Annotated in this window: 106 protein-coding genes and 4 tRNA genes (2 of these 110 running past the window's edge); 50 read left to right on the top strand and 60 right to left on the bottom strand. The window is 65.0% G+C overall.

The features are described from left to right. Positions 1-389: the 3' portion of an invasion associated locus B family protein gene (locus tag WA237_RS07485; RefSeq protein WP_336097219.1), read on the top strand. Its footprint begins 286 nt before the window's first position; 389 of the gene's 675 nt are visible here — the last part of the coding sequence; its start codon lies beyond the left edge, outside the window; the stop codon is at positions 387-389. A 110-nt stretch (positions 390-499) separates the two neighbouring features. Here WA237_RS07485 and WA237_RS07480 read toward each other — a convergent pair whose 3' ends face one another. Genes WA237_RS07480 through WA237_RS07465 form a run of 4 tightly spaced genes read right to left on the bottom strand, consistent with a single transcriptional unit; the run spans position 500 to position 4700 of the window. Continuing rightward, the gene (locus tag WA237_RS07480) at positions 500-1711 is read right to left on the bottom strand and encodes a beta-ketoacyl-[acyl-carrier-protein] synthase family protein (protein ID WP_009815247.1); all 1212 of its coding nucleotides are present in this window, start codon (positions 1709-1711) and stop codon (positions 500-502) included. Beyond that, on the bottom strand, positions 1708-1974 hold the full coding sequence (locus WA237_RS07475; protein WP_009815248.1) for an acyl carrier protein: 267 nt from the start codon (positions 1972-1974) through the stop codon (positions 1708-1710). Before WA237_RS07475 ends, WA237_RS07480 begins: the two co-directional genes overlap by 4 nt. Positions 1975-2009: 35 nt before the next feature. After that, entirely contained in the window at positions 2010-3101 is a 1092-nt protein-coding gene (gene lpxD, locus WA237_RS07470) for a UDP-3-O-(3-hydroxymyristoyl)glucosamine N-acyltransferase (protein WP_336097218.1), read from the bottom strand. 27 nt (positions 3102-3128) lie between these two features. Further along, entirely contained in the window at positions 3129-4700 is a 1572-nt protein-coding gene (locus WA237_RS07465) for a L,D-transpeptidase family protein (protein ID WP_336097217.1), read from the bottom strand. Positions 4701-5074: 374 nt separating this feature from the next. Here WA237_RS07465 and WA237_RS07460 point away from each other — a divergent pair, with 374 nt between their 5' ends. After that, positions 5075-5644 carry a YcbK family protein gene (locus WA237_RS07460; RefSeq protein WP_040618163.1) on the top strand — a complete coding sequence of 190 codons (570 nt, stop codon included), beginning with the start codon at positions 5075-5077 and terminating at the stop codon, positions 5642-5644. Positions 5645-5789: 145 nt separating this feature from the next. Here the strand turns inward: WA237_RS07460 and lipA are convergent, their stop codons facing one another. After that, entirely contained in the window at positions 5790-6746 is a 957-nt protein-coding gene (gene lipA / locus WA237_RS07455; protein ID WP_040618164.1) for a lipoyl synthase, read from the bottom strand. A gap of 221 nt (positions 6747-6967) precedes the next feature. Then, positions 6968-7945: a hydrogen peroxide-inducible genes activator gene (locus tag WA237_RS07450; RefSeq protein ID WP_336097215.1), complete on the bottom strand. Its 978-nt coding sequence runs from the start codon at positions 7943-7945 to the stop codon at positions 6968-6970. A gap of 158 nt (positions 7946-8103) precedes the next feature. Here WA237_RS07450 and katG point away from each other — a divergent pair, with 158 nt between their 5' ends. Both katG and WA237_RS07440 read left to right on the top strand, forming a co-directional pair. Beyond that, entirely contained in the window at positions 8104-10290 is a 2187-nt protein-coding gene (gene katG / locus WA237_RS07445; RefSeq protein WP_336097214.1) for a catalase/peroxidase HPI, read from the top strand. Positions 10291-10411: 121 nt separating this feature from the next. Next, positions 10412-11137, top strand: a complete 726-nt coding sequence (locus WA237_RS07440; protein ID WP_040618166.1) for a VIT1/CCC1 transporter family protein — start codon at positions 10412-10414, stop codon at positions 11135-11137. On the opposite strand, the gene WA237_RS07435 is transcribed toward WA237_RS07440, so the two are convergent. After that, positions 11134-12183, bottom strand: a complete 1050-nt coding sequence (locus tag WA237_RS07435) for a DUF6456 domain-containing protein (RefSeq protein WP_442970249.1) — start codon at positions 12181-12183, stop codon at positions 11134-11136. The two genes, WA237_RS07440 and WA237_RS07435, sit on opposite strands and share 4 nt — an antisense overlap. A 249-nt stretch (positions 12184-12432) precedes the next feature. Here WA237_RS07435 and WA237_RS07430 point away from each other — a divergent pair, with 249 nt between their 5' ends. Further along, positions 12433-12798, top strand: coding sequence for a DUF6477 family protein (locus WA237_RS07430; RefSeq protein WP_336097212.1), 366 nt, complete (start codon positions 12433-12435; stop codon positions 12796-12798). On the opposite strand, the gene WA237_RS07425 is transcribed toward WA237_RS07430, so the two are convergent. Then, complete coding sequence (locus tag WA237_RS07425; protein ID WP_336097211.1) at positions 12753-14297, bottom strand: trimethylamine methyltransferase family protein; 1545 nt, start codon at positions 14295-14297, stop codon at positions 12753-12755. The two genes, WA237_RS07430 and WA237_RS07425, sit on opposite strands and share 46 nt — an antisense overlap. A gap of 302 nt (positions 14298-14599) precedes the next feature. On the opposite strand from WA237_RS07425, the gene guaA reads away from it, so the two are divergent. The 7 genes from guaA (at position 14600) to WA237_RS07390 (ending at position 22219) form a co-directional block, all read left to right on the top strand. Beyond that, on the top strand, positions 14600-16171 hold the full coding sequence (gene guaA / locus WA237_RS07420; protein ID WP_216017054.1) for a glutamine-hydrolyzing GMP synthase: 1572 nt from the start codon (positions 14600-14602) through the stop codon (positions 16169-16171). Positions 16172-16519: 348 nt separating this feature from the next. Then, positions 16520-17428 carry a DMT family transporter gene (locus tag WA237_RS07415; protein WP_336097210.1) on the top strand — a complete coding sequence of 303 codons (909 nt, stop codon included), beginning with the start codon at positions 16520-16522 and terminating at the stop codon, positions 17426-17428. A 149-nt stretch (positions 17429-17577) separates the two neighbouring features. Further along, entirely contained in the window at positions 17578-18663 is a 1086-nt protein-coding gene (locus WA237_RS07410) for a hypothetical protein (protein WP_336097209.1), read from the top strand. Positions 18664-18795: 132 nt separating this feature from the next. After that, complete coding sequence (locus WA237_RS07405; protein ID WP_336097208.1) at positions 18796-19656, top strand: ATPase; 861 nt, start codon at positions 18796-18798, stop codon at positions 19654-19656. A gap of 86 nt (positions 19657-19742) precedes the next feature. Next, on the top strand, positions 19743-20690 hold the full coding sequence (metA, locus tag WA237_RS07400) for a homoserine O-acetyltransferase MetA (protein WP_336097207.1): 948 nt from the start codon (positions 19743-19745) through the stop codon (positions 20688-20690). 61 nt (positions 20691-20751) lie between these two features. Next, complete coding sequence (ppk2, locus tag WA237_RS07395) at positions 20752-21621, top strand: polyphosphate kinase 2 (protein ID WP_336097206.1); 870 nt, start codon at positions 20752-20754, stop codon at positions 21619-21621. Next, the gene (locus WA237_RS07390; RefSeq protein ID WP_009815266.1) at positions 21614-22219 is read left to right on the top strand and encodes a TetR/AcrR family transcriptional regulator; all 606 of its coding nucleotides are present in this window, start codon (positions 21614-21616) and stop codon (positions 22217-22219) included. The genes ppk2 and WA237_RS07390 overlap by 8 nt, the downstream gene beginning before the upstream one ends. A 224-nt stretch (positions 22220-22443) precedes the next feature. On the opposite strand, the gene rpsI is transcribed toward WA237_RS07390, so the two are convergent. The 3 genes from rpsI to WA237_RS07375 form a co-directional block, all read right to left on the bottom strand. Then, complete coding sequence (gene rpsI, locus WA237_RS07385; protein ID WP_009815267.1) at positions 22444-22932, bottom strand: 30S ribosomal protein S9; 489 nt, start codon at positions 22930-22932, stop codon at positions 22444-22446. Next, complete coding sequence (rplM, locus tag WA237_RS07380) at positions 22932-23393, bottom strand: 50S ribosomal protein L13 (protein ID WP_009815268.1); 462 nt, start codon at positions 23391-23393, stop codon at positions 22932-22934. The genes rpsI and rplM overlap by 1 nt, the downstream gene beginning before the upstream one ends. Before the next feature lie 174 nt (positions 23394-23567). Further along, positions 23568-24959 carry an aminotransferase class I/II-fold pyridoxal phosphate-dependent enzyme gene (locus tag WA237_RS07375; protein ID WP_040618169.1) on the bottom strand — a complete coding sequence of 464 codons (1392 nt, stop codon included), beginning with the start codon at positions 24957-24959 and terminating at the stop codon, positions 23568-23570. 97 nt (positions 24960-25056) lie between these two features. Here WA237_RS07375 and WA237_RS07370 point away from each other — a divergent pair, with 97 nt between their 5' ends. After that, complete coding sequence (locus WA237_RS07370; RefSeq protein WP_336097205.1) at positions 25057-25290, top strand: DUF1127 domain-containing protein; 234 nt, start codon at positions 25057-25059, stop codon at positions 25288-25290. An 83-nt stretch (positions 25291-25373) separates the two neighbouring features. Here the strand turns inward: WA237_RS07370 and WA237_RS07365 are convergent, their stop codons facing one another. Next, positions 25374-26339 carry a zinc transporter ZntB gene (locus tag WA237_RS07365; RefSeq protein ID WP_336097204.1) on the bottom strand — a complete coding sequence of 322 codons (966 nt, stop codon included), beginning with the start codon at positions 26337-26339 and terminating at the stop codon, positions 25374-25376. Between the two features lie 4 nt (positions 26340-26343). Then, positions 26344-26766: a PaaI family thioesterase gene (locus WA237_RS07360; RefSeq protein ID WP_009815272.1), complete on the bottom strand. Its 423-nt coding sequence runs from the start codon at positions 26764-26766 to the stop codon at positions 26344-26346. 56 nt (positions 26767-26822) lie between these two features. Between WA237_RS07360 and WA237_RS07355 the strand changes: the two genes are divergently transcribed. The 8 genes from WA237_RS07355 (at position 26823) to WA237_RS07320 (ending at position 36000) form a co-directional block, all read left to right on the top strand. Continuing rightward, the gene (locus WA237_RS07355; protein ID WP_336097203.1) at positions 26823-27608 is read left to right on the top strand and encodes an enoyl-CoA hydratase; all 786 of its coding nucleotides are present in this window, start codon (positions 26823-26825) and stop codon (positions 27606-27608) included. A 236-nt stretch (positions 27609-27844) separates the two neighbouring features. Beyond that, positions 27845-29197 carry a cytochrome-c peroxidase gene (locus WA237_RS07350; RefSeq protein ID WP_336097202.1) on the top strand — a complete coding sequence of 451 codons (1353 nt, stop codon included), beginning with the start codon at positions 27845-27847 and terminating at the stop codon, positions 29195-29197. 41 nt (positions 29198-29238) lie between these two features. Continuing rightward, positions 29239-30600, top strand: a complete 1362-nt coding sequence (gene trmFO, locus WA237_RS07345) for a methylenetetrahydrofolate--tRNA-(uracil(54)-C(5))-methyltransferase (FADH(2)-oxidizing) TrmFO (protein WP_336097201.1) — start codon at positions 29239-29241, stop codon at positions 30598-30600. A gap of 28 nt (positions 30601-30628) precedes the next feature. Then, positions 30629-31465: a tRNA glutamyl-Q(34) synthetase GluQRS gene (gene gluQRS, locus WA237_RS07340; RefSeq protein WP_336097200.1), complete on the top strand. Its 837-nt coding sequence runs from the start codon at positions 30629-30631 to the stop codon at positions 31463-31465. Between the two features lie 124 nt (positions 31466-31589). Next, complete coding sequence (locus WA237_RS07335; protein WP_336097198.1) at positions 31590-33644, top strand: ASKHA domain-containing protein; 2055 nt, start codon at positions 31590-31592, stop codon at positions 33642-33644. A 317-nt stretch (positions 33645-33961) separates the two neighbouring features. Continuing rightward, positions 33962-34035, top strand: a tRNA-Gly gene (locus WA237_RS07330). Positions 34036-34131: 96 nt separating this feature from the next. Beyond that, positions 34132-35190, top strand: coding sequence for an AbrB family transcriptional regulator (locus tag WA237_RS07325; protein ID WP_336097197.1), 1059 nt, complete (start codon positions 34132-34134; stop codon positions 35188-35190). A 54-nt stretch (positions 35191-35244) separates the two neighbouring features. Beyond that, the gene (locus tag WA237_RS07320) at positions 35245-36000 is read left to right on the top strand and encodes an SDR family NAD(P)-dependent oxidoreductase (RefSeq protein WP_336097196.1); all 756 of its coding nucleotides are present in this window, start codon (positions 35245-35247) and stop codon (positions 35998-36000) included. A gap of 46 nt (positions 36001-36046) precedes the next feature. Here WA237_RS07320 and WA237_RS07315 read toward each other — a convergent pair whose 3' ends face one another. From WA237_RS07315 to WA237_RS07305, 3 genes are all read right to left on the bottom strand, one after another. Then, complete coding sequence (locus WA237_RS07315; RefSeq protein WP_336097195.1) at positions 36047-37882, bottom strand: ABC-F family ATP-binding cassette domain-containing protein; 1836 nt, start codon at positions 37880-37882, stop codon at positions 36047-36049. 83 nt (positions 37883-37965) lie between these two features. Continuing rightward, entirely contained in the window at positions 37966-38697 is a 732-nt protein-coding gene (locus WA237_RS07310) for a GNAT family N-acetyltransferase (RefSeq protein ID WP_336097194.1), read from the bottom strand. 117 nt (positions 38698-38814) lie between these two features. Next, positions 38815-39270, bottom strand: coding sequence for an outer membrane protein assembly factor BamE (locus tag WA237_RS07305; protein WP_009815282.1), 456 nt, complete (start codon positions 39268-39270; stop codon positions 38815-38817). Positions 39271-39360: 90 nt separating this feature from the next. On the opposite strand from WA237_RS07305, the gene WA237_RS07300 reads away from it, so the two are divergent. From WA237_RS07300 to WA237_RS07265, 8 genes are all read left to right on the top strand, one after another. Continuing rightward, positions 39361-39912: a YceD family protein gene (locus tag WA237_RS07300; RefSeq protein WP_336097193.1), complete on the top strand. Its 552-nt coding sequence runs from the start codon at positions 39361-39363 to the stop codon at positions 39910-39912. Between the two features lie 168 nt (positions 39913-40080). Beyond that, positions 40081-40287, top strand: a complete 207-nt coding sequence (gene rpmF, locus WA237_RS07295) for a 50S ribosomal protein L32 (protein ID WP_009815284.1) — start codon at positions 40081-40083, stop codon at positions 40285-40287. Between the two features lie 25 nt (positions 40288-40312). Next, the gene (gene plsX, locus WA237_RS07290; RefSeq protein WP_198011674.1) at positions 40313-41440 is read left to right on the top strand and encodes a phosphate acyltransferase PlsX; all 1128 of its coding nucleotides are present in this window, start codon (positions 40313-40315) and stop codon (positions 41438-41440) included. A 2-nt stretch (positions 41441-41442) separates the two neighbouring features. Then, complete coding sequence (locus tag WA237_RS07285; RefSeq protein WP_009815286.1) at positions 41443-42417, top strand: beta-ketoacyl-ACP synthase III; 975 nt, start codon at positions 41443-41445, stop codon at positions 42415-42417. A 99-nt stretch (positions 42418-42516) separates the two neighbouring features. Beyond that, positions 42517-42819, top strand: a complete 303-nt coding sequence (ihfA, locus tag WA237_RS07280) for an integration host factor subunit alpha (RefSeq protein WP_083780943.1) — start codon at positions 42517-42519, stop codon at positions 42817-42819. Between the two features lie 14 nt (positions 42820-42833). Further along, on the top strand, positions 42834-43847 hold the full coding sequence (locus tag WA237_RS07275; protein WP_336097192.1) for a MerR family transcriptional regulator: 1014 nt from the start codon (positions 42834-42836) through the stop codon (positions 43845-43847). Between the two features lie 67 nt (positions 43848-43914). After that, positions 43915-43991 (top strand) — tRNA-Pro (locus WA237_RS07270). A gap of 52 nt (positions 43992-44043) precedes the next feature. Then, the gene (locus WA237_RS07265; RefSeq protein ID WP_336097191.1) at positions 44044-45117 is read left to right on the top strand and encodes a 2'-deoxycytidine 5'-triphosphate deaminase; all 1074 of its coding nucleotides are present in this window, start codon (positions 44044-44046) and stop codon (positions 45115-45117) included. Positions 45118-45160: 43 nt separating this feature from the next. Here WA237_RS07265 and WA237_RS07260 read toward each other — a convergent pair whose 3' ends face one another. From WA237_RS07260 to WA237_RS07225, 8 genes are all read right to left on the bottom strand, one after another. Continuing rightward, positions 45161-45376, bottom strand: coding sequence for a hypothetical protein (locus WA237_RS07260; protein WP_336097190.1), 216 nt, complete (start codon positions 45374-45376; stop codon positions 45161-45163). Between the two features lie 89 nt (positions 45377-45465). Further along, on the bottom strand, positions 45466-46194 hold the full coding sequence (scpB, locus tag WA237_RS07255) for an SMC-Scp complex subunit ScpB (protein ID WP_336097189.1): 729 nt from the start codon (positions 46192-46194) through the stop codon (positions 45466-45468). After that, on the bottom strand, positions 46191-47000 hold the full coding sequence (locus WA237_RS07250) for a segregation and condensation protein A (protein ID WP_216017034.1): 810 nt from the start codon (positions 46998-47000) through the stop codon (positions 46191-46193). Before WA237_RS07250 ends, scpB begins: the two co-directional genes overlap by 4 nt. Before the next feature lie 24 nt (positions 47001-47024). Further along, positions 47025-48035: a beta-N-acetylhexosaminidase gene (nagZ, locus tag WA237_RS07245; protein WP_336097188.1), complete on the bottom strand. Its 1011-nt coding sequence runs from the start codon at positions 48033-48035 to the stop codon at positions 47025-47027. Then, on the bottom strand, positions 48011-48934 hold the full coding sequence (locus WA237_RS07240) for an SPOR domain-containing protein (RefSeq protein WP_336097187.1): 924 nt from the start codon (positions 48932-48934) through the stop codon (positions 48011-48013). Before WA237_RS07240 ends, nagZ begins: the two co-directional genes overlap by 25 nt. A 79-nt stretch (positions 48935-49013) precedes the next feature. After that, positions 49014-50759 carry an arginine--tRNA ligase gene (gene argS / locus WA237_RS07235; RefSeq protein ID WP_336097186.1) on the bottom strand — a complete coding sequence of 582 codons (1746 nt, stop codon included), beginning with the start codon at positions 50757-50759 and terminating at the stop codon, positions 49014-49016. Between the two features lie 54 nt (positions 50760-50813). Further along, positions 50814-52712 carry a cation:proton antiporter gene (locus WA237_RS07230; protein WP_336097185.1) on the bottom strand — a complete coding sequence of 633 codons (1899 nt, stop codon included), beginning with the start codon at positions 52710-52712 and terminating at the stop codon, positions 50814-50816. Next, positions 52703-53881, bottom strand: a complete 1179-nt coding sequence (locus tag WA237_RS07225; protein WP_336097462.1) for a deoxyguanosinetriphosphate triphosphohydrolase — start codon at positions 53879-53881, stop codon at positions 52703-52705. Before WA237_RS07225 ends, WA237_RS07230 begins: the two co-directional genes overlap by 10 nt. Positions 53882-53951: 70 nt before the next feature. Between WA237_RS07225 and WA237_RS07220 the strand changes: the two genes are divergently transcribed. After that, complete coding sequence (locus tag WA237_RS07220; RefSeq protein WP_009815298.1) at positions 53952-54275, top strand: HesB/IscA family protein; 324 nt, start codon at positions 53952-53954, stop codon at positions 54273-54275. Between the two features lie 34 nt (positions 54276-54309). Here the strand turns inward: WA237_RS07220 and WA237_RS07215 are convergent, their stop codons facing one another. The 3 genes from WA237_RS07215 to WA237_RS07205 are packed head-to-tail and all read right to left on the bottom strand — an operon-like array spanning position 54310 to position 56954. Beyond that, positions 54310-55221, bottom strand: a complete 912-nt coding sequence (locus tag WA237_RS07215; protein ID WP_336097184.1) for a DMT family transporter — start codon at positions 55219-55221, stop codon at positions 54310-54312. Further along, positions 55218-56300 (bottom strand): DUF6902 family protein, encoded by a 1083-nt coding sequence (locus tag WA237_RS07210; RefSeq protein WP_336097183.1) that lies wholly within the window; start codon positions 56298-56300, stop codon positions 55218-55220. Before WA237_RS07210 ends, WA237_RS07215 begins: the two co-directional genes overlap by 4 nt. Positions 56301-56360: 60 nt before the next feature. Next, positions 56361-56954 (bottom strand): hypothetical protein, encoded by a 594-nt coding sequence (locus WA237_RS07205; RefSeq protein WP_336097182.1) that lies wholly within the window; start codon positions 56952-56954, stop codon positions 56361-56363. A gap of 413 nt (positions 56955-57367) precedes the next feature. Between WA237_RS07205 and xth the strand changes: the two genes are divergently transcribed. The 3 genes from xth (at position 57368) to eno (ending at position 60462) form a co-directional block, all read left to right on the top strand. Next, positions 57368-58150 (top strand): exodeoxyribonuclease III, encoded by a 783-nt coding sequence (gene xth / locus WA237_RS07200; RefSeq protein WP_336097181.1) that lies wholly within the window; start codon positions 57368-57370, stop codon positions 58148-58150. A 20-nt stretch (positions 58151-58170) separates the two neighbouring features. Beyond that, positions 58171-59061, top strand: coding sequence for a DMT family transporter (locus WA237_RS07195; protein ID WP_336097180.1), 891 nt, complete (start codon positions 58171-58173; stop codon positions 59059-59061). Positions 59062-59187: 126 nt separating this feature from the next. Further along, positions 59188-60462: a phosphopyruvate hydratase gene (gene eno, locus WA237_RS07190; RefSeq protein ID WP_009815305.1), complete on the top strand. Its 1275-nt coding sequence runs from the start codon at positions 59188-59190 to the stop codon at positions 60460-60462. A gap of 142 nt (positions 60463-60604) precedes the next feature. On the opposite strand, the gene WA237_RS07185 is transcribed toward eno, so the two are convergent. From WA237_RS07185 to zwf, 4 genes are all read right to left on the bottom strand, one after another. Next, a complete protein-coding gene (locus WA237_RS07185; RefSeq protein ID WP_009815306.1) occupies positions 60605-60880 on the bottom strand; it encodes a glycine zipper 2TM domain-containing protein in 276 nt (91 codons plus the stop codon). Positions 60881-60982: 102 nt separating this feature from the next. Continuing rightward, positions 60983-62608: a glucose-6-phosphate isomerase gene (pgi, locus tag WA237_RS07180; protein WP_442970248.1), complete on the bottom strand. Its 1626-nt coding sequence runs from the start codon at positions 62606-62608 to the stop codon at positions 60983-60985. A gap of 79 nt (positions 62609-62687) precedes the next feature. Further along, a complete protein-coding gene (pgl, locus tag WA237_RS07175) occupies positions 62688-63359 on the bottom strand; it encodes a 6-phosphogluconolactonase (protein ID WP_216017022.1) in 672 nt (223 codons plus the stop codon). Further along, positions 63356-64810: a glucose-6-phosphate dehydrogenase gene (gene zwf, locus WA237_RS07170; protein ID WP_336097178.1), complete on the bottom strand. Its 1455-nt coding sequence runs from the start codon at positions 64808-64810 to the stop codon at positions 63356-63358. Before zwf ends, pgl begins: the two co-directional genes overlap by 4 nt. 154 nt (positions 64811-64964) lie before the next feature. Between zwf and WA237_RS07165 the strand changes: the two genes are divergently transcribed. Beyond that, positions 64965-65948: a radical SAM protein gene (locus WA237_RS07165; protein WP_336097177.1), complete on the top strand. Its 984-nt coding sequence runs from the start codon at positions 64965-64967 to the stop codon at positions 65946-65948. A gap of 105 nt (positions 65949-66053) precedes the next feature. After that, complete coding sequence (locus WA237_RS07160; protein WP_336097176.1) at positions 66054-66737, top strand: M48 family metallopeptidase; 684 nt, start codon at positions 66054-66056, stop codon at positions 66735-66737. 54 nt (positions 66738-66791) lie between these two features. Here the strand turns inward: WA237_RS07160 and WA237_RS07155 are convergent, their stop codons facing one another. The 5 genes from WA237_RS07155 to WA237_RS07135 form a co-directional block, all read right to left on the bottom strand. After that, positions 66792-67334: an RSP_2648 family PIN domain-containing protein gene (locus WA237_RS07155; protein WP_336097175.1), complete on the bottom strand. Its 543-nt coding sequence runs from the start codon at positions 67332-67334 to the stop codon at positions 66792-66794. Next, the gene (locus WA237_RS07150; protein WP_336097174.1) at positions 67331-68527 is read right to left on the bottom strand and encodes an RSP_2647 family RNA methyltransferase; all 1197 of its coding nucleotides are present in this window, start codon (positions 68525-68527) and stop codon (positions 67331-67333) included. Before WA237_RS07150 ends, WA237_RS07155 begins: the two co-directional genes overlap by 4 nt. Positions 68528-68570: 43 nt before the next feature. Next, the gene (locus WA237_RS07145) at positions 68571-69200 is read right to left on the bottom strand and encodes a DUF6778 family protein (RefSeq protein WP_336097173.1); all 630 of its coding nucleotides are present in this window, start codon (positions 69198-69200) and stop codon (positions 68571-68573) included. Between the two features lie 198 nt (positions 69201-69398). Next, a complete protein-coding gene (locus WA237_RS07140; RefSeq protein WP_009815315.1) occupies positions 69399-69692 on the bottom strand; it encodes a hypothetical protein in 294 nt (97 codons plus the stop codon). Then, positions 69689-72493: a bifunctional [glutamine synthetase] adenylyltransferase/[glutamine synthetase]-adenylyl-L-tyrosine phosphorylase gene (locus WA237_RS07135; RefSeq protein ID WP_336097172.1), complete on the bottom strand. Its 2805-nt coding sequence runs from the start codon at positions 72491-72493 to the stop codon at positions 69689-69691. The genes WA237_RS07140 and WA237_RS07135 overlap by 4 nt, the downstream gene beginning before the upstream one ends. Positions 72494-72577: 84 nt before the next feature. Here WA237_RS07135 and WA237_RS07130 point away from each other — a divergent pair, with 84 nt between their 5' ends. Continuing rightward, the gene (locus tag WA237_RS07130) at positions 72578-73039 is read left to right on the top strand and encodes an RDD family protein (RefSeq protein ID WP_336097171.1); all 462 of its coding nucleotides are present in this window, start codon (positions 72578-72580) and stop codon (positions 73037-73039) included. A 95-nt stretch (positions 73040-73134) separates the two neighbouring features. Then, complete coding sequence (locus WA237_RS07125) at positions 73135-73968, top strand: arginyltransferase (RefSeq protein WP_009815318.1); 834 nt, start codon at positions 73135-73137, stop codon at positions 73966-73968. Here WA237_RS07125 and WA237_RS07120 read toward each other — a convergent pair. After that, on the bottom strand, positions 73965-74852 hold the full coding sequence (locus WA237_RS07120) for a LysR substrate-binding domain-containing protein (protein WP_336097170.1): 888 nt from the start codon (positions 74850-74852) through the stop codon (positions 73965-73967). The two genes, WA237_RS07125 and WA237_RS07120, sit on opposite strands and share 4 nt — an antisense overlap. A 112-nt stretch (positions 74853-74964) precedes the next feature. Here WA237_RS07120 and WA237_RS07115 point away from each other — a divergent pair, with 112 nt between their 5' ends. The 3 genes from WA237_RS07115 to WA237_RS07105 all read left to right on the top strand — a co-directional run bounded on the left by WA237_RS07115 (position 74965) and on the right by WA237_RS07105 (position 77245). Further along, the gene (locus WA237_RS07115; protein WP_216017013.1) at positions 74965-75669 is read left to right on the top strand and encodes an SDR family oxidoreductase; all 705 of its coding nucleotides are present in this window, start codon (positions 74965-74967) and stop codon (positions 75667-75669) included. Beyond that, positions 75659-75907, top strand: a complete 249-nt coding sequence (locus WA237_RS07110; protein ID WP_336097169.1) for a DUF6552 family protein — start codon at positions 75659-75661, stop codon at positions 75905-75907. The genes WA237_RS07115 and WA237_RS07110 overlap by 11 nt, the downstream gene beginning before the upstream one ends. 465 nt (positions 75908-76372) lie before the next feature. Continuing rightward, positions 76373-77245: a hypothetical protein gene (locus WA237_RS07105; RefSeq protein ID WP_336097168.1), complete on the top strand. Its 873-nt coding sequence runs from the start codon at positions 76373-76375 to the stop codon at positions 77243-77245. A 180-nt stretch (positions 77246-77425) separates the two neighbouring features. Here WA237_RS07105 and WA237_RS07100 read toward each other — a convergent pair whose 3' ends face one another. Next, positions 77426-78349: a DMT family transporter gene (locus WA237_RS07100; RefSeq protein ID WP_336097167.1), complete on the bottom strand. Its 924-nt coding sequence runs from the start codon at positions 78347-78349 to the stop codon at positions 77426-77428. A gap of 283 nt (positions 78350-78632) precedes the next feature. Then, a complete protein-coding gene (locus WA237_RS07095) occupies positions 78633-79505 on the bottom strand; it encodes an NAD(P)-dependent oxidoreductase (RefSeq protein ID WP_336097166.1) in 873 nt (290 codons plus the stop codon). Between the two features lie 76 nt (positions 79506-79581). Here WA237_RS07095 and WA237_RS07090 point away from each other — a divergent pair, with 76 nt between their 5' ends. After that, a complete protein-coding gene (locus WA237_RS07090) occupies positions 79582-82050 on the top strand; it encodes a penicillin acylase family protein (protein ID WP_336097165.1) in 2469 nt (822 codons plus the stop codon). Between the two features lie 91 nt (positions 82051-82141). Here WA237_RS07090 and WA237_RS07085 read toward each other — a convergent pair whose 3' ends face one another. Next, the gene (locus WA237_RS07085) at positions 82142-83263 is read right to left on the bottom strand and encodes a glycine cleavage T C-terminal barrel domain-containing protein (RefSeq protein WP_336097164.1); all 1122 of its coding nucleotides are present in this window, start codon (positions 83261-83263) and stop codon (positions 82142-82144) included. A gap of 109 nt (positions 83264-83372) precedes the next feature. Between WA237_RS07085 and WA237_RS07080 the strand changes: the two genes are divergently transcribed. Further along, entirely contained in the window at positions 83373-83846 is a 474-nt protein-coding gene (locus WA237_RS07080; RefSeq protein WP_336097163.1) for an Lrp/AsnC family transcriptional regulator, read from the top strand. Positions 83847-83856: 10 nt separating this feature from the next. Here WA237_RS07080 and hflX read toward each other — a convergent pair whose 3' ends face one another. From hflX to dusB, 10 genes are all read right to left on the bottom strand, one after another. Then, on the bottom strand, positions 83857-85134 hold the full coding sequence (gene hflX, locus WA237_RS07075; protein ID WP_336097162.1) for a GTPase HflX: 1278 nt from the start codon (positions 85132-85134) through the stop codon (positions 83857-83859). Then, positions 85131-85370 carry an RNA chaperone Hfq gene (hfq, locus tag WA237_RS07070; protein WP_009815330.1) on the bottom strand — a complete coding sequence of 80 codons (240 nt, stop codon included), beginning with the start codon at positions 85368-85370 and terminating at the stop codon, positions 85131-85133. Before hfq ends, hflX begins: the two co-directional genes overlap by 4 nt. A 146-nt stretch (positions 85371-85516) precedes the next feature. Further along, on the bottom strand, positions 85517-87037 hold the full coding sequence (locus WA237_RS07065; protein ID WP_009815331.1) for a TrkH family potassium uptake protein: 1521 nt from the start codon (positions 87035-87037) through the stop codon (positions 85517-85519). A gap of 4 nt (positions 87038-87041) precedes the next feature. Beyond that, positions 87042-88418, bottom strand: coding sequence for a Trk system potassium transporter TrkA (trkA, locus tag WA237_RS07060; protein ID WP_009815332.1), 1377 nt, complete (start codon positions 88416-88418; stop codon positions 87042-87044). Between the two features lie 109 nt (positions 88419-88527). After that, positions 88528-88848 (bottom strand): hypothetical protein, encoded by a 321-nt coding sequence (locus WA237_RS07055; protein WP_336097161.1) that lies wholly within the window; start codon positions 88846-88848, stop codon positions 88528-88530. Between the two features lie 3 nt (positions 88849-88851). Continuing rightward, complete coding sequence (gene ntrX / locus WA237_RS07050; protein ID WP_216017002.1) at positions 88852-90258, bottom strand: nitrogen assimilation response regulator NtrX; 1407 nt, start codon at positions 90256-90258, stop codon at positions 88852-88854. A gap of 11 nt (positions 90259-90269) precedes the next feature. Continuing rightward, a complete protein-coding gene (locus WA237_RS07045; protein WP_336097160.1) occupies positions 90270-92501 on the bottom strand; it encodes a sensor histidine kinase NtrY-like in 2232 nt (743 codons plus the stop codon). A gap of 119 nt (positions 92502-92620) precedes the next feature. Further along, positions 92621-93964 (bottom strand): response regulator, encoded by a 1344-nt coding sequence (locus tag WA237_RS07040; RefSeq protein WP_009815336.1) that lies wholly within the window; start codon positions 93962-93964, stop codon positions 92621-92623. Next, positions 93964-95046: a two-component system sensor histidine kinase NtrB gene (locus tag WA237_RS07035; RefSeq protein ID WP_336097159.1), complete on the bottom strand. Its 1083-nt coding sequence runs from the start codon at positions 95044-95046 to the stop codon at positions 93964-93966. Before WA237_RS07035 ends, WA237_RS07040 begins: the two co-directional genes overlap by 1 nt. Beyond that, positions 95043-96038, bottom strand: coding sequence for a tRNA dihydrouridine synthase DusB (dusB, locus tag WA237_RS07030; protein WP_336097158.1), 996 nt, complete (start codon positions 96036-96038; stop codon positions 95043-95045). Before dusB ends, WA237_RS07035 begins: the two co-directional genes overlap by 4 nt. 156 nt (positions 96039-96194) lie before the next feature. Here dusB and WA237_RS07025 point away from each other — a divergent pair, with 156 nt between their 5' ends. The 3 genes from WA237_RS07025 to WA237_RS07015 are packed head-to-tail and all read left to right on the top strand — an operon-like array spanning position 96195 to position 98321. Next, on the top strand, positions 96195-97337 hold the full coding sequence (locus tag WA237_RS07025; protein WP_336097157.1) for a bifunctional 2-C-methyl-D-erythritol 4-phosphate cytidylyltransferase/2-C-methyl-D-erythritol 2,4-cyclodiphosphate synthase: 1143 nt from the start codon (positions 96195-96197) through the stop codon (positions 97335-97337). 13 nt (positions 97338-97350) lie between these two features. After that, positions 97351-97845, top strand: coding sequence for a phosphatidylglycerophosphatase A family protein (locus tag WA237_RS07020; RefSeq protein ID WP_336097156.1), 495 nt, complete (start codon positions 97351-97353; stop codon positions 97843-97845). After that, complete coding sequence (locus WA237_RS07015) at positions 97842-98321, top strand: CinA family protein (protein ID WP_336097155.1); 480 nt, start codon at positions 97842-97844, stop codon at positions 98319-98321. The genes WA237_RS07020 and WA237_RS07015 overlap by 4 nt, the downstream gene beginning before the upstream one ends. On the opposite strand, the gene WA237_RS07010 is transcribed toward WA237_RS07015, so the two are convergent. Continuing rightward, positions 98305-98511, bottom strand: coding sequence for a hypothetical protein (locus WA237_RS07010; protein ID WP_336097154.1), 207 nt, complete (start codon positions 98509-98511; stop codon positions 98305-98307). The genes WA237_RS07015 and WA237_RS07010 overlap by 17 nt on opposite strands. Continuing rightward, positions 98508-98963 (bottom strand): type II toxin-antitoxin system RatA family toxin, encoded by a 456-nt coding sequence (locus WA237_RS07005; RefSeq protein WP_336097153.1) that lies wholly within the window; start codon positions 98961-98963, stop codon positions 98508-98510. The genes WA237_RS07010 and WA237_RS07005 overlap by 4 nt, the downstream gene beginning before the upstream one ends. Before the next feature lie 85 nt (positions 98964-99048). Here WA237_RS07005 and WA237_RS07000 point away from each other — a divergent pair, with 85 nt between their 5' ends. Further along, positions 99049-99231, top strand: coding sequence for a hypothetical protein (locus tag WA237_RS07000; protein WP_009815344.1), 183 nt, complete (start codon positions 99049-99051; stop codon positions 99229-99231). Between the two features lie 124 nt (positions 99232-99355). Here the strand turns inward: WA237_RS07000 and WA237_RS06995 are convergent. Then, positions 99356-99432: transfer RNA gene (locus tag WA237_RS06995), tRNA-Asp, on the bottom strand. 233 nt (positions 99433-99665) lie between these two features. Beyond that, positions 99666-99742, bottom strand: a tRNA-Asp gene (locus tag WA237_RS06990). A gap of 735 nt (positions 99743-100477) precedes the next feature. Between WA237_RS06990 and WA237_RS06985 the strand changes: the two genes are divergently transcribed. The 3 genes from WA237_RS06985 to WA237_RS06975 all read left to right on the top strand — a co-directional run bounded on the left by WA237_RS06985 (position 100478) and on the right by WA237_RS06975 (position 103630). Continuing rightward, positions 100478-101179, top strand: coding sequence for a sugar transferase (locus WA237_RS06985; protein ID WP_336097152.1), 702 nt, complete (start codon positions 100478-100480; stop codon positions 101177-101179). 69 nt (positions 101180-101248) lie between these two features. Next, entirely contained in the window at positions 101249-102304 is a 1056-nt protein-coding gene (locus WA237_RS06980; RefSeq protein WP_336097151.1) for an exopolysaccharide biosynthesis protein, read from the top strand. Positions 102305-102403: 99 nt separating this feature from the next. Beyond that, a complete protein-coding gene (locus WA237_RS06975; RefSeq protein WP_336097150.1) occupies positions 102404-103630 on the top strand; it encodes a DUF874 domain-containing protein in 1227 nt (408 codons plus the stop codon). Positions 103631-103651: 21 nt separating this feature from the next. Here WA237_RS06975 and WA237_RS06970 read toward each other — a convergent pair whose 3' ends face one another. Further along, positions 103652-105013, bottom strand: a complete 1362-nt coding sequence (locus WA237_RS06970; protein WP_336097149.1) for an oligosaccharide flippase family protein — start codon at positions 105011-105013, stop codon at positions 103652-103654. A gap of 199 nt (positions 105014-105212) precedes the next feature. Between WA237_RS06970 and WA237_RS06965 the strand changes: the two genes are divergently transcribed. Then, positions 105213-106430 (top strand): glycosyltransferase, encoded by a 1218-nt coding sequence (locus WA237_RS06965; protein WP_336097148.1) that lies wholly within the window; start codon positions 105213-105215, stop codon positions 106428-106430. Here the strand turns inward: WA237_RS06965 and WA237_RS06960 are convergent. The 5 genes in view from WA237_RS06960 to WA237_RS06940 are tightly spaced (at most 43 nt apart) and all read right to left on the bottom strand, a layout consistent with a single transcriptional unit that may run on beyond the window. After that, on the bottom strand, positions 106427-107266 hold the full coding sequence (locus tag WA237_RS06960) for a glycosyltransferase (RefSeq protein WP_336097147.1): 840 nt from the start codon (positions 107264-107266) through the stop codon (positions 106427-106429). The two genes, WA237_RS06965 and WA237_RS06960, sit on opposite strands and share 4 nt — an antisense overlap. Continuing rightward, entirely contained in the window at positions 107263-109014 is a 1752-nt protein-coding gene (locus tag WA237_RS06955; protein WP_336097146.1) for a hypothetical protein, read from the bottom strand. The genes WA237_RS06960 and WA237_RS06955 overlap by 4 nt, the downstream gene beginning before the upstream one ends. Positions 109015-109018: 4 nt before the next feature. Next, positions 109019-109981: a hypothetical protein gene (locus tag WA237_RS06950; RefSeq protein WP_336097145.1), complete on the bottom strand. Its 963-nt coding sequence runs from the start codon at positions 109979-109981 to the stop codon at positions 109019-109021. 43 nt (positions 109982-110024) lie between these two features. Continuing rightward, entirely contained in the window at positions 110025-110744 is a 720-nt protein-coding gene (locus tag WA237_RS06945; protein WP_336097144.1) for a 4'-phosphopantetheinyl transferase family protein, read from the bottom strand. After that, positions 110741-115343, bottom strand: partial view of a MupA/Atu3671 family FMN-dependent luciferase-like monooxygenase gene (locus WA237_RS06940; RefSeq protein ID WP_336097143.1) — the 3' portion only. 119 nt of this gene lie beyond the right edge of the window; 4603 of the gene's 4722 nt are visible here — the last part of the coding sequence; the start codon falls outside the window, past its right edge — the gene reads right to left on this strand; the stop codon is at positions 110741-110743. The genes WA237_RS06945 and WA237_RS06940 overlap by 4 nt, the downstream gene beginning before the upstream one ends.

Genomic DNA, 115343 nt, shown 5'->3' with positions numbered 1-115343 from the left:
GCGAAGAAGACCCCTGCCAGATGTTCCAGCTTCTCAAGGAACAGCAGGGCAACCCGATTGCCGAATTTGCGATCTTCCGCATCAAGGACGGCGGCCCTGCCGTGGCCGGTGCGACCGTGACCGTGCCGCTCTTCACCCTGCTCACCGCAGAGCTCAAGATCGGTGTCGATGGCGCCAAGGCCAAGAGCTATCCGTTCCGCTTTTGCAGCCAGACCGGCTGTACCGCGCAGATCGGCCTGACCCAGGCGGATGTGGACGCGTTCAAACGCGGCGCCAAGGCCATCGTGACCATCACCCCGGCCCAGGCCCCCGATCAGAAAGTGGCAATCGACGCCTCGCTCTCGGGCTTCACCAAAGCCTTTGACGCGGTCAGCGTGATCCAGAACTGATCTCTCGCAGATCCCGGAAAACAAGAAACCCCCGCGCCATCCGGCCCGGGGGTTTTTTCATGTCAGAGGCCCAGTTTGGCGGCCTGCGGGTTGGCGGCCTGGGCCCTGCCTCACGCCACCCGGCGCAGCGCCAGAACCGCGTTTAGCCCGCCAAAGGCAAAGGCATTGCTCAGCGCCACGTCGATCTTGGCCTCGCGCGCCTCGTTCGGCACGACATCGAGCGCACATTCCGGGTCCGGCTCCTGATAGCCGATGGTGGGCGCCACGATCCCGTCGCGCAGCGCCATGATACAGGCCAAAAGCTCGATCGCGCCGGTCCCGCCGATCACATGACCATGCATCGATTTGGTCGAGGACATGAGCAGATTGTCGGCATGATGCCCGAACACATCCGCCACCGCGGCGCATTCGGTCTTGTCATTGGCCGCCGTGCCGGTGCCATGGGCGTTGATATAGCCCACCTCTTCGGCATTGACCTTGGCATCGCGCATCGCGCCGGAAATCGCCCGCGCCGCGCCCTGCTTGGAGGGCATGACGATATCCGAGGCATCCGAGGTCATCGCATAGCCGATGACTTCGGCGAGGATCTCCGCCCCGCGCGCCCGCGCATGCTCATATTCCTCAAAGACGAAGATGCCCGCCCCCTCGCCCTGCACCATGCCATTGCGATTGGCCGAGAACGGCCGGCAGGCATCGCGCGACATGACGCGCAGCCCTTCCCAGGCCTTCACCCCACCAAAGCAGAGGATCGATTCAGAGCCGCCAGTGACCATCACCGGGCAGGCCCCGCCATGCACCATCTGAAACGCCTGTGCCATCGCGTGGTTGGACGAGGAACAGGCGGTCGAGACGGTAAAGCTCGGCCCCATGAGATTATACTGCATCGCCACATGGCTCGCGGCGGCATTGTTCATGAGCTTCGGCACCACGAAGGGGTGAATGCGGTTCTTGCCCTCTTCATAGACCGAGCGGTAATTCTCGTCGAGCGTGGTCATCCCGCCGCCCGAATTGCCGAGCACAACGCCCGACCGGGTCGCCAGCTCGCCATCAAAGGTGAGCCCCGATTGCGCAATCGCCTCACGCGCGGCCACAAGGGTAAACTGGGTGAACCGGTCAAACAGCGCCATCTGCTGGCGGTTGAACATCTCTTCCGGCTCGAAATCCTTGACCTGCCCGCCGATCCGAATGCCAAGCCGCTCGACATCGCGCAGCTCGAGCTCGCCAATGCCACAGCGCCCCTCGCGCATCGCTTCGAGCGTGCCGGGCACGTCATGCGCAAGCGCGTTGATCGTGCCCGCGCCTGTGATGACGACCCGCTTCACGAATGCTGTTCCGCGACCAGTTTCTCGATCCCGGCAACGATGGTCGCCACGCTGGAAATATCGAAATCGCTCTCGGTGGGCTCATTCGCATTGAAGGGCACGGTGATGTCAAAGGCCTCTTCAATGGCAAAGATGCTCTCCACCAGCCCGAGACTGTCGATCCCCAGATCTTCGAGCGTGCTCTCCATCGTCACATCCGATGGCTCCAGCACAGCCTGTTCAGCGATGATCTCGATCACACGGTCTTGAATGTTCTTGGTCATATCAACTGCCCTCCGGCGCGCCTGTTTGCGCTGATTTAGTCGGTCTGAGCTGTCTTGGAAACAGCTTTCTTGAGCCCGGCCACGTCCTGAAACAGGCGGCCAAGGCGGCGCATATGCTTATACATCTCGATATGGGTGTCCATTTTGACGGCCGGATAGCCCAGGATCACCCGCCCTGCGGGCACCTTGCTGAGGATCTTGGTGCCGCCCCCGGCGATGACCCGATCCCCCACGGTGATATTGTCGCTGACGCCCACCTGACCGGCCAGAACCACATTGCTGCCGATCCGGGTCGACCCGGCAATCCCCACCTGACCGCAGAGCAGCGTATCGCTGCCGACGATCACGTTATGGGCCACCATCACCAGATTATCGATCTTGGTGCGGTCGCCCACTTCGGTGTCGCGGATGGTGCCCCGGTCGATGGTGGCATTGGCGCCGATCTCGACATCATCGCCGATCCGCACCGAGCCCAGCGAATGGATGCGCACATAGCTCTGTGCCGTGGCCTCGCCCTGATCGCCGAGCGACGCCCGCGCCTGCTCGACCCCAGAGACCTCGGGCGTGACAAAAGAGAACCCGTCACCGCCAATAGCCGCCCCGGGCTGGATAAACACCCGCGCCCCGATCCGCACCCGCGCGGCGATCTTGACGCCCTCGCGGATCACCCCGCTGTCGCCGATCTGCGCTTCCGTCCCGATGGTCACATTCGGCCCGATCCGCGTGCCCGCCCCGATCCGCGCCCGCGCGCCGATCACGCTCAGCGGTCCGACAGAGACGCCGTCGCCAAGCTCGGCCGTGGCATCGACCACCGCCGAGGGGTGAACCCCCTCGCCCCAGCCTTCGCCCGGATCCATCATCGCGGTGAGCCCTGCCATGGCAAACCGCGGACGCGGCGCAATCAGCGCGGCCTTGAGGCCCAGCGCCTGCCAATCCGCCCCATCCCAGAGCATCGCCGCCCGCGCCTTGCCCTGCGGCAGGGCCTCGGCATAGGCGGGCTTGGTGGCCAGAGCCAGATCATCCGGCCCCGCATCCGCAGGTTCGGCCAGCCGGGCAATGCGAAGACTCGTATCGCCAAAGGCCTCGGCCCCAAGTGATGCAGCAATTTCGGCTATCGTATAGGACATGCGTACCCCCGTCATTCGGGGCCCGGTTTACCCGCGAACCGCCGCCAGTGAAACCCCTGCCTGTTGCAGCGCCGACCATATCCTTGCGTCACGGCCATAGACATCGTTGCGGTACTGCATCGGCCCTTTGGCCTGGGTGAATGCGGTGCGGTAGATAATATGTACCGGCACCTGTTTCTTGAGCCGCACCTGCGTCTGCTGCCCGGTGTTCAGCACCCGGTGGAAAAAGCCCTTGGGGTCCTCTTCCTGCCGCGCCAGAAGCGCATAGGCGAAATCGAACGGATCCTGCAGCCGGATACAGCCATGGCTGAAATCCCGCTTGTTGCGCTGGAACAGGCTCTTGGCGGGCGTGTCATGCAGGTAGATGTTGTATTTGTTCGGGAACATGAACTTGACCAGACCGAGCGCATTGCGGTTCGACGGCGGCTGTTTCAGCGCGAAAGGAAAGGTCCGCGCCGTATAGGCGTTAAAGTTCACATTGGCCCGGCTCACCTGCTGACCACGGTTGTTATAGAGCTTGAGATGCCCGGCCGCATTCGGGTTGCGCTGCATCTGCGGCAGGTATTCCTTGACGGTGATGGAGCGCGGCACATTCCACGTCGGATTGATCTCCATATATTCCATCACATCCGAGAATTCCGGGCTGCGCCGGTCGCTGTCATTAAGACCGATCACCGCGCGCGTCTGAAAACTCACCTCGTCATGATCAACGATCCGGGCGCTGAAATCGGTGAGATTCACCAGAACATGCCGGTCGCCGCGCGGCTGGTTGATCCAGCGTTCGCGCTCCATCGCCACCAGGATCGACTTGAGCCGCGCCTCGACGGATGTGTTGATCTCGGCCACCGTGGCCGCCCCCGCATCGCCATCCGCCACGAGACCATGCGCCGCCTGAAAAGCCTGCACGGCTTCAGCGAGCTTGGCATCATACTCCTGCGACGCGCTGCGCGGCATGAACCCCATGATCACGAGACGATTGCGCATCGCCACCACCGCCGGCCCCGACTGGCCGCGCTTGAGCGATTTGGCGGGCACTTCCGGGCCAAAGCCCCCCTGCAGCATTAGCGCCTCAAGCCGCAGCTTCTCGCGCAGCAGACGGCTGTATTCGGCGTTCTTCGGCGGCAGGCTCCGGAAAAACCCGCGCGGATTGCTGGTCGAGAAATTGGTCAGATGGGCGACGCGGCTGCGATAAGGCACCTGCCGGACGATCTCGCGGTCGACCTTGGCGGGCACGAGCATCCCGGTCTGCAGATCCCGCGCCAGCAATAGCATGGTGCGGCTCAGCTCCACCTCGAGCATGCCGATCTCGCGCGGCGACCGCGCCGACCGGATCATCGTCATCAGCTCCTGCTCGCGATACCGCTCGCGGGGCAGCCCATGCGCCTCGGCCAGATCGAACGCTTCAAAGAGCGCCCGACGCCGCGTGCGGTCCGCCTCGCTGTCATTGGTCCAGATGCCCCGGTAATCATTCGCCCGGTAAAAGGCCGAGAGATCATCGTCGCGGGCGGCCGCCTCTGCCACCGCCTGCTTATAGGCCGTGACCTGCGCCGCGGCCCGGTCGCTGGTCAAAACCAGCCCCGCCGCGACAAAGGCAATCATGTAGAAAAAACGCGTAAATCGAAATGCAGCAGCAGTCTTAAACATCATATCCCCGTCTTCGTTGTCGCGTTAACTTTTGGGCGACACTCGGTTGTCCATCATCTAAACACTAGGGCGAAAGTCCACGTCAAATTGCCCCCGCCCGCAATTTGCCGACAGGCTGCGGCACCGCTGCATCGCCTCTGGGCAAATCCGCCACGCAGATCGGGAAATGCGCGGAAATATGCCCAAATCCCCTTGAATGCCGGGAACAAAAGAAAACTGGGTTGGTTACCGATTCTTTATATGTCATAGCTAGTCTCGCATCTGGGGATGAGATGAACGCCTCCGCGGCACAGCGGAGCACAGGCAAGCGACGGACAGGCGCAGTACATATGACAGAATTCACAAAGACCGGCGTGACACGGCGCGCCCTCTTGGGAGCTTTTGCAGCAACCACCCTGGCAGCGGCTCCTACATACTCCAACGCAGCAGGCTTTCTTCGGGGCGCGGGCGACATTCGCCGCCTCAAGATGGTCTCGAGCCGGACAGGCGAACAGATCGACACGATCTACTGGATCGAAGGCGAGTATATCAAAGACGCGGTGCAGGAAATCTCCTACTTCATGCGCGACTGGCGTCTCGATGCGGTCAAACCCATCGACACCCGCACCATCGACATCATGGCTGCCGCGCACGCGCTGGTCGACACCACCGAACCTTACAAAATGCTCTCGGGCTACCGCAGCTCGAAGACCAACGCGATGCTCCGCTCGCGCTCGCGCAACGTGGCGCGCCAATCCCTCCACATCACAGGCCAGGCCGCTGATCTCCGTCTCAGCTCGCGCTCGGTCGCTCAACTGAGCCAAGCCGCGCAATCTTGCCGTGCCGGTGGCGTTGGCCGCTACTACCGGTCGAATTTCGTCCACATGGATTGTGGCGACCTGCGCAGCTGGAACGGCTGATCCAAGATTTTCCCTCCAAGGAAAGCGCCGGCCCCTCGGGGCCGGTTTTTTTATGTGCCGATCGCTCAATTTCGAAATAGAAAACGCCGCCCCCGAGGGGACGGCGCCACTTCTTTCCGTAAAACTCGATGGACAGGGAGGCGGCTCAGGAGGCCGCCGCCAGCGCCCGTTCCCGCGCCTCGCGCAGCCGCGCGAAATCATCGCCTGCGTGATAGCTCGACCGGGTCAGCGGCGTCGCCGACACCATCAAGAACCCCTTGCCCTTCGCCGCCTTCTCATAGGCCGCGAATTCCTCGGGCGTCACGAACCGGTCGAGCGTGTGATGCTTGGGCGTCGGCTGCAGATATTGACCGATGGTCAGGAAATCGATCTGCGCCGCGCGCATGTCATCCATCACCTGATGCACCTGCTGGCGCGTCTCCCCGAGACCCACCATGATTCCCGACTTGGTAAAGATCGACGGATCCATCTCCTTGACCCGCTGCAAGAGCCGCAGCGAATGGAAATACCGCGCCCCCGGCCGCACCTCGGGGTAAAGCCCCGGCACGGTTTCGAGATTGTGGTTGAACACATCCGGCTTGGCCTCGACCACCAGTTCGAGCACCGCAGGATCGCAATTGATGAAATCCGGCGTCAGAATCTCGATCGTGGTGCCCGGGCTGCGATGCCGGATCGCCCGGATCGTCTGGGCGAAATGCTCGGCCCCGCCATCCTTGACGTCATCGCGGTCGACGCTGGTCACCACCACATGATTAAGCCCGAGCTTTTGCACCGCATCGGCCACGCGCCCCGGCTCGAACGGATCGAGATCCTCGGGCGGCTTGCCGGTGGCGATGTTGCAGAAGGTGCAGGCGCGGGTACAGACCTCGCCCATGATCATCATCGTGGCGTGGCCCTGATTCCAACATTCGCCGACATTCGGGCATCCGGCCTCTTCGCACACGGTCACAAGTTTGTGATCGCGCATGATCTTCCGGGTCTCCATATAGCCCTTGCCGACCGGCGCTTTGACCCTGATCCACTTGGGTTTCTTGGGCTGCGCGTTGTCAGGCCTATGGGCTTTTTCCGGGTGCCGCTGGTCCGGCAATTTGAGGTCGCGCACAGGAATTTCCCCGCCAATCATTTGATAACTATCTCTAAGTATAGTGATGGGCGGTGGGAAGTGCCAGTCGCGCTCGCCTAGATTGCATTCGCTGCATGACGGGCATGTTTTTAACGAGTACCCACCGTTCAAGTCCTCATAAGTTGTGCGCGTTATGTGGCGCGCCCCGGCGGCCCTCTTGGGCTGTCGGGGCGTCTTGCTTTTGGGGGGTCGCATCGCGCCTAGCCAATCGCATGTGGCGGCTCCCGCGTCGCCGTCACCAGCCGCTCGCCCACATCGCGCAGCACCTGCGCCAGCTCGGCAAACCAGTCCCCGCCCTGCGTGCCCTTGCGGCGCACCAGCGCGATCCGCCGCCCCGGCTCGGGCGCGGCAAAGCGGCAAAGCTCCACCCCCGGCGCGGCGCGGCATTCGGTCGGCGCCGCCAGCTCGGGCATGAGGGTGAGCCCAAACCCCGCCGCCACCAGCCGCGTCAGCGTCGCCAGCGACGACGCCCCCATATCGATCCGCCCGGCCGAGCCTGCCGAGGCACGACCTGACTGGCCAGATTGCCCGCGCCCCAGATGGCAGAGCTCCAGCGCCTGCTCGGTCAGGCAATGCCCATCCTCCAACAGCAGCAAAGGCGAGGTCACCAGAGCATCCGGGCGCAGGCTCTCGACCCGTGCCCCAAGTGCTGCAATCCGCGCCGGACTGCCCGCCAAGAGAAACCGATCCTCGAAAAGATCCTCGGCATGAAGCCCGGTCTCCTCCACCGGCAACGCCACCACCGCCGCATCGAGATGCCCGGCCTGCAGATCCGCCAAGAGCCGCGCGGTCTTGCCCTCAAGCACCTGAACATCCAGTGAAATATCCCGGCTTCGCAACATCTCGAGCGTGTCGGGCAACAGATAGGGCGCCAGCGTCGGGATAATCCCGAGCCGCAGCCGCCCCGACAGCCCCCCCTCCCAACGCGCCGCCTCTTCGAGCGCCTGCATCTCCTGATGCACCCGCTCGGCATGTTCCAGAATACGCCGCCCAAACGGGGTCAGCACCACATCCCGCGACTGCCGCTCTACCAAAGGCTTGCCAAGCTGCGCCTCCATCTCGCGGATCTGCACCGACAGCGCCGGCTGCGAGACATTCACCATTTCCGCCGCCCGGCCAAAATGCCGCTGCGCCGCTAGGGCGCGAAAATAGGTCACTTGTCGATATGTAATGTTCATAGTTTTTGATTATCGAAAAAAGAAGAAACTGCAATTGGATTTTATGGCCCCACTCGCAGAAACTCCGCTTAGAACGATTCCAAGGCCAGATCTGACCGCGGGGCGCTGCGCCCCATGTCAGACGCGGTCCAACCCACGCACTACCTACCGGAGGTCCCATGGACGGCGATATCAAATGCCCTTTCGCAACCAAGAAACAGGTCACGAACAAGGATTGGTGGCCTGACCAGCTCAACGTCAAGATCCTGCATCAGCACGGCAAATCGCCGAGCCCGATGACCGGCGAATTCAACTATGCCGAAGAGTTCAAGAAACTCGATCTCGACGCCGTCAAACAGGACATCTTTGCCCTGATGAAGGACAGCCAGGATTGGTGGCCCGCCGACTATGGCCATTACGGCCCGCTCTTCATCCGCATGGCCTGGCACTCGGCCGGGACCTACCGCGCCGCCGATGGTCGCGGCGGTGGCAACACCGGCAATCAGCGTTTCGCGCCGCTCAACTCCTGGCCCGACAACGGCAATCTCGACAAGGCCCGCCGCCTGCTCTGGCCGGTCAAAAAGAAATACGGCAACCGCCTGTCCTGGGCCGACCTGATGATCCTCGCCGGCAACTGCGCCATCGAATCCATGGGCGGCAAGGTCTTTGGCTTCGCCGGCGGCCGCGAAGACATCTATGAGCCCGAAGAAGACATCTACTGGGGCGCCGAAACCGAATGGCTCGCCACCTCGGACAAGCCCAACAGCCGCTACTCGGGCGAGCGTCAGCTCGACAACCCTCTGGCCGCCGTGCAGATGGGCCTGATCTACGTCAACCCCGAAGGTCCCGACGGCAACCCCGATCCCGTGGCCTCGGGCCGCGACGTGCGCGACACCTTTACCCGCATGGGCATGACCGACGAGGAAACCGTCGCGCTGGTCGCCGGCGGCCACACCTTCGGCAAGGCGCATGGCGCGGGCGATCCGATCTATGTCGGCCCCGAACCCGAAGCCTCCGACATGGCCGACATGGGCCTTGGCTGGAAAAACAGCTATGAAAGCGGCCTCGCCGTGCACACCACCACCTCGGGCATCGAAGGCGCCTGGAAACCCAACCCCACCACCTGGGACATGGGCTATTTCGACGTGCTCTTCGGCTATGAGTGGGAACTCACCAAGAGCCCCGCAGGCGCGCATCAGTGGATCGCCAAGGACGTCAAGCCCGAGCACATGGTCGAAGACGCCCATGACCCGAGCAAAAAGCACGCGCCGATGATGACCACCGCCGATATGTCGCTGCGCATGGATGAAGGCTTCGAGAAAATCTCGCGCGACTTCCATGCCAACCCCGACAAATTCGCCGATGCCTTCGCCCGCGCCTGGTTCAAGCTGACCCACCGCGACATGGGGCCGAAATCGCGCTACCTCGGCGCCGACGTGCCCGCCGAAGACCTGATCTGGCAGGACCCCCTGCCCGCCCGCGACTATGATCTGATCGATGCCTCCGACATCGCCCAGCTCAAAAAGGACATCGCGGCCACCGGTCTTTCGGTCGCCGACATGGTGTCGACCGCCTGGGCCTCGGCCTCGACCTATCGCGGCTCGGATCATCGCGGCGGTGCCAATGGCGCGCGCATCCGTCTCGCGCCGCAAAAGGACTGGGAGGCCAATGAACCGGCCAAGCTGGCCAAGGTTCTGGACACGCTCGAAGGCGTTCAGACCGCCTTCAACAGCGCCCAGTCGGGCAAGGCGGTCTCGCTCGCCGATCTGATCGTGCTCGCCGGTGTGGTGGGTGTCGAAAAGGCCGCCGCGGACGCCGGTCACTCGGTCGAGGTGCCCTTTGCGCCGGGCCGCGTCGATGCCACGCAAGAGCAGACCGACACCGACAGCTTCGCCTATCTCGAGCCGGTGGCCGATGGCTTCCGCAACTACGGCTATGGCAAGTTCGACGTGCCGGCAGAGAAACTGCTCATCGACCGCGCCCAGCTTCTGACGCTCACTGCGCCGGAAATGGCTGTGCTCGTGGCCGGTCTGCGGGTGCTCGGCGCCAACCATGGCGACAGTAAGCATGGCGTGCTCACCACCCGCGAGGGTCAGCTCACCAATGATTTCTTCGTGAACCTGCTGGATATGGGGATCGAGTGGAAATCGACGGATGAGAAACAGTCCGAATTTGAAGCGGTGGATCGCAAATCCGGCAAGACCGTCTGGACCGGCACCCGCAACGACCTCGTCTTCGGCTCCAACTCGCAGCTCCGCGCCGTGGCCGAACTCTATGGCCAGGACGATGCCGCCCCCCGCTTCGTGCGCGATTTCGTCGCCGCATGGACCAAGGTGATGAACGCCGATCGCTTCGATCTGGCCTGATCCCCAAGGGACAAAAAACCACAGGGGCGTCCCATCCGGGGCGCCCTTTTTCGTTGGACGCGGCGCGGCGAGGCCGCTACACCGCGCGCGATCCCCGCGCGGCAAGGACAAGAACACGATCATGGACTGGCAGGCACATCGGCGCGACGCCCACGCATTGGGCCGGACGCAGGAATTTCTCAAACAGATCATCTACGGCGGCAATGACGGGATCGTCACCACCTTTGCCATCGTCGCGGGCTTTGCCGGGGCCTCGGCCGAGGGCGTGCTGCAGATCGGCGGTCTGGCAGTGCTGGTCTTTGGCCTCGCCAATCTCTTTGCCGATGCGGTCTCGATGGGGCTTGGCGAGTTTCTCTCGCTCCGGTCCCAGCATGACCTCTACCGCAAACGCCGCGAGAGCGAGCTGCGCGAGATCGCCGAGAACCCCGATCACGAGAGGATGGAGCTCTTCGAGATCCTGCGCCAGCGCGGCGTGCCCCCCGGCGAGGCCGACACCGCCGCCGAACTGCTGTCGCGGCATCCCTCGATCATGGCCGATCTGATGATGACCTATGAATTCGGCATGAGCCACCCCGAGGATGACAGCCCGGCGCTCAGCGGGCTGTTCACCTTTCTCGCCTTCGTCGTCTTCGGCGCGGTGCCGCTCTTGCCCTATTTCGTGATGGAACCCACGCCACAGGCCTTCTGGTGGTCCGTCGCCACGACCTTTGGCGCGCTTTCCGCGCTCGGCCTCTTGCGCTGGAACGCCACGGGCGAACCCATCGCCCGCAGCGTCGGTGAAACCATCCTCGTCGGTGCGGTCTGTGCCGTGGTGGCCTATGGCGTGGGGCTCGTCGTCGCCGGCTAGCCGATCATCGCCGCCTCATCGCCAAGCCCGTCATAGAACCGCTTGAGCCGTTGCAGCGCGATGCGCAGCACGATCTTGCCCGACCGCGCCGACCAGCCCATGCGCCGCTCGGCACTCTCGAGCCCCTCGAGATGACAGCAACAGCGCAGCGCAATATCGCCAAGCCCCGGCCCGAGATCGCGCAGCGCCGCCTCGACCCGGCCGCGCGGCCCCTTGATGCCCACCGGCCCGGTCTCGGCGCTCTCAAGACAGTGCCCCCAGTCGGGCACCGCCCCGCCCGCCCCCATCTGGGCCAGCTCGAAATCCTCGCGCAGCCGCTCGCCCACCCGGACCAGCTCGGGCGCCAGAAACTGCCCGCCCTCCTTGTCGCGCCGCCGCGACAGCGCGGCGAGCGGCGTCTCGCTCGGGGCCATCGCCGGATCGCGCCGCGCCTCCGCCGCATCCGTGTCCACCATCGCACTGCTCTCGAGATGCGCCAGCATCGCGCCCAGCGCCGCACGCCCCGCCCCGGTGATGTAATAGCGCGACACCGGCCCCGGCGCGTCACAGCTGATCCAGCCCTTGAGCGCCATCGCCTCCGCCACATCGCGATCCGTGACCGCGGTGCGGGTCTGCGTCCCGGCCTCGGTCTCGCGCACCACCACGGCTTTTTCCATGCTCATCGCGACCGCCATCAGCGCGCCACGCTCGCAGAGCCTGCGCAACAGCCGCAGCGCCTCGCCCTGCAGCCGTTCATCGCTCAGGTTCCGTTCAGGGGGATGGGTTGGCCGTCTCATCACGCTCTCCTTGGCTGGAGAACCGGTGCCTCCTGACTTGACCAGCCCGGCGCCCAGACGTCGCAACGCCTGATCCACCAGAAGATCGTCCCGAAGGGCCTCATAAGATCGAATACGACGCAGCACTGTCGACGCGTGACAGCCCGTTTCCCGGGCCAGCGCACGGATCGGAGCACCTGTTTCTATATGCCGAAGATAGAGCTTGGCCGGCTCAGGAACCCAGTTGGGCAGGCTTGCAACCATGTCACCGCCGCAGATCGCCTCGCCCATCGCTGAACCTCCATGTCCCGTCCCCTGCATCATCGCTGCAGCCTTGTTGTCCACAGACTTCTCCACAATCACGCCTTCTCAACCTAAAGAGGAATTTCTTACCGGTTCGTTAATTGTCTCCCGTCCGGAAACTATTGTCGATGATCAGTTAACAACCAGAAGGACCACCGTTCGCTCCCCAAGCGCCTCGCGCAACACAACTATTGGCTGTGCCTTACTGGCGGCTCACCCAAAGGAAAGGGACCGACGATGGTTGAACCATTAAAAGAATTCACCGCCCTGAGCCGCCCGCGCCTGTTGCTGCGCGCCGCCCGTCTGGGACTGCGGGATTATCACCGCGCCACGCATCTGCCGCGCCTGCTGGGCCAGGCCCTGCCCGCCCAGAACAGCCTCGTGCTGCGCCGGTTGATGGAAAAGGAAACGGCGCTGAATGCTCAGCGCCGTCTCGGTGCGATTGGCTATCGCGTGGCCGATCATCTCGACCTGTTGATCGCCATGATGGACGAGGCACGCCGCATCGGCCTGACCGAGGAAACTGCCCCCGACCCGAACCGCGCGCCCGCGCCCGATCAGGAAAACGCGTCGGGCATCGATTCTTTCTTGCGCGCCACGTAACCCGCCAGCGCCTCGGCAATCGCCGGGTCCATCTCGGGCTGCTGGTAATTCGCGATCAGGTGATCCACCCGCGACGTCGCCAGCGCCCGCGTATCCCGCGCGCCTTCCTCGTCCCAGGTCTCGAAGGGCTTGTAGTCGAACAGCTCGGTCTTCCAGAAGGCCGATTTGAAATTCGCCTGCGTGTGCGCACAGCCGAGGTAATGCCCGCCCGGGCCGACCTCGCGGATCGCGTCCATCGCCTGCGAGTTTTCATCCACCGGCACGCCCTTGGCCAGCCCGTGCAACACGCCGAGCTGATCGGCATCCATGACGAATTTCTCGAAATCCGCCACCAGCCCGCCTTCGAGCCAGCCACAGGAATGGAGCATAAAGTTCACCCCGGACAAGAGACCCATGTTGAGACTGTTCGCCGTCTCATAGGCCGCCTGCGCATCGGGCAGTTTCGAGCCACAGAACGACCCTGCCGAACGATAGGGCAGACCCAGACGCCGGGCGAGCTGCCCCGCGCCATAGGTGATGAGCGCGGCCTCCGGCGTGCCAAAGGTCGGCGCGCCCGAGTTCATGTCGATCGAGCTCACAAAGGCGCCAAAGATCGCCGGCGCGCCGGGACGCACGAGCTGATTATAGGCCACGCCCGCCAGAACCTCGGCCAGAACCTGCGTCAGCGTGCCCGCGACGCTCACCGGCGCCATCGCCCCGCCCACGATAAAGGGCGAAATGATGCAGGCCTGGTTGTTCTCGGCATAGACTTCCATCGCGCCCATCATCACATCGTCGAAGGTCATCGGCGAGTTGATGTTGATGAGCGAGGTCATCACCGTGTTCTCGGGCACGAAATCCTCACCAAAGAGGATCTTGCACATATCGACACTGTCCTGCGCCCGGCTCGCCTCGGTCACCGACCCCATGAAGGGTTTGTCCGACAGCGTCATATGCGCCATCAGCATGTCGAGGTGACGCTTGTTCACCGGCACATCGGTGGGCTCGCAAACGGTGCCCCCCGAATGATGGAGCCATTTCGACATATAGGCGAGTTTCACGAATTTCTCGAAATCGGCCATGGTCGCATAGCGGCGGCCACCGGCGGCATCGCGCACGAAGGGCGGGCCATAGACCGGGGCCAGCACCATGTTGCGGCCACCAATGACCACGGATTTGTCGCGGTTGCGGGCGTACTGGGTGAATTCGCTCGGCGCGGTCGAGCAGAGCTTGCGCGCCAGACCGCGCGGGATGCGCACCCGCTCGCCGGTCACATCGGCCCCGGCATTGCGCCACCGTTCAAGGGCTGCGGGGTTGTCCACGAAATTGACGCCGACCTCTTCCAGCACGATCTCCGCGTTGGTTTCGATCACTTCGAGCGACTCTTCGGTCAGCACTTCGAAATTGGGGATATTGCGTTCAATATATTTGGCGGTCTCAATCCGGATCGAGGTCCGTTCTGCCCGGCGCGCTGCGCCCCCACCACCGCGTCCACGCCGACGTGCTGCTGCTTCTGTCATGTCTTTTTGTTCCCTTGAACTCACTCGGCCGCTCTCGATGGCCCGGTGAAGGGGGATGTATCCTACCCTGTGCGGGTCCCGATGGAAGGATTCGCCCCTTGGCGACCGAAAACGACATTTCGGCGTTTTCAGGGGGCGTAAAATGACAAAAACACAGACCCACCCGCCGCTTGCCCGCCGCCGCGCCGCATATCTGGCACCGGCACCCCGCCTCGGCCCGACACCTAAACCGCGCCCAGTCGACGGCCATTCCGCGCCTTTTGGGCCTTGCGCGATTGGCGATCTGGCGGTAACTGCCAGACATGATCCAGGACACCCATGACCGCCTTCTCATCATAGACTTCGGCAGCCAGGTCACGCAGCTTATTGCGCGCCGCCTGCGCGAATTGAACGTCTATTGCGAAATCCACCCCTATCAGAACGTGACCGACGCCTTCCTGGCCGAGTTCGCGCCCAAGGCCGTGATCTTCTCCGGCGGGCCGGATTCGGTGATGCGCGACGGCTCGCCGCGTCCGCCGAAATCGGTCTATGACCTCGGCGTGCCGATCCTCGGCATCTGCTACGGGCAACAGGTGATGATGCATGATCTCGGCGGTCGGGTTGAGGCGGGCGAACATGCCACGGCCGAATTTGGCCGCGCCTTCGTGACCCCCTCCGAGGACCGCATCGACCTGCTCACCGGCTGGTTCATGGATGGTTCGGGCCGCGAACAGGTCTGGATGAGTCATGGCGACCATGTGGCCGAAATCGCCCCCGGTTTCTCGGTCTATGGCACCTCGCCCGGCGCGCCTTTTGCGATCACCGCCGATGAGGACCGCAAATTCTACGCGGTGCAATTCCACCCCGAGGTGCATCACACCCCGAACGGCAAGACGATCTACGAAAACTTCGTGCGCGCCGCCGGTTTCTCCGGCGACTGGACCATGGGCGCCTACCGCGAAGAAGCGATCCGCAAGATCCGCGAACAGGTCGGCGACAAACAGGTGATCTGCGGCCTCTCCGGTGGCGTCGACAGCTCGGTCGCCGCCGTGCTCATCCACGAAGCCATCGGCGATCAGCTCACCTGCGTCTTCGTCGATCACGGTCTCCTGCGTCTCAACGAGGCGGATGAGGTCGTGAAGATGTTCCGCGACCATTACAACATCCCGCTGATCCATGCCGACGAATCCGAGCTCTTCCTCGGCGAGCTCGACGGCGTCTCCGACCCTGAGACCAAGCGCAAGATCATCGGCCGCCTCTTCATCGACGTGTTCCAGAAACACGCCAATTCCATCGACGGCGCCGAATTCCTCGCCCAGGGCACGCTCTATCCCGACGTGATCGAAAGCGTGTCCTTCTCCGGCGGCCCCTCGGTCACCATCAAGTCGCATCACAATGTGGGCGGCCTGCCCGAAAAGATGGGCCTGAAACTGGTCGAGCCGCTGCGCGAGCTCTTCAAGGACGAGGTCCGCGCCTTGGGCCGCGAGCTGGGCCTGCCCGACAGTTTCATCGGCCGCCACCCCTTCCCGGGGCCGGGCCTCGCCATCCGCTGCCCCGGCGAGATCACCCGCGAAAAGCTCGAGATCCTGCGCAAGGCCGACGCGGTCTATATCGACCAGATCCGCAAACACGGCCTCTACGACGAGATCTGGCAGGCCTTCGTGGCCATCCTGCCGGTCCGCACCGTGGGCGTGATGGGCGACGGGCGCACCTATGATTTCGCCTGCGCGCTGCGCGCGGTCACCAGCGTCGACGGGATGACAGCGGATTACTACCCGTTCAGCCATGATTTCCTCGGCGAAACCGCGACCCGCATCATCAACGAGGTGCGCGGCATCAACCGGGTGACCTATGACGTCACCTCCAAACCCCCCGGCACGATTGAATGGGAGTGAGTCCTGATTCACGCGCAGCGTGACAAACGCTCCAGTGGAGCGTTTGAAGGGCGAACGGGCGGAGCCCCCTGATTCACGCGCAGCGTGACAAACGCTCCAGTGGAGCGTTTGAAGGGCGAACGGGCGGAGCCCCCTGTTTCACGCGCAGCGCGACAAACGCTCCAGTGGAGCGTTTGAGAGGCGAACGGGCGGAGCCCCAGCGGTTCGCGCCCCCTAAACCACCCACAAGCTGACCCAACGGGCGGAGCCTCCGGCTCCTCCCCGTCCGCTCACACCTTACAACCTAAAATTGTATCAACCCGCCCGCGCCCTCTTGCGCGACCCGAGCCGCGCGGCTAACGCTACGTCATGGCTGACGTGACCCCCACCCCTTCCGCCGCCACCCCGGCTGGCAATGACACGCTGCGCGCTGCGGCGTGGATGGTGGGCGCGATCCTGTCCTTCTCGGCCATGGCCGTGGCCGGGCGCGCCGTGAGCTTTGAACTCGATACGTTCGAGATCATGATGTACCGCAGCCTCATCGGCTTTGCCCTCGTGTTCCTCTTCGCCAGCGCCCTCGGCCGCCTGCCCGACATCCGCACGCGGCGCTTCGGCCTGCATGTGATCCGCAACATCTGCCATTTCACCGGTCAGAACCTGTGGTTCTTCGCCATCACGGTGATCCCGCTGGCCCAGGTCTTCGCGCTCGAGTTCACCGCACCGCTCTGGGCGCTCTTCCTCGCGCCGCTGGTCCTCGGCGAGCGGCTCACGCTGCAACGCGTCCTCGCCGCTTTCATCGGCTTTGCCGGCATCCTCATCGTGACCCGGCCAAGCCCCGACACGCTGAGCTGGGGCCTCGTCGCCGCCGCCATCGCCGCTATTGGTTTCGCCGGCACCGCCGTCACCACCCGCCGCCTGACCCGCAACGACAGCCTCACCTGCATCCTCTTCTGGCTCACCGGGCTGCAGCTGATCTTTGGCCTGATCTGTGCCGGGCATGATCTCGACATCGCCCTGCCCAGCGGGCCGAGCCTGCCGTGGCTCCTCATCATCGGCCTCGGCGGGCTCGTCGCGCATTTCTGCCTGACCACCGCGCTGAAACTCGCCCCCGCCACCGTGGTCATGCCGGTCGATTTCACCCGCCTGCCGCTGATCGCGGTGATCGGCATGGTGCTCTATGGCGAGGCGCTCGACATCTATGTCTTTATCGGCGCCGCCGTCATCTTTGCCGCGAATTACACGAATATCTGGCTCGAATCCCGGGCGCGGCGCACATGACGCGCCCCATGGCCCACCCCGGCCCAGACGACAGTTTTGTGTCATTTCTGACACCCTGCCCCGCACCGCTGCGACATGACGCCGCGTCAGAGTTGAGCGAAGTTTTGCCCAAGCTACAGTCGAGACATTGGTTTTGGAGGAGCGTAACCATGAAATCCACCCTTGTGTCCGCGGCATGTGCCGCGACCGTCGCCGCAGGCGCCGCCCATGCCGGCGGTATCGAGCGCCGCGGCGACCCGTCCCAGATCCTCTTTGAAGAGGGTAATCAGTATCTCGAGTTTTCCGTCGTCCATGTTGCACCCAATGTGAGCGGCACCGACACAACCGGCGGCTTCGGCCCGACCGGCAATATCACCGAAAGCTATCAGAACTGGGCTTTCGGCTACAAACACGAGCTCAATGACAAGATCACCCTCGCCTTCGTCCTCGACGAACCTGTTGGCGCGGATGTGAACTATGACACCGCCGGTGCCTTCTTCTCTGGCTCCAACGCCTCGGTCGATTCGATCGCCGCCACCGCGATGCTGAAATACAAATTCACCGACCGGATCAGCGCCTATGGCGGGCTCAAGCTGCAGGGGCTCTCGGGCTCGATCCTGGTGACCTCGCCGGGCACCGCTCCGAACCCCTATAACCTGAACGTCGATAAGGATTATCAGCTCGGCTATCTCGTTGGCGCCGCCTATGAGGTGCCGGAAATCGCCATGCGCGTGGCGCTGACCTACGAATCCGAGATCGAACATGAGTTCCGAGACAATGCCGGCAACCCGTTCAAGGTGAAGACGCCGCAATCGGTGACGCTGCACGCCCAGTCGGGCATCGCCGCCAACACGCTGCTCTTCGGCTCGATCCGCTGGCGTGAATGGACCGAGTTTGCCGTGGCACCCGGCGATTTCTTCTCGCTGGTTCCAGGTGTCGGCGCCGTAAACACCCCCATCGCCTCGGGCACCTCGGATGTCTGGACCTACACGCTCGGCGTTGGCCGCAAATTCTCGGACAAGTGGAGCGGCGCCTTCTCGCTCGGCTATGAGAAAGACAATGGCGACGTGGTCGGCAACCTCTCGGGCACCGACGGCTACTGGAGCTATGGCGTCGCCGCGATCTATCAAGGCGAAGGCTACAAGATCACCACCGGCGTGCGCTACATCGACATCGGCAGCGCCAACACTTCGGTGGCAAGCTTCTCGGACAACGACGCCGTCGCCGTCGGAATGAAGGTCGGCTGGACCTTCTGATCCCGACCGCACCGCGACACGACATGGAAACCCCGCCACTCTGGCGGGGTTTTTCCTTGCCCCGGCGCGGCTTGCATTGACGCCCCCCGCGCCTCTGGCTACCACTCTGGCGGACATAAGGACGGACCGCCCATGATCTATCAAAGCGCGAGAGACTGGCAAAACGCCCCGCAAAAGCGGGTGCTCTTCTATGGCATGTCTGGCCTCGGCAAGACCTTCCTGTCGAACCTCCTGCGCGACGCGGGCGGCTGGTTCCACTATTCCATCGATTACCGGATCGGCACCCGCTACATGGGCGAGCTCATCGCAGACAACGCCAAGGCCCACGCCATGCAGGTGCCCTTCCTGCGCGACCTGCTGCTGTCGGATTCGATCTATATCGGCTCGAACATCACCTTCAACAATCTCGCCCCGGTCTCGACCTATCTCGGCAAGCCCGGCGATCCCACGCGCGGCGGCCTGCCCTATGCCGAATACACCCGGCGGCAGGAACAGTTCCGCCATGCCGAAATCTCGGCGCTGATGGACACCTCCCATTTCATCAGCCGCGCCCAGAGCCTCTATGGCTACCCGCATTTCATCTGCGACACCGGCGGCTCGATCTGCGAATGGGCCGATGGCGACGATCCCAACGACCCGCTGCTGACGGAACTGTCGCAACATTGCCTGCTGATCTATCTGCAAGGCTCCGACGCCCATACCGAGGCGCTCATCCGCCGCTTTGACCGCGCGCCGAAACCGATGGCCTATCAGCCCGAGTTTCTCGCCGAGGCCTGGACGCAATACCTGGCCGAGCAGAACGTCACCGCCGACAAGGTCGATCCCGACAGCTTCATCCGCTGGACCTATGCCCGCGCGCTGGCCCACCGCAAACCGCGCTATGAGGCGATGGCGAAATGGGGCATCACCCTGCCCGCCAGCGAGGTCTCCGACGTCCGCAGCGCCGAGGATTTCGACGCGTTGGTGGCCCGTGCCCTCGACATGCGCGGCTAAAACGCCCATCTAGGGCGCGCGGCCTCCCGGCCCACCGACAGCCTAACACCCTGACACCTGAAACAACCTGCAAACGGACCTGTCCCATGCCCATCAAGATTCCATCCGATCTTCCCGCCTATGACGTGCTCTCGCACGAGGGCGTGATGGTCATGGACCCTGATCAGGCCGCCCGGCAGGACATCCGCCCGCTGCGCATCGCGCTGCTCAACCTGATGCCCAAGAAGATCCAGACCGAGACGCAATTCGCGCGGCTCATCGGCGCCACGCCGCTGCAGATCGATCTGAGCCTGATCCGGATGAGCGACCACCGCGCCCGCAACACCGCCGCCGACCATATGGAGAGCTTCTACCGCCCCTTCGCCGAGGTCGAGGCGACCGGCGAGAAATTCGACGGGCTGATCATCACCGGCGCGCCCATCGAACACCTGCCCTTCGACGACGTCACCTATTGGGACGAGCTGCGCCGCGTCATGGACTGGACCCAGAGCCATGTCCATTCCACCTTTGGCGTCTGCTGGGGCGGCATGGCGATGATCCACCATTTCCACGGCGTGGCGAAACATCTGCTCGACGCCAAGGCGTTCGGCTGTTTCCGTCACCGCAACATGGCCCCCGCCTCGCCCTTTTTGCGCGGGTTCTCCGACGATTGCGTGATCCCGGTGAGCCGCTGGACCGAAATCCGTCAAGACGAGATCGACGCCCGCGACGGGCTCACCACGCTCTTGCATTCCGATCAGGTCGGGCCCTGTTTGGTCGAAGATCCCGCCCACCGGGCGCTCTATATCTTCAACCATCTCGAATATGACAGCGACACGCTGAAACAGGAATATGACCGCGACGTCGCCAATGGCACGCCGATCAACGTGCCCTGCAATTACTACCCCGACGACGATCCCAAACGCCCGCCGCAGAACCGCTGGCGCAGCCACGCCCATCTGCTCTATGGCAACTGGATTTCCGAGATTTACGAAACCACGCCCTATGACATCGACCAGATCGGGCTGAGTTCCACCGACCTGCGCCGCCGCTGAGCGGCGCGCAATTGCACAGGCCACAGGCTGACGCCATACTGCCCTGTAAAAGGAGAGCCACATGGACCTGCCCTTCGACGGCGCCATCAGCGAGTTTTTCGAATTTGCCGCCCCCGACGCGGTGCGCGCCGCCATCCGCCGCGCCGACAAGGGCGACATTCTCGACGCGGCCTTCCCCTATTCCGACCGGCTGGCGCGCAAGGTCTATGATCAGGAAATGCAGCGGGTGCAAATCGAACTGGTGAAATGCCAGTCCTGGGTCCGCCAGAGCGGCGCCCGCGTCGTCGTCGTCTTCGAAGGCCGCGACGCGGCCGGCAAAGGCGGCACGATCAAACGCTTCCGCGAAAACCTCAACCCGCGCAACGCCCGCGTCGTGGCCCTGTCGAAACCCACCGACCGCGAGGCGACGCAATGGTATTTCCAACGCTACGCCGCTCATCTGCCCGCCGCTGGCGAAATGGTGCTCTTTGACCGCAGCTGGTACAATCGCGGCGTGGTCGAACATGTGTTCGACTTCTGCACCGACGAGCAGCGCGAACATTTCTTCGCCCAAGCCCCCGATTTCGAGCGCATGCTCACCGAGGACGGCATTCACCTGATCAAGATTTGGCTCAACGTGGGCCGCGCCGAACAGCTGCGCCGCTTTCTCAAACGCGAAAGCGACCCGCTCAAACAATGGAAGCTGAGCTGGATCGACGTCGAAGGCCTCAAACGCTGGGACGCCTACAGCGCCGCCATCGAAGAAACCCTGGCCCGCACCCATACCGAGGTCGCGCCCTGGACGGTGATCCGCTCCGATGACAAGCGCCGCGCCCGGCTCGAGGCGATCCGCCATGTGCTCGGCCGTCTCGACTATGATCACAAGGACGCCCGCGCCTTGGGCCAGCCCGATCCGCTGATCTGCGGCGGCCCCGAGATATGGAATGCCTAAGCGCGGCTATCATCACGGCAACCTGCGTCAGGCCCTGGTCGACGCGGCGCTCACCCTGATCGAGACCCGCGGCCCCACCGGCTTTACCCTCTCCGAAGCCGCCAAACAGGCCGGCGTCACCCCCGCCGCCGTCTACCGCCATTTCGCCGGCCGTGACGATCTCATCGCCGAGGCCGCGCGCCAGGGCTTCGTGATCTTCGCCGAGGCGCAGGACAAGGCGCTCGGCCCCGATCAGAGCTGCCCGATCGAAGGCTTCATCGCCAGCGGCCACGCCTATCTGCGCTTCGCCCATGACCACCCCGGCCATTACATGGCGATGTTCGAAAGCGGCATCGCCGTCGACCGCTCGCCCGCCCTGGCCGAGGCCGCCGCCCGCGCCCGGGCCCGCTTCGATCAGGCCGCCACACGGCTCTGCGGCCGCCTGCCCGCCGCCAATTGCCCGCCCGCCGATCTCTTCGCCGCCCATGTCTGGGCGCTGAGCCACGGCATTGTCGAGCTTTTCGCGCGCAACCCGCGCCCCGACGGTCCCGCCCCCGAGATGCTGCTGGAAACTGCCCTCACCACCTATCTCCACGGCCTCGGCCTGAGCCGCGACTAACCCCACCAAAGCCGCCACCTCCGAAAACTTCCCGCCCCCCGCTTCTTCTGGCTAAAAATATCCTGGGGGAGGCCGCAGGCCGGGGGCAAAGCCCCCACCTAAACCCTGCGGCAAAGCCCCCACCCAATCCCTGCGGCAAAGCCCCCCAAATCCCCCCAAAACCCTTTCGACAACGAAAAAGGGCCGCCCAAAGGCAGCCCCTTCCCAAAACATGTAATCGCAGCTTAACGCTTCGAGAACTGGAAGCTCCGGCGCGCCTTGCGCTTACCGTATTTCTTCCGCTCGACGACGCGGCTGTCGCGGGTCAGGAAGCCTGCCGCCTTGAGCGCGCCACGCAGGCTCGGATCATAGAGCTGCAGCGCTTTCGAGATACCGTGCTTGACCGCACCGGCCTGACCCGAGAGACCACCGCCCTTGACGGTTGCGACCACGTCGAACTGGTCTTCCACACCGGCCACGGTGAAGGGCTGGCGCAGGATCATCTGCAGAACGGGACGGGCGAAATAGACGTTGATTTCGCGGCCATTGACCGAGACCTTGCCCGAGCCGGGCTTGATCCAGACGCGGGCCACGGCGTCTTTACGCTTGCCGGTCGCATAGGAGCGGCCGAGATCGTCACGAACGGGCTCGCGCGGTGCGGCTTCAGCGGCCAGAACACCGGCGTCGCTCACAGCGGCTTCGAGGCCGTCGAGGGTTTTGATTTCTTCAGCCATCATGCCACCCGCGTGTTTTTCTTGTTCATGGATTTCACATCCAGCACATCGGGGCTCTGGGCCTCATGCGGATGCTCGGTGCCTGCATAGACGCGCAGATTGGTCATTTGCTGACGGCTCAGACGGTTGCCGGGCAGCATCCGCTTGACGGCCTGCATGACAACGCGCTCCGGATGCGCCCCTTCGAGGATCTCGCCGGTGGTGCGGCTCTTGATCCCGCCCGGGTGGCCGGTGTGCCAGTAGTTGGGCTTTTCGCGCTTGTTGCCGGTGAGCTGGACCTTGTCCGCGTTGATGACGATGACATTGTCACCGCAATCCATATGCGGGGTGAAGGTGGCCTTGTGCTTGCCGCGCAGGCGCATGGCGATGATCGATGCAAGACGGCCCAGAACAACGCCTTCAGCGTCGATCAGGATCCATTTCTTGTCGATATCTGCCGGTGTCGCAGAATAGGTTTTCATATCGAGAAGACTCTCTTGGTGGTGACGCGCGAACGCACGGACAGGCCGCCGTCGCATTGGATGGGCGGGTTATACAGGCAATTTCCGCAGGATCAAGTGGGGTAAATCAAATATATCCGTTGCAAAACAATGGCTTGCAATTACGGTATTATTTTACCCCACATATTTCACCCCTCACAGGTCCACATTCGCCGGCGGCCGCGCCAAAAGCGCATCCATCTTGCGCAGCGCCGCCTCATAGACCGCCACGCTCTCCTGCGCATTGAGCCCGATCCGCACCGCATTGGGCGCCCGCCCATCGGGCAGCGAGAACTCATCCGCCGGCTTGATGTCGATCCCCGCCTCGGCACAGGCCCGCGCATAGCGCGACGCCCGCCAACCCTGCGGCAGCCGCAGCCACAGAAACGGCACATCCTCACGCCAGCTGATGTCCCAGCGGCCCAGGATATTCACCGCCCGCTTGACCCGCTCACGCGCACTGCGCTCGGCCTCGGCCCGCAGCCGCTCCGCCTCGCCACTCTCGATGAGCTGGGCGCTCAGATCGAGGATCGGCTGCGGCATCCCGTAAAAGGACGATTGCGCCACCTGCCGCGCCAGCGCCGCCTGATCGCGCGCGCAGGCCGCATAGCCAAAGCGCAGCGAGGCCGACACCGTCTTGGTGAGCGACGACACGAACCACGCCCGCTCCGGGCAGATCGCGCGATAGCCCGGCTCGGTGGGCCGCGAGATACAATGGCAATCATCCTCGATGATCTGGATCTGATATTTCCGCGCCAGCGCCGCGATCTCCTGCCGCCGTGCCACGCTTGGCCGCCGCGTCGTCGGGCTGTGCACATCCCCCACGGTCAAGAGCACCTGCGCCCCCTCCCGCCGCAATGCCTCCTCGAACGCATCGGGCCGGATGCCCTCGGCATCCATCTCCACCCCGACAAGCTGTGCCCGCAACAGCCGCGCCGCGTGCCGCACCCCCGGATAGCCGAGCTCTTCGGTGAGGATCACCGGGTTCGGCCCATGCAACAGCGCCTGCAACAGCATGATCACCGTGTTCTGCGCCCCCATGCCGAGGATAATATCCTCCGCCTCGAGCGGCCCCGCCCGATCCGGCCCGATCCATTGCGCCACCGCCGCCCGCGCCGCGCGGTCGGTCTCGCTGGTGGGATAATCCGTATAGGCCATGGCCGGGCTCTGCGCCAATCGCTGCAAGCCGCTGCGAATGACCGCCTCCTGACCGATCTCCGGCACCCTGACCGCGCGGAAATCAAGCATGCCGCGCCGCACCGATCTGAGCAGCGGATCCTCGGGCAGCGATCCGGCCACCGGCCCGCCCGACACGAAGGTGCCGCGCCCGACTTCGGTGGTGACAAGCCCCTCTTCCGCCGCCAGCTTATAGACCCGCGCCACCGTGCCCGGCGTGATCTTGAGATCCCAGGCCAGCTCGCGCACCGGTGGCATCCTCTGCCCCTGCGGCAGCTCTCCGGATCGGATGGCGGCCCGCATGGATTGTATCAATACAATATACTTCGGATCGCTGTTTTTCGTCAGGTCTGGCGGCCAAATTGTATTCATAACAATGTTTCCCTAGCGTAATACATCGGTACAGGCTATCGATCATGCATACAATGTGCAAATTGTATTGGTACAATCAGATATAGGAGATAGACCCATGTACCTGCCCACCTCTGCCGATCAGTCCGCCCTCGCACAGCTTTCGCGTGCCGGCACGCTGCCGCTGGCATCGCAGGTGGCGGTCCGTCTGGCCTATCTCATCGCGGTCTGGACGAGCCGCCACCGCACCCGCCGCGCCCTGCGCCATCTCTCGGTGGAGCAGCTGCGCGACATCGGCCTCGACCGCGGCACCGCCGATCTCGAGATGACCAAGAGGTTCTGGAGTCCGTAACTCCCCGTGACGGTCCCTCTTCCACTGGCCGGGCATCTGCCCGGCCTTTTTTTACGCCAAACGGGCTTAACCGCCCTAAACGGTCAGAGCCACCGCCCCAGCTTGAACACCAGATAGAGCAGCACGCCCAGCGCCAGCGATCCGGCGCTCAGGATCCAGAACGCGCCCGCATGCTCGACCCCCGGCATCCCCGCCACATTGACCCCAAAGAGCCCGGTGAGGAAGCCGAGCGGCAGGAAAATCGCCGCCACCACCGACAGCACATAAGAGTTCTGCCCAAGCCGCTGCCCGCGCTGCACTTCCATATGATCCTGCAACGCCATCAGCCGCTCGCGCGTCGCATCGAGCGCCTCGACATTGCGCGCCGACCGGTTGGCGCTCTCCCGCAGATCGCTGAGCGCCCGCGCGTCCATCCCCGGTGCCTCGCCCGCCGCCAGTGCCTCGAGCGCCTCGCGCTGCGGATTGACGAAACGGCGCAGTTTGATCACCGTATGCCGCACCCCCGAAAGCTGCGCCAAAGGCACCTCCTGCGCCTCGCCGAGCACCGTCTCTTCGAGCGCATCGGTCTGCTCTTCGAGCTCGAGCGCCACCGCCTCGATCCGCCGCGTCAGCCCCTCGGCAATCGCCGCCAAGAGCGCACCAGGGCTCTCCGGCGCCTGCCCCTCGGCCTCGGCTTGGGCGCGGATCGCATCCAGCGCCCAGATCTTGCGCAGCCGCGCCGTCACCACCAGCCCCTCCGCCATCCAGATCCGCAGGCTCACCATATCCTCCGGGCTGGCCCCGGGGTTGAGGTTGACGCCGCGCAGGTTGATGATCGCCCCCGCCCCATGCGCATCACAGCGCGGCCGGGTCTCGGCCTGCAACAGCGCATCCACCGCCGCCTCCGGCAAATGCGCCCGCAACCACGGCTCGAGCCCCGCCGCCGCCACATCGAAATGCAGCCAGCGATAGCTGCCCTCCGGCGCCGCCGCCGCCAGCGGACCCTCGACCGCCACGGCCCGGCCCGCCGCATCCACATCAAAGGCACAGAGCGTCACAGGATCCTGCATGATCTCACCTCTTGGGCGGAATGGAATAGGTGAGGCTGGCGCGCGCCACCGGCGCCTCCTGCCCCTCGGACCGAATGAGAACATCCCCCACCGCCAACACCCGCCCCAGCTTGAGCAACCGGCACTCGGCGATGAGATCCACCCCCGCCGCCGGTTTGCGCATGAAATCAATGGAACAATTGGTCGTCACTGCCAGCGCCTCGCGCCCGATCATCGCCAGCACGGCAATGTAGATCGCCACATCCGCCAGCGCGAAAATCGACGGGCCCGACACCGTGCCACCGGGGCGCAGGTGCTGCTCACCGACATTGAGCCGCACCGTCGCCATCATCTCACCGAGCGCCTCAATGGTGAATTGCCCGCCCACTTGCGGAAATTCCGTCTCCAAAAAGTCAGACAATTCCTTGACAGTAAACTGCAACCCCATGTTTTCTCCCCCTATCGGTCGCTGAAACAGGACCACATGCCGGGAGGAGAGACAAGATGGCACTACTGGAACGCAACGACACCGGCCCCGTGGCCCATCTGCGCCTCAACGCGCCCGAACGGATCAACGCGCTGAGCGACGCCATGCTCGCCGCGCTGCAATCCCAGATCGACACGCTGCGCGAGGATCGCACCATTCGCGCCGTGGTCATCTCGGGCGCGGGCAAGGCCTTCTGCGCCGGGCATGATCTCAAGGAAATGACCGCCGGGCGTCAGTCCGAGGACGGCGGCCGCGCCTATTTCGCCGATCTCTTCAACTGCTGTGCCAGCGTGATGACCGGACTGCGCGCCCTGCCCCAGCCGGTGATCGCCGCCCCCCATGGCATCGCCACCGCCGCCGGTTGCCAATTGGTCGCCTCCTGCGATCTCGCCATTGCCGCCGAGGGCACGCGCTTTGGCGTCAATGGCGTCAATATCGGGCTCTTCTGCTCGACGCCGATGGTCGCCCTGTCGCGCAACATCCCGCGCAAACAGGCCTTCGAGATGCTCACCACCGGCGAATTCATCGACACCGACCGCGCCCAGGCGCTCGGGCTGATCAACCGCGCCGTGCCCGCCGACGACCTGCTCCCCGCCGCCATGGAGATGGCCGAGACCATCGCCGCCAAGCTCGGCGCGGCGGTCCGCATCGGCAAGGAAGCCTTCTACAATCAGCTCGAAATGGGTCTCGACGCGGCCTATGCCTATACCGGGCAGGTCATGGTCGAGAACATGCTGCGCAGTGACACCGCCGAAGGCATCTCCGCCTTCATCGAAAAACGCACCCCCGACTGGGATCAGTGAACCGCGGCGCGCGCGCCGCAAACCTCTTGCAGGACACGACATTCGAGAATGGCGCAGGCCCACCCGGCCTGCGCTGCCCGGTATGCTGCCCGGTATAAAGCACACGAATGTTTCCAAATTTGTGCCACATTTTTTCCAAATGCGCCGTTTTATTGCCGCAATCGCTGCGATACCCCTGTTCCCAATCGGCAATGACAGGTATTACCTTGCTCAGATCTTGGGTCACCGCAGCATTTATGTCCCTCCAGGCCAGCCTCTCTCTGGCCGCCGACCTACCGGCTGCGGTGACCCACGAAACCTTCCCGACCCCCGGCACCACCTCTGTCCTTCTCGGGCGCGATCTGTTCTTTGATCCGATTCTGTCGGGCAATCGCAATATTTCCTGCGCCACCTGCCACCATCCGAGCCTCGGCAGCGCCGATGGCATGTCGCTGGCTCTGGGCGAAGGCGGGCTCGGTCTCGGCGCCGCCCGCAGCGCCGATCCCGCCAATATCCCGCCCCGTCTCATCCCGCGCAACGCGCCCGCGCTGTTCAATCTCGGCGCCCGCGAGATCACCACGCTCTTTCACGATGGCCGCGTGTCGCGCGATGACAGCACCCGCTTTGGCATCCGCATGCCCGAAGGCTTTGCCCTCGAACGCCCCGCGCCCACATTGCTCGCGGCACAGGCGCTCTTGCCGCTCATGTCGCATGACGAAATGGCGGGCCAGCCCGGCGAAAACCCGGTCGCCGACGCCGTTGCCGCGGGCGAGATACGCGGCCTCCACGGCGCGTGGCAAATGCTCGCCGCCCGGGTCGAGGCCACGCCCGAATACCGCCGCCGGTTCGATGCCATCCTCGGCCCGAATGAACCCGTCCATATCAGCGACATCGGCCGCGCCCTCGCCAATTTCATCGCCTATGAGTTCCGCAGCAGCGACAGCCCCTTTGACGCCTATCTGCTCGGCCAGAGCGACGCGCTCTCGCCGCGTCAAATCGCCGGCATGACGCTCTTCTACGGCAAGGCGCAATGCAGCAGCTGCCACAGCGGCACCTTCCAGACCGATCAGAAATTCCACGCCCTCGGCCTGCCGCCGCTCGGCCCCGGCAAGACGCGCGGCCTCTATGGCGGCGAGGATCACGGCCGCTCTTACGTCACCGGCGACACCACCGACAGTTACCGCTTTCGCACCCCCTCGCTGCGCAACGTGACGCTGACCGCGCCCTATGGCCACAACGGCGCCTATACTCGGCTCGAAGACATGGTCCGCCACCATCTCGCCCCCGCCGAGATGCTCGCCCGCTACACGCCGAACCGCGCCCGCCTGCCGCAACTGTCCAGCCCCGAGGCCGATCCCTACCGCCCCGACCCGCGCGAGCTTGCCCGGATCGAGGCCGCCATCGACATCGCCCCCGTGACCCTCACCGATCCCGAGGTCGCGGCGATCCTCGACTTTCTCAAATCGCTCGAAGACCCGGTCATGGCAGGGGGTGGCCGTCTCGGGCCGCCGCCCCGCGTACCCTCGGGCCTGCCGCTCGATCCCGCGCCCGCGCCGCTGCCGACACCGGCCGCCGGGCCCGACCTGCTCGCCGCCCTCGCGCGGCCCTGACGCCCCTTCCCTTCGCGCGGCTTCTGGCCTACATCGCCCCCATGACGAACACGCTCCATATCATCGGCGGCGGCATGGCCGGCTCCGAAGCCGCCTGGCAGGCCGCCAGCCACGGCATCCCCGTGACCATCCACGAAATGCGCCCCGAGACCGGGACCTTCGCGCATCAAACCGGCGATCTTGCCGAGATGGTCTGCTCGAACTCCTTCCGCTCGGATGACGATGAACAAAACGCCGTCGGTTTGCTGCATTGGGAAATGCGCGCGGCGGGCGGGCTGATCATGGCCATGGCCGACCGTCACCGCCTCCCCGCAGGCGGCGCACTGGCCGTCGACCGCGACGCCTTTGCCCGCGCCGTGACCGAAACCCTGCGCGCCCATCCGCTGGTTACTGTCGAGCCCGGCGAAATCGCCGCCCTGCCCGAGGACGGCACCTGGATCATCGCCACCGGCCCGCTCACCTCGCAAGGTCTGGGCCAGGCCATCGCCGCCGAGACCGGCGCCGAAGCGCTCGCCTTCTTCGACGCCATCGCCCCCATCGTCTATCACGACAGCATCGACATGAGCCGCGCCTGGATGCAGTCGCGCTATGACAAGGGCGAGACCGAGGAAGAGCGCACCGCCTATCTCAACTGCCCGATGGACCGCGACCAATACGAGGCCTTCATCGACGCGCTGCTCGCCGCCGACAAGACCGAGTTCCACGAGGGCGAAACCGCCGGCTATTTCGACGGCTGCCTGCCGATCGAAGTCATGGCCGAACGCGGCCGCGAAACGCTCCGCCACGGCCCGATGAAGCCCGTGGGCCTCACCAACCCGCATCAGCCGGACGTCAAACCCCACGCCGTGGTGCAGCTCCGCCGCGACAATGCGCTGGGCACGCTCTACAATATCGTGGGCTTTCAGACCAAGATGAAATACGGCACACAAGCCGATGTTTTCAAAATGATTCCCGGGCTTGAGAACGCGCGTTTCGCGCGTCTCGGCGGCATCCATCGCAACACGTTCCTGAACTCGCCGACGCTGCTCGACGATCAGATGCGGCTCAAATCGCGGCCCCATATCCGTTTTGCCGGGCAGATCACCGGCGTCGAAGGCTATGTAGAAAGCGCCGCCATGGGGCTGCTCGCAGGCCGTCTCGCTGCCGCCGAGCTCAGCGGGAAAACCCCGCCGCCGGTGCCGCAAGACAGCGCCATGGGCGCGCTCATCCACCACATCACCGGCGGTGCCGAGGCCAAGACCTTCCAGCCGATGAACGTCAATTTCGGCCTGTTCCGCCCCGTCGATGGGCTCAAGGGTGGGCGTCGCGGTCGCAAGGACCGCTACAAGGCCTATACCGATCGCGGCAAAGAGGCCTGGCAAGGCTGGCTCGACGCCTACCCGCTCCCGCGCCAGAGCGACTAAGGTGAGATATGCGCGGTAAAGCCTTGATATGACATATATTACGCGCTTCGCCCCATCGCCCACCGGGCCGCTGCATCTGGGCCATGCCTATTCGGCGATCCTCGCCCATGACATGGCCCGCGCCGCCCAGGGCCGCTTTCTCCTGCGCATCGAGGACATCGACCAGACCCGCGCCCGCCCCGAATGGGAGGCGCAGATCCTCGACGATCTCAGCTGGCTCGGCCTGACATGGGACGACACGCCCCTGCGCCAATCCGACCGCCTGCCGCGCTACGCCGAGGCCCTCGACCGGCTCTGGGACGCAGGCCTGCTCTATCCCTGTAGCTGCCGCCGCCGCGACATCGCCGCCGCCGCCTCGGCCCCGCAAGAGGGCGCGCCGCTCCATGGCCCCGACGGGATCATCTATCCCGGCACCTGCCGCGACGCCGCCCGGAAGGGCCCGCGCCCCGCGGACGAGGCCCTGCGCTTAGACATGAGGAAAGCCGCGCAAGCCATTGTCACATATCATGAACTCTCGAACGACACCCATCCGACCCTGAGCCCCGACGAGATGGTCACGACCATCGGCGACATCGTCCTGTCGCGCCGCGATTTCCTCGGCTCCTACCATCTCTCCGTGGTGCTCGACGACGCGGATCAGGCGATCACCCATGTCATCCGGGGCGCCGATCTCGCCGAGGCGACGCCGATCCATGTGCTCCTGCAGCGCCTCCTTAACCTGCCGACCCCGCGCTACCACCACCACCGGCTGATCCGCGACGAGGCCGGCAAACGGCTGGCCAAGCGCGACGACGCCCGCGCCATCGCCACCTACCGCGCCGCCGGTGACACCCCCGCCGACATCCGTCGCCGCGTCGGGCTCTGATCCGCCCTCAAAACCTCACAAAACCCACGGCACATGCCGCTCCTCATCATCAATATGACGGGTTCGGGCTTTCGCCCCGCGCCCAATCCCCTATGGTCGCCCAAGCGCATTGACGGAGACAGGCATGAGCACCGATCCCACCGATCCCCTCGTCGTTTTCACCCCCTCGGGCAAACGCGGCCGCTTTGCGGTTGGCACCCCGGTTCTGACCGCCGCCCGACAGCTCGGCGTCGATCTCGATTCGGTCTGCGGCGGGCGCGGCATCTGCTCAAAATGTCAGATCACCCCCTCCTATGGCGAGTTTCCCAAACATGGCGTCACCGTCGCCGCCGACGCGCTCTCCGAGTGGAACGCGGTCGAGGAACGCTATGACCAGAAACGCGGGCTGAAACCGGGCCGCCGCCTCGGCTGTCAGGCCACCGTCCAGGGCGACATCGTCATCGACGTGCCGCCCGAATCGCAGGTCCACAAACAAGTGGTGCGCAAGGCCGCCTCGGCCCGCGTCATTCAGATGGACCCGGCCACGCGGCTCTATTTCGTCGAGGTGGATGAACCCGACATGCACGAGCCGACCGGCGATCTCGAACGGCTCAAACGCGCGCTCTCCGAGCAATGGCAGATCGACGACATCCGCGCCGATCTCACCCTTCTGTCGAAACTGCAGCCCGCCCTGCGCAAGGGCAAGTTTCAGGTCACCGTGGCGCTCCATAAATCGCACCGCGACGCCGTTGCCACCGTCATCGAAATCTGGCCCGGCCTGCACGAAGCCGGTCTCTACGGCCTCGCCATCGACCTCGGCTCGACCACCGTCGCGGCCCATCTGACCGATCTCGAAACCGGCGAGGTCAAGGCGAGCTCGGGCATCATGAACCCGCAGATCCGCTTTGGCGAAGACCTGATGAGCCGGGTGAGCTATGCCATGATGAACCCCGGCGGCGACCGCGAAATGACCGCCGCCGTGCGCGACGCGATCAACACGCTGGCCGTGGAAATCGCCGCCGAGGCCGGGATCGATCCGACGCTCATCATTGAACTCGTTTTCGTCTGCAACCCGGTCATGCACCATCTTCTGCTGGGCATCGACCCGGTGGAACTCGGTCAGGCCCCCTTTGCGCTGGCCACCTCCGACAGCATTTCGATGCTCGCGCGCGAGCTTGACCTGCCCGCCGTCAACACCCGCGCCCGCACCTATATCCTGCCCTGCATCGCGGGCCATGTGGGGGCCGACTGCGCCGCCGTGGCGCTCTCCGAAGAGCCCGGCAAATCCGAGGATCTGGCGCTCATCATCGACGTCGGCACCAATGCCGAAATCCTGCTCGGCGACCGCCATTCCGTGCTCGCCTGCTCGTCGCCCACCGGCCCGGCCTTCGAGGGCGCACAGATCTCCTCCGGCCAACGCGCCGCCCCCGGCGCGATCGAGGCGATCCGCATCGACCCGGTCACCAAAGAGCCGCGCTTCCGCGTCATCGGCTGTGATCTGTGGTCCGACGAAGACGGCTTTGCCGAGGCGACCGCCACCACCGGCATCACCGGCATCTGCGGCTCCGGCATCATCGAGGCGGTGGCCGAAATGCGCATGGCGGGCCTGCTCGACGACAGCGGCCTCATCGGCTCGGCCGAACAGACCGGCACGGCCCGCTCTGTCCCCGAGGGCCGCACCCATTCCTATCTCATCATCGACGCCAGCGCCGAGGGCGGCCCGCGCATCACCGTGACCCAGGGCGACATCCGCGCCATTCAGCTCGCCAAATCGGCGCTCTACGCCGGGGCCCGCCTGCTGATGGACAGCCGCAATGTCGACAAGGTCGATCGCGTCGTGCTCGCCGGGGCCTTTGGCGCGCATATCTCGCCGCTGCATGCCATGGTGCTCGGCATGATCCCCGATGTGCCCCTCGACAAGGTGACGAGCGCCGGCAACGCCGCCGGCACCGGCGCGCGCATCGCGCTGTGCAACATCGCCGCCCGGGCCGAGATCGAACGCGTCGTGCGTCAGATCACCAAGGTCGAGACCGCCATCGAGCCCAAGTTCCAGGAACATTTCGTCGCGGCCAACGCCATCCCGCACAAGACGGACCCCTTCCCCGAACTGGCCCGCATCGCGCCCCTGCCACAGGTGAGCTTCAACACCGGCGGTGGCGATGCCGAAGGCGGCGGCCGCCGTCGCCGTCGTCGCGGCTAAGCCTGACCGCCATCCAAACCGCAAAGGGGGCGCCGCACGCCCCCTTTACCCGCGCTTTACCCCTTAACGCCCCGTTCGCGCCCTGCCTTGACACAAGATGCGCGAGACCTCGACTTTGGCACAGTCGCAATACCGACGTCTTGCCGACGCGATACCGCAGCCCGGTTTTTCCAGAATTTCCCTTGTTAACCATAGGCTTGATCCCGCCGAAACAGGCGATTCCTCCCCGGCCTCTCAGCTCACCAATTTTCCCCGATCCCCCGCGCGGCGGGCCTTGACCTCGCCCCGGCTTTTGCCTATCTCAGGGCCTCGGCAGCGCGGGTATGGTGAAAAGGTATCACGGCAGCTTCCCAAGCTTTAGTTACGGGTTCGATTCCCGTTACCCGCTCCAGCCGATCCCCCCAACACCTCCCCGACTTGCAAGACGGCCACAGCCCCCTGTACAGCGCCCCTTGCACAGCCCCGCGCATGGTGCTTCATAGACGCCATGTTACCCAAACTGATTTCAACCGCGCTTCTTCTCCTGATGGGGGCCATTGTCGCCCCGCTCGCCGTCTACCTCGGCCTGCCCTTGCCCTATCTTCTGGGCCCGCTCATCGCCTCCGGCACCATCGCCATCCTGCGCCCACAGATCCTGCCTGCGGGCTACGCCTTCCCACAGCGCATCCGCATCGTCTTTATCGGGCTCATCGGGCTGATGATCGGCGCGCAGATCACGCCCGAGCTCTTCTCCGATCCCACCGCCCTCGCCCTGCGCGCCACAGCCCTTGCCGCTTTCGTGGCCCTGGCCCAGCTCGGCAACGCTTATATCTTTCAACGGCTTGGCGGCTATGACCGGGCCACGGCCTTTTGCGCGGGCGCGCCCGGCGGGCTCTTCGAATCCATCGCGCTCGGCGAGGAAAGCGGCGCCGACCCGGCCCGCCTCATGCTGCAGCAATTCCTGCGCGTCATCTTCGTGGTGAGCGCCCTGCCCGTCGCCCTGTCGCTCTGGCTCGGCGCCCCGGTCGGAAGCTCCGCCGGGCTGAGCTTTGCCCGCGAAACCACCGATTGGGTGGCCCTGCCCGGCATCGGCATCACCCTCGGGCTTGGCATCGTCGCGGGCCACCTGCTGCGCCTGCCCGCGCGTCAGCTCACCGGCCCGCTGCTCCTCGCCGCCGCGGTGACGCTCTCGGGCCTTCTGGTGATCGAACTGCCGCAATGGCTCGTCAACGCGGCCCAGATCATCATCGGCACCGCCCTCGGCCTGCGCTTCACCGGGCTCGATCGCAAGCTTTTGTTAAAGGCCACCTGGCTATCCTTCCTGTCGGTCACGCTGATGATGGCGCTGGCCGGCGGCTTTGCGGCGCTGCTCTTGCCCTTGGGCGACGAACCTTTCGACGTGGTGCTGATCAGCTTTGCGCCCGGCGGGCTCACCGAAATGGCCCTCATCGCGCTGAGCCTTGAGGCGAACCCCGCCTTTGTCACGCTGCATCACATCATCCGCATCCTGCTCACCGTGGCCGGTCTCGGCGTGCTGTCGCGCCGCTGGCGCCGCGAGAAGCTTTGACAGAACGCCGCGCGCCCGGTATTTGAACAGGCGTTCAATTCATCGGAGACCGCCATGCGCATGGAAGACACCGCCGCGATCATCACCGGCTCGGCCTCGGGCCTCGGCGAAGCCACCGCCCGCCATTTTCGCGAGATGGGTGCCGCCGTCTGCCTCTTTGACCGCGACACCACCCGTGGCCCGCAAGTGGCCGAGGAAATCGGCGCAAACTTCATCGAATGCGATGTGACGGATGAGGCCTCGGCCAGCGCCGCGATCGACGCCGCAACCGCCCATATGGGCCGCATCACGGCGGCGGTGAACTGCGCCGGCATCGCCACCGGGGCCAAGACGCTGGGCCGTGACGGACCCCATGATCTCAAGGCGTTTCAACGCACCATCGACATCAATCTCGTGGGCAGTTTCAACATCGCCCGCCTCGCCGCCGCCCGTATCGCCGACAACGCCCCCGGCCCCCATGGCACGCGCGGCGTGATCATCAACACCGCCTCCATCGCCGCCTTTGACGGCCAGAAAGGCCAGACCGCCTACGCCGCCTCCAAGGGCGGGATCGTCGGGCTGACCCTGCCCATGGCCCGCGATCTGACCCGCGAAGGCATCCGCGTCATGACCATCGCGCCGGGCATTTTCGGCACCCCCATGCTGCGCGGCCTGCCGCAAGAGGTGCAAGACGAGCTGGCCCAAGGCGTGCCCTTCCCGAAACGCCTGGGCGACCCGGCGGAATACGCGGCACTGGCGCGGTTTATCGTGGAATGTGAATACCTTAACGGCGAAGTGATCCGCATCGACGGCGCGCTTCGGATGCAGTGACCGGCGCCTGGACGCGCCTCACAAATCGACCCCAAGGGGCGCGGGATCACCCCGCCCCTTCGGCCTTTTCTTCCAGCACGAGCCACTCTTCCTCGGCCTTGGCCAGCGCCTCCTGACGCTGTGTCAGCGCCTCGGTCGCCTTGCGGAACTTGACCGGCTCACGCGTGAACAGCTCGGGATCGGACATCAGCTCGCTGAGCTTGCCGATCTCCGCCTCGAGCCGCGCAATCTCGCCCGGCAGCGCCTCGAGACGATGCTTCTCGGTAAAGCTGAGCCCCTTGCGCGCGGGCTTGCCGCCCGGCTTGGCCTCGCCCTTGGCCGGTTTGCCGCCGCCCTGCGCCGCCTTGGCCTCGGCCTTGTCCTCGGCCGCCGCCTTGCGTTTCTGGGTCTGGTAATCGCTCCAACCGCCGGCATAGATCGTCGCCCGCCCGTCGCCCTCCATGACCACCGTGGTCGCCGCCACCCGGTCGAGGAAATCACGGTCGTGGCTCACCAACAAAACCGTGCCGTCATAATCGTCGAGCAGCTCCTGCAAGAGATCGAGCGTCTCGATATCGAGGTCATTGGTCGGCTCGTCCATGACCAAAAGATTGCTCTCCTTGGCCATCAGCTTGGCCAGCAAGAGCCGCGCCTTTTCCCCGCCCGAGAGCGATTTGACCGCCGCCCGCGCCTGCCGTTCGTCAAAGAGGAAATCCTTGAGATAGCCCACCACATGCCGCGGCTGCCCCCGCACCATGACCTGATCGGCATTGCCCGAGACGCGCATATCCTTGTCGCCCGTCAGGCTCTCCCAGAGGCTCATCTCCGGGTCGAGCTGCGCCCGCGCCTGATCGAACACCGCCACCATCAGATTGGTGCCGTGATCGACGCTGCCCGCATCCGGCGTCTCTTCGCCAAGCAGCATCTTGAGCAGCGTCGTCTTGCCCACCCCGTTCGGCCCGACAAAGGCCACCCGGTCGCCACGCTGAATCTTGAGATCAAAATCGCGGACGATCTCCTTGTCCGCAAAGGATTTTGCGATGCCCTTGGCCTCGATCACCCGCTTGCCGGATTTCGGCCCCGCATCGAGCGCCAGCGCCGCCGTGCCCTGCCGCTTGATCTGCGAGGCGCGCTCGGCCCGCAGCTCCTGCAGCGCCCGCACCCGGCCCTGGTTGCGCTTGCGCCGCGCACTGATGCCTTCCACGGCCCAGCGGGCCTCGGATTTGATCTTCCGGTTGAGCTTGTGCCGCGCCGTGTCTTCCTCGTCCCAGACCTTGTCGCGCCAGGCCTCGAAATGCTCGAACCCCTTTTCCTGCCGCCGCGTCATTCCCCTGTCGATCCAGAGCGTTGCCCGCGTCAGCTCGCGCAGAAACGCCCGGTCGTGGCTGATCAGAACATAGCCCGCCCGCGTCGATTTGAGCTCGGCCTCGAGCCAGGCAATCGCCTCGATATCGAGATGGTTCGTCGGCTCGTCGAGCAGCATGAGATCGGGCGCTTCGGCCATGATCCGCGCCAGCGCCGCGCGCCGCCGCTCGCCGCCCGAGGCAGTACTCACCGGCCGCGCCGGATCGAATTTGAGCCCTTCGCCCGCCCGTTCCACCCGGTACATCTCACCGGGATCGAGCGCCGCGCTGGCAAAATCGCCCAGCGTCGCAAAGCCGCTCATATCCGGGTCCTGCTCCATATAGCCGACCCGGATGCCGGGCGGGATCACCCGATCCCCCCGGTCAGGTTCAACAAGACCCGCCATCACCTTGAGAAGCGTGGATTTTCCCGAGCCATTGCGACCCACGAGGGCGACCCTGTCGCCGGTCTGAACCACCAGCGAAAGATCGTCGAAAACCGGCTCACCCCCGAAGGTGAGCGAGATATCTGAAAGCTGTAAGAGCGGTGCTTGTGCCATGCATGCGGGCTATCCCCGCCGCGCGACAAGGTCAAGCGGCCTCGCGCAGCGCCAGATCCGTGCCCGGGCCATTACCGCTGGCGCTACTGCGCCACCGCCCGCAACAGCCGCTTGCGGCTCGCCGGGATGGCCTTGATCTCGACCCCGGTGAACACATGCAGCGTGTTGAGATGGGTGTCGACCACCGCATGATCGCTGACCCAGCCGCCCATCATCAGATAGGTCTTGAGCAAGGGCGGCATCTGCTTCATCGCGGCCTTGGCATCGGGCCTGCGCAGCCGCAGCATCTGGGCAAAGCGCACCACGCTCGGCGCTTTGACCCGCGGCAACCAGCGCCGCGGCGCAAGATGCCGCTGACTCAGAATACCGAATGTATCGAGGTAGTTATCCGCATCGGTGCCGGTAAAGGACGAGCATCCGAACAACAGTTCAATGCCGTTTTCATCGACATAGCGCGTCATCGCGCCCCAGGCCACGCGTAGAATATCCGGGTCACGCCGCGCCGGATCGATACAGAACCGCCCCATCTCGACCATCGGCCCGGCAAATTTCTCCAGCGCCTCCAGCCCATAGAACTGCGCCGAATAGCTCTGGGAAATGTCGCGCCCATCGTCCAATCGCAGGAAGCGGAAACAGCAGACGAGATCGCCGGTCGCCCGTTCCTCCACGAGGATATGGGCACAGCGCGCGTCGTAATCATCGGCATCGAGATCGAACCGCCCGCCGCCGAACACCTTGGCCCGCAGGCTCTGCGCCCGGATCACATCCGCCGGGCTCTCGGCCTCTCGCGCGCTATAGCGTCCCTTGAACAACATGCTCCGGCTCCCCCTCCTGGGTCATCTACAAGATGTTGGGAGAGTTTAGGCAAAAAGCAATGACAAAGCGGTGACAGCCCCCGCCGCCGGGGACCGCTGTGACGCTACGTAAAATGCTTAGCCGCCGAACAGGGTGGACGGGTCGAGACGCCCGATATTGCCGAGCATTTGGCGCAAGAACCCGTTGCCTTCGACCGAACTGTCGGTGACCCGGCGCGACAGAACCACGACCTGACCGTCCTGCAGCCCGAATCGTTCGACATTGGCCACCACATCGGCCTGATCAAAACTGATCGCCAGCACCTGCCGCTCGATCACCTCCGGGCGCAGCGCCCCATAATGGCGTACCCGGCTGCGAACATAGTAATAATTGCCATCGCTGAGCACACCGGCGGTCGAGGGCGGCCCGACCACATCATCCACCGTGGCACGGGTATCAACGCCCACAACGATGTTTTGCAGTTCTTCTTCGGGCGGCACATAGCCATGATTGCGATAAAGTGTGGTACACGCCGTCGACAGCATGAGAAACAGCCCCAGTACGGCCGTTTTCCAACGAAACTCATGCTTCATGATTGCTGCCCTCTTGATCTTGGCCTCATGCGCCTTTTATCCCGCTTACAGTAACAAGGTCCATAGGATCAAGAAAGGAAGCAGCCCCAGATGGCAGAAGGAACCGCGATGACAGGCACGCTCAAGGTCGCAGAGCTCTCGCAGCGCAAACCCAACCGCTTCCGCATCGTGCCGGACGCGCAAACCCTGCAGGACCTGGCCGGCACGCTCGATCTCGTGGATCTGCGCAAGGTGCTTTTCGAGGGCGAAGTGACCTCCGAAGGCCGCCGCGACTGGCGGCTCAAGGCCCGTCTCGGTGCCACGGTCATTCAGCCCTGCGTCGCCACGCTCGCCCCGGTGACCACCCGAATCGACACGCCCGTGTCGCGGCTTTACGTGGCCGGCGGGCTGCAAACCCCCCAAGGCGAAGAGATCGCGATGCCCGAGGATGACACGCTCGAGCCTCTGGGCGAGGTGATCGACCTCGACGCGCTCTTGCATGAGGAACTGTCGCTGGCCCTGCCCGCCTACCCGCGCGCCACCGCCGAGGATCCCCTCGTGGCCACCGCCGCCCCCAAAGGCGCCGAGCCGCTGACCGATGAAAAGATAAAACCCTTTGCAGGGCTTGCCGAACTGCGCAAGAAAATGGAAAAGGACGACTGAGACCCGCCCCGTTTCGACGGCCGAAAATTCCACTTGCCCCGGCGGCATTTCGCTGTATTTTCGCGCTCTCATCGGAATCTGGGGTGTACGCGTGGCCTGCAACCCTGTAAGAGCCGCCCAAACATCGTGAAACCGGGCCTCGCGGCCCACAGGAATTGAGGTTGTGACATGGCTGTCCAACAGAACAAAGTATCGAAATCGCGTCGCAACAACCGTCGCGCACATGACTCGCTCGTGGCCGAAAACCCGAACGAATGCCCCAACTGCGGTGAGCTCAAGCGCCCGCACCACGTCTGCGCGGCCTGTGGCCATTATGCAGATCGTGAAGTTGTGACCATGTCGGACGATATCGACCTGGAAGACGACGCGGCATAATCGCGAAACAAGGGGCGCCCGCCGCATGACCGCTGTGACGGATAATTCATCCAAAGCGGGTGCCGGGCGCACCGTTATCTCGGTTGATGCCATGGGGGGCGATCGTGGCCCCTCCGCCGTTGTCGGCGGGCTGGCGAAATCAGCCAAGAAAAATCCGGATCTCGCATTCATCCTGCACGGGCCCCGCGCCGAGCTTGAACCGCTCGTGGCGCGGCGCAAACATTTGGCCGATCGCGTCGAAATTCGCGATGCGGCCGATGTCGTCTCGATGGAGGACAAGCCCGCCCAGGTGATGCGCAACGGCAAAGGCACGTCCATGTGGTCGGCCTTGGAATCGGTGCGCGCGGGCGAGGCCACGGTCTGTGTCTCCTGCGGCAATACCGGTGCGCTGATGGCGCTCTCGGTGCTGCGCCTGCGCCGTCTGGCGGGCATCTACCGCCCCGCCATCGCCGTGCTTTGGCCCTCGCGCAACCCGCAGGGGTTCAACGTGCTGCTGGACGGCGGCGCCGATATCCGCGCCGATGCCAAGGACCTCATGCAATATGCGCTGATGGGCACCTCCTATGCGCGCAACGGTCTCAACCTCGAACATCCGCGTGTCGGGCTGCTCAATGTCGGCACCGAAGAGCACAAGGGCCGGGCCGAGCTCAAGGAGGCGCATGATCTCATCGCCGCCAATGCGAGCCAGGCCGGGTTCAAATTCGTAGGCTTCGTCGAAGGCCGCGACCTGCCGAGCGATGTCTGCGACGTGATCGTCACCGACGGCTTCACCGGCAATGTGGCGCTCAAGACCGGCGAAGGCACCGCCTCGCTGATCTCCGAACAGCTTCGCGCCGCGTTCCAATATTCGCCCCTGTCGCGCCTCGCCTCGCTCTTGGCCTATACCTCGCTGCAACGGCTGAAAAAGCGGATCGACCCGCGCCGCGTCAATGGCGGCGTCTTCCTCGGCCTCAACGGCACGGTGGTCAAATCCCACGGCTCGGCCGACGCCACCGGCGTCGCCGCCGCGATCAAGCTGGCCTTTCAACTTGCCGAGAGCGGGTTTTCCGATAGGTTGGCGGCGCGTGTGGCCTCGGCCAACCTGCCGTCGCGCTATGGCGACGGCGATGACGACGACAGCGATGATGACGCTGTGACCAAAGAAAGTAACTGAACATGACCCTGCGCGCCGTTGTCGAAGGTGTCGGCCATTACCTGCCCGATCGGATTGTCGAGAACGCCTGGTTCGAGGAGTTTCTCGACACGTCGGACGAATGGATCAGAACGCGCTCGGGCATCGAACGGCGTCATTTCGCCGCCGAACATGAAACCACCTCCGATCTGGCGCTCGCCGCCTCCAAGGCCGCGCTCGCCAATGCCGGGCTCGAGCCCGACGACATCGATTGCGTGCTTGTCGCCACCTCGACCCCGGACCTGACCTTTCCCTCGGTCGCCACCATGGTGCAAAACCGCCTCGGCATGACCCAGGGCTTTGCCTTCGACGTTCAGGCCGTCTGCGCCGGTTTCATCTATGCGCTGTGCAACGCCAACGCGCTCATCGTCTCGGGCCAGGCCCGCCGCGTGCTGGTCATCGGCGCCGAAACCTTCAGTCGAATCATGGATTGGGAAGACCGCTCCACCTGCGTGCTCTTCGGTGATGGCGCCGGCGCGCTGATCCTCGGCGCCGAAGAGGGCGTCGGCACCAAGGAAGACCGCGGCATTCTCGCCACCGATCTCAATTCCGACGGGCGCTACAAGGACATGCTCTATGTCGATGGCGGCGTCTCCACCACCGGCACCGCGGGCAAGCTGCGGATGCAGGGCAATCAGCTCTTCCGCCAGGCCGTGGAAAAGCTCGCCTCCACCGCCGAAACCTCGTTGGAAAAGGCCGGGTTGCTGAGCTCGGAAGTCGACTGGATCGTACCGCATCAGGCCAATATCCGCATTATTTCCGGCACCGCGCGCAAGCTCGGCCTGTCGATGGACCGCGTCGTTCTGACGGTGCAGGACCATGGCAACACCTCCGCCGCGTCGATCCCGCTGGCGCTGTCGGTGGGCGTGGCCGAGGGCCGGATCAAACGCGGCGATCTGGTGCTGTCCGAGGCCATTGGCGGCGGTTTGGCCTGGGGTTCCGTGGTTCTGCGCTGGTAAAACCTGAGAAATCCCGCTTAAACAGCCACTTCCAAGTGGTTGATATTGACTCGTTTAATACTTCCCCGCAATGTTATCCAAAGCATCCAGGGGGACGACATGAGCGAAACCACACTGACACGCATGGACCTGAGCGAGGCGATTTTCCGCGAAGTCGGTTTGTCGCGCAACGATTCCGCCCAACTAGTGGAAAGCGTGCTCGACCATATGTCCGACGCGCTGGTGCGCGGGGAACAGGTCAAGATTTCATCTTTCGGCACCTTTTCGGTGCGCCAGAAATCGGCCCGCATGGGGCGCAACCCCAAGACCGGAACCGAAGTGCCGATCGATCCACGCCGCGTGCTGACCTTTCGCCCCTCTCACCTGATGAAAGAGCGCGTGGCGGCCGGCAACAAACGCTAAGGCGGACCGAGCCGATGCCCAAATCCGCAGACGCCTTCCGCACCATCAGCGAAGTCGCCGATTGGCTGGGCGTTCCCGCCCATGTTCTGCGCTTTTGGGAAAGCAAGTTCAGCCAGGTCAAACCGGTCAAACGCGCGGGCGGCCGCCGCTACTACCGCCCCGCCGATATGCGCCTCCTGGGCGGCATCCGCAAATTGCTGCATGACGATGGGATGACCATCAAGGGCGTGCAGAAACTCCTACGCGAACAGGGCATCAAACATGTGGCCGCGCTGTCGCTGCCGCTCGACAGCGACGACGACCCTGTCGAGATCCCAGCCACCGCGCCCGCCGCGCCGGAAACGGCCAAGGTGCTGAGCTTCAGCCGCGATGACAATGCCGAAGACACCTCCTCCGAGGACAGCGCCGCCGCAATCCCTGCGCCGCAGAGCGAACCAGAAGAGGCATCGCCCACTAAGACGCCCGAGCCGGCCCCGGTAGACACACCCGCCGCCACGGCATCGGACGCGCCACCAGCCGCGCACTCTCCCGAGGGTCAGGCCCCAGAGACAACGCCGCCAGCCGCCAGCGCACCCACGACCACAGAATCGCCCATTGAGGCCACAGACGCGCCCGAAGCGCCCTTCATGTCCGAGGCCACCAGCGCCGAACCTGCCCCGCAAGACACGGCCAGCGACGACAGCAGCGACGATCGCAGCGCAGACACAGCCCCAGTCGCAGAAACGCCGCCCGAGACGCCTGTAGAGACGCGCTCTGAGGCCCCCTCAGACGCGGCAGACCCCGCGCCCGAGGCACCTGCGCCAGACCCCACAGCCGCCACCCCAGCCCCCAAACGCCCCGCCGCCCCGCGCCCGCGGTCGATCACCCTGCCCGACGATCCCGCCGACACGATCGCCGCCGCCCCCGGCCCGCTGAGCGCGCTCAGCACGCTCGACCGGGCGCGCCTCGCCGGGCAAGGCTCTGATCTGAGCGTCCTTCTCGACCGCGTCCGGCGCTTTCCGTCGACGAAAGCCAATTCTCGCAAATGAGTGCCGCCTTTTTGGCAAAACCCCCTTGTGCTCGGTTTCAAAAACGGTATGAAGCCTGCACTGAGTTCGGGCTATGGCGCAGCCTGGTAGCGCGTCCGTCTGGGGGACGGAAGGTCGCAGGTTCGAGTCCTGCTAGCCCGACCATAAAACCACCCCACCTAACCCGCCCGATCCGTTGTAGCGGAAAGGACCGACCATGACCGGTGTGCTTGCAGATCACCAGATCAGCCAGATGATCACCGACGGCGGCATCGCCGCCTCCGTCCCGGTCGAACCGGGTCAGGTGCAGCCCGCCTCGCTCGATCTGCGCCTCGGGGAACGGGCCTACCGCGTGCGGGCCTCCTTCCTGCCGGGTCAGGGCAACACGGTCACCGACCGGCTCTCCGATCTCACCATGCATGAAATTTCGCTCGCCGGCGGCGCGGTGCTCGAAAAGGGCTGCGTCTATGTCGTGCCGCTGATGGAACGGCTCCGCCTGCCGCAAGGCATGACCGCCGCCGCCAGCGCCAAGAGCTCGACCGGCAGGCTCGATCTCATGACCCGGGTGATCACCGATCAAGGGGTCGAATTCGACCGCGTGCAGGATGGCTATGACGGGCCGCTCTATGCCGAGATCTGCCCCCAGAGCTTTTCGGTCGTGGCCCAGCCCGGCCAGACCCTGACCCAGATCATCTTTCGCCAGGGCCGCACCATGCTCTCGGATGACGAGCTGCGCGCCGTCCACGCCCAAACGCCCATCGTCTCGGACACGCCGGTGATCTCCGACGGGCTCGGCTTTTCGGTCGATCTGCGGCCCCGCTCCGGCGATCTGGTGGGCTACCGGGCCAAGCGGCACACCGGCGTCATCGACCTCGCCAAGCTCGGCCATTACGACCCGGCGGATTACTGGGAAGAGATGCGCACCACCAAGGGCCGGATCATCCTCGATCCCGGTGCTTTCTACATTCTGGTGAGCCGCGAGGCGATTTCGATCCCGCCCGATTGTGCGGCGGAAATGGCGCCCTATCTCGCCATGGTCGGTGAATTCCGGGTGCATTACGCGGGGTTCTTCGACCCCGGTTTCGGCTATGCCGAAGCCGGCGGCGCCGGCTCGCGCGGGGTGCTCGAAGTGCGCTGTCACGACGCGCCTTTCGTGCTCGAACATGGGCAGGTTGTCGGCCGGCTCATCTATGAGCGCATGGCCAGCGCGCCAAAGACGCTCTACGGCGCGGCGCTGGCCTCAAACTATCAGGGCCAGGGCCTCAAGCTTTCAAAACATTTCCGCAGCTAAGGACGGCGAGGGACAGGCGGCCAAGAACAGGCAGCCCGCCCGCTCACATCCGCCCGATACGCCGCGCCATGCGCATCGTCTGCTTGGCCCGCTGCTGCGTGGCCGCGCTGTCGGGCGCATTGGGCTTGGCCCCCGGCTCTGGCGCGTCCTTGCTGCCGAACTTGCGCGACGCCACATCGATGCCAGTGTTGACGCCCTTGTTGATCACCCGGCGCATGACCTGCCGGATCACCATATTGATCACTTGGTTCATATTCATCGCTCACACTCCTCTCGGCCCTTCGGCCAACCGTTACACCCAATATAGGGGCGGATCTTGGCGTTTTCAGGGCATTCGGGGCGGCACTCTCACGCCTCGAACATATCGCCCTGATCCTCAGCCGCGATCCCGGCCCCGTCATCCTCGTCATCCTCGCCATCCGGCAGCCCCGGCATCGACGACGGCGGCGGCCGGTTGTCGAGAAGCCCCGCCGCCCGCAGCTCCTTGAGCCCCGGCAGATCGCGCGCACTCTCGAGCCCGAAATGTGCCAGAAAATCCTGCGTCACCACAAAGGTGATCGGCCGCCCCGGCGTCATCTTGCGCCGCCCGAACCGGATCCACTCCATCTCGAGCAGCTGATCGATCGTCCCCCGGCTCACCGACACGCCGCGGATCTCTTCGATCTCGGCGCGGGTCACCGGCTGATGATAGGCGATGATCGCCAGCGTCTCGATCGCCGCCCGGCTGAGCTTGCGGGTCTCCACCGTCTCGCGCTGCATGAGAAAACCGAGATCGGGCGCGGTGCGAAACGCCCAGGCATCGCCGACCTTTGCCAGCGCCACCCCCCGCCCTTCATAGCGCTTCTTGAGATAGACCAGCGCCTCCGCCGCGTCGCTGCCATGGGGCATCCGCGCGTTGAGCTCGTTCACCGTCACCGGCTCGGCGCTGGCAAACAAAATGGCCTCGACCATGCGCTCCTGTTCCGCGATGGGCGGCGCTTCAAAAAGGCTCTCGCCCCGCGCCTCCTCTTCTGCGCCCACGTCCTCGGGCGACAGGGTGGCCTCGCTCTGGTCGTCCTGCGGACCTGTGTCGCTCATCTTCCGTCCTCTTCCTTCCGCCGCCGCACCTGGATCGGCGCAAAGACCTCGGATTGCTTGATCTCGAGCTTGCCCTCCTTGGCCAGCTCAAGCGCCGCCGCAAAGGTCGAGGCGGTGGCCGACCGCCGCTTGGCGGGATCGGTGCCAAACCCTTCGGGCATATAGCTCGAAATATCCATCCAATCGCCGGCAAAGCCGATCAGGCTGCGCATCCGCTCGAGCGCCTCTTCGAGCGAAAAGATCGACTCGCGGTCGAGCGCATAGGGCCGAAACTCGTCCTTGGTCCTGATCCGCGCATAGCCCTGCATGAGATCGAGAAGCGTCGCGGTATAGGTCACCTTGCGCACCCGCTCCATCGTCTCGGGGATGCCGCGCGCAAAGAAATCCCGCCCCAGCCGCGACCGCGCCATGAGCCGCGCCGCCACATCGCGCATCGCCTGCAGCCGCTCGAGCTGAAACGCCAGATGCGCGGCAAGCTCTTCGCCCGACGGGCCATCCTCCGACGGATCGGGCGGCAGCAGAAGCCGCGATTTGAGAAAGGCGAGCCAGGCCGCCATCACCAGGTAATCCGCCGCCAGCTCGATCCGCAGCTCGCGCGCCTTTTCAACGAATTTGAGATATTGCTCGGCCAGCTGCAGGATCGAGATCTTGCGCAGATCGACCTTCTGCGTCCGGCTCAGCGTCAGCAGCAGGTCGAGCGGCCCTTCATACCCGTCCACATCGACGATAAGCGCCTCTGCCGCCACCCGTTCGGCAACGCGGCTGCGCTCATCCTGTTCGATCTCGTGAAAGAGGTTGTCGGACACGTCTGGCGACTTGGCCTCCCGGCGCTACTGCAATTCTGCCAGCTTGGCCTTCAGGGCGCGAATGTCAACCTCGCAGGCCACCTGCCGCCGCGCCATCGCCGCCTCGGCCCGGGCCTGCGCCGCCGGGCTCATCCGCCCCGAGGCCTCGGCCACAACCGCCCGCGTCGCCAGATCGGCATTGCACAAGAGCACCACGTCACAGCCCGCCTTGAGCGACGCGCGCGAAATCTCCTCGGGCGTGCCGTTCAGGGCCTTCATGCTGATGTCATCGGTCATCAAAAGCCCGTCAAAGCCGATCTCGTCGCGGATCATCGCGATCACCTTGGGCGACAGGGTCGCGGGCAGATCGTCCAGCGCCTCATAGACCACATGCGCCGTCATCGCCATCGGCTGATCGGCGAGCCGCGCGAAGGGCGCGAAATCCACCGCCCGCAAATCCTCGGCGCTGGCCGCCACGCGCGGCAGCTCGAGATGGCTGTCACAGCTCGCCCGGCCATGGCCCGGGATATGTTTCACCACCGGCAGAACCCCACCGGCCAAAAGCCCTTCGGCCACCGCCGCGCCAATCTCGCCCACCGCATCCGGCGCATCGCCATAGCAGCGGTCGGTGAGAAACTCATGGGTCGCCTCGGCGATCACATCGACCAGCGGCGCACAATTGCTGTCGACGCCCAGCGCCCGCAGCTCTTCGGCCATGATCCGGTAGCGCAGGCGCATCGCCTCCGCCGCCTTCGGCCCGGCCCGGCGCACCTCGTCCAGAGGCGCGTCCCAGCCCGTCCAATGCGGCGGGCGCAGCCGCTGCACACGGCCGCCTTCCTGATCGATGGTGATGACCGCGTCGCGCCCCACCGCCTCGCGCATCTCCGAAGTCAGCGCATGGACCTGCTCGGGCGTCTCGATATTGCGCCCAAAGAGGATAAACCCGAACGGGTCCGCCTCGCGAAAGAAGGATTTTTCCTCGTGGCTGAGCTTGGTACCGCTGGCATCGAGGATCGTCGCGCCGAACCGGCTCACCGCGTCACCACCGGGATGCACTCGGCCCGTTCCGCCACCAGCGCGGAACAGAAGCGCCGCGCCTCGGCCAGATCATCGAACCCCATGGCACGCAGGCGATAGAAGGTCCGGCCACCGCTGGTGGCCTTCTGGATCACCCGGTTCTTGCCGTCGAGATAATCGCCAAACCGCGCCTCGAGCCGCGCCCATTCCTCGCGGGCAATCGCCTCGCTCTTATAGGCGCCAAGCTGTGCCAACCGCGTGCCCACCGGAATGCTCTCGGGATCGACATCCTGCGATCCGGCGGCGGCGGCCGCCGCCACACCGGGCTCGGCCGAGGCCACCTGCCGCAGCGCCGCAGGCCGCGCCAAGGGGCGCAGCGACCGGGCCAGCCCATCTGTCGCCAGCGCCGCCACAGGCTCTGCTTCCTCAGTCTCCACCGCGAGGCTCGCCGGTTGCAGCGTCTCAAGCGGCTCGGCGCCCTCGGCGAGGCTCTCGGCCAGCGCCAGAATTTCCGCCTCGCTCATATCCTTGACGGATTTCGCCGGGGCCGCCGGCGTCGTGCGGACAACCGCCCCCGGCGCCGTGCCAGCCGGCACTTCTTCGAATATCAGATCGAGCGGCTCGGGCGCCAGCACAAGCCGGTCCGCCGGCGCCGCCGCCGTGCCCACTGCCGCCACATCATTGACCGACAGGCCTTGGTTGCGGGCCTGCTGGCCACCGGGATCTTCGGGCTGAACGCGCATCGGGCCTTTCGAGGCCTGAATGACCGGCACACCGCTGAGATCGCGGGTCATCATATTGACGCCCCAGACCACCATACCGACAACCAACCCAAGCGAGAGGGCCGCGCCCACCAGATAGGTTGCTTTTTCCAGAGGATGTCCCGGGTGCTGCTCCGGGGTCGCGGCCATCGGCCGCGGCGCCTGCATCTGTGCCATGTCTCGCCTCTTGTTTTCCCGACGATACATGGCCGCCGGGACGTTTCCGCCTCACGCCCCGGCGATTATGCAGGATGTCTTAGCGCATCTCTTCCACCGGAGTTACGCCCAGAATACCAAGCCCGGCCGAAATAACAACGGTCGCCGCCCGCGCCAGTGCGATTTTTGCCTGTGATGTGGCCGCATCGCCCTCTTGCAGGAACCGCAGCCCCGGCTCGTCATGGCCCCGGTTCCACAGCGCATGCAGATCGCTGGCCAGATCATAGAGGTAGAAGGCCACGCGATGCGGCTCATTGGTGCGCCCGGCAATCTCGACGAGACGCGGCCATTCGGCGATCTTGCGCGCCAGCGTGAGCTCGGCCTCATGGCTCAGGATCGACAGATCGGCCTTGGCCAGCGTCGCATCATCGGCGGCAATCCCCGCCTCCGCCGCCTTGCGCAGCACCGACGACACCCGCGCATTGGCATATTGCACGTAAAAGACCGGGTTGTCCTTGGACTGCTCGACCACCTTGTCGAAATCGAAATCGAGCGGCGCATCGTTCTTGCGGGTGAGCATATGGAACCGCGTCACATCCGCGCCGACCATATCCACCACATCGCGCAGCGTGACAAAGGTGCCCGCCCGTTTCGACATCTTGAACGGCTCGCCATTCTTGTAGAGCTTGACCAGCTGGCACAGCTTGATGTCGAGCGGCACCCGCCCGTCCGAAAGCGCCGAAACCGCCGCCTTCATCCGTTTGACATAGCCGCCATGATCGGCCCCGAACACGTCGATGAGCGCGTCAAAGCCACGGCTCACCTTGTCATAGTGATAGGCGATATCGGGCGCGAAATAGGTCCAGGCCCCGTCGGATTTCTTGACCGGCCGGTCCACATCGTCGCCATGCTCGGTGCTTTTGAACAGCGTCTGCTCGCGCGGCTCCCAATCCTCGGGCTTCTTGCCCTTCGGCGGCTCGAGAACCCCTTCATAGATGAGCCCCTTGCTCTCGAGCTCGGCCAGCGCCGCCTCGATCCGGCCCGTGCCATAAAGCGACTTTTCGGAATAGAACTCGTCCATCTCGACGCCGAGCGATTTGAGATCCTCACGAATGAGCCCCATCATCTTCTCGGTGGCAAACTCGCGCACCTTCTCGAGCCAGACCTCCTCGGGCTGGCCGACATAGGCATCGCCCACCTCGGATTTGAGCGCCTCGCCCACCGGGATGAGGTAATCGCCGGGATAGGTGCCATCTTCAAAGGCAACCTCCTGCCCATGCGCCTCGAGATAGCGCAGATAGACCGACCGCGCGAGCACATCGACCTGCGCCCCGCCATCGTTGATGTAATATTCGCGCGTCACCTCATGGCCGGTGAAATCGAGAAGGCTCGCCAGCGCATCGCCAAAGACCGCGCCCCGCGTGTGCCCCACATGCAGCGGCCCGGTCGGGTTGGCGCTGACATATTCCACATTGACCTTGCGCCCCTGCCCCATGGTCGAGCGGCCAAAATCCGGCCCCGCCGCGAGCACCGCGCGCAGCACCTCATGCCATTGCCCCGGCGCCAGCCGCAGGTTGAGAAACCCCGGCCCCGCCACTTCGGCACTCGCGATGCGCGAGTCGTCGGCCAAACGCGCCGCCAGATCCTCGGCAATGTCGCGCGGCTTGAGCCCGGCAGGCTTGGCCAGCACCATCGCGGCATTGGTCGCCATGTCCCCATGCAGCGGATCGCGCGGCGGCTCGACCGCCACGTTGGACAGGTCCAGCCCTGCAGGCAGGGTATCGGCGTCCATCATCGCCTCGAGCGCGGCAATCACGGTGCCGCGGATTTCGGTGAACAGGTTCATATCTCTTGCGCCTCTTTGATCATCGCGCCGGGTTTACCACTGCCACCGCCCGCGTCAATCGGATGATGGCTTGGCCGCGTCTGCCTTTGACGGCTCTGCCGGGGCCTCGGACGCCTCCTCAGACGCTTCCTCGGACGCCTCCTCAGCCATCGGCGCAAAGTAAACGAGATGCCAGCCCGCCGTGCCATTGGGCTCCATCTCTTCCGCGATGAGACGAATATCACGCCCCGGCTTCACCTCGGCCAAGGCCACAGCCTCGGGGTTCGCCGCCCGCCAGCTCTCCAGATCGGGGCCGTCGTCGAGACCCCATTCGAGAACTTGCACTTCCCAGCCCTCGCCCATCCGCCGGCCAATCTCGAGATAGCTCAGCCCGTCGCAATAGCTCCGCCCACCGAGCGTCACCGGCATCGCATGCCGCCGCTGCTCCTGTTTCGCGGGTTTGAGCTGATAGACATTCTCATGGCCGAACTCCGGCGCGAGATCGGTGGTGATCAGCGTGTTGAGCGCGTCATTGTCGCTGAGCGCCACGATCCGCCCATAGCTGATGAACTCGACCCCATGCTCGGCCGCCTCCGACAGGATGTTGCCCACGAAAATCGGCAGCCCCGCCTCGCGCACACTGCGCAGCCTCGTGCGGTTGCTGTCCGCCACCAGAACCGGCACCTCGAGCCGCTTGAGCGCCAGCCCGAAAGAGGCCGCAAACCGCGATCCCCCGGCAATGAGAACCCCGGGCACCTGCGCCGCGCTGAGCCCAAGCGCGCGGGCCATCGGCGACATGGTGAACCCGTGCAGGATCACCGTCGCCGCCACCAGCGCAAAGGCAATCGGCGTGAGCCGCGCCGCATCCTCGACCCCATCGGCATAGAGACGCTGGGCAAAGAGCCCCGCCACCGCCACCAGAACCACGCCGCGCGGCCCGGTGAACCCGACCAGGAGCCGCTCGTTCATCGGCAGCTTGGTCCCGAGAAACGACACCAGCACCGTCGCCGGACGCACCACCAGAATGATCACCGCCACAAAGGCCCCGGTCCGCCAATCAAGCGCCATCAGCGTCTCGGGCTTGAGCGAGGCGGCGAGCACCACGAAAACACCCGACACCAAAAGGATCGTCGCATGTTCCTTGAACCGGCGCAGCTCGTCATAGCTCGGCAGCTCGGCATTGGCGATCCAGAGCCCCATCACCGTCACCGCCAAAAGACCGCTCTCATGCAGCATCCCGTCGGAGAGCGCAAAAACCCCGAGCACCATGGCGAAAAGCAGCGGCACTTTCATATATTGCGGCACCAGCTCGCGGCGAAAGGCCCGCACCACGCCCCAGCCCCCGGCAATGCCAAGCGCAGTGGCGAGCGAAATGCCCAGCACCAGATCGAGCACCGCATCGCCCATGGTCTCCGTCGCCCGCATCACGAGGATCATCTCAAAGGCCAGAACCGCCGCCAGCGCCCCGATGGGATCGTTGACAATCGCCTCCCAATGCAAGAGCTGCGCCGGCCTGCGCGGCAACCGCGCCTGACGCAGAAGCGGCGCGATCACCGTAGGCCCGGTGACGATCATGATGCCGCCGAACACCAGCGACGCCTCCCAGCTGAGCCCCGCCACATAGCGCAGCGCCAAGGTCGACAAAAGCCAGCCCAAAGGCGCGCCCACCACCACCAGCCGCCGCACGCCTTCGGCGGCACTGCGCAGATGGTGGAAATTGAGGGTAAGACCGCCTTCAAAGAGGATGATCGCCACCGCGATGGAAATCATCGGCTGCATCAGCGGCCCGATATCGCGCCCCGGATCGAACAGACCGAGCAGAGGCCCGATCACCAGACCCGCCCCGAGCATCAGCACGATGGCCGGCATCCTGAGCCGCCAGGCGAGCCATTGCGCCCCCACCCCGATGCCCCCGACCAGGGCAAAGGCCATCACCGGGCTGAGCCCCTCGGCCATCGCTGTCTCTACCGCCATGCGCGTTCCTCGTTACCTGTGCCCCCAAAGAACCGTGCATGGCTTTGGTAGGCATACCTGTCTGTCATTCCTGCGATATAATCGGCCACCAGACGTGCCATCGCGGTCTCATCCTTGGCCCGCGCCACATCTTCCTGCCAGTCCTTCGGAAGGAACTCGTTGCGCTCCATATAGAACGGAAACAGGTCCTCGACCACTTTCGTCACCTCCGCCCGCATCACCATGACGCTCGGCGCGCGGTACATCCGGGTGAAGAGAAACTTGCGGATCACCTGCAGCTCGGCCCAGAGATCCTGGGAAAACCGGATCACCGGCCGCCCGAGATCGCGGATCTCCTGAGAGCTCGCAACGCCCGACTGACTGAGCGTGGCGCGCGACGTGTCGATCACATCGCCGACCATGACGCCAAACACCCGGCGCAGCGCCTCATGCCGCCGCCGCACCCGGCCCAGCCCCGGATAGGCCGCATCCACCTCGCGGAAACACGGCCCCACGATGGGCAGCTCCAAGAGCTCCTCTTCGGTAAAGAGCTTGGCGCGCAACCCGTCATGCAGATCGTGATTGTTATAGGCGATGTCATCGGCCAGCGCCGCCACCTGCGCCTCGGCGCTCGCATGGGTGTGCAGCTCGAGATCATGGCGCGCATCATATTCCGCCAACGCATAGGGCAGATCGCCGAGCACCGGGCCATTGTGCTTGGCAATCCCCTCCAGCGTCTCCCAAGTGAGGTTGAGCCCGTCGAACTCTGCATAATGCCGCTCGAGCGAGGTCACGATGCGCACCGCCTGCGCATTATGGTCGAACCCACCATAGGGCTGCATCAAGGCGTCGAGCGCATCCTCGCCGGTATGCCCAAAGGGCGTGTGACCCAGATCATGCGCCAGCGCCACCGCCTCGGTCAGCTCGGCATTGAGGCCCAGCGCGCCGGAAATGGTCCGCGCCACCTGCGCCACCTCGATCGAATGGGTGAGCCGCGTGCGAAAATAATCGCCCTCATGTTCGACAAAGACCTGGGTCTTGTGCTTGAGCCTGCGAAAGGCGCTCGAATGAATGATCCGGTCCCGATCCCGCTGAAAACACGAGCGAAACGCGCTCTCCTCCTCGGGCACAAGACGCCCGCGCGCGGCCATCGGCTGTGCCGCATAGACTGCCGTCATCTTCTCATTGATCCTTGTCGCCCCGTTCTGCCCTTCATATATTGCAAAGCGACGGACAAACAAAGCTTACGGGCCGAAAACCATGCAACTGCCTCCCAAAGTCACCGACCGCGCCTTTGAACGCCTCGCCGAGATCGGCGCCGGCGCCCAGGGTCAGGCCCTGCGCGTCGCGGTCGAAGGCGGCGGCTGTTCCGGCTTTCAATATGAGATCAAGCTCGACGCGCCCGAGGCCGATGACCTCGTGCTCGAGGGTCAGGGCGAACGGGTCGTGGTCGATGCCGTGTCGCTGCCCTTTCTCACCGGGGCGACCATCGACTTTACCGAGGAACTGATCGGCGCGCGGTTCATCATCGACAATCCCAACGCCAGCAGCTCCTGCGGCTGCGGCACGTCCTTCTCTATGTAATCACCCTATTATTAGGGTCTTATGAAGCTGCGCGTCATTCGGCGGGCACCGCACTGGCCTGTGCCGCGCGGCGCTGAGGCAGGCTCTGATCCCAGATGAGCCAACCGCCCGCCACCATGATGATCGCCGCCCCTATATAGACGGTGAGCGCCGGCATCTCGCCAAAGGCCACCGCGCCCAACAGCACCATCCAGACGAACTGAAGGTTCATCAGCGGCGTCACCACATAGGCCGGCATCATCCGAAACGCCGCCACCAACACCCACCGCGCCCCAAAGAGCACCCCGGCATAGAGCATCGCCAGCGCCAGATCGCCAAGCCCCATCGGCTGCCACACGAACGGCAAGGCCGCGGCCATCACCAGACCGAGGCCGAGATTGGGATAAAACACCTGCGCCAGAATATTGTCATCGCGCAGCCCGATATAGCGCGACGCCATCATCGACACACAGCCCAGAAGCACCGCCGCCAGCGCCACCAGATGGCCCAGCCCAATATCGCTGAGCCCGGCGGGAAAGAGACACATCACCCCCACCGCGCCAAGGCCCAGTGCCGCCCAGGCCTGCGGCCGCACCGCCTCGCCCAGAACCGGCCCCGACAAGAGCGCCGTCACCAGAGGAATGAGCGCGATGAACAAAAACACCTCCGCAAAAGGCAAGAGCCGGAAGGCATAGTAAAACGCCACCGACCCGGCCACCGTCGCCGCCACCCGCAGCGCCATCACGCGCGGACAATGGGTGCGCATCCCGCGCCGCGTCCCGCCGCGCCGATTGGCCCCATAGGCCAGCCCCGCCACCATCAGCCCCGACAGCGCGAAAAGCTGCGGCGCCGCATAGCCATGGGCGAAAAGCTTGGTGATCGCGTCGGCGCTCGAAATCAGCAAAGTATAGAGCGCGACCATCGCCACGCCGAGCGGCAGCGCGCTACGCAACACCCCGGCGCTCATGCTCGCAGCTCCATCTGCAGACCGACCCGCGAAAACCCGTGGAAAAACGCATCGAACTGCCCGGTCGCCGCCTCGGCCGCGGCAATCGCCGCCTGCGCCTCCTGTGACAGCCGCGCCGCCACCGTTTCGCGCATCTTGGGCCAGTCGCCGCTGCGGGTGTTGCCCATCGCATAGATGCATTCCGACAATTCCCGCAAGGGGCCGGAAAGCGGCCGCACCCGACGGAAAACCACGCGCCCCTCGGGCACCTGGTCGGCAAAACCGCCCAGCCCCGTCAGAGACAAATACCAATTCAACATCAGATACTCGTGATAGTCGTCCGCCAAAGGTGCGGCCTCGTCCGGGACCAGGGAGAAACAGCGCAGTTGTTGGCGCAGCCAGATGTCCCAGACCTCGGGTGGCTCTTCCCCGGCAAAGCGCAGCGCGATGCAGATTTCCGCCAGCAGATCGGCGTTGAAATCGAGAAAGGCCAGTGTTCCTGCAAAGATAAGACTGTCATGCATGGCGGCATCGATCTGCGGATCGACGCGCCCATATTCCGACAGGTAGAAAATGATATGGGTCAGCTCATAGGCCGCCTTCTTGTTGGGCATGGCAAAGGTCTGCGACCGCCCGGCAAAGGCCCGAAGCCGCGCCTCGAGCGCCGCCCCCTCGCTCGCCAGCGGATCGACCCCGCGCCGCAGACACAGACGCCGCGCCTCGGCCCGTTGCAAATCCGACAGCTCCGCCTCGGCCAAGCCCTGCGCCGCGACCCATTCGGCCAACCGCGCGCCCTTGTCACCGCCAAAGCCCAGATCTTCGAGATCGAGGCACATCGACAGGTGAAACCGGTAATATTGCGGAAAAAACCCAAGCCGCGCCTCAAGCTGCTCATAACCCGGCTGATGCAGCGCCAGCGCCTCCGGGCCGAGCGTCGCGCCGGTGGTCTCGAGAACGTTCAGGATCTCGGCATTCTCCTTGAGCCAGAACACATCCTCGCGCGCCCGCCGGTCCTCGGCGAAATTGCGGACCAGCGCGCCTTGACGCGCCGCCGCAGAGGTTTGCCGGAACGGGACATTCAGTCGGACAACATTATGCATGGGTCTTTCCTTGTCGGCTGGCCGGGGCAAATGCCCCGTTCCGGTTGCGTCAAATCTCGATCAGAGGCTCGAGGTGAAGAGCGCCACGGCATCGCCATCGCGGGTCTTGCTGGCCGAGGGGGCGAGGCTCGAGGTGAACATTTCCACCGCGTCGCCATCACGGGCTTCGGTCGCCATCGGCGCGAGGCTCGAGGTGAACATCTCGACCGCATCGCCGTCACGGGCTTCGGTCGCCATCGGCGCGAGGCTCGAAGTGAACATCTCGACCGCATCGCCGTCACGGGCTTCGGTCGCCATCGGTGCCAGGCTCGAGGTGAACATTTCCACCGCATCGCCATCGCGGGCTTCGGTCGCCATCGGCGCCAGGCTCGAGGTGAACATCTCAACCGCATCGCCGTCACGGGTCGAGGTCGTCATCGGCGCGAGGCTCGAGGTGAACATCTCGACCGCATCGCCATCACGGGCCGAGGTCGCCATCGGTGCCAGGCTCGAGGTGAACATCTCAACCGCGTCACCCATCAGCGCATCGCCCGCCATCACCGGGCCGAGGGACGAGGTAAAGGCTTCAACAGAGCTGCCATCATGCAGGCTTTCCACGCGCTCAACGCTACGCAGGCTGGTCACATTCACTTCATGCTTAAGTTGTGCGGTCATCTTTCGATCTCCCCGGATCAAGGTTGCAGATGCCTAACTGCCGCACACGCTAAACGGGTTTGTCTACGAAGATTTTAACGCTAAAGTTTTATCCACAGCCCTGTGAATTGTTCAACTTCGCCGCGCAATCCTGCCCCCCGGATCAGGAGTTTCCGCCCGCCCCCCGAGGCTGACGTCGGGGAAAATATTTTGCCTGTGGATAGAATCTCTGCGTTTCTCATATGGAAACGACCTCAACCCATGCGGGTATCGCCCTGAGCGCGCAGCGAAGCTCCGGGAATCCGCCGCGTCCGATTCGCGCGCTCATGCACGGGCTCCGCGGCGCCCTCTCGCGACCCCAGAGTTTGCGCACAACGCTTGCCCCCACCCGACGAACACGCGATAGAGGGCCAGTGCATCGCGGAGGACCGGGTATGAAAATCGCCAGTTTCAACATCAACGGCATCAAGGCCCGGATCGACGCCCTGCCCGCATGGCTCGACGAGGCCCAGCCCGATGTCGCCATCCTTCAGGAAATCAAATCCGTCGACGAAAACTTCCCGCGTGAGCTCTTCGAAGAGCGCGGCTATCAGGTCGAAACCCACGGCCAGAAGAGCTTCAACGGCGTCGCCATCCTGTCGAAACTGCCGCTCGAGGATGTCACTCGCGGCCTGCCCGGCGACGACGCCGACGAACAGGCCCGCTATATCGAGGCGACAGTGATTGGCGCGCACAGCGCGCTGCGGCTCTGCGGCCTCTACCTGCCCAATGGCAACCCCGCGCCGGGGCCGAAATACGACTATAAACTCGCCTGGATGGAACGGCTGAAATCCCGCGCCGAGGCGCTTCTCGCGCTGGAAGAGCCCTTCCTCATGGCCGGCGATTACAACATCATCCCGCAAGACGAGGATGCCAAACGCCCCGAGGCCTGGCGCGAAGATGCGCTCGCCCTGCCGCAAAGCCGGGCCGCCTATCGCCGGATCGTCAATCTCGGCCTGACCGAGGCCTTCCGCGCCCGTACCCAAGGTCCCGGCCATTACACCTTCTGGGACTATCAGGCCGGTGCCTGGAACCGCGACGACGGCATCCGCATCGACCATTTCCTGCTGAGCCCGCAATGCGCCGACCGCCTCACCGATTGTCAGATCGACAAACATGTGCGCGGCGGCGACAAGCCCTCGGATCACGTTCCGATCTGGATCACGCTCGACATCTGAGCCCTCTGAAAGCCTGAGCAATGGACAATCTGCGCGGTGCGCTTCTCATGGTTCTCGCCATGACGGGTTTCGCCTTTGAAGACGCCTTCATCAAATACATGGCGGCCGATCTCCATATCGGCCATATCCTGATGCTGCTGGGGCTCGGCGGCACGGTGATCTTTGCCCTCGCCAGCGCCCTACAGGGGCAGCCCGTCGTCACCCGCGCCCTCGTCTCGAAACCGATCCTGCTGCGCAATCTGGGCGAACTTATCGCCGCCATCGGCTTTGTCACCGCGCTCTCCATGGCCGATCTGTCGCTGGTCTCGGCAATCCTGCAGGCCAACCCGCTCGCCGTGACGCTGGCCGCCGCGCTCTTCATGGGCGAAACCGTGGGCTGGCGCCGCTACAGCGCCATCGCCGTGGGGTTTCTCGGCGTGCTGATGATCATCCGCCCCGGGTTCGACGGGTTCAACTTTGCCTCGCTCTGGGCGCTGACAGCGGTCTTTGCCCTCGCCCTGCGCGATCTCGCCACCCGCCGCGCCCCGCCAAGCGTCACCTCGATGCAAATCTCGACCTATGCCTTCGCCACCATCGCGCTCTCCGGTCTCGGGCTCTTGCTGATGGGTGGTGAGCCGCTCTTGCCCGCAGGCTTTCCGCTCTGGCCGCTGGGCGGCGCGCTCATCGCGGGCTGCACCGGCTATTACGCCGTGGTGGCCGCCAACCGCGTCGGCGACGTCTCCTTCATCTCGCCCTTCCGCTACAGCCGGCTTCTGGTGGCGCTGGCCATCGGCATCATCGCCTTTGGCGAACGCCCCGACGCCTGGACGCTGCTCGGCTCGGCCATCATCATCGGCTCCGGCCTCTACACGATTCTGCGCGAACAGCGGCTCAAAAGGCGCAGCCGCGATACCGCCGTGAAACCGACGTAAAACCGTTACCGGCATCATCGGCGCAATCTCCTCGCAAATCGCCGTGTTAGCGATAACATATCCGGTTCCCTTTTCACCGGTTCTTTGCTACTGAACGGGCAACACTGGTTATTCAGGAATTGCCCCATGAGCACGATTATCGACATCCACGCCCGCGAAATCCTCGACAGCCGGGGCAACCCCACCGTCGAGGTCGACGTGATCCTCGAAGACGGCACCATGGGCCGCGCCGCCGTCCCCTCGGGTGCTTCCACCGGCGCCTATGAGGCGGTCGAACGCCGCGATGGCGACAAGAGCCGCTACATGGGCAAGGGCGTGCTCGAAGCCGTCGCCGCCGTCAATGGCGAGATCGCCGACACGCTCCTGGGCTTTGACGCCGCCGAACAGGTCGCCATCGACGAAGCGATGATCGAGCTCGACGGCACCGACAACAAATCCCGCCTCGGCGCCAACGCCATCCTCGGCGTCTCGCTCGCCACCGCCAAGGCCGCCGCGGATTTCTGCGCCCAGCCGCTCTTCCGCTATGTCGGCGGCACCTCGGCCCGCGTCCTGCCGGTGCCGATGATGAACATCATCAACGGCGGCGAACATGCCGACAACCCGATCGACATTCAGGAATTCATGATCATGCCGACCTCGGCGGAGAACATCCGCGACGCGGTCCGCATGGGCGCCGAGGTCTTCCACACGCTCAAGAAAGAGCTCTCCGCCGCCGGCCTCTCCACCGGCATCGGCGACGAAGGCGGCTTTGCCCCGAACATCGCCTCGACCCGCGAAGCGCTCGATTTCGTGCTGAAATCCATCGAGAAAGCCGGCTACAAGCCCGGCGACGACATCCATCTCGCCCTCGATTGCGCCGCCACCGAATATTTCAAGGACGGCAAATATGTCCTCTCCGGCGAGGGCAAGACCCTGAGCTCGCAGGAAAATGTCGACTACCTCAAGGCGCTGGTCGCCGATTACCCGATCATCTCGATCGAGGACGGCATGGCCGAGGATGACTGGGACGGCTGGATCGCCCTGACCGAGGCGCTGGGCGACAAGGTGCAGCTGGTCGGAGACGATCTCTTCGTCACCAACCCCACCCGCCTCGCCGAAGGCATCGAACGCGGCGCCGCCAACTCGATGCTGGTCAAGGTCAACCAGATCGGCAGCCTCACCGAAACCCTGCGCGCCGTCGAAATGGCCCACCGCGCCCGCATGACCAATGTCATGTCGCACCGCTCGGGCGAAACCGAGGACGCCACCATCGCCGATCTCGCCGTCGCCACCAACTGCGGTCAGATCAAGACCGGCAGCCTCGCGCGCTCGGACCGGCTGGCGAAATACAATCAGCTCATCCGCATCGAGGAAATGCTGGGCGACACCGCCATCTACGCGGGCCGCTCGATCCTGCGCTAACCGCGGATCACAGCCCCAAACGACACAAGGCGCGCGGCTCCCGCGCGCCTTTTTCATGTCCGCCCTTCGCCCAAACAAAAAAGGGGCGCGCTCCCGGCGCACCCCTTCTTCGGTGGAACTCAAACCTAAACCAGGCTCGGTCTTACGGGCACGGCGCCTCGTAATAGGTGCCATTGCCGCGCGAATAGGCGCAGACATTGCGCTGGTTGTTCTGGGCCACGACCGTACCGGCCGCCGCACCGGCCAGCGCCGAGATCAGCCGCCAGTCATCATCCGCTCCCAGAGCCTCGGCAGTGATCAGGCCAGCAGCGGCCCCACCGGCCACACCGGCCACGGTGCGCTGATCAGAGGTCATGTTTTCACAGGCCCCCAGCACCAGCATCGACGTCCCTGCGATCATATGTACGATCTTGGTCATGACAAATTCCTTTCGCCTTGCGTTTCGTTGTCTGTCCCTCAACGCAAGCCCCCGAAAGGGGTTCCATCGCCGCGACAAAATTTCCCACGCGTTCGGCGGATCTCAGCGCTCGCGCGCCCAGAACCTCTGGGCATAGGCCACCAGCGCCCGGGTCGAGCCGTCTTTGCCCTCCGCGCTCTCCTCGCCGGCCAGCACCGGCTCGAGCGCCCGGGCAAGCTCTTTGCCAAGCTCCACCCCCCATTGGTCAAAGGAGTTGATGCCGAGCATCACCCCTTCGACAAACACCCGATGCTCATAGAGCGCGATGATCTGCCCCAGCCGATAGGGGGTGAGCTGATCGATCATCAGCGTCACCGACGGCCGATTGCCCTCGAACACCCGATGCGCCGCCTGCCGGTCGCGCTCTGCCCCCTCATAGCCCGCCTCGGCCATCAGCGCCTGCGCCGTGGCCATATCGCGCCCGCGCATCAGCGCCTCGGATTGCGCCAGACAATTGGCCAGCAACAGCCGGTGATGATGGGCGAGCGTCGGCTCATGGCCTTCGGCCGCCACGATGAATTCGCAAGGCACCACCTGCGTGCCCTGATGGATGAGCTGATAGAACGCATGCTGGCCATTCGTGCCCGGCTCGCCCCAGACCACCGGCCCCGACGGCAGATCGAGCGTGCTGCCATCCATCCGCACCCGCTTACCATTCGATTCCATCTCAAGCTGCTGCAAATAGGCCGGCAGCCGCTCCAACCGCTGCGCATAGGGCAGCACCGCCCGCGTCGGGAACCCCATCACCTGATGATGCCAGAGCCCCACAAGACCCAGCATCACCGGCATGTTCTCGGCCAGAGGCGCCTCGCGGAAATGCCGGTCCATCGCCGCCCCACCCCTGAGCATCATGCCAAAGGCCTCGGGCCCGATGGCAATCATCAGCGACAGGCCGATGGGCCCCCAGACCGAATAGCGCCCGCCGACATAATCGCCAAAATCGAACACCTGCTCAGGCGGCACGCCAAATTCGGCGGTCTTCTCCTTGGACGAGGACAGCGCCACGAACTGCTTGGCCGGGTTGTCCACCGCCGTCGCCATCCAGTCGCGCACCGTCGCCGCGTTGGTCATGGTCTCTTGGGTGGTAAAGCTTTTTGACGCGACGATCACCAAGGTCTGCCGCGGGTCGAGATGATCGAGAATATCCGCCGCATCCGCCCCGTCGACATTCGACAGGAAATGACAGCGCGGCCCTTGCCGGAATGTCTCGAGCGCCCTGACCGCCATCTCCGGCCCGAGATGCGAGCCGCCGATGCCGATATTGACCACGTCAGTGATCTCGCCGCCCGCGCCCTTATAGCTCTGCGCCCGCACCCGCCGGGCAAAACGCTTCATCCGCTCGAGCGTGTCGCGGATCTCGGGCATCACATCGCGGCCATCGACCTCGACCGGACCGCCCTCGAGATTGCGCAGCGCCGTGTGCAGCACCGCCCGCCCCTCGGTCTCGTTGATCCGGGCGCCGGAAAACATCGCATCACGCCGCGCCGCGACCCCCGCCGCCTCGGCCCAGCCGAGCATTGCCGCCCGGTCCTCGCGGTCGAGATGGGTCTTGGCATAATCAAAGAGCAGCCCGTCAAACCCGATGGAAAACGCCTCGGCCCGACCTGCGTCCTCCTCAAACAGCGGCAGAATACCCCGCGCCCGCGCCGCCTCGCCCCGCGCTTTCAACTCGTCTTGCACTTTGAACAAATCCCTCAATTCCGAAAATCGGCCCCGATCACAGCCCCGGCCACAGCCCCGGCCACAGCCCCGTGACCGCGCCCCAAATTCACGGTGCCCAATGCACCTCGATATCGTCGAGCACCGCCGCCACCGGCGCCTGCAGCGGCGTCATCGACCGCGCCCGATCAAGCGCCCCGCGCTTGGCATCGCCCATGATCACCAGATGCTTGCTCATCGCGTCGTTGAGCACCCTCGCGCTCATCGTGATGCGCGGCTCCGGCTCGCCCTCGGCCCGCATCGGCACGAGCACCGGCGCGTCGCGGCTGAGCGCCTCTTCAATCCGGTCGCCGCCGGGAAAGAGCGACGCGGTATGCATATCCGTCCCCATCCCCAACAGCAGCACATCAATCGGCAGCCGCGCCTCGATCCCCGCCGCCAGATCGTCGATCACCTCCTCCGGCGTCTCCGCCCGCCGGTAGAGCGGCACATGGGTCGCCTTCGCCGCCCGCTCGACAAAGAGCCGCTCGCGCAGCAGCTTGGTGTTCGAGCGGATATGCTCCTCGGGCCGCCAGCGCTCATCCGAGAGCGCCACATCCACCCGGCTCCAATCGAGCCGCGTGGCACAGAGAATGTCGAAAACCGGCCCCGGCGTCGTCCCGCCCGGCACCACGAGAAACGCCCGATCCTGCGTCTCAAGCGCCGTGTTGAGCGCCCCGGCCAGCCGGTGTGCGAGCTGGATCGACAGCATGTCTTCGTCAAGATACTCGTTGAAATTCATGGCTTTATCTCCCGCCAACGGCGCCCGTCCCGATGCATCAGGAACATGGCGCTCTCCGGTCCGGAACTGCCCGGCGCATAGGGTTCAGGCGCCTGCCCCGACCCGTCCCACTCCGCGATGATCGGATCGGTCCAGGCCCAGGCCGCCTCGACCTCGTCGCCGCGCATGAACAGCGTCTGGTTGCCCCGGATCACATCCATGATCAGCCGCTCATAGGCATCCGGGAAATCCGCCTCATCGGGCCCGAGCACCTCCGCGAAACTCATGTCGAGCGGCACATCCACAAGACGCATTCCCCCCGGCCCCGGTTCCTTGATCGTCACGCCAAGCTCGATCCCCTCATTGGGCTGCAGCCGGATCGTCAGGATATTGTTATGGCGCTGCCCATCCTCTTCGAAAATCGAATGCGGCGCGTCCTTGAAAATGATGGCAATCTCGCTCGCCCGATCCTTGAGCCGCTTGCCGGTGCGCAGGTAAAACGGTGTCCCGGCCCAGCGCCAATTGCTGATATGCGCCTTGAGCGCGACAAAGGTCTCGGTGGTGCTGTCGCGGCTCTCCACCTGATTGCGATAGCCCGGCCGTTCGCCATCGCCCTCATATTGACCGCGCACGATATTGTCGGGCTCCACCGGATCAAGCGCCCGGATCACCTTGAGCTTTTCGTCGCGCACCGCATCCGGGTCGAACTTGGCCGGCGGCTCCATCGCGATGAGACACAGAAGCTGCATGAGATGGTTCTGCACCATATCCCGCATCGCCCCCGACCGGTCGTAATAGCCGCCCCGCGTGCCGACACCGACGCTCTCGGCCACGGTGATCTGGATGTGATCGACATATTGGCTGTTCCACAGCGGCTCAAAGAGCATATTGCCGAACCGCACCGCCATCAGGTTCTGCACCGTCTCCTTGCCGAGATAATGGTCGATCCGGTAAATCTGGCTCTCGTCGAAATGCCGCGCCAGCATCTGGTTGAGCTCCTTGGCCGAGGCCAGATCGCGGCCAAAGGGCTTTTCCACCACCAGCCGCGTGCCCTCGCCCGCCATCCCATGCTTGTTGAGCCGCTTGGCCAGATCGCCAAAGAGGCTCGGTCCCACCGAGAAATAGATCGCCCGGATGCGGTCGCTATGCATCTTGCCGGCCAATTCCTCCCAGCCGGTCTCGCCCTTGGCGTCGAGCGTGACATAGCTCAGCAGCTTGAGAAAGGATTTGAGCGCACGCACCTTCACATCGCTCTTGTCGAGAAACTCGCGGATCGCCTCCTCGGCAAAGGCGCGATAGGCCTCGCTGGTCATCTCGCCCCGCGCCGCGCCGATGATCTGGCTTTTCTTGCCGATCTGACCCGCGTTGAACCGCTGATAGAGCGCAGGCAGAATCTTGCGCCGGGCAAGATCGCCCGTGCCCCCGATGATCACCAGGTCGAAAGCCTCGACTGGGATGACGCGTGAAACCATCTGCACCTCTTTTCGCCGGACCCGATGCCCGGCTTTGGCCCGAGACTAACACGCCCCCCGGTGTTCACAATGGCGTCAAATGCCCCTGTGCGGACTTTTATTGCCGGGCTGGCGTCTTTAGTCGATGGTAGAGCACCAATGTGACGGGACCATCATGAAAGATCACGCAATCACGCCGGACGATGCCAGCCTCACCGCCCAAGCCCCGGACGGCGCGGCAAAATTTTCCGACCCTGCCGTGACCGCCAAGGGCGAGCCGCGCGCCTCCGTGCCGCTGAGCCATCCCGAAACGCTCTGGTTCAACACCGGCACGCTGTGCAACATCACCTGCGTGAATTGCTATATCGAGAGCTCGCCAAACAATGACCGGCTGGTCTATATCACCGAGCCCGAAATGCGCGCCTATCTCGATGAGCTCACCGCCCGCAACTGGCCGGTGCGCGAGATCGCCTTCACCGGCGGCGAACCCTTCATGAACCCCGAGATGTGCGCCATGGCCCGCACCGCGCTCGCCCGTGGCTATGAGGTGCTCATCCTCACCAATGCCATGCGCCCGATGATGCGCAAATCCGTGCAGGCCGATCTCGCCGCGCTGATCGCCGACTATGGCCCCCGCCTCACCCTGCGCATCTCGCTCGACCATTGGTCTGAAGAGATGCATGACCAGATGCGCGGCAAGCAGGCCTTCGCTCGCACCCTCGACGGCATGATCTGGCTGCGCGACCAGGGCGCGCGCATGGCGGTCGCCGGCCGCACCCTCTGGGACGAAAGCGACGCCGAGGCCCGCGCCGGCTATGCCGCGCTCTACGCCCACCACGGCTTTGACATCGACGCCAGCGACCCGGGCACCACGGTGCTTTTCCCGGAAATGGACGAAACCGTCGATGTGCCCGAAATCACCACCGCCTGCTGGGACATTCTCGGCAAATCGCCCCGCGACGTGATGTGCGCCTCCTCACGCATGGTGGTGAAACGCAAAGGTGCAGCGACCCCCACCGTGCTCGCCTGCACCCTGCTGCCCTACGCGCCCGAGTTCGAGCTCGGCACAACCCTGGCCGAGGCCGAAGGCGACGTGGCGCTCAACCACCCCCATTGCGCCAAATTCTGCGTGCTGGGCGGGGCCAGCTGCTCGGCCTGAGCGTCGCGCCACGTCACCCCGGTGGCCCGCGCGGCTCTTGGGGTATTTGACACCAGAAAGAGGCCCCGTCTTGCCCCGCCAGAGCCCCGGGCGCATATATGAGAGATGTTGAAACTCACCCCGATTCTGCTCGCCCTGCTCTACGGGTTCGTGATGTACCGCTTCTCGGCCTGGCGCACCGCGCGCGAGCTCGACGCCCGCTCGACCGAGCTGGCCGATCCGATGCTGCGCGTGATGAATGACCGGCTCGCCCGCGCCCTCGACCTGCCGCGCATCCGCGTCCATATCTACGAGATCGACCCGGTCAACGGGCTTGCCGCCCCCGACGGGCGCATCTTCATCACCCGCGGCTTCTACCGCCAGTTCCAAGAGGGCAAGGTCAGCGCCGACGAGCTCGCCTCGGTCATCGCCCATGAGCTGGGCCATGTGGCGCTCGGCCATGCCCGGCGGCGGATGATCGACTTTTCCGGCCAGAACGCCCTGCGCACCGCAATGGCGCTGATGCTGTCGCGCATCTTGCCGGGGATCGGTGGGGTCATCGCCAATGCGCTCACCTCGCTGCTCGCCGCCCGCATCTCGCGCGCCGATGAATACGAGGCCGACGCCTATGCCGCGGCCCTGCTGACCAAGGCCGGGATCGGCACCGCGCCGCAGATCTCGCTGTTTCAAAAGCTCGAAAAGCTGACCGAGGCCCGGGGCGGCGCGGCCCCCGCCTGGCTGATGAGCCACCCCAAAACCGAAGAGCGCATCAAGGCCATCGAGAAACTGTCGCTGAGCTGGCAGGGCTGACGCAGCCCCGCTTCTTTCTGGTGTCAAATACCCATGAAAGCCGGCCCGCCGCGCTCAGGCGGTCAGGGCCTTGGCGAGCCGGGGCAGCCGTGCTTTCTTCAAAAGCGGCCGCAAGCTCCACGCCTCGCCCGAGAGCCGCCGCGCCTCCGCCAGAACCCGCGCCGCCACCTCGGCCACCATGTCGGGATTGGCCTGCCAGAACCCCATGAGAAACGCATCCGGGTCGGCCCGGCTCAGCCCCTCTTCGGCGAGGATATTGCGCGGGAAATCCTTGGCATTCATCGTCACGATCACATCCGCCGAACTGGCGATCGCCACCGCCAGCACATGGGTGTCGGCCGCATCGGGCAGCCAGAGCCGCGCCTCGATCCCCGGCGCCGGCGCCACTTCGGCCTTGGGCCAGCGCGCCGCCAGTAGCGCCGCCTCGCCCGCCGCCTGCGCCGCGCCCTCCGGCCCGAGCTTTTGCGCCGCGCGCACCCATTCGCCAATGATCCGCTCGGACCAGAGCGGCGTGAACGCCCCCGTGCCCGCCACCCCCAGCAGCATCTCGCGCATCACCGTGGGATAGATCACATTGGCGTCGAGCAGCGCTTTCATAGGGCGAAGAACAGCGCCTTGAGATAGCCGCTCTCGGCGAGCTGCGGATGCATCGGATGATCCGGCCCGGCAAAGCCCGTGTGGATGAGCCGCGCCTCTCGCCCGGCGCGACCGATGCCCCGCACCGACGCGCCCCGGAACGCCCCGAGATCGGCCGCATGCGAACAGGAACAAAGCCCCAAGAGCCCGCCCTCGCGCACCAGCGGCGCCGCCAGCCGTGCCACCCGCTCATAGGCCCGCAAGCCCCGGTCGAGCGCCTTTTTCGTAGGCGCAAAGGCCGGCGGGTCGCAGATCACCACATCGAATGTCTCGCCTTCTGCCGCCAGCGCTTCGAGCTGGGCAAAGGCATCGCCGCGCCGCGTGGCAAACCGCGCCTCGGCCCCCATCGCCGCCGCCCCGGCCTCGGCCAGCGCCAGCGCCGGCTCCGACCCGTCGACCGCCACCGCGCTCTCGGCGCCACCCGCCAGTGCCGCGAGCGAAAAGCCCCCGACATGGGAAAACACATCGAGCACCCGCGCCCCCCGCGCAAACCGCGCGGCAAAGGCATGGTTGGGCCGCTGATCATAGAAAATCCCGGTCTTCTGCCCGCCCATCAGATCGGCCATATAGGTCGCGCCATTCATCGGCACCGCAAGCGGCCCGTCGGGCGCCGCCCCGCGCAGCACAGCGCTCTCTTCATCGAGCCCTTCGAGCGACCGCGCCCGGCCAGAGGCGTTCTTGATCACGGTGCGGACACCGGTCACCGCCACCAGCGCCTCGCTCAGCCCCTCGATCATCGCCTCGGCCCAGGCCGCGTTGGGCTGGATCACCGCCACATCGCCGAACCGGTCGATGATCACCCCCGGAAGCCCATCGGCCTCGGCATGGACGAGCCGGTAGTAAGGCGCCTCAAAGAGCCGCGACCGCAGATCGAACGCCCGCCGCAGCCGCGCCTCGATCCACGCGCCCCCAATCTCGGCGCCGGTGTCGCGGTCGAGAACCCGCGCCATGATGCGCGAATTGGGATTGATCGCCACCAGGGCCACGGGATTGCGCTCGGCATCCTCGAGCAGGCCGATGGTGCCCGGCGCGATGGCCCGGCTGCGGCGGTCGGTGACAAGCTCGTTGTCATACACCCAGGGAAACCCGTGCCGGATGTGGCGCGGGCTCATTTTGGGTTTCAGGCGGAGAATAGGCAAAGGGGACAGCGTCATGCCGTCCCCTTAGATCAGTTTGCGCGCTCTGGGAAGAGCCGGATCAGTTGAACATCTCAAGAAGCCCGAGCCGCACCGCCTTGAACCCTTCGGGATCGGTGAGCTCGGTGCGCACGACCTGGGCCAGATGCTCGGTGATGCGCACCTTCTGGGTCTCGCCCCGCGCCTCGGCCGCCACCGCCGCCTCGCCGCCATAGGCCTTGAACCCGGCTTCGACAAAGCGCGAGGGGGCCAGCGGCTCGCCGGTCTTGGGATGCAGCAGCGTCATGTTGAATTCCACGTCATGCACGCCACCGGTGGTGTAGCGGGCCTTCTGGGTCAGCGCGTGAAAGCGGGTGATCTGGATGTGCAGATCGACCGTCGTCGGACCATCGAGCCCGGCCACACCCTTGGTCATCGCATCCTCGACGATGGCTTTGACCTGCGCATGACGGTCGCCCAGCGGATCTTCGCGCCAGACGATATCGCCTGCGGGGAAGTAGCGATTGGCCTCGCTCACCTCAAGGCTCTGCGGCACATCGACGATTACCCGGTTGATCTTGAGCGCCGGCACAGAGGGCGCCGCGATAAGCTCGTTGCCCGGCGGCGTGTTACGGGTGGCGGTATCGCTCATGGCACAGGCGCTCAGCCCCAGCCCCACAAACAGCGCAGTCATCACACGGATCAGTTTCATCTTGTCCTCCAGCGGGCCGAAACCCTCTTTGGGCTTTTGCCCTTGTCTGGAAACAATCTGCGCGAGAAATAAGGCGCATTTGAGATGGATTTAGTTCAATTCAGTGATGGTTTCAGGTCCGCGCCATGGCCGCATAGCCCTGCAAAGGCTGGCGATTTTGCGTGTATGCGAACGGATCACAGCCCCGCCCGCCAAGGCTCAGTCGCGCTGTTGCCGCCGCCAGCCGCCGCGCCGCCGGGGCCGCTCGGCACTGGCCTGGCCCTCGCGCAGCACCTCGGTCATCGGATGCTCGGGATGCTCTGCGCCATAGCGCGCGATCAGCGCCGCGATATCCTCCTGCGTCTCGCGCCCGGCCTCCATCGACAGCGCCCAGTCGAGAAAGATCGACCGGCATTCGCCCCCCGTGATCCCTTCGATCCGATAGGCCTCACGGATGAGCCCCTTGGGGTCCAACGCATCTTTCACGCGCTTGCCGTTCATCTCCGTGCTCATCCCTGTCTCCCTTCCGGCGCGCGCTGCAGCGCCGCCTCGATGATCTCTTGCGCCCGCGCCGCGCGATGGTCGAGCGCGGCGATCAACGCCGCCATATCCCCCGCCTCGACCTGACGCAGCAGGAACGCCTTGGCGCTGCCGGTCACCCGATCCGGGTCCGGCGCCTTGTCGCTGAGCAGCCGCGCCGCCAGCGTCACCCGCCAACAAAGCCTGAAAGCGGATTGTAAATCCTGCCTCTCCGCGTCACTTAACCAGCCGATTTCGACAGCCTCGGCCAATCCTTGATGCACATCGCAGGTGCCGCTGCCCGCCATCAGGATCGCCGCCTGCGCGATGAGCTCCACATCCTGCAACCGCCCCGGCCCGAGCTTGGTATCGAGCGGCCCGTCGGGCTGTTTCGCCGCGCCGATCCGGGCGCGCATCTCCGCCACCTCGGCCAGAACCTTGTCCACCGGATAGGCCTGCGCCAGCAATTCGCGCCGGAACGCCTCGACATCGCGGCCAAGCCCCGCATCCCCGGCAATCGCCCGCGCCCTTGTGAGCGCCAGATGCTCCCAGACCCAGGCCTCGTTCTGCTGATACTCCTGAAACGCCGCCCAGGCCGTCGCCACCGGCCCCTGATTTCCCGAGGGCCGCAGCCGCATATCCACCTCATAAAGCCGCCCCTCGGCGGTCTGCGCGGTGATCGCGGTGATCAGCGCCTGGGTCAGCCGCGCATAATAGGTCCGCGCCCCCAAGGGCCGCTTGCCGTCCGAGCTCTCAACCCCCTCCGCGTCATAGATCACGATGAGATCGAGATCCGAGGTCGAGTTGAGCCGCGCACCGCCCAGCGATCCCATGCCAAGCACCGCAGCGCCGCGCCCCGGCGGTGGCCCGTGGCGCGTGGCAAACTGCGCCACCACCTCCGGATAGAGCGCCGAGACAATCGCCTCGGCCAATTCCGCATATTGCTCGCCCGCACGATCCGCATCGATGAGATCGCGCAGATGATGCACCCCGATGCGGAAATGCCATTCCCGCCGCCAGCGCCGCGCCGCGTCGAGCTTGCGCTCGTAATCGCTCTCGGCGGCGAGCATCTCGGAGGCTTCAGCGCGCAGCGCCTCCATCCCCGGCCAGGGCGCAAAGAAATCGCCGGCGATCACCGCATCGAACACGCCCGCATTGCGCGACAGATGCGCCGCCAGCGCCGGCGCCGTCCCGGCAATATCCAAGAGCAGGTCAATCAATTGCGGATTGGCCTCGAAGAGCGACAAGAGCTGCACCCCGGCCGGCAGCCCCGCCAGAAACCCATCGAGCGCCACCAGCGCCTCTTGCGGATGTGCGGCACAGGCCAGCCGGTTGAGGATCTTCGGCCGCAGCCGGTTGAAAATCTCCGTGGCCCGGGTCGAGCGCAGCGCCGGATAGGTGGGCCAACGGGCGATGATCGTCCGGTCGAGCTCGATCCCTTGCGCGGGCGGCGTCTCTTCCACGCTCTCCGGCGCATCGGGGGCAAAGAACCGCTCTATGATCGCATCCACCTCGGTGAGCCGCGCGGTGATCTCGTCGCGCAGATCGCTCAGATCCCGCCCCATGAAATCCGCCAGCCGCTGAAACTCTTCCTCGGAGCTGGGCAGCGCATGGGTCTGCGCATCGCGCAGCATCTGCACCCGGTGCTCGACCTCGCGGTGAAACCGGTAATGATCGCGCAGCGTTGCCGCCACATCCGCCGGGATCCACTCATTCTCCGCCAGCCGCGCCAGCCCCTCTTCGGTGCCGCGCACCCGCAACGCGCGGTCGCGCCCGCCCGCGATGATCTGCCGTGTCTGGGTGAAAAACTCGATCTCGCGAATGCCGCCCCGGCCGAGCTTCATGTTGTGGCCAAACTGCCCGATCCCACGGCCAAACCCCTTGGCCTCGCGGATCCGCAGCCGCATGTTATGGGCGTCCTCGATGGCCGCGAAATCGAGATGCCTGCGCCACACGAACGGCTTGAGCGTCGCCAGAAACCGCTCGCCCGCCGCCAGATCCCCGGCACAGGGCCGCGCCTTGATATAGGCCGCCCGCTCCCAGGTCCGCCCGAGGCTCTCGTAATAGGCCTCCGCCGCCGCCATGGCGAGGCAGACGGGCGTCACGCTCGGATCGGGCCGCAGCCGCAGATCGGTGCGAAACACATAGCCCTCCGCCGTCCGATCGTTGAGCGTCGCGCTCATCCGCCGCGTCGCCCGCACGAAACTCGCCCGCGCGTCGAGAAACTCCTCCGGCCCGAACCGCGTCTCGTCAAAGAGACAGATCAGGTCGATATCCGAGCTGTAGTTGAGCTCCCCCGCCCCCATCTTGCCCATGGCGAGCACCACCATGCCGCCCGCCGTCTCGATGTCATCCTCGCTTTGCCCCGGCAGCTTGCCACGCCGGATCTCGCGCCCCACCGCCTCGGTGAGCGCCCGCTGGCACGCCAGATCGGCAAACTCGGTGAGCGTCCCGGTCACCTCTTCCAACGGCCAGACCCCCGCCAGATCGGCGAGCCCCGCCAAAAGCGCAATCCGCCCCTTGGCCCCGCGCAGCCCCGAGCCAAGCGCTCCATCCTCGAGCCCCCGCACCGCCGCCATGAGACCCGCTCGCGCCGCCTCCGGGTCATCGAGCGCCTCGACCAGCCACCCCGCCTCCCGCGCGATCAACCCGGCGAGATAGGGGCTGCACCCCGCCGCCCCCGCCACCAGATCGGCCAGCTCGGGGGCAAGCCCCGGCACCTGGCCCCGCGCCTCCTCGGCAGCATCGGGATCATGGGGACGGGGACAGCGGGTCATGCGGGACAAAAAACTCATGGCCCGACCATTCCCCGCCCCCGTCCCGAGGTCAATGGGCCTCGCACCATTGCACGCAGGCGCGCGCCTCCCTATCTGGGGATCATGACCTATACCCAAGCCCCGCTCACCTGGCACCTGCCCGATCCCGAACGTCAGCCCGAGTTCTACCGCGACGTGGCGACGAAACGCTTTGTCGCCTTCTGGATCGACACGGCGGCAATCTTGCTGCTCACGCTCATCGCCGTTGTGCTAACCGCCTTCACCGGGCTTTTCTTCTTTCCGCTGCTCTTTCTCGCGGTGGGCTTTGCCTATCGCAGCTACGGTCTCGCCCGCCATTCCGCCACACCTGGCATGCGGCTCACCGCCATCGAATTCCGCGACCGCAACGGCGACCGTCTCGGCACCGACACCGCCCTGCTGCACACGCTGGGCTTCTCGCTGAGCTGCCTGCTCCCGATCATTCAGATCACCTCGATGGGCTTCATGCTGCTCAATCCGCGCGGTCAGGGGCTCACCGATATCGTCCTTTCCACCGTCGCTCTCAACCGCCGCGCCGCCAGCTAAACCCCAGCCAGCCTCGCAAATCCACAACCTGCCCCCTTGGCGGGGGGTATCTTCGTTGCTATCGTTTCCTTTGGATTGACGACAATAGAGGTATCATGCGCCACACGCTGCCCCTGGCCCCTCAGTTCTATGTGACCGCGCCGCAACCCTGCCCCTATCTGCCGGGGCGGATGGAACGGAAACTCTTCACCGCGCTGCAAGGCGACGAGGCGCAGCGGCTCAACGATTCCCTCTCGAAACAAGGCTTCCGCCGCTCGCAGAACGTGCTCTACCGCCCCGCCTGCGCCGATTGCGCCGCCTGCCTCTCGGCCAGGATCGACGTGTCGCGCTTCAGCCCGACGAAATCGCAAAAACGGGTGCAGCGGCGCAATGAACATCTCGAACGCCGCGCCACCTCGCCCTGGGCCACCGAGGATCAATACGATCTCTTCCGCGACTATCTCGACGCCCGCCACGCCAGCGGCGGCATGGCCGATATGGACGCGTTCGAATTCGCCGCCATGGTCGAGGAAACCCCGGTGCGCACCCGCGTCGTCGAATATATCGACCGCGACAGCGGCGCGCTGATGGCCAGCTGCCTCACCGATATTCTCGATGATGGGGTGAGCATGGTCTATTCCTTCTTCAACCCCTCCATCGCCCGGCAAAGCCCCGGCACCTATCTGATCCTCGACCATATCCAGATGTGCCGCGATCTCGGCCTGCCTTACGTCTATCTCGGCTATTGGGTGCCGGGCAGCCCCAAGATGGGCTACAAGGCCGGGTTCTCGGGGATCGAGCTCTATGTCGGCGGCCAATGGGAAGACATGCGCCCGTCTGAGGACTACGAGGACCGCGCCCACCCGCTGCACAGCGATCCCATCGCCGAACAGGTGGCCGACATCGTGCTGCCCGACGGCATGGCCCGCCACTCGGGCGCCACGCGCTAGCCCGCGCCGCCGCCCTGTGCCGCAGCCGCCGCGCTGAGCCAGCCCATCACCGAGGCCACCGCCTCGTTCCGCCGCCCGCGCAGCGCCAGAAGATAGAAATCCTGCGCGCCGCGCATCACCGCCTCACTGACCTGCACGAGGCTGCCCTCCGCCAAATCCCGCGCCACCAAAAACCGGCTCACCAGCGCCACGCCCTGCCCGGCCCGCGCCGCATCAATGGCAAGCGCCGTCTGGCTGAGCCCAAGCCCGCGACCGCTCTCCTCCGCCACCCCGATCTGGCGCAGATAGCCCGGCCAATAGCCATGGGCGTCACGCAGCTTGGGCAGCTGCGCGAGCTGCGCGGGCGTCACCGGCCCCCTCCTATCGCCCAGCAGCTCCGGCGCCGCCACCGCGATCAACTCCTGAGGGAAAAGCAGGACCGCCTCGATCGACGCGCCAAAGGGCGGCCGCCCCTGCCGCACCGCCAGATCAATGCCATCCCCATGAAAGCTCGAGACTTTTTCCGTGGCCATAATACGCAGATCGACATCGGGATGACGCTCGGCCAGCCCCGCCATATTGGGGATGAGCCATTTCGCCGCAAAGCTCGGCGTGACGCTGATCGTCACCCGCCCGGGCGTCGGCCGCAGCGCCGCCGTGGCCTGCCGCATCTCGTCGAAGGCCCCAGCGATCCGCCCGTGATAGGCCCGCCCCGCCTCGCTGAGCATCAACCCCTTGGGCAACCTTTCGAACAGAGCCACGCCAAGCCCCGCCTCCAACTGCCGCACCTGCTGCGCCACCGCGCCTTGGGTCACGCCCAATTCCTCCGCCGCCGCCCGAAAGGTCAGATGCCGCCCCGCCGCCTCAAAGGCCCGCAGCCCGTTCAGATTGGGTAATCTCTCCATCTGACAATAGTATTCCTACAGTCACGAGAGATCAATCCTCTCGCGCATTTGCCCGCCAACCGGCGTATCTATGAGGCAAGCAACCCGATGCAATCCCCTGATGGAGGCCAAGATGACTGTAGACAAAGTAGCCCTGATCACCGCCGGCGGCTCCGGCATGGGCGCCGACGCCGCCCGCCGCCTGGCCCAAGACGGCTTTAAGGTCGGCATCCTCTCTTCCTCCGGCAAGGGCGAGGCCCTGGGCCAAGAGCTTGGCGGTTTTGGCGTCACCGGCTCCAATCTCGACCCCGAGGCGCTCGCCGCGCTGGTCGACGGCGCCACCGCGCGCTATGGCCGCGTCGATGTGCTGATCAACTCCGCCGGCCACGGCCCCAAGGGCCCGGTGCTCGACATCCCCGATGAGGATTGGCATCAGGGGATGGAGGTCTATCTGATGAACGTGATCCGCCCCACCCGTCTCGTCACACCGGTGATGCAGGCCCAAGGCGGCGGCGCGATCATCAACATCTCGACCTTCGCAGCCTTTGAGCCCGACCCGCTCTTCCCGACCTCAGGCGTCTTCCGCGCCGGGCTCGCCGCCTTCACCAAGCTCTATTCCGACAAATATGCTGCCGATAACATCCGCATGAACAACGTGCTGCCGGGCTTTATCGACAGCCTGCCGGAAACCGACGACCGCCGCGCCCGCATCCCGCTCGGCCGCTATGGCCGCGCCGAGGAGGTCTCGTCGCTCATCGCCCTGCTCGCCTCCACCGACGGCGGCTATATCACCGGCCAGAACCTGCGCGTCGACGGAGGCCTCACCCGTGCCGTCTGATCTCGCCCCCCGCCGCCTCTCGACGGCCCAGATCGCCTTTGCGCTGAAATGGGTGGCCTCGGCCATCCAGATCGTGGGCTACGCCGCCACCGCCTTTGGCTGGACCCCCTACAACCTCTATTTCTTCCTCATAGGCGTCCTCGGCTGGTTCCTCGTCGGCGTCATGTGGAACGACCGCGCCATCATGCTTATCCACATCGTCGCCCTCGCCGCCATGATCGCCGGGATGAGCCAGTAACGGGTGGGTGGGTCGTGAAAAGCGGAAGCTAACCGCGCTCGGCGGACCTTGCTGCCCTACGCAGAGGCCAGCGCCAGCCCAAGGCAGGGACTGGCGCTGGCCGGGCCCCTTGCGCGCTGTTCACCGGCACGGCGCTTGCACTGATCCCTCTAGGCCGGAAAATCCCCACTGTCGCTTTACCGACGCGAGACCGACGTGTCACCGACACCGCGTTTTCGGCTGGGTCCTCGCGGGCATCTCGTAGACAGACCGCGCCAACCGCATTCGGTTGATGTTTCGCGACACGCCTTTAAGGGACACAAAAATCGCTTTCTACAGGGCAACAGAAAATCCCTGATTGACGATGCGGTCAAAGAATTACCCGCAATTCGGGCTAATTCCACCCGAATTCAGCATAGTATGCTCCGACAGTAACAATTGATGAGTTAACCCGTGCCAATAGAAACATATACACTACCTGAGAGCATGCAATTGGTTGTCCGCATTCTTCCGTCGGACAACGATCCTGATACCGATGACAGCCAGATCCTTTCAGGATTTATAGAGTCTATTCCTGTGATCAAACGATCGGCCAGTGACAGGTCGCTGTACTTTCAGACCTTTTCCATTGCGCCGCCGCCCCGAAAGCAGATGCTGGAGATCGGAAAATCCGCAAAATCCTGGACGCCGCCCAGAGAGTTTGATCCCTGGAATGCCACGACGCGGGCCTTCTGGGCGCGCGTCGCCCGCAATCCGGATTTGCATCAACAGATAAAATCCTGGCTTGATCAGGTCCTGCACATGCTTGAGCGCGTCAACAAAATGGGCCGTGCGACAGAGGGGCTATGGGAACTCGACGAAACGCAATTCGCCGAACCCGCCATATCTGTTCTTGCAATAGCGCACCCTGATTTCGTCCCCTATTATGCGCGGTTCTTGACCGTCTGGGACATGCACCATGAAGTAACCCAGAAAGACGTCATTTCTCAAATTTTCACGTCTCATGGAATCACTGAGGCAACCGAGAACCTGCTTATCGCTCGAATTGTTGATGGCGTTGGACAATATGGCTACGACAATTTCTGTGAAATGCTGCCACTTTTGCAAGAGCACTATGGCAAGATCGAAGGCACGGATTTTTACAAGCGAATGGCCGCGTATCATCACGCCGCATCCGTGAGCAGCTATGCACGTGTATTGCAGAATAAATTCGACAACTACAGATACGACTTTCTGCGGGACAAGAAGCCGCAGCTGCCCAAACTCTCCGAGCTTCTCGCTTCGTTTTTTCCGGAGGGCCAGCCGAAACGATACGAATACGAGCAAGAAATCTTCGACGATTTGCTTCGAAAACAGTAGACACGCGCCCTCTAAAAACACCGCGGCCCGGCGCGTCAAACCAACGCTCCGGCACCGCCCACGCCGCCATGATCCCTGGGATGAGACAGTAACGCGCAGCTGGATTGCTGGAACAAACAGGGGAACGGCGGGGAGACGACAAAGCCCGCCGGCGCTCTTACGTGTGTCCACCGCGCCCGATCAGCGACGTAGCACCAATACCCCTGCCCCCACGATCAACATCATCCCCGTGATCGACGCGACGGTCGGCGCGATGCCAAAACACACGATATCCCAGACGGCAACAAAGACGAGATAGCTATACTCGAATGTAGCAACGGTGGATGGCGGCGCGGCTTGATACGCCCCCGCCAGCATCATGCCAATACCCACGGCAAATCCCGCCAGCAACAAAAGGACGAGCCAATCCTTTGGGGTCACTCTTGTCCATTCACCAAGAATATACGGATAGGCCGCGTGCAGGTCACCCTGCGGCTTCAGGAAAACCAGAAAAAGGCTTACCGCAACACCCGCCACCATCATGACGGTATTCTGCGACAACGAAAGCGCGGCAAGGGGCACGCCCTGGCATCTTGTCCGTGTCGTAATATGTGCAAGAGCATAGAAACCCGCGCCTATGATCGGCAACAATGCCCAAGGCGAAAACGCGTCTGTGCCCGGCTGCAGCAAGACGACGACCCCGACAAAGCCAAGCACCACACCCATCCAACCCAGAGGCCCGACGGCTTCCTTGATGACATAGGCGGACAGCAAGGTCACAAAGATAGGAGCGATATAGTTTGCAGCACCAACTGTCGACAAGCTCAGAAATGGGATGGCGGCATAGAAGGCTAGAAATGTGGTTGTGATAAAGAGCGCGCGTAATAAGGACCATGTCCCAAAGGCGGCGCGCAGGATGCCCCTATGTGCGCCGCGCATCCAACTCACACTCAGCAGCAGAGGCACGGCCAGGATGCCGCGTAGCGCAAAAATTTGCCAAAGGGTCAGAGTGTTACTGAACAGTTTGAAGATGACATCTTGAACCGAAATCGTGAGTGCAGCCAAGACAATCAGCAGGACACCCCGGGTGATGTTTAGCGGGCGGGTTTCGACCTCAATGCTCAAGAGCGGTATCTCCGTTATCATCCGCGCAACTTGCGCAGCGAGGAACATTGGGGGTCTCGGCGCTCACTTCGGCTCGACGCTTTTCATTCCGATATGCTTGGTAAATCCGACAGTCCGACGCGCCACAGCATTTCGCCAGCCCAAGGCAGGGGCTGGCGATGGCCGGGCCCCTTGCGCGCTGTTCACCGACCCGACGCGTCAAACCAACGCCCCGGGCTGGAAAATCCCCACTGTCGCGGTGCAGACGCGATACCGACGTGCCACCGATACGCCGTTTTCGCCCTCAACCGAGCTTGCGCAGCCGCTTGAAGAGGCTCGACGTATCCCAACGCCCGCCGCCCATTTTCTGCACATCCTTGTAGAACTGATCGACCAGCGCCGTGACGGGAAGCGACGCGCCATTTTCCTCCGCCGTGTCGAGGCAGATCCCCAGATCCTTGCGCATCCAATCCACCGCGAACCCATGTTCGAACTGGTCGTCGATCATCGTCTCATAGCGGTTGGCCATCTGCCAGCTGCCCGCAGCGCCCTGGCTGATCACCTCCACCACGGCCCGCCCGTCGAGCCCGGATTTCTCCGCGAAATGAAGCGCTTCGCTCAGCCCCTGCACAAGGCCCGCGATGGCGATCTGGTTGCACATCTTGGTCATCTGGCCAGCGCCGCTCTCGCCGATCCGGCGGCAGATCCGCGCATAGGCCGCCATCACCGGCTCGGCCTGCCCATAGGCCGCCTCATCGCCGCCGCACATGACCGAGAGCACGCCGTTCTCCGCCCCCGCCTGACCGCCTGAGATCGGCGCATCCACAAAGGCGAGCCCCTTGGCCCCCGCCGCCTCATAGAGCTCGCGGGTGACCTTGGCCGACACCGTGGTGTGGTCGACGAACACCGCCCCCTCTTTCATCCCCGCAAACGCCCCGTCCTCGCCCAGACAGACGCCCCGCAGATCATCGTCATTGCCGACACAAGCCATAACGAAATCAGCGCCTTGCGCCGCCTCGCGCGGGGTCTTTGCCGCCGAGCCGCCTTGCTCTTTGACCCAAGCGTCGGCCTTGGCCGCGGTGCGGTTATAGACGGTCACCTCATGCCCCTTGGCCTGTAGATGCCCCGCCATCGGGTAGCCCATCACACCCAAGCCCAGAAATGCCAGTTTCGCCATATCCCTCACCTCCTGCATTGTCTCAGGCCGGATTTCTGACTATCCCGTCCCTGATTGCAAGGAGAAACGGCCCCACATGGCAAGACTACTCAAATGGGTGATCCGCATCACCGGGGCGGCGCTGCTGCTCGGCCTGATCGCGGTCGGCGTGTTCTATATGCTGCTGTCGCGCTCGCTGCCCGACTATGACAAGAGCCTCGCCGTCTCCGGGCTCACCGCCCCGGTCGAGATCGTGCGCGACAATGCCAATGTGCCGCATGTCTTTGCGGCCTCCGACCGCGATGCCTATTTCGGCCTCGGCTATGCCCATGCCCAGGACCGGCTGTGGCAGATGACGACCCTGCGCCGCACCGCCCAGGGCCGGCTCTCCGAGGTCTTCGGCACCCGCACGCTCAATATTGATAAGCTCTTGCGCCGGCTCGATCTTTACGGCGCGGCCCGCGCCTCGGTCGAGATGCAGGACAGCGAAACCCTGATCGCGCTCGACGCCTATGCCGCCGGGGTCAACGCGCGGCTCGAAGAGATCAACAGCGATGCTTTGGGCCGTGGCGCGCCGGAAATGTTCCTCTTCAACGCGCCGATCTCGCCCTGGCAGCCCGCCGACAGCATCGCCATCCTGAAACTCATGGCGCTGCAACTCTCGGGCCATCTCGCCCATGAGGTGCGCCGCACCCGGGTCTCGCTCATGCTCAATGACAAGGACCGGCTGCGCGACATCCTGCCCGACGATCCGGGCCAGGGCATCGCCGCCCTGCCGGAATATGCGAGCCTTTTCCCGCCCCAGAGCCTGCCGCGCTATGCCGAAACCACCCGGATGCCGCGCGACCCGCTGTCGCCCTTCGCGCCGCCGGAACTGGCAGGCGCATCCAATGCCTGGGCCGCCGCCCCGGCCCGCTCCGCCGCCGGTGGCACGCTGCTGGCCAATGATCCGCATCTGGGCTTTTCCGCCCCCGGTGTCTGGTATCTGGCGCGGCTCGATCTCGCCTCAGGCGGGGTGATCGGCGGCACGATCCCCGGCATTCCCGCCATCATCGTCGGTCGCAGCGCCCGGCTCGGCTGGGCGGTCACCTCCTCCTATCTCGATGACCAGGACCTCTTTATCGAGAAACTGAACCCCGAGAACCCCGAGCAATATCAAACCCCTGACGGGTTCAAAGCGTTCGAGACACGCAATTCCATCATCCAGATCAAGGACCATGATCCGGTCACCATGACGCTGCGCTGGACCGACAATGGCCCGGTGCTGCCCGGCACCCATTACGATCTCGGCACCGTGACGCCCAAGGGCCATGTCGCCGCCCTCGCTTGGACCGCGCTGAGCCGTCGCGACACCACGATGAGCGCCGCGATTGACCTCATGTCCGCCGCCGATGTGTCTGAGGCGCTCGAGGCGGGCGAACGCTATATCGCGCCCTCGCAGAACCTGACGCTGGTCGATCAGAACAACATCGCCATGAAGCTGGTCGGCTCCATGCCCCGCCGCGCCGCAGACCACGAAAGCCAGGGCCGCATGCCAAGCCGCGGCTGGATCGCCCGCAACCGCTGGCAGGGCCGCATTCCCTACGCCGACAACCCCGAATTCATCGCCCCGCACGGTGGCATTCTCGGCAACACCAACAACAAGACCGTGGATCAGCCCTTCCCCAACCATGTGAGCTTTGTCTGGGGCGACACCCAACGCATCCACCGCTGGGAACGGCTCATGCAGGGGCGCGAGGTCCACACCCGCGACAGTTTCATCGAGGCCCAGCTCGACACGGTGAGCTTTACCGCCCGCTCGATCCTGCCGCTGATCGGCGCTGATCTGTGGTTCACCGGCACCCCCTCGCCCGAAGGCACCCAGGAACGTCTGCGCGAGGACGCGCTGCGGCTTCTGGCCGATTGGAACGGCGAGATGAACGAACATCAGCCCGAGCCGCTGATCTATGCCGCATGGCTGCGCGCGCTGCAGGTGCGCCTCGCCAAGGACGAGCTCGGCCCGCTGATCGAGGAATTCACCCATGCCGATCCGGTCTTTATCGAACGGGTCTACCGCGATGTGGACGGGGCCGCGATCTGGTGCGATGTGCGCCAGTCGAGCCCGCAGGAGACCTGCACCGACATCGCCCGGCTGGCGCTCGACGATGCGCTGGTCTGGATCTCGGATCGCTACGGCAATGCGCTCGAATCGCTCCGCTGGGGCGATGTGCATCAGGCGACCCATGACCACCCGGTTCTGGGTGAGGTGCCGGTGTTGCGCTATTTCGTCAACATCCGCCAATCGACCAGCGGCGGCGACCACACGCTCTTACGTGGCCGCACCATCGGCGAGGGGCCGAACCCCTATCACAACGTTCATGGCGCGGGCTATCGCGGGGTCTATGATTTCGCCGATCCCGACAGCAGCGTCTTCATGATCTCGACCGGCCAGTCCGGCCATTTCCTGAGCCGCCATTACGACGACATGGCCCAGCTCTGGCGGCGCGGCGAATACATCCCGATGTCGCTCGATCCCGATCTGGCCCGCGCCGCCTCGGTCGGTGTGACCCTGCTCAGCCCGCGTTAACGCGGGCCGAGCGCCCGGTTTCGGGCACAGTCGTTTTACCGTCGTAATACCGACGTCTTACCGACGGGCCATTTCCGGGGTTAACGCCGCGCTACCCGGCGCCAAACCCGGCCCGAGGGTCGACCCGACGACGCCCTTCTGCCATCTCGACATAGAGGCTCTCGCCCGTCTCATCCATCTGCGTCGAGATCATCCCGACGCCGATATTCGCACCGAACCGCTGCGAATAGACCGCCTCGCTGAGGACACCGACAGGCGCGCCTTGGCCCGTCAAAACCGGCAGCCCATGCTCGAAATCTTGGATCGGCGCGCCCTCGATCACATAGGACACCCGCCGCCGCGCCGCCCCCTCGCGGCGCAGTCTGAGCAAGGTCTCGCGGCCGACAAAATCCTCCGGCTTGTCGAAATCGACCAGCGCCCCAAGCCCGATTTCAAAGGGATTGCAAGGGTTTACCTGAAGCCTTCCATCCGCCCCATAGGACACAAGCCCGCTCTCGATCCGTTCGAGATCATTCGGCGCACCCGGCCGGATGCCATAGGGCGCACCCGCCGCTTTCACCATCTGCCAGAGCTCCGCCCCCCGCGCGCCATCCTGCAGGTAGAGCTCAAACCCGCCCTGTTTCGACCAGCCCGACCGCGCCAGAACCACGGGAATGCCGCGCAGCTCCGTCTGCCGAAACCCGAAGTATTTGAGCTCCGTCACCCAGTCCCCAAAGAGATCCGCCACCACCCGCTCGGCCTTGGGCCCCTGGATCGCGAGCGGCGAGACATCCGGCTCATGCACCTCAACATCGACCCCCCGCTCCGCCGCAATCGCACTCGCCCACAGCTCGATATCGCTATCCGCAATCGACAACCAAAACCGCTCATCGTCCAGCTTCAACAGCACCGGATCATTGATGAGCCGCCCCGCATGATTGCAGATCGGCACATAGCGCCCCTGACCCACTTTCGTCCCCCGCATGTCGCGCGTCGTCAGATACTGGATCAGCCGCGCCGCGTCGGGTCCGGCAATCTCCACCTGCCGCTGCGCCGCCACGTCCCACATCGCCACCCCGGTCATGAGCGCCGCGTACTCCGCCTGCGGATCCCCGAAATGCGCCGGGATAAACATATGATTATAGACCGAAAAACACGCCACCCCATCCGCCACGGTGGCGTCGAAATACACCGATTTCCGGTTGTTGGGCCCAATGCCGATCTGAAACACCATTCCGATTTCCCATCCTTGATTGCCGAGGAACTGGATCGCAAGATATGGATATTCCGTGCAAGCTGTGGTCAAAATAGCCATAGTTTTGGCAGAATATTGCAAGGGCCCCATGGATCGGCTGGACATCCGCATCGTCGACATTCTGCAACGCCGGGGGGATCTGACCCATGCCGAGCTGGCCGAGGCCGTGGGCTCGACCCCCTCGACCTGCCTGCGCCGGGTCCGCAGCCTGCAAAAGGCGGGCATCCTGACCCGCAATGTCTTTCTCGCCGATGGCGCAAAGCTGGGCCGTGGCCTCAGGGCGATCATCACCGTCACCACCAAGGATTACGATCTCGCCCGCCGCGCGGCCTTTGCCAAATCCGTGGGTGCCGAGCCCGCGATTTCCTATGCCTATGGGGTGACGGGCGATCTGGATGCCATCCTGATCGGCAATTTCCGCGATATGGTCGAGTATCAGGCCACCTGCGACAGGCTCTTTGACGGGGATAAAAACATCACCCGCTACACGACCCATTTCATCTCGGAAATCTACAAGGACGATCCGGCCATCCCCTGCGACCCGGCCCTGTCAAAGGGCTGAGCCACCGCGGTCACAGGTCTTGGAACTGCCCCGCCTGCCGCGCCGTCCAATGCAGGTCGAACTCCCAGCCCTCATCGGTCTGCCGTTCGGCTTCCACCACGCCCTGATCAAAGAGCCACGCCCGGCGCCGCCCTTCGCCAAAGCCGAGCGTGATCGTCGCCTCGTGCTGCACCCCGCTGAGCGCCTCGGTGGCCTGATCGACAAAGGCTTCCATCCCCTCGCCGCTCACCGCCGAGACAAGGATCACCTCCTCGCGCCGCGCCGCCTGATTGGCAAAGGTCTCGCGCGCCTCGGGATCAAGCAGATCGGCCTTGTTCCACAGCTCGATGCGCGGCGTGCCCTCGGCCACGTCGAGGCTCTCGAGAATGGCCTCCACGTCGCGCGCCTGCTCTTCCGTCTCGGGATGCGAAATGTCGCGCACATGCACCACCAGATCGGCGCTCACCACCTCTTCAAGCGTCGCCCGGAACGCCGCCACCAGCTCGGTCGGCAGGTCCGAAATGAAGCCCACCGTATCGCTGAGGATCACATCCGGCCCGCCATGCGGCAGCGACACTTTGCGCATCGTCGGATCGAGCGTCGCAAAAAGCATGTCCTTGGCCATCACGTCAGACCCGGTCAACCGGTTGAAAAGCGTGGATTTCCCGGCGTTGGTATAGCCCACCAGCGCGACAATCGGAAACGGCACCTTGGCCCGCGCCGCACGGTGCAGGGTCCGGGTCTTCACGACCTTCTCCAACTGCCGCCGCAGCCGCACCAGCTGATCATCGATCGCCCGCCGGTCGGCCTCGATCTGGGTTTCCCCCGGACCGCCGACAAAGCCAAGCCCGCCGCGCTGCCGCTCGAGGTGGGTCCAGGCCCGCACCAGCCGCGTCCGCTGATAGCTGAGCGCCGCCATCTCGACCTGCAGCACGCCCTCGCGGGTCGCGGCACGGTCGCTGAAAATCTCAAGGATAAGCCCCGTCCGGTCCAGAAGCTTGAGCCCCCAGGCCTTTTCGAGATTGCGCTGCTGTACCGGCGTCACCGGCCCGTCGATCAGCACGAGATCGACCTCATTCGCCTCGAGCCGCGCCTTCAGCTCTTCGATCTTGCCCGACCCAAAGAGCGCCCCGGGATGCGGTTTCGGCAGGCGCACGATCTCGGATCCCACCACGTCGAGACCCGGCAAGGCGACGCCAAGCGCCACGGCCTCTTCGAGCGCCCGCTTGGGATCGCGGTCGTCATTCTGGCCATAAATATCTGGATGCAGGACCCAGGCACGGGTCACCGCGGGATCATGAGACGTCACGCGTCCTCGTCACCGTCATACAGGTTGACCGGCTGCGCGGGCATGATGGTCGATACCGCGTGCTTGTAGACAAGCTGGCTCTGGCCATCGCGGCGCAGCAGGATGCAGAAATTGTCAAACCAGGTGATCACACCCTGCAGCTTGACACCATTGATCAGGAAGACCGTGACCGGAGTCTTGGTCTTACGCACTTGGTTGAGAAATGCGTCCTGCAAATTCTGACGGTCTGAAGCCATTGTACCCTCAAAGCCTTTTTTCTTGCGCGGTGCCGCGGATCGGCCCCGATTTTCAATCTTCATTAAGTATGAAGATCAATCGACGCTTATTCCAGCCCTAAAATGCAACCGGGACAAACACCTCCGCCGGTTGTGCCCGGCTCGGCTTAATCCCGCCACAGGCCGGGGTTCAGCAATGCGATGATCGCCAGCGTCTCAAGCCGCCCGATCACCATAGCCGCACAGAAGGTGAGCTTGGCCCATGGCCCGATGGTCAGCAGGTTGATCGGCACTTCGAGCGCCGAATGGGTCAGCGGCCCGGTGGTCGACAGCCCCGCCACCGACAGCACCAGCGCCTGTTCAAACCCGATGCCCAGCGCCGAAAAGACCACCGACAAGAACGCCAGCGACAGCGCGAAGAGCATGAAGAAGATCCACGCCACAAACGCCCCCTGCCGCCGGATCCGGCGGCTCCGCGCGCCCGCCCGTCCCACCGACGAGGGATGGATCAGCCGCTCCATCTCCCGCGTCCCCGCGAGATAGAGCGCATAGACCCGCAAGAGCTTGACGCCCCCCGCCGTGGTCGCCACCCCGCCGCCCATCACCGCGAGCCCCATCAGGATCAGCCCCGAAGTCTCGAGCCCCGACCAATCCTGCGCCGCGTCCCAATAGGCGCTCTCGAACCCGGTGGTCGACAGGAACGACAAGACGCTGAACGCCCCACCCCAGAGCGCCTGAAACGCCGCGAGCCAGCTCTGCCCCTCGGTCACATCGAGCGTGCCAAGCCAATGCCGTGCGAAAAGCGCCAAGGGCACCCCCACCACCATGATCACGCCGAGGCGAAACTCGGGATCGTTCCAAAGCCCCGGCCGCGCCGTGGTCACCGTGTCCGACGAAAACGTCAGCCGCGACAGTGCGAAGGTGAGAAAGAGGAAAATCACCGCCTCACCGGCGATGCCCGATTGCGCATTCTGCAACCCGCCCACCGCGGAAATGCCGCTCGTGGCCATGGTCGACATGGCATGCACAAGGCCCACCAGAGGCCGGTCGCCGCCGACCAGAAGGCACAGCCACATGATCACCGTGAGACCAACATAGACCGGCGCCAGCGTCACCGTCGCCCGGCCCAGCCGCCGCGACGCCGAGGCGCGTTCAAACCGGTCGAACCGGGTGCCGCCCTGCCCCGGCTCCGCCGTCGCGGTGACCTCGAACCCGCCGAGGTTGAGCTGCGCCAGAACCGCCGAGGCCGAAACCCACATCAACAGCCCGCCAAGCCAGCCGATCATGCCGCGCCACAGATGCAGGCTGTCGCGCAGCCGCCCCGGCTCGTCAAAAAGCGTGGCGCCGGTGGTGGTCAGGCTCGACACCATCTCGACATAGGCGTTGAGATAGCTCGTCGTGCCGAGCCCCTCGTAAAACGGGATCGCCAGAAACAACGGCAATACTGAATAGGTGAGGAAGAGCGAAAACAGGTTGGCGAGATCATTGTCGGTGCGGCGCGGCCCGGTGCTCATCGCCACGCCGGTGAGAGACACCAGCGCCAGCCCCAGAATGCCGGTATAGAAAAAGCTCCGCGCAATCGTGTGATCTTCGAGCAAAAGCGCATGAAAGGCCGGTAGAAACATCGCCAGCGCCGCAATCCCCGCGAGGATCAGAAACAGGGGCAATCTGGCCAGATACGCCAACATCGGATCAGAAAAAGTCGATCGAGACCTGGAGGAGCTGCTCGACCGCAGGCACATCCGAAGCCAGCGCGAAGATCACCATCACATCGCCTTCTTCGATGCGCAGACCGCCGCTCGGTTTGTGAATCTCATGGCCCTTCTTGACCGCCCCGACCAGCACGCCTTCGGGGAAATCGATGTCGCGGATATGGACGCCCGCCACCGAGGAGGTCGACAGCACCTGCGCCTCGATCACCTCGGCCTCGGCATCGCCGATGGAATAGACCCCACGCACCCGGCCATGCCGGATATGGCGCAGGATCGAACTCACCGTGGTGGCGCGCGGGTTGATATAGGCGTCAATCCCCATCGGCTCCATCAGCGGGATGAGCGTCGGATCATTGATCAACGAGATGGCCAGAGGACAGCCCTCCGCCTTGCCGCGCACCGCCGCGAGAAGGTTGGTCTTGTCATCATCCGTGACCGCCAGCACCGCATCGGCCCGGCTCACCCCCGCCTCGTTGAGAAGCGTCGCGTCGAGCGCATCGCCATTGAGAACAATCGTCCGCTCGAGCGCATCCGCCGCGCGTTCGGCACTGGCACGGTTGCGCTCGATCATCTTGGCCCGGATGCCGCCGCCGCGCTCTTCGAGCGCCTGCGCCACGGTCAGCCCGACATTGCCGCCGCCAAGGATCACCACCCGCTCCTGCCGCTTGGTGGTCTTGCCGAACACCTCGAGCAGACGCGGCACATCCTCATTCGGGGCAAAAGCATAGATTTCATCGCCCGCGAAAAGCTGATCGCCCGCATCCGGCGCGAAAAGCCGCCCCTCGCGCCGCACCGCGAGCACGATCACCCGCAGCGTCGAGAAGAGATCGTTGAGCTGCCGCAAGGGCGTGTTGAGCACCGGACAATCCTGTTCGAGCCGCAACCCCATGAGCTGTGCCTCATCTTCAAGGAAACTCTCGCTGTCAAAGGCCGCCGGATATTTGAGCCGCCGCAGCGCCGCCTCGGCCACCTCCCGCTCGGGGCTGATCACCACGTCAATCGGCATGTGATCGCGCCGGTAGAGATCGGAATAAATCGCGTCGAGATAGGACTGGCTGCGCAGCCGGGCAATCTTGCGCGAGATGTTGAACACCGAATGCGCCACCTGACAGGTGACCATGTTCACCTCGTCCGAATGGGTCGCGGCAATGATCATGTCGGCGTCATTGGCGCCGGCCCGTTTGAGAATGTCGGGATAGCTGGCAAAGCCCCACAAGCCCTGAACATCGAGCGTGTCGGTCGCACGCCGCACCAGTTCGGGATTGTTGTCCACAACGGTCACGTCGTTCTTCTCACCAGAGAGATGGCGGGCGATTTGCCAACCGACCTGACCCGCGCCACAGATAATGACCTTCATGCCTGCCCTGTCTTTTGGCCCTTGGGGCTTTTTGCATGGCAGGTTGCGGGGCAAGGGTCAACGGGTTTATCCGCCGCCCGATCCCGCATCCCGCGCCCCTGCGACGCCCTCACGAGAGCCATGTCCAAAGCCCCCAAATCGCCAGCAGCAGTAAGATGAACGCGAAATACCGCTCCGGCCCTACCGTCGCCTCCACCACGAGCGATAGAACACATTGCGCGGTGATATAGGCCGACGCCAGCCCGAGCAGCAGCGCGATCCAGCGAATGACGTTCCAGACCCCGTCATCGCCCGGCGGCAGGTCCGGCCCGCCAAAGAGAAACACCCCGAACCCCGCCAGCGCCAGCACGAGGAAAAGCCCGGTGAGCGTGGCGGCCTCCTTGACGCTGCGCGCCTTTTCCTCCGGGCTGCGGCGCGGGAACAGCTGCATGATCTAGCTCTCGGCCCCTTCCGCCACCTTGGCGACCCGCGCCCCGGATTTGGCATTGGTCACCACACCCAGCGATTTGAGCTTGCGGTGCAGCGCGCTGCGTTCCATGCCGACGAACTCGGCGGTGCGGCTGATATTGCCGCCAAACCGGTTGATCTGGGTGAGCAGATATTCCCGCTCGAAGGCCTCGCGCGCCTCGCGCAGCGGCATCGTCGCCAGCGCCCCCGACAGGACCACCCGGCCATCATCGACCGAGGCCTCGGTATCGCCGGGCAATTCGCTCGCCTCGATCGCCGCCGTCCCCTCGCCGAGGATCAGCACCCGCTCGATCACATTGCGCAATTGCCGCACATTGCCGGGCCAGCTCATCGTCTGCAACAAGGCCCCCGCCTCATCCGACAGCCCGCGCTGCGGCAGGCCTTGGGTCTTGTGCAGCTGTTCGATGAAATAATCGGCCAAGAGCGGAATATCGTCGCGCCGTTCCTCCAGCGAGGGCACCGCAATCGGCACCACATTGAGCCGATGATAGAGCTCGCGGCGGAACCGCTCGGCGGCAATCTCCGCCTCGAGATCACGGCTGGTCGAGGAAATCACCCGCAGATCGACCTGCACCTTGTCCGACCCGCCAACCCGCAGGAACTGCTGATCCACCAGAACCCGCAGGATCTTGGACTGGGTGCCCACCGGCATGTCGGCGACCTCGTCGAAATAGATCACCCCGCCATTGGCTTCTTCCAGAAGCCCGGGCTCGATGCCGCGCTCTTCGCTCTCGCGCCCAAAGAGAACCTCTTCCATCCGGTCCGCTTCGATCGTGGCACAGCCCACCGAGACGAACGGATGATCCGCCCGCGCCGAATTGGCATGAATATACCGCGCCGCAAGCTCCTTGCCCGATCCCGCCGGCCCCGACAGCATCACCCGCCCGTTCGACCGCGTGACCTTGTCGAGCTGACTGAGCAGCGCCCGGAACACGCCGCTCTCGCCAAGCATCTCCGCCGGGCCACTGCCCTGCCGCTTGAGCGATTGCACCTCGCGGCGCAGACGGCTCGCCTCCATGCCGCGCCGGATCACCACCAAGAGCTGATCGATGTTGAAGGGCTTTTCGATGAAATCATAAGCCCCCTGTTTGATCGCCGCGACGGCGATCTCGATATTGCCATGGCCCGAGATGATCACCACCGGCACATCCGGATAGTCACGCTTCACCGCCTTGAGAATGTCGATCCCGTCCATATTGCTGTCTTTCAGCCAGATATCGAGGATCAAAAGCGCCGGCTGCGTCTCTGCAATCGCCGCCATCGCATCGTCTGAATTGCCCGCCAAACGGGTCTCAAACCCTTCATCTTTCAAAATATCAGAGATCAGTTCGCGAATATCGCGTTCGTCATCGACAATAAGAATATCACTCATGGGATCACCCCCTACACCGCTTGTTGTTCCAATGGCTCGCCCTGCGCCTCCCGACGCAGGTCGAGCGTCACGACCGCCATCGCCCCGCGATGCGCCCCCGGCTCAAATTCCGGTGCATCCTCAAGGCTGAGCGTGCCGCCATGCTCTTCGATAATCTTCTTCACGATGGGCAGGCCGAGGCCGGTGCCCTTGTCGCGGGTCGTCACATAGGGCTCAAAGAGCCGGCTGCGATCTTCGGGCAGGCCGATGCCATTGTCGGCAATCCGGATCACCGCCGCACCCTCCTCTTCACCACAGTGAATACGGATCGTCGGCGTGAACGCCTTGCCGAGCTTTTCCTGCCGTGTTTCAATGGCTTCGCCTGCGTTCTTGATCAGGTTGGTGAGCGCCTGACTGATCATCGTCGCATCCACATCCGCCACCATCGCCTCGGCGCTGAGATCGGTCTCGAACCGCACCTCGGGCTGACCCGCCTCCTGCAGCATCGCCGCCTCGCGCACCAATTGGCTCAGGCTCTCCTGCCGCCGCTCGGGCTCTGGCATCCGGGCGAATTTGGAAAACTCGTCGACGATGCGTCGCAGATCATCGGTCTGGCGCACGATCACATCGGTCATCTGCGCCAGATCGGCCGCATCCTCTTCGGCCAGTAGTTTCGAGAACTTGCGCCGCGTCCGCTCCGCCGAGAGCTTGATCGGCGTCAGCGGGTTCTTGATCTCATGCGCGATGCGCCGCGCGACATCGCCCCAGGCCGCCATCCGCTGCGCGCTCACCAGATCGGTCACATCGTCAAAGGCCACCACATAGCCCTCGGGCGTGCCCGCCTCGCTGATCCGTTCGGACATGCGCACCAGAAGGTTCTCCTGCTCGCCATTGCGGGTGACGCGGATTTCCTCCTGCACCAGCCCGCCATGCGCCCGCAGCCGCTCAAAGAGCTCGGCAAATTCCGGCACCGCCACCGAGAGCGCCACGGATTGCTGATCTTCTTGCCAGTTGAGCAGCCGCTCCGCCGCGCGGTTCACGAAACTGACTCGCCCTTCCACATCAAGGCCCACGACCCCCGAGGACACCGACCCCAGCACCGAATCGAACAGCCTGCGCCGCCGTTCGATCTGTTCCGACCGGGTCAAAAGATCGTTGCGCTGTCCCTTGAGCTGCCGGGTCATCTGGTTGAAATAGCGGCCCATCATGGCGATCTCGTCATCGCCCTCTTCTTCCTGCACCTGCACGTCGAGATCGCCATCCCCGACGCGCTGCGCCGCACTGGCAAGCCGCCCCACCGGCCGCGACAGCCGCTCGGCAAACCACATGCCAAGCCAGATCGCCGCGAGGATCAAGATCACCGCAAAGCCCAAGTAAACCAGCCCGAACTCGAACAGCACCCGGCCCCGCTCGCTCTCGCGCTGACGATAGAATGTCGCCGTCTCCTGCGTCTCGTCGAGCAGGTTGAGGATCTCGCCATCGACATTGCGGCTCACATAGAGATAGCGGTCGGGAAAGGTCACCAGCGGCATCAGTGCCCGAAACTCGTTGTTGACCCAATCCTGGATCACGATGATCCCATCCGCCCGCGCCCGCGCCACCTGCGCCGGGCTGGGCCGCTCAAAGTCGAAAAGATAGCTGTTCTCGCCCCGCGCCCGGATCTCGCCGGTGCCATCGACGACAAAGGCCTCGCGCAGCCCGCGCTGAATGCCGCGCTGCCCGTCTGACAGAACCTTGCGAATATCGCCGTCATTCATGAACACCGTGGCGCGTTTCGTCGCGTTGATGATCGACGCCAGCGCCCGCGCATCGGTGATGAGATCGCGGCGATGCTCTTCCTCATAGGCCTGCGCGGCGGCCACCGAATTGCTGACCACCCGGCCCACCCGGTCGGAAAACCACGCCTCGAGCCCCATGTTCACGCTGAGCGTCGCAAACACCGCCACCGTGACCGTCGGGATCAGCGCCATGATGGTGAAAACACCGGTGAGCCGCATATGCAGCCGCGAGCCCGCCGAATGCCGCCGCCGCGCCGCGACCATCTGCATCACCCGCGTCAGAACCAGCGCCGCCACGATGAGCACATAGACCAGATCGGTGAGCAGCACGATGCGCAGCACATTCGACGCGGCCCCCTTGTCGAGCGGCCCCATCACCAGATAGGTGACCACCGCCAGAACCGGCCCGAGAAAGAACAGCGCGACCGTGCCCACGGCCTGCAATTCGCGCAATCTGCGCAGCCGGACAAGCCGATCCCAGCTCAATCTCTGTGCTCTTGCCGCCACTCAAGCCCCCCTCAATTTGTAGCGAAAAAGAGGCGCACCGCGAAATATTGCGGTGCACTTGAGCGCTGCTCCCTTTTCGCCACAGGCCTGTTGCGGTTTTACATCAACTTGCGGCGGCGTGTCACGCGAATATCAAGGTCGGTCATTTTCTTGCGCAAAGTATTCCGGTTGATCCCCAGAAGCTCGGCGCATTTCGCCTGATTTCCCCCCGTCGCTTCCAGCGCGATTTCAATGAGAGGCTGCTCCATTTCCTTGAGAATCCGGGGATAGAGCCCCGCCGGTGGCAACAATCCGCCATGCATGTCGAAATAGCGCCGCAGATGCCGCCCGACAGATTCGCTGAGCGTCTCGCCCTCCGGCCCCCCGGCGCTTTCCGGCGCATCGGGCTGCACCGACAACAGCGGCTCTATATCCTTGAGCCCGATCTCCGCATCGCGCACCGACAGCGCCGCGTGCCGCACCAGGTTCTGCAACTGCCGCACATTGCCCGGCCAGGCATAGCGCCGCATCAGCGACAGCGCGTTCTCGCTCAGATGCCGCGCCGGGGCGCCCTCGGCCTCGGCCAGCGCCAGCGCATGCGCCGCCAAGAGCGCGATATCCTCGCTCCGGTCGCGCAGCGCCGGCATCTCGAGAACCGCCCCCGACAGCCGGAAGAACAGATCGTCGCGCACGCCGCCGGTGCCACCATGCTGCAAGGTGCTCAGCACCCGCAGGTTCTGCCCCGTCTGCAACAGCCGAATGGCCAGCGACTGCGCGGTGTCGCCAAACTCTTCGAGCCCGTCGAGCACCACGGTCCCACGCCCGGCCCGCTCGATGATCGCCGCCACATCCGCCTCGCGCGCGAGATCACCGCCGCCGACCACCACAAACGGCTCGGCCCGGCGTTCCGACAGATCATGGATCGACTTCGCCAAAAGCGATTTCCCCGCCCCCGTCTCGCCGCGGATCAGCACCGGAAGCTCGCTATGGATAAGCCGCGCCACCCCTTGATAGAGCGCCTGCATCACCGGCGTCCGCCCCACCAGGGGCAGCTCATCCGGCCGCTCTTCGACCACCGCACTGCCCGACCGCGACGCCCGCCCCTTGTCGAGCGCGGCGCGCGTCCGCTTCATCAGATCGGGCAGGTCAAAGGGCTTGGGCAGGTAATCGAACGCCTCCGCCTCGGTCGCGCGAATGGCGGTCATGATCGTGTTCTGCGCCGAGATCACGATCACCGGCAGCCCGGGCCGCTCCTGCGCGATCTTCGGCAGCATCTCGAGCCCGTTGCCATCGGGCATCACCACATCCGAGATCACCGCATCGCCCCGGCCTTCGGTCACCCACCGCATCAGCGTGGTGAGCGACGAGGTGGCATGCACCTTGCACCCCGCCCGCGTCAGCGCCTGGGTCAGGACCGTACGGATCGTACGGTCGTCATCGGCCACCAATACAGTGCCATCCATCAGTTATCCTCCTGAAGTTCTCTGGGCGCCATCGGCAGCGACAGCCTGAAGACAGTGCAACCCGGTTCCGACGTCACGCCGATCCAGCCGCCATGCGCCGCGATGATCTTGGCGGCCAGCGCCAGCCCCAACCCGGTGCCATTTTCCCGGCCCGAGACAAACGGATCGAACACCTCATCGGCGATATCCGCAGGCAGCCCCGGCCCGTCATCCTCGATCTCGATCTGCAGCGGCACTTTCTGGCCCTCGCCATCCGGCCCCTGCAATCGCAGACCATGTTCATAATAGGTGCGCAGGGTGATCGTGCCCCCCGCCGGTCCCGCCGCCTGCGCCGCGTTCCGGATGAGGTTGAGCAACACCTGCAACAGCTGATCGGCATCGCCATGCGCCGGTGGCAGCGAGGGGTCGAAAATCTCGATCACCTTCATATGCCCCGCCACGCTGAGCTGCGCCGACCGCCGCGCCCGGTCGAGAATATCATGTAGGTTGACCGCGCTCCGCTCTGGCGGGCGCACATCGCCAAACTGCTCGACCTGCTCGAGAAGCCCCACGATCCGCCGGCTCTCGGCCACGATCAGATCGGTAAGCTCCTGATCTTCCTCGCTGAGCGTCATCGACAAGAGCTGCGCCGCCCCGGTGATCCCGGCCAGCGGGTTCTTGATCTCATGGGCCAGCATTTCCGCCATGCCGATCGCCGATTTCGACGATTTCGCCGAGATCGCCCCGCCCGGCCCCGGCCGCCCCGCCGCATCGCGCGGCGCAACAAGCACCACCATCGCCCCGTCCTGTCCGGACAAAGGCGCGATCTGAAGCCCGGCCTGCACCCGGCTGCGCGGCCCGGTCTCGATCGTCGCATCATTGATATAGAGCGGCGTCACCTGTTCCCGCGCCCGCGCCACCGCGGCAAGCGGCGGCTCGGCCAGCCGCAGCACATCCCACAAGGGCCGCCCCCGCACGCTGCGCGACGAGAGGTTCAGAAACCCTTCGGCGGCGGTGTTGAGATCGCTCACCAGATCCTCGCCATCGACGAGGATCCCCGGCACCGGCAGCGCCGCCCAGATGGTGTCGCCAATTCCGCTCATGCCGCCACCTGCTGCGGCGCGCCGAGCGCCTCCGGCAACCGCGCGAGCACCTCTTCAGGGGCCCGGGACGTCAGGATCGGCCGCCGCAGATTGGCGGGCGTGCCCACCCCATCCATGTACCAGCCGAGATGTTTGCGCGCCACGCGCAGCCCGAGATCGCCGCCGTAAAACCGCAGCATTTCGTCATAATGGTCCGACACCAGATCAACGAGCTCGGCACCCTGCGGCACCTCCGGCGGCGCAACCCCCCAGAGCTCTGCCGCCACCTGCGCCAAAACCCAAGGCCGCCCCTGCGCGCCGCGCCCGATCATCACGCCATCCGCGCCCGATTGCGCCAGCGCCGCGCGCGCCTCGTCAGGCCTGGTGATATCGCCATTGGCAATGACCGGCACCGCGACCGCCTCTTTGACCCGCGCAATCGCCGCCCAATCGGCCCGACCCTTGTAGAACTGACACCGCGTGCGGCCATGGATGGTGATCATCTGCACCCCCGCCGCCTCGGCCCGCGCCGCAATCTCGGGCGCGTTGAGCAGATCCTCATCCCAGCCCAGCCGCGTCTTGAGCGTCACCGGCACCTCGACCGCCTCGACCACCGCCTCGATGAGCCGCAGCGCATGGTCCGGCATCTTCATCAGCGCCGAGCCGCTCGCGCCATTGCCGCTGGCACTGGTGACTTTCTTCGCCGGACAGCCCATGTTGATATCGATGATCTTCGCGCCATTGGCCTCGACCATCCGCGCCGCCTCGGCGAGCCATTCGGCATCGCATCCCGCCAGTTGCACCGCCGTATTCTCCACCCCAAAGCCAAGCTCGGCCCGCTCGCGCACCCCCGGCTTGGCCTGCACCATCTCCTGGCTCGCCACCATTTCGCTCACCACCAGCCCCGCGCCAAAGCGCGACACGAGGTTGCGAAACGGCAGATCGGTGATTCCCGCAAGCGGGGCGAGGAAAACGGGCGGGGTCAGGCCAAGGCCTGGGATCGTATCGATCACGTGCTTAATCCTTGTGCAGTGGCGGCAGGCTGCGTCCAGATGCGACTTTCCGCAATAATTCAAGACCAGAATGTCCCGCTCATTCAGCAGTTGCACAAAATTTAAGCACATTTTCCCGCCATTGCACAGGGTCGCATCACCGCGCTATCAAACCTCATGATCATCGCTGCCCTCATTGTCGCCGCTGGCCGTGGTTCGCGCGCCGAAACCCCGCTGCCCAAGCAGTGGCAACCGCTCGGGCCTGCCCGCGTCGCCGATGTGACGCTGGCGCGCTTTGCCACACATCCACGCATCGGCCCGATCTGCATGGTGCTGCATCCCGACGACATGGCCCTCGCCCCCGATCACCCCGGGCTGATCCTTGCGCCCGGCGGCAGCACGCGCGCCGCCTCGGTCCGCAACGGGCTCGACGCCCTGGCCGATCACGCCCCGGACCTTGTGCTCATCCATGACGTGGCGCGGCCTTGCGTTTCGTCCTCCGTCATCGACGGGGTGATCGCGGCGCTCGCTCACGGCCCCGCCGCCGCCCCCGCGCTGCCGGTCACCGACGCGCTCTGGCGCGGCGCCGAGGCCCGCGTCACCGGCACCGAAGACCGCACGGGTCTTTTTCGCGCCCAGACCCCGCAAGGCTTTCACTTCGCCGCCATCCGCGATGCCCACGCCAAGGCCGAGACCAAGGACACAGCCGACGCCGCAGATGATGTGGCCATCGCCCGCGCCGCCGGGCTTGACGTCACCATCACCCGGGGGGATGAGGCCAATATCAAGATCACTTGGCCCGAGGATTTCGCCCGGGCGCAACGCATATTGGGGAGCGAGATGAAAATCAGACTGGGCAATGGCTATGACGTGCACCGGTTCGGGCCGGGCGATGCTGTGGTGCTCTGCGGTGTAACCATCCCGCATGATCGCGGCCTCCAAGGCCATTCCGATGCCGATGTCGGCATGCATGCGCTCACCGATGCCATCTATGGCGCGCTGGCCGAGGGCGACATTGGCCGCCATTTCCCGCCCTCCGACATGCAATGGAAAGGCGCGGACAGCCGCATCTTCCTGCGTCATGCCGTGAGCCTAGCCTATGGAAAAGGCTACAAGATCAACAACCTAGACGTCACTCTTGTCTGCGAATACCCCAAGATCGGCCCCCATGCCGATGCCATGCGCGCGGCCCTGGCCGAGCTCTGCAAGACGCCGCTCGATGCCGTCTCGGTCAAGGCCACGACCTCCGAACGGCTGGGCTTCACCGGGCGCGGCGAAGGCATTGCGGCGCTGGCCACCGTCACCCTCACCGGTCTCTGAGAGGAGCCCCCGCATGTCCACCCGCCTGAGCCATCTCATCGCCACCTTCTTTCACGCGGGCCACCTGCGCCCGGCCCCCGGCACCTGGGGCTCGCTCGCCGCACTGCCCGCCGCCTGGCTGCTCCTGAGCCTCGGCGGCGTGACGCTGCTCCTCCTCGGGATCGTCGCCGCCTGTGGTTTAGGATACTGGGCCACCGCCTTGGAAACCAAGGGAAAATCCGACAAGGACCCCTCCGAGATCGTGATCGACGAGGTCGCAGGCCAATGGATCGCGCTGCTGCCCGTGGCCATCGGTGCCGCCCATTCCGGCGCGCCGCTGCTGGCGCTCTGGCCCGGCTGGGTCGCGGCCTTCGCGCTCTTTCGCCTCTTCGACATCCTGAAACCCGGCCCCGTCGGCTGGGCCGACCGGCTTGGCGGCCCGATGGGCGTGATGCTCGACGATGTGATCGCCGGTGTCTTTGCCGCGCTCGGCACCGGCCTCATGGGCTATCTCTGGCACGCGCTATGACCGACGCCCCCGACATCCGCGCCGAGATCCTCGCCCGCGCCACGCGCGCAGGCCTCACCATCACCACCGCCGAGAGCTGCACCGGCGGCATGGTCGCCGCCGCCCTCACAGATCTGCCCGGCTCCTCAACGATCTTTGAACGCGGCTTCGTCACCTATTCCAACGCCGCCAAGACCGAACTCTTGGGCGTCTCGCCCGACACGCTCGCGGCCCATGGCGCGGTTTCCGAGGCGGTCGCTGGTGAAATGGCCGCAGGCGCGCGCCATCAGGCCCGCGCCGACATCGCCGTTGCTGTGACCGGCATCGCAGGCCCCGGCGGCTCCAAATTCAAACCCGAGGGCCGCGTCTGCTTTGGCTTGAACTACGGCTCTGAAGCCCTTGTGGAAACAGTGGATTTCGGCGCATTGGGGCGCGACGCCGTGCGCCGCGCCGCCCGCGATCACGCGCTCAACCTGATCCTCAGCGCCCTGCAATAAGCGCCACGAACGCGCCGAGATCACCGCCGCACACCGCCTGCCAGCCCGCCTCGGCCCGCGCCGCCCCCAAGAGCGCCGCCGCCTTGCCCCGCACCCGCGCCTCGCGCGCCGCGAGATCCATCAGCGCGGTGAGATCAAACGCCGCCTCGCGCCGCGCCCCCGCCATCAGCCGCCCAAGATCATCGCTCATGCTTTCGCCCCATAGAGCTCATGCGCCCGCGCCTCGAACGCCCGGACCACCCGCTGCATCGCCTCGAAAAAGAAAAGCCCCGCCGCCTTTTGCAGCAGCAGGTTGCGAAATTCGAAATCGACCGAAAACCCGACCTCACAGCCGCCCTCGACATCGCGGAACCGCCATTCCGACTGCATATATTTGAACGGCCCGTCGAGATATTCGGTATCAATCGCCAGATCCTCGGGCCAGAGCGTCACCCGGCTGCCGAATTTCTCGCGAAAGAGCTTGAAGCTGATCACCAGATCCGCTTCCATCACCTCGGCGCCATCCTCGCGCGGCGTGACGCTGCGCACCCGTGCGGCGGCGGTCCAGGGCAGAAAGTCCGGATAGGAGGCCACATCCGCCACCAGATCATACATCTGCTGGGCGCTATATGGCATCTGCCGGGTTTCGGAATGGCTTGGCATGGTAATCGTCCCCGATAACGGCGTGACCGGGGTTTTCAGGGAATGCGCCCCGGTTTGCAAGACCCGGCCCGAGGGAGACAGGATAATGAATCAGCGCTGGCTGTTCCGAATGGCCAAACTGGCCAAACACCCGCCAAGCGAGGGCCGCGTGAAATTCGTCCTCGCCATCCTCGCCGTCTGCCTGATTATTGCCGGGGTCGAACGGTTCATCGGCCTGCCCGAGTTTCTCAAGCTCGACCCGGTGAGCCATCGCGACTACAAACCCTGACCACAGCCTTGACCCCGGCCCTGACCACAGCCCTGACCCCAGCCTTGGACACCTGCGGCAAAGGCGCGGCCTCGGCACGCACAGGCGCATATATAGAGACGCATATATGGAGAGGGGGAGAAAGTGGCGCGGTTGACGGGGCTCGAACCCGCGACCCCCGGCGTGACAGGCCGGTACTCTAACCAACTGAGCTACAACCGCGCGTGAGGGGCTGATTAAAGAACGCCCCTGCCCCCGTCAATGACGAAATGCACCTCAATTTCACCGATCGCGATTTTTTTGGGCGCCAATCCGGCACTGTCGCTTTACCGACGCGCTGCCGACGTGAAACCGATGCGAGATTTCCGGGTCAAACGGCGAAAATCCCGCGGCCCAAAGGCCCGGGATCATCTCGCCGGATCGCTCTTCTAAACTGTCCGAGGAATTAGCAGCGGTGGCGCGGTTGACGGGGCTCGAACCCGCGACCCCCGGCGTGACAGGCCGGTACTCTAACCAACTGAGCTACAACCGCCCACTGCTCGGTTGCACCCGTTGGTGCGACCGTGAGCCGTCTCATATGGCCCTCTGCCGGGCGCGTCAAGCGATGGAATGGAATTTCTTTCGATCCCGCGAAATTCCTCCCTCTCCCCGCCAGCGATCGGAGCCGCAGACCCGTCTGATCGGGGCCGCCCCGCAACCCTATACAAACCCTCTCCAGCCGGGCCCCTCAAACGGGCTTTGCCGCAAATCTGCCGCAATCCCTGACCCCTGCCACAATCCGATTCGGTGCCCCAACGTCCCATCGGGCCAAAACACCGATTTTCCTCTGATTGTGTTCGATTGTCACAATTTCGCCTTATTTCCCCAGATCAACCTTTTGTTAACACTTGAGAAACAACGCCCTTGCATGGCTCAAAACCGTTTCCCGTTCTACGTGTAATCCACGCGGAATACGGGCATATTTTCAAGAGCTTGCAGTGCAACTCCTAACATCCGGGAAACATATTGTTTCCGTAGAAACGATTTAGGAATCATGAGAAACTGATAGTCTAACTTTAGACAAATTATTGGCCAATTTCGTGCGCCGTGTGTGTTTTGTGTAAAAAGTGTTTTGTGTAAAAGTGGTTAAATAGTTCAGCCCTCTTGGGCTCGGATAGGAAGACCGCCTCGCCTTCTGCTCTTGCGAGGATTTACGGGATCTTCTGCGTATATCCGAGATGGGGCTCTCCGCACAAAGAACGCCGTATATCGCTGCTGGGGAAGGCAGATGACGGATTCATCAATTGTGTACCCGCGCGCCAGCGCGGGCGTAAAAGCTATTGGCACGACCAAACCCGCCCTGACCGCTGCCACGGTCGACGGCTTTTATCTGGTTGTTGGCAAGCGTCTCCTCGACATTCTGCTGGTCCTGCTGCTCGCGCCGCTGGCGCTGCCGCTGATCCTGCTCGCCAGCCTGGCTCTCTGGATCGAAGGCGGCAATCCTTTCTATCATCAGGATCGCCTCGGCCGTCACGGCGAACGGTTCCGCATCTACAAGCTGCGCACCATGGTCCGCAACGCCGACAAGATGCTCGAAACCTGCCTCGCCAAGGACCCAGAGCTGCGCGCCGAGTGGGACGCCACGCAAAAGCTCAAACATGATCCGCGCATCACTCGCATCGGCGCCCTCTTGCGCAAGACCTCGCTCGACGAGCTGCCGCAGCTGTGGAACGTGCTCACCGGCGAGATGAGCCTGATCGGCCCGCGCCCGATGCTGCCCGAACAGCTGCCGCTCTATGGCGATGCGAGCTATTACTTCGCCCTGCGCCCCGGCATCACCGGAAGCTGGCAGGTCTCGGCGCGCAACGAAGATCTCTTCACCCAGCGTGTCGGCATGGATCAATCCTATGCCGAAGACCTGTCGCCCTGGCGCGATTTGGTGATCCTTTTCAAGACTGTGGGCGTTGTGCTCCGCAGGACTGGCTACTGACGATGAGCGTCGACACCGGATCTTCCGGGACTATGTGTTAAGATGAGTGGGACTTTTGAAATGACCGCGATGAGTGCTGACAAATTCTCCGCCGACCGCGCCGACCGCAAAGGCCAGCCCGCACCGATTCCGCGGATTGGCCCGAACGCGCGCCGCGATGCCACCGCGCAATCGCTCATCTCTTTGCTGCGCGAAGACGCCGCCGCGCCGCGCACGGTCGAGGCAAAACCCGCCAAGACAAAAGCGCCCTCCAAGCCTTTGATGACGCCCGCAAAACCGCGCACCGCGAAACCCACACACACGCCCTCGACTAGCACCGCCTTGACCAAGATCCCGACCCCCGGGCCGCTGGTGCTCGGCGATCCGCATTTCATAGCCGCCACCTCGCGCCCGATGTCCGTCGCCCTCTCGACCCGCGACCCGTGGCGCGCGCTGCCCTATCTCTACGAGAATTCCCAGCATATCGACGCCCATCACGTGCAAATGGTGCTCGCGCATCAAGACGCCCGTGTCGTGCGCATCTTCGACGATCTGCGCACCCAGCTTCTGACCAGCATGCAGGCCGAACGCTGGCGCCGCATCGCCATCACCGCGCCCACCTCGGGCTGTGGCGCGAGCTTTGCCGCCACCCAGCTGGCGCTGAGCCTGTCGCGCATCCCCGATCAACGCACCGTGCTGATGGACCTCAATCAGCGCAGCCCCGCCCTGACCCGCCAGCTCCGCATCAGCCGCGAGAGCGACATGGCCGGCTTCCTGCGCGGCGAGCTGCCGCTCGAGGATCACCTCGTCAAATTCTCCGACACGCTGGCCCTCGGGCTCAACACCATGCCCTCGCAGAGCCCCTCCGAAGTGCTGCACATGCGCCGCAGCGGCGAGGTGCTCGACGCGATGATCCACGATCTCAACCCCGATCTGGTGCTCTACGACATGCCCGCCATGCTCGAACATGACGATGTCGCGGCTTTCCTGCCCCAGCTCGACGGGGTGCTGCTCGTGGCCGATGCCACCCGCACCCTCGGGCCGCAGATCGAGGAATGCGAACGCCGCCTCTCGGGCAAGGCACCGCTGCTCGGCGTGGTGCTCAACCGCGCCCGCCGCTTGCCCAGCACCTCGGTTGCCGCATAATCATCCCCTGTCAGGCCATAGTTTCGCCCCGTTGCTCCGCTAGGTAACCGGAAAGCCGGGCAAACCGGCAGACCCGGTCAGAGGCAGGAAAAGGACGTTATGGGTTCGATTTACTCCATCGGAGATGTCTTCGATATGGTCCGCCGCCGGCTGGCCATCATCCTATCCGTGGCCATTCTCGGCACGATCCTCTCCGTGCTCTTCGCCCTGACCCAGCAGCATCTCTACCTCTCGACCGAAGTGCTGCAACTGCGCAGCCCGAAAATCGCCACCTCGCTGACCCCCTCGACCGTTGAAGGCTCCTCCGCCCGCCGCCTGCAATTCATCGAACAGCAGGTCATGTCGCGCGGTGCCCTGCTCGACGCGGCCGAACGGCTCAACCTCTTCACTGACCTGCCCAATCTCGAAGATGGCAAAAAGGTCGAACTGCTGCGCCGCTCGGTCGAGCTGCACGGCGTCGCCGCCGCCCGCGAAGGCTTTAGCGACGATGGCACCGTCTCGCTCTTGCGCATCACCGCCACTTGGGACAGCCCCGAAGCCGCCCAGAACCTCGCCCGCGATTTCTCCCGCCGCACGCAGGAGCTGAGCATCGATTCCCGCCTCGAACAATCGCTCGAGGCCGTCCGCTATTTCGAACTGCGCGAAGCCAATCTCGCCGCCGAAGTCGACGCGCTCGAGACCGAGATCGCCGAGTATCGCGCCAGCAATGACATCCCCGCCCCCGGCAGTGTCGCCGCCGCCCAGCGTGAAATCGAACGCCTGAACCAGAGCCTGCTGAGCCTCGACCGCGAGATGATCACCCTGCAGGCCCGGCTCGCCCGGACCCCGCAAACCCGCGTCGAACGCCGCGAACAGGACGAGGCCCGCGAGGCCATCGCCCGGCTCACCGAAGAGCGCAAGCTGATCACCGCGCCGCTGGCCGAGCTGCAAAGCTCGATCGCCGCCAGCCCCGAGATTGAACTGCAGCTGAGCCGGTATGAGCTACAGCTGTCGCAGCTCCGCGATCAGCTTCAGGCCGCCCGCACCAAGCACAAAGAAGCCGCCATCGCCCATGATCTCGAGGCCGAGAAACAATCCGAACGGCTGACCGTGCTCGAACCCGCGCCGCTGCCCGAATACCCCTACACCAGCTCGCGCAAGAAACTCGTCATCCTCGGCAGCTTTGGCAGCCTGCTGGCCGGGCTGTTCCTCGCCTTCCTGCTCGACCTGCGCCGCCCGGTGATCCGCACCGCCGCCCAGATGGAACATGCCATCGGCCTGCGCCCCGTGGTGACCATCCCCGAAATCGATCCCCGCGCCCGCCGCCGCAAAAAGAAACAGCGCTAGCGGCCCGGATCATTGCGCGCGTCATTGCGCCTGGCCGAGCGCCGCAATCGCGGGCCAATGCAGCCAGACCACCGCCCCGATGATCAGCGCGGCGAGCAGCGCAAACCCCACATCATGGCGCGCGCCCCAGGCCTGATGCCGCCGCGCCAACCGGATGAGCAGCGGATGCACCAGCGCCATGGCGACCCCGTAGGACACCATCCCGCCGACAAGCCCAGCGAGCCGGAACCCCACCAAGAGACAGCCCACCTGCAGCACCGCCCGCAGCCCGGAATAGACAAAGGCCCCGCGCGAATCCCCCGCCGCCAGCGCCGCCCGCTCATAGGTGACGCCAATCGCCTGCGGCAAGAACGCCAGCGCAATCACCACGAGCATCGCCCCCGCCGGCGCATAGCGCGCATCATAGAGCAGCTCGACCACCCAAGGCCCAAGCAGTGCCATCCCGCTCAGCATCGCAAACAGCGCCGAGGTCACAACCAACCGCATCCGGCCGAGCTTGGCCCGGTTCTCCGCGCTCTCCGCGGGCGGCCGATCGCGATAGACCGGGATGAGCAGGCTGTTGCACAGCGTCACGCCGAGGAGGATCGGAAACCCCGCAAGGAAATAGCCGATGTTGTAGATCCCCAGCGTCTCCAGCGACAAAAGCTTGCCCAATATCGCCTTGTCGCCCTGCTGGCTGACAAAGGCAAAGGCGGTGGACAGAAACACCCATTTGCCAAACCCCATCTGCTCGGCCATCGCCGCCCGCTCGATCCGGGGCCGGTTGTTATGCCCCGGCAACACCCCCCAGGCGAGGATGAGCTTCACGAGCGCCTGCACCACCGATCCGAGCACCAGCGAGATCACCGACTCTGTCACCAGCGCCAGCACCACCATCGCCACCACGCCAATCGCCTGCGACGCCAGCTCGATCATCGTCAACCGGCCAAAGCGCAAATGCCGCTGCGCCGTCTCGACCTTGGTCGGCTTGAACCCCAAAAGCAGCAGCGCAATCCCCGCAATCGGCAGGTAAAGCACCAGATCGGGCTGATCATAGAACCGCGCCATCGGCCCGGCGAGCGCGATGGTCGCGAGCCACAGCAACGCGCCGCGCAGGATCTGGATGCTGAACGCCGTATCGAGAAACGCCGGATCGTCGCCGCGTTTGCTCTGGGCAATCGACGGGCCAACCCCCACGTCCGAGAACATCATGAGCCCGACGGTCACCACCGACACCAGCGCCATGAGACCGAAGGCCTCGGGAAAGAGAAGCCGCGTCAGGATCAGGTTCGACGCGAGCCGAATGGCCTGCGACCCGCCATAGCCGATCAGCACCCAAGACCCGCTGCGCATCAACCGCGCCATCAGACCCGAGCCCGTAAACATGCCGGAAATTCCCTTCATGCATAGCCCCTTACGCCGCGCCCCTCTCCTCTTACGCGAGCCATGTAAAAGGACAATCATCGCGCCGCAGAATCTCGGGATTTGTGGCCCAAACCCCTCAAGATCGGGCCCATCCCCCTTGTGCCTTGGGCGGTAATCGCGAGAATACGGACCAACCCTGCGCCCCGCCGCGCATATTCTGATCCTGGAAAGGCCGGGCATGCGCATCGCCTATGTTCTCAACACCTACCCGCAACCCTCGCACAGCTTCATTCGCCGCGAATTGCACGCGCTCGAACGGCAGGGGTTCACCGTGACGCGCCTCGCCATGCGCGGCCCCGACATGGCGCTCGTCGACCCCGGCGACCGGGCCGAGGCCGAGCGCACGGAATATGTGCTGGACCGTGGCATGCCAGCGCTTCTCGGCGGGCTTTTCGGCCTCGCCCTGCGCCGCCCCGCTCGGGTCCTGCGCGCCGCCGCCCGCGCCTGGCGCATGGGCGCGCGCGCGGGCGGTCTCTCGGGCCGGTTGCGCCATCTCGTCTATCTCGCCGAGGCGGCCCATGTCCGCGCCCGCTGCGCCGCCGAGGATGTGCGCCATATCCACGCTCATTTCGGCACCAATGCCGCCGCCGTCGCGCATCTGTGTCACGCGCTCGGCGGGCCGGGCTATTCCTTCACCGTCCACGGCCCCGAAGAGTTCGACGCGCCCCGCGCCCTGTCGCTTGGCGAAAAGATCGCCGCCTCGCGCTTTACCGTGGGGGTGAGCAGCTTTGGCCGCTCGCAGCTCTGCCGCTGGGTTGACCATGCCGATTGGCCCAAAATCCACGTCGTTCATTGTGGGATAGAATACAGTCGCTTTACCGACGCGTTACCGACCCCCGAAAACGGCCCGCTCCGCCTCGTCTCGATCGGCCGCTTCGTCGAACAAAAGGGCCAGATGATCCTTCTCCCCGCCATGCAGGAGATCTGCGCCAAACACCCCGACACGGTGCTCCATCTCGTCGGCGACGGCCCCCTCAGACCCGAGATCGAGGCCGGTATCGCCGCCGCGGGCCTCACGGAAAACATCAAACTTATCGGATGGTTAGACGAGGTAGCGATCCGGGCCGAGCTCGACGCCGCCCATGCGCTCCTGATGCCGAGCTTTGCCGAAGGCCTGCCCATGGTGGTGATGGAGGCCATGGCCGCCGCCCGCCCCGTCATCGCCACCTATATCGCGGGCACGCCTGAGCTTGTCCGCCCTGGCGAAACCGGCTGGCTCACCCCCGCCGGAGACCCTTCCGCGCTGGCCGCGGCCGCCTGCGAACTCGCTGAAATGTCTCATGAAAATCGCAACGCCATGGGCCAATCCGCCCGCCGCCGCGTGCTCGCACGTCACGATGTCGACACCGAAGCCGCCAAGCTCGCCGAGCTCATTCGCGCCGCCCAGACCCCCTAGCGCCCGCGCACCCAGAGCGTCCCATGCCGCCCCCGGCTGAGCTTCACGCTCAGCGCCACCAGCGCATAGGCGCAAAACCCCAAAGGCGCCCACACCGCCCGCAGCAGCACCGCGCCAATCCTGGGCCGCGCCACCGCTTCGTTTTTCATAAGCTCCGGAAACGCCTCGGCAATCTCACGCACCCCGCGATCCTGCCTGCGCCGCACCCGCACCAGATTTCCAAACCCCTCCACCAGCGGCCAGTGATAGCGCTGCGGCAGTTTCACCCGCTCCTGCGGCGCGAAATTCAGCCGCGCAAACATGTCATCCGCGATGATCCGGGGCCACACTCCCCACCGCGACCGCCCCGCCGCGTTCATTGCGAAAAGCCCAAATCCCCCAACGTCTTGCGTGTTGAACGGCAGTCGCATCCAATAGCGCCCATAGGCCCGGCTGAACGCCGATCGCGCCCGGCAGAGCACCACCGTCCCGCTGGCATAACGCGCGGCCTCCCCAGAGAGCTCCCGCGCCAGCGCCGCCAGCAAATCCGGCGCCACCGTCACATCCGCATCGAGATAGACCCGCACCCCATGCTCCGCCGCCGCATCCCCCGCGTCGAGCGCCCCGGGCTTGCCGCCCTCCGCCAGCTCGATCACCCGCAACGCCATCCCCGCGGCCTCCGCCGCCGGCCCCATCGCCCGCGCCTCCGCCGCCGTGTCATCGGAACAGCCATTGGCCACGACCAATATCTCGACCGCCCCGCCGCACGGCTCGGACGCGATGAGCGCCGACAGGCACGCGCCGATCCACCCCGCCTCGTCATGGGCCGGGATGATGACGCTCAGCGACGCGCTCACTTGGCCGCCTCGAGCACCTGCCACCGCGCCGTGTCATCGCCGAGATAGCGCAGCGCGCCCCAGCTCCCCCATTTCCCCGGCTTCTGTATCTCGTTGAAATGCGTGAACAATCCGCCCCCCGCCGCACGCCAATCCGCGATCAGCCTGGCATAGAGCATGCCCATCTCGGCGGTATAGTTGAGATGGGTGAAAAACGCCGTGAGCTCCGGGTCATCGACCCCGGCCCCGATGCCCACCACATGGGTGCCGCCCTCATACATGATGAGGTCGAGATCATAGTCCCGCGCGATCCCCGCATGATAGGGAAAGACCCGGTCGCGCAGATCGTTGAGCGAGCCTTCGACATCGCCGCTGAGCGCCCCGGACAACAGCTCATCCGTCGCAAGGCTCACCGCGAGGTCATAGCGATGCCGCGCCACATGCGCCTCGAGCGCCGCGCCGCCAAGCCCCGCCGCCGCGCCCGCCGCGCGCGCCGCCTCGGCGCTGTCCCCGACCCATTGCCGCACCATGTCGCGCCGCTTGTCGCTGCCCAGAACCCCGAAATAGCCGGTCACCGCATAGGCATCAAAGCTCTCATGCGGCGGGCGATACCCCGGTCCCTTGTCCCGCCAGAGCGGCGCGGTGAGGATCCCCTTTTCAAGCCCGAGCCAGCCGGTCTGCGTGGCAATCACATTGACCAACTGGTCGCGCTTATCCGGCCCAAAGGCCTCGGCACAGATCTCCGCCACCTGCGCCGCCCGCATCCCGTAAAACTGCGTGCCCTGATCCCGGTCCCCCCAAAGCGCGAGCGCCTGCTCCGCCGCCCATTCCGCCTGATCAAAGGTCCAGTTCCAGACCTCATTGGAATATTCGACATAGACCCGGCCATTCTCGGGCACAGCCTCGCGCAACAGGCGGCACGCGCCCCGCGCATAGGCATCCTCGGCCAGATGCGGCAAGGTGATCCAGACATCGGCCCCGACCGCGCCCGCCAGCTGCTGCATCACCTCATAGGGCACGCCCTGCCGTGTATAGGAAAAATCATCGACCTGCGCCCGATCGTCCCAGCTCGCCAAACGGCTGTTGTTGGTGTTGCCCCAATCCATAAAGCGAAGCGTATCAAGCCCTTGCAGCACCTTCAGATACGCGGGATGAAACACCGCCCCGGCCTCAAACGCCGCCAGATGCTCGCGTTTGACCACGGTGATATCGCGCAGGTGATCGCCCTTGCCATAGGGATCGCTGCGCTGAATGCGGATCACCACCGGGCCACTGCCGGGGGTGAACTCGAACCGCACCTCGCCCTTGCCATAGCGCACATTCTGCGCCCGGCCCGACACTTCGACGATGCCTTCGCCCTTGAACCGCAAAAGGTATTCGCCCGCGAATATCTCGGCCTCGGGCGGCAGATCGGTGAGGATCACCGTACCGATCGAGCCGAGATCGCCGGGCACCCGCTTGGGCCAGCCCTGGTCGTCCAGCAGATCCTGCGCCATGAGGCTCTCATAGGACACCCCGCCCCATTGCCCCGGCTTATGCCCGATCCAGCGCCGCGCCGTTTTCATCACATCGAGAAAGGGCTGCGCGCTCGACCAGTCGCGCAGATAGGCAAGGTTCATCCCAAGCCCCGGCTCTGCCTTGTTTTCCGACGCGACGGCCTCTGACGTCTCCGCCCCCGTGCCCTCCGCCTGTGCCTGCGCCTGCGCCGATCCCGGTGCCAGCACGGAAACACAGCCCAGCAGCATCGCCGCCCAGATAGGATGTCTCATTCTGTCAGCCCCGCTCTCGTCTCAGCCCGGTCATCGGCATCTTGGTCACCACATCCCATACGGTCTCCTGCATCAGCTTGGCCAGCGCCGCCTCCGGCGCCACCGCCGCCTGCCCATCGGCCCGCAGAAGCTGCGGCGCAAGCCCCCTCGGGTCACGATGATAGAGAACCGCGTAATGGGTCAAGGCCACGAGATAGGCCCCGAGGTCATTGACATGGATCGTGTCGAGCGTCCCATCCTCACGCCGCGCAAAGAGATCCTCGCGCGAAAACGCCACCCCGGCCTCTCCTGCCTCGGCCCGGCGGGTAAACTCGGCCATGACCTGGCCGGCGGGGATCACATGGATCGGCGTCGCCGGCTCCTTGGCCAGCGCCGGGCCAAGGATCTCGCCCAGCCAATAGCGTTCGAGATCCCCATCCAGCCGGGCGAGCCAGCCCTCCGGGTCATCGACATGATGCCAGGTCTCATAAAGGTAGAGCCGCACGTCCGGATTGCCCGCCCGCGCCCGCGCCGCCCAGCGTTGCAGATATTGCGCCGATTTGTGGTATTTCACTGCATCCTTGATCTCGACCATCTCGGTCAGAACCACCGCGTCATACTCGCCCGAGGCCAGCGCCTCTTCGGCATCGCGATAGCGCGGGTGATCGTTTTCCGCCTCGAACCCGTTGATCGGCAGATCCGGCTCGTAATGCTCGCGCAAGGACGTGCCCCAGCCGAGCTGACTGTCATAGCGATGCGCACTGACGCCCCCCGCCGCGGCCAGTTGCGCCAGCATGGCCGGCAGGTCACGCCCGACAAGACTATGCCCCAGATGATAGACCGCGAGCGCCCCCTCCGGCGCGGCAAGCGGCTGCGAAAACGCGCCTGTCAGCGCCGTGCTCGCCGCCCGCTTGGCCCCTGACTGCCAAAAGGCATAGAGCCCCAGCCCGAGCAGAACCACGACCCCGGCAAATATAGCTGCCCCCATGCGCGTCATCCCATCCCCTTCATCCGCGTGCTCACCTGCGCGCTCACCCGCTGCCCTGCATGCTCCAGCGCGGCCCCGGCGACAGGCTCACCGCCGTCACGATCACGCCTTCGCACATCAGGAACCGCCCGTGAAAACACTGCCCCTCGCGAAACCCCGGCACCGTCCGAAGCAATGTGGCCTCAAACTGCCCGGTATCGAGATCGGGGGTGATCACCAGATCCTGAAACCTGATCATCGCGCCGCTCACCGGGTATTGGCATTTATAGGCCGCCTCCTTGGCCGAAAAGATCAGCCGCGCCAGCCGCCCGCGCACCGATGCCGGTTGCGCCGAGAGCCACGCCCGCTCGACCAGACAGGTCACCTCGTCAATGAGGTCCGCGGGCAGCGCCGCATCCGGCTCCACATCGACGCCGAGGCTGCGCAGGCTCTGGGTCGGGGCCACCGCCGCAAGGCAAAGCCCCTCGCAATGGCTGATACTGCCGCAAAGCCCCGCAGGCCAGCGCGGCGCCCGGTCCGGCCCATGCGGCACCGGCGCGGCCGCCCGCCCGAGACGGCGCATCGCGCCATGGGCGGCGGCCCGCCCGGCGGCAAACTCGCGCTGCCGCGCCGGCGTGGCGCGGGCCATGGCAACGGCCTCTTCGGCAAAGGGCGCGGGCTGCACCGCGCTTGGGTCAGAGACCTCGACCGCCACCCCCGGCGGAAAAAGCCCCGCCAGATCCGCCAGCCGCGTTTCACTAGCAAGTTTGCGACAGGCGCTCATCCCGCCTCCTCCGGCCGCCGTTTCGCGCGCAACGCCTGCCGCCGCGAGACGATCTCCTGCACCGCGGGCGCGAGCACCACGCGCGGGGCCACGATCTCTGCCGCCGTCGGGCGGTTGCCCGGCTCAGCGGCTGCCGTGGCGGCGGGCACTGCGGCGGGTATCGCCGCGCCCCCCTTGGCCACCACATGCGCCACAAGATCGCGCAGCACCGGAAAGCGGAACACATCCGTGATGGTCAGCGCCACCCCGGGCAGCGCCGCGCGGATCTGCCGATGCGCCTGCACCGCCAGAAGCGAATGCCCCCCGAGATCAAAGAAACTGTCCTCCGGCGCAATCTCCGACACCCCCAGCACCTCGCGCCACACCCCCAGCACCGCCGCCTGCACCGCCGCGCCGTCCTGCGCCGTGGTCTCCGTGGCCGGTGCCTGCACCTCCGGCACCGGCCTCTCCACCACCGCCTTCACCACACGCCCCGCCACCGGATCGGGCAGCGCCTTGCGGTCGATCTTCTTGTTCGGCGTCAACGGAAACGCCGCCAAATGCCGGATATGCGCCGGGATCATCGCCCCGATGAGCCGCGTCCCCAGCTCGGACTTGAGCACCGCCTCCTCCCGCGCGACCCCGGTATAATAGGCCACCAGCCGCGTATCCCCGGCGATCTCACGCGCCACGACCACCGCCTCACGCACGCCTTCGCTGGCCTTGAGCGCGCTTTCGATCTCGCCAAGCTCGATCCGCTGCCCCCGGATCTTGACCTGAAAATCGGTCCGCCCCAGAAACGCGATCTGCCCATCGGCCCGCCAGCACACCAGATCCCCCGTCCGGTAGAGCCGCGCGCCCTTGCCACCCTTGGCAAACGCATCCGCACAGAACCGCTCGGCCGTGAGCGCCTCGCGCTGCCAATAGCCCCGTGTGACCCCATCGCCGCCGATCCAGAGCTCACCGGGCACCCCCACCGGACAGAGCCCGCCCGCGTCATCGAGAACCCGCACCACCGTGTTGGCAATCGGCCGCCCGATCGGCTCGGCCCCGGGCGCAGGCTGCCCCGGCTTGGCCACGGTGGACCAGATGGTCGTCTCCGTCGGCCCGTACATATTGTGGATCTCCGCCCCGGTCACCTCGCGCAGCTCCGCCACCAGGGACCCCGGCAGCGCCTCACCGCCAAGATAGATCTGCCGCACCCCCGACAGCGCCTCGCGCGCCTCGTCATTCATCATGAAGAGCCGCGCCATGCTCGGCGTCGCCTGCAGATGGGTGATCTCATGCCGCACGATCTGCGCCGCGAGCGAGAAATCATCCGCCGCAGGTCCCGCGCCCGCGTTGACATGATCCATCACCGCCTTGATCCGTGGCAGGCTGTCGAGAACAGTCTGCGTCTCGATCCCATATTCGATGAGGCAAGCAATCTCGCTCACCCCGATCTCGCGCAGCGCCTCGGCCCGGGCGATGCCATCCGCCACCGAGCCAAAAAACCCGCTGTCCTCGAAATAGCGCTCAAAGGCGAAATCGAGGATCGCCTCCATCTCGTCCTCGCTGAGCCCGCTGAGGTCGATCTGGAACGGGTTGCTGACGCCCTCGGGCTTCTTGAACGCCGGAAAGGCCCAGGCATATTGCTTGATCAGCCCCGCCGCAGAGCGCAGATAATCCTTCATCGGCTCGCGCGCGATGTCACGCGCCGTCTCGCGATCCTCGGCGAGATAGCTGTGCAGCATGAGCGTCACCTTATGCGCCGCCGGATCATGCCCCGCCGCGCGCAAGGCCTCGTGATAAATGCCGATCTTTTCCGCCACTTCCGCGATGGACTGGCCCAACAGATGGGTGAGGATATTGGCCCCATTGGCCCCCGCCTCGCGCCATGTCTCGGGATTGCCCGCCGTGGTGACCCAGGCCTCGAGCTCGCGCGACACCGGGCGCGGCTGCGTCACCACCCCGTGCATCTCGCCGTTTTCGCGCGGAAATTCCACGGTCTCGCCGCGCCACAGCGCCCTGACCTGATCCAGCGTCGCAAAGAGCGCATCGCGGTTCTTCGGCGGCGTGTTCTCGGGGCGCAGGATGAAATCATCCGGCTGCCAGCCCGAGGCAAAGGCCATCCCGGCCCGCCCGCCTGTCAGGTTGTCGATCACCGCCCATTCCTCGGCAATCCGCGCCGGATGGTGCAAGGGCGCGACGATAGATCCCGCCCGCACGCCGATGTTGCGGGTGAACCCCGCGACCGAGGCCCCGGTCACCGCCGGGTTCGGATAGGGCCCGCCAAAGGCGTGGAAATGCCGTTCGGGCGTCCAGATCGCGGCAAATCCGTTCTCATCGGCATAGCGCGCGCCCTGCATCAGAAGGTCGTATTTCCCCGGCCCCGGCTGATCATCCGCCCCCCAGTAATAGAGCGAGAAATCCATCGCGCCGCCCGCCGTGCCCGCGCCGCCGCGCAGTGGCCCGTTGGAAATCGCGGCCCGCGTCTCGTCGCCGCTGATCACCACCCGGAACCCCCGCGACAGGGTGTAAAACAGCTCGAGCACCGAAATATCAAAGGCGAGGCTCGTCACCGCCATCCAGGTGCGACCCTGGTCGCGGTCGATAAACGCATCCATCGCGTGAAAGAAATTCACCACATTGCGATGCTCGACCATCACCCCCTTGGGCAGGCCGGTCGAGCCGGAGGTATAGATGAGATAAGCAAGATCACCGGGCCCCGCCTCGCCATCCACCGGGCCATCCTCGCCCCGCGCCTGCAGATCAGAGATCAACAGAACCGTGGCCTCGCTCTCGGGCAGCTTGCCCGCCAACGCCGCATTGGTGAGGATCACACCGGCGCGGCTGTCGCTGATACAATGCGCCAGCCGGTCCTTGGGATAATCGGGATCGAGCGGCAGATAGGCGCCGCCCGCCCGCAGGATCGCCAGCGCCCCGATCACCAGATCAAAGCCACGCGGCAGGCAGAGCGCCACATTGCTTCCCGGCCCGATCCCCGCCGCGCGCAATTGCCCCGCCACTTTCCGCGACAGCTGATCGAGCGCCCCGTAGCTGAGGCTCTGATCCTCAAAGACCAGCGCCACATCGTCGGGGGTTTTGGCCATCTGCGCCTCGATCGCGCCATGCATGGTCTGGCTGCTGTCATAGGTGCTCTTGGTGGCGTTCCACCCCTGCAAGAGCCGCCGAACCTCGCGCGCGGGCAAGGCCCGAATGGCGTCGAGCCGCGTTTCGCCCTCGGCCACCCGCGCACAGATCGCCTCGAGCCGCCGCAAGAGCAGTGCCGCCGTCGCCGCATCGACCCGCGCCCGGTCGAAATAGAGCACCGCCCGCCCATTATGGACCGCAAGCGTGACCGCCATGCCGTCAATCGGCGCATCGCGCACCGTGAGCCCGATTTGCGGCAGCTCCCGCGCCGCGAGCGCCGGATCACGGGCGATGAGATCGGCGGCAAAGCCAATGCCCCGGTCCGCCGCCTGCACCTGCTTGGCCACGCCATTGCACAGATCGGCCCAATCCCGCGCCTGCCCCGTCACGCGCAACGGCACCCAAGGCGCAATTGCCCCCTGCGGCGCGTCCTGAAACTGCGCCTGTGGCGTCCCATGCCAGGCGATATCGCCCGCCTCCGCCCCGGCGGACATCAGCGCCCAGAGCGCCGCCGCCGCATGCATTTCCCGCGCGGTCAGCGCCTCGGGCAGAACCCGCGCCACCCGCTTGTAGCGCGGCGCCTCGGTGCCGCGCCGCACCAAAGGCAGCGACAGCCCGGACATCTCTGCCAGCCGCGCCCGCCACATCGGCTCATGGGGCACAATCGCGCCCGTCACCTCTTGCCAGCGCTCGGGGCGCAGCTCTGCGCCGCTCGGCAGGATGTCCCCCACGGTGAACAGCGCTTCCGCATCGCATCCCAGCCCCGCAAGATCGCTCAAACCGCTGAGCCGGACCGCCCCATCCTTGGCCGCCACGATCACCCCGTCGCGCGAAACCTCAAGAACCTCGCCCACGGCCCCCTGCCGCTCGGCGGCGGGGTCCGCCGCGCCCACCAGAACCACGCCCGCATGGCTCATCAGCTTGGCGCGGCAAAGCGGGTTCCAATATTCCCCGAAATCGAGCCCCCGCACGAGGCGTATGACCGCGTCCCCCCCCTGCGCGAGGTCGAGACAGCCGCCCGCCGCGGGCCGGTCATCGCGCCGACAGAGCCGCCGCGCGCCCTCAGGCTGCGGCACCCCATCGCCCTCGCCCCGCGCCAACATCTCGATCAGCTCGGGAAAGGTCTCGAGCCCCGCGGCATAGGCCTTGGTGTTGAGCCCTTGCGCCGTGTCCTCGGGCCGGATGTCAAACCGCCGGTCGAGCAACACCGCGCCGGTGTCGATCCCCGCATCCATCCGGTGCCAGGTGATCGCATGTTCCGTTTCGCCTGCGAGCTTGGCCCAGACCGGGGTGTTGAGCCCGGCATAGCCCGGCAGCGGCCCGTCATGGAAATTCACCGCGCCCTTGCCCGCGAGGCGCAGCACATCCTCGGGCAGCAGCTGGAGATAGGCGACGCTCAGCAGCCAATCGAACCGCGTCTCCCCCGCCAGCCCATGCAGCGCCTCGGGCGTCGACAACACCGCCAGCCCCTCGGCCTGCGCCCAGTCG

The sequence above is a fragment of the Roseovarius sp. CH_XMU1461 genome, assembly GCF_037027165.1.
GTDB classification, from domain to species: Bacteria; Pseudomonadota; Alphaproteobacteria; order Rhodobacterales; family Rhodobacteraceae; genus Roseovarius; species Roseovarius nubinhibens.
Note: the sequence above shows the minus strand (reverse complement) of the source record. Positions and strands in the feature narration are given on the sequence as shown.

Bases quoted from the DNA above. Each gene is read 5' to 3' on its own strand.
- WA237_RS07475 (WP_009815248.1), bottom strand. From the start codon at position 1,974: ATGACCAAGAACATTCAAGACCGTGTGATCGAGATCATCGCTGAACAG.
- lpxD (WP_336097218.1), bottom strand. From the start codon at position 3,101: ATGTCCTATACGATAGCCGAAATTGCTGCATCACTTGGGGCCGAGGCC.
- WA237_RS07465 (WP_336097217.1), bottom strand. From the start codon at position 4,700: ATGATTGCCTTTGTCGCGGCGGGGCTGGTTTTGACCAGCGACCGGGCC.
- WA237_RS07460 (WP_040618163.1), top strand. From the start codon at position 5,075: ATGACAGAATTCACAAAGACCGGCGTGACACGGCGCGCCCTCTTGGGA.
- WA237_RS07450 (WP_336097215.1), bottom strand. From the start codon at position 7,945: ATGAACATTACATATCGACAAGTGACCTATTTTCGCGCCCTAGCGGCG.
- katG (WP_336097214.1), top strand. From the start codon at position 8,104: ATGGACGGCGATATCAAATGCCCTTTCGCAACCAAGAAACAGGTCACG.
- WA237_RS07440 (WP_040618166.1), top strand. From the start codon at position 10,412: ATGGACTGGCAGGCACATCGGCGCGACGCCCACGCATTGGGCCGGACG.
- WA237_RS07435 (WP_442970249.1), bottom strand. From the start codon at position 12,183: ATGGGCGAGGCGATCTGCGGCGGTGACATGGTTGCAAGCCTGCCCAAC.
- WA237_RS07430 (WP_336097212.1), top strand. From the start codon at position 12,433: ATGGTTGAACCATTAAAAGAATTCACCGCCCTGAGCCGCCCGCGCCTG.
- WA237_RS07425 (WP_336097211.1), bottom strand. From the start codon at position 14,297: ATGACAGAAGCAGCAGCACGTCGGCGTGGACGCGGTGGTGGGGGCGCA.
- guaA (WP_216017054.1), top strand. From the start codon at position 14,600: ATGATCCAGGACACCCATGACCGCCTTCTCATCATAGACTTCGGCAGC.
- WA237_RS07415 (WP_336097210.1), top strand. From the start codon at position 16,520: ATGGCTGACGTGACCCCCACCCCTTCCGCCGCCACCCCGGCTGGCAAT.
- WA237_RS07410 (WP_336097209.1), top strand. From the start codon at position 17,578: ATGAAATCCACCCTTGTGTCCGCGGCATGTGCCGCGACCGTCGCCGCA.
- WA237_RS07405 (WP_336097208.1), top strand. From the start codon at position 18,796: ATGATCTATCAAAGCGCGAGAGACTGGCAAAACGCCCCGCAAAAGCGG.
- metA (WP_336097207.1), top strand. From the start codon at position 19,743: ATGCCCATCAAGATTCCATCCGATCTTCCCGCCTATGACGTGCTCTCG.
- ppk2 (WP_336097206.1), top strand. From the start codon at position 20,752: ATGGACCTGCCCTTCGACGGCGCCATCAGCGAGTTTTTCGAATTTGCC.
- WA237_RS07390 (WP_009815266.1), top strand. From the start codon at position 21,614: ATGCCTAAGCGCGGCTATCATCACGGCAACCTGCGTCAGGCCCTGGTC.
- rpsI (WP_009815267.1), bottom strand. From the start codon at position 22,932: ATGGCTGAAGAAATCAAAACCCTCGACGGCCTCGAAGCCGCTGTGAGC.
- rplM (WP_009815268.1), bottom strand. From the start codon at position 23,393: ATGAAAACCTATTCTGCGACACCGGCAGATATCGACAAGAAATGGATC.
- WA237_RS07375 (WP_040618169.1), bottom strand. From the start codon at position 24,959: ATGAATACAATTTGGCCGCCAGACCTGACGAAAAACAGCGATCCGAAG.
- WA237_RS07370 (WP_336097205.1), top strand. From the start codon at position 25,057: ATGTACCTGCCCACCTCTGCCGATCAGTCCGCCCTCGCACAGCTTTCG.
- WA237_RS07365 (WP_336097204.1), bottom strand. From the start codon at position 26,339: ATGCAGGATCCTGTGACGCTCTGTGCCTTTGATGTGGATGCGGCGGGC.
- WA237_RS07360 (WP_009815272.1), bottom strand. From the start codon at position 26,766: ATGGGGTTGCAGTTTACTGTCAAGGAATTGTCTGACTTTTTGGAGACG.
- WA237_RS07355 (WP_336097203.1), top strand. From the start codon at position 26,823: ATGGCACTACTGGAACGCAACGACACCGGCCCCGTGGCCCATCTGCGC.
- WA237_RS07350 (WP_336097202.1), top strand. From the start codon at position 27,845: ATGTCCCTCCAGGCCAGCCTCTCTCTGGCCGCCGACCTACCGGCTGCG.
- trmFO (WP_336097201.1), top strand. From the start codon at position 29,239: ATGACGAACACGCTCCATATCATCGGCGGCGGCATGGCCGGCTCCGAA.
- gluQRS (WP_336097200.1), top strand. From the start codon at position 30,629: ATGACATATATTACGCGCTTCGCCCCATCGCCCACCGGGCCGCTGCAT.
- WA237_RS07335 (WP_336097198.1), top strand. From the start codon at position 31,590: ATGAGCACCGATCCCACCGATCCCCTCGTCGTTTTCACCCCCTCGGGC.
- WA237_RS07325 (WP_336097197.1), top strand. From the start codon at position 34,132: ATGTTACCCAAACTGATTTCAACCGCGCTTCTTCTCCTGATGGGGGCC.
- WA237_RS07320 (WP_336097196.1), top strand. From the start codon at position 35,245: ATGCGCATGGAAGACACCGCCGCGATCATCACCGGCTCGGCCTCGGGC.
- WA237_RS07315 (WP_336097195.1), bottom strand. From the start codon at position 37,882: ATGGCACAAGCACCGCTCTTACAGCTTTCAGATATCTCGCTCACCTTC.
- WA237_RS07310 (WP_336097194.1), bottom strand. From the start codon at position 38,697: ATGTTGTTCAAGGGACGCTATAGCGCGCGAGAGGCCGAGAGCCCGGCG.
- WA237_RS07305 (WP_009815282.1), bottom strand. From the start codon at position 39,270: ATGAAGCATGAGTTTCGTTGGAAAACGGCCGTACTGGGGCTGTTTCTC.
- WA237_RS07300 (WP_336097193.1), top strand. From the start codon at position 39,361: ATGGCAGAAGGAACCGCGATGACAGGCACGCTCAAGGTCGCAGAGCTC.
- rpmF (WP_009815284.1), top strand. From the start codon at position 40,081: ATGGCTGTCCAACAGAACAAAGTATCGAAATCGCGTCGCAACAACCGT.
- plsX (WP_198011674.1), top strand. From the start codon at position 40,313: ATGACCGCTGTGACGGATAATTCATCCAAAGCGGGTGCCGGGCGCACC.
- WA237_RS07285 (WP_009815286.1), top strand. From the start codon at position 41,443: ATGACCCTGCGCGCCGTTGTCGAAGGTGTCGGCCATTACCTGCCCGAT.
- ihfA (WP_083780943.1), top strand. From the start codon at position 42,517: ATGAGCGAAACCACACTGACACGCATGGACCTGAGCGAGGCGATTTTC.
- WA237_RS07275 (WP_336097192.1), top strand. From the start codon at position 42,834: ATGCCCAAATCCGCAGACGCCTTCCGCACCATCAGCGAAGTCGCCGAT.
- WA237_RS07265 (WP_336097191.1), top strand. From the start codon at position 44,044: ATGACCGGTGTGCTTGCAGATCACCAGATCAGCCAGATGATCACCGAC.
- WA237_RS07260 (WP_336097190.1), bottom strand. From the start codon at position 45,376: ATGAATATGAACCAAGTGATCAATATGGTGATCCGGCAGGTCATGCGC.
- scpB (WP_336097189.1), bottom strand. From the start codon at position 46,194: ATGAGCGACACAGGTCCGCAGGACGACCAGAGCGAGGCCACCCTGTCG.
- WA237_RS07240 (WP_336097187.1), bottom strand. From the start codon at position 48,934: ATGGCACAGATGCAGGCGCCGCGGCCGATGGCCGCGACCCCGGAGCAG.
- argS (WP_336097186.1), bottom strand. From the start codon at position 50,759: ATGAACCTGTTCACCGAAATCCGCGGCACCGTGATTGCCGCGCTCGAG.
- WA237_RS07230 (WP_336097185.1), bottom strand. From the start codon at position 52,712: ATGGCGGTAGAGACAGCGATGGCCGAGGGGCTCAGCCCGGTGATGGCC.
- WA237_RS07220 (WP_009815298.1), top strand. From the start codon at position 53,952: ATGCAACTGCCTCCCAAAGTCACCGACCGCGCCTTTGAACGCCTCGCC.
- WA237_RS07215 (WP_336097184.1), bottom strand. From the start codon at position 55,221: ATGAGCGCCGGGGTGTTGCGTAGCGCGCTGCCGCTCGGCGTGGCGATG.
- WA237_RS07210 (WP_336097183.1), bottom strand. From the start codon at position 56,300: ATGCATAATGTTGTCCGACTGAATGTCCCGTTCCGGCAAACCTCTGCG.
- WA237_RS07205 (WP_336097182.1), bottom strand. From the start codon at position 56,954: ATGACCGCACAACTTAAGCATGAAGTGAATGTGACCAGCCTGCGTAGC.
- xth (WP_336097181.1), top strand. From the start codon at position 57,368: ATGAAAATCGCCAGTTTCAACATCAACGGCATCAAGGCCCGGATCGAC.
- WA237_RS07195 (WP_336097180.1), top strand. From the start codon at position 58,171: ATGGACAATCTGCGCGGTGCGCTTCTCATGGTTCTCGCCATGACGGGT.
- eno (WP_009815305.1), top strand. From the start codon at position 59,188: ATGAGCACGATTATCGACATCCACGCCCGCGAAATCCTCGACAGCCGG.
- WA237_RS07185 (WP_009815306.1), bottom strand. From the start codon at position 60,880: ATGACCAAGATCGTACATATGATCGCAGGGACGTCGATGCTGGTGCTG.
- pgl (WP_216017022.1), bottom strand. From the start codon at position 63,359: ATGAATTTCAACGAGTATCTTGACGAAGACATGCTGTCGATCCAGCTC.
- zwf (WP_336097178.1), bottom strand. From the start codon at position 64,810: ATGGTTTCACGCGTCATCCCAGTCGAGGCTTTCGACCTGGTGATCATC.
- WA237_RS07165 (WP_336097177.1), top strand. From the start codon at position 64,965: ATGAAAGATCACGCAATCACGCCGGACGATGCCAGCCTCACCGCCCAA.
- WA237_RS07160 (WP_336097176.1), top strand. From the start codon at position 66,054: ATGTTGAAACTCACCCCGATTCTGCTCGCCCTGCTCTACGGGTTCGTG.
- WA237_RS07155 (WP_336097175.1), bottom strand. From the start codon at position 67,334: ATGAAAGCGCTGCTCGACGCCAATGTGATCTATCCCACGGTGATGCGC.
- WA237_RS07150 (WP_336097174.1), bottom strand. From the start codon at position 68,527: ATGACGCTGTCCCCTTTGCCTATTCTCCGCCTGAAACCCAAAATGAGC.
- WA237_RS07145 (WP_336097173.1), bottom strand. From the start codon at position 69,200: ATGAAACTGATCCGTGTGATGACTGCGCTGTTTGTGGGGCTGGGGCTG.
- WA237_RS07140 (WP_009815315.1), bottom strand. From the start codon at position 69,692: ATGAGCACGGAGATGAACGGCAAGCGCGTGAAAGATGCGTTGGACCCC.
- WA237_RS07135 (WP_336097172.1), bottom strand. From the start codon at position 72,493: ATGAGTTTTTTGTCCCGCATGACCCGCTGTCCCCGTCCCCATGATCCC.
- WA237_RS07130 (WP_336097171.1), top strand. From the start codon at position 72,578: ATGACCTATACCCAAGCCCCGCTCACCTGGCACCTGCCCGATCCCGAA.
- WA237_RS07125 (WP_009815318.1), top strand. From the start codon at position 73,135: ATGCGCCACACGCTGCCCCTGGCCCCTCAGTTCTATGTGACCGCGCCG.
- WA237_RS07120 (WP_336097170.1), bottom strand. From the start codon at position 74,852: ATGGAGAGATTACCCAATCTGAACGGGCTGCGGGCCTTTGAGGCGGCG.
- WA237_RS07115 (WP_216017013.1), top strand. From the start codon at position 74,965: ATGACTGTAGACAAAGTAGCCCTGATCACCGCCGGCGGCTCCGGCATG.
- WA237_RS07105 (WP_336097168.1), top strand. From the start codon at position 76,373: ATGCAATTGGTTGTCCGCATTCTTCCGTCGGACAACGATCCTGATACC.
- WA237_RS07095 (WP_336097166.1), bottom strand. From the start codon at position 79,505: ATGGCGAAACTGGCATTTCTGGGCTTGGGTGTGATGGGCTACCCGATG.
- WA237_RS07090 (WP_336097165.1), top strand. From the start codon at position 79,582: ATGGCAAGACTACTCAAATGGGTGATCCGCATCACCGGGGCGGCGCTG.
- WA237_RS07085 (WP_336097164.1), bottom strand. From the start codon at position 83,263: ATGGTGTTTCAGATCGGCATTGGGCCCAACAACCGGAAATCGGTGTAT.
- WA237_RS07080 (WP_336097163.1), top strand. From the start codon at position 83,373: ATGGATCGGCTGGACATCCGCATCGTCGACATTCTGCAACGCCGGGGG.
- hfq (WP_009815330.1), bottom strand. From the start codon at position 85,370: ATGGCTTCAGACCGTCAGAATTTGCAGGACGCATTTCTCAACCAAGTG.
- WA237_RS07065 (WP_009815331.1), bottom strand. From the start codon at position 87,037: ATGTTGGCGTATCTGGCCAGATTGCCCCTGTTTCTGATCCTCGCGGGG.
- trkA (WP_009815332.1), bottom strand. From the start codon at position 88,418: ATGAAGGTCATTATCTGTGGCGCGGGTCAGGTCGGTTGGCAAATCGCC.
- WA237_RS07055 (WP_336097161.1), bottom strand. From the start codon at position 88,848: ATGCAGCTGTTCCCGCGCCGCAGCCCGGAGGAAAAGGCGCGCAGCGTC.
- ntrX (WP_216017002.1), bottom strand. From the start codon at position 90,258: ATGAGTGATATTCTTATTGTCGATGACGAACGCGATATTCGCGAACTG.
- WA237_RS07040 (WP_009815336.1), bottom strand. From the start codon at position 93,964: ATGGATGGCACTGTATTGGTGGCCGATGACGACCGTACGATCCGTACG.
- WA237_RS07035 (WP_336097159.1), bottom strand. From the start codon at position 95,046: ATGAGCGGAATTGGCGACACCATCTGGGCGGCGCTGCCGGTGCCGGGG.
- WA237_RS07025 (WP_336097157.1), top strand. From the start codon at position 96,195: ATGATCATCGCTGCCCTCATTGTCGCCGCTGGCCGTGGTTCGCGCGCC.
- WA237_RS07020 (WP_336097156.1), top strand. From the start codon at position 97,351: ATGTCCACCCGCCTGAGCCATCTCATCGCCACCTTCTTTCACGCGGGC.
- WA237_RS07015 (WP_336097155.1), top strand. From the start codon at position 97,842: ATGACCGACGCCCCCGACATCCGCGCCGAGATCCTCGCCCGCGCCACG.
- WA237_RS07010 (WP_336097154.1), bottom strand. From the start codon at position 98,511: ATGAGCGATGATCTTGGGCGGCTGATGGCGGGGGCGCGGCGCGAGGCG.
- WA237_RS07005 (WP_336097153.1), bottom strand. From the start codon at position 98,963: ATGCCAAGCCATTCCGAAACCCGGCAGATGCCATATAGCGCCCAGCAG.
- WA237_RS07000 (WP_009815344.1), top strand. From the start codon at position 99,049: ATGAATCAGCGCTGGCTGTTCCGAATGGCCAAACTGGCCAAACACCCG.
- WA237_RS06985 (WP_336097152.1), top strand. From the start codon at position 100,478: ATGACGGATTCATCAATTGTGTACCCGCGCGCCAGCGCGGGCGTAAAA.
- WA237_RS06980 (WP_336097151.1), top strand. From the start codon at position 101,249: ATGAGTGCTGACAAATTCTCCGCCGACCGCGCCGACCGCAAAGGCCAG.
- WA237_RS06975 (WP_336097150.1), top strand. From the start codon at position 102,404: ATGGGTTCGATTTACTCCATCGGAGATGTCTTCGATATGGTCCGCCGC.
- WA237_RS06970 (WP_336097149.1), bottom strand. From the start codon at position 105,013: ATGAAGGGAATTTCCGGCATGTTTACGGGCTCGGGTCTGATGGCGCGG.
- WA237_RS06965 (WP_336097148.1), top strand. From the start codon at position 105,213: ATGCGCATCGCCTATGTTCTCAACACCTACCCGCAACCCTCGCACAGC.
- WA237_RS06955 (WP_336097146.1), bottom strand. From the start codon at position 109,014: ATGAGACATCCTATCTGGGCGGCGATGCTGCTGGGCTGTGTTTCCGTG.
- WA237_RS06950 (WP_336097145.1), bottom strand. From the start codon at position 109,981: ATGGGGGCAGCTATATTTGCCGGGGTCGTGGTTCTGCTCGGGCTGGGG.
- WA237_RS06945 (WP_336097144.1), bottom strand. From the start codon at position 110,744: ATGAGCGCCTGTCGCAAACTTGCTAGTGAAACGCGGCTGGCGGATCTG.